This is a genomic window from Myxococcales bacterium (genome assembly GCA_016716835.1).
Taxonomy (GTDB): domain Bacteria; phylum Myxococcota_A; class Polyangia; order Haliangiales; family Haliangiaceae; genus JADJUW01.
This window is the reverse complement of the sequence record JADJUW010000001.1, coordinates 519,043-634,385: the sequence shown is the minus strand read 5'-3', so window position 1 is coordinate 634,385 and position 115,343 is coordinate 519,043. Positions and strand designations below refer to the sequence as shown.

The 115,343-nt window shown below is 63.0% G+C and carries 101 protein-coding genes, 5 tRNA genes and 2 pseudogenes (2 of these 108 only partly in view); 46 read left to right on the top strand and 62 right to left on the bottom strand.

Annotation, left to right across the window (positions count from 1 at the left end; all coding sequences use genetic code 11):
* The 18 genes and pseudogenes from IPL79_02730 to IPL79_02645 all read right to left on the bottom strand — a co-directional run.
* A protein-coding gene (locus IPL79_02730; protein ID MBK9069910.1) for a hypothetical protein crosses the window boundary here: on the bottom strand, positions 1–664 show its 5' portion. The gene continues 476 nt to the left of window position 1, outside the view; 664 of the gene's 1,140 nt are visible here — the first part of the coding sequence; the start codon lies at positions 662–664; its stop codon lies off the left edge, out of view.
* A 26-nt stretch (positions 665–690) separates the two neighbouring features.
* The gene (locus tag IPL79_02725; protein ID MBK9069909.1) at positions 691–3,621 is read right to left on the bottom strand and encodes a hypothetical protein; all 2,931 of its coding nucleotides are present in this window, start codon (positions 3,619–3,621) and stop codon (positions 691–693) included.
* Positions 3,622–3,768: 147 nt separating this feature from the next.
* Positions 3,769–5,169 (bottom strand): serine/threonine protein kinase, encoded by a 1,401-nt coding sequence (locus tag IPL79_02720; protein MBK9069908.1) that lies wholly within the window; start codon positions 5,167–5,169, stop codon positions 3,769–3,771.
* A gap of 137 nt (positions 5,170–5,306) precedes the next feature.
* Positions 5,307–9,467, bottom strand: a pseudogene (gene rpoC, locus IPL79_02715) (DNA-directed RNA polymerase subunit beta').
* A 56-nt stretch (positions 9,468–9,523) separates the two neighbouring features.
* A pseudogene (gene rpoB / locus IPL79_02710) lies at positions 9,524–13,732 on the bottom strand (DNA-directed RNA polymerase subunit beta).
* Between the two features lie 212 nt (positions 13,733–13,944).
* Positions 13,945–14,316, bottom strand: a complete 372-nt coding sequence (gene rplL / locus IPL79_02705; protein MBK9069907.1) for a 50S ribosomal protein L7/L12 — start codon at positions 14,314–14,316, stop codon at positions 13,945–13,947.
* A gap of 36 nt (positions 14,317–14,352) precedes the next feature.
* Positions 14,353–14,922: a 50S ribosomal protein L10 gene (locus tag IPL79_02700; GenBank protein MBK9069906.1), complete on the bottom strand. Its 570-nt coding sequence runs from the start codon at positions 14,920–14,922 to the stop codon at positions 14,353–14,355.
* Positions 14,923–15,081: 159 nt separating this feature from the next.
* Positions 15,082–15,783 (bottom strand): 50S ribosomal protein L1, encoded by a 702-nt coding sequence (locus IPL79_02695; GenBank protein ID MBK9069905.1) that lies wholly within the window; start codon positions 15,781–15,783, stop codon positions 15,082–15,084.
* 104 nt (positions 15,784–15,887) lie between these two features.
* The gene (rplK, locus tag IPL79_02690) at positions 15,888–16,310 is read right to left on the bottom strand and encodes a 50S ribosomal protein L11 (GenBank protein ID MBK9069904.1); all 423 of its coding nucleotides are present in this window, start codon (positions 16,308–16,310) and stop codon (positions 15,888–15,890) included.
* A gap of 43 nt (positions 16,311–16,353) precedes the next feature.
* Positions 16,354–16,950, bottom strand: a complete 597-nt coding sequence (gene nusG, locus IPL79_02685) for a transcription termination/antitermination protein NusG (protein ID MBK9069903.1) — start codon at positions 16,948–16,950, stop codon at positions 16,354–16,356.
* Positions 16,943–17,275 (bottom strand): preprotein translocase subunit SecE, encoded by a 333-nt coding sequence (gene secE, locus IPL79_02680; protein MBK9069902.1) that lies wholly within the window; start codon positions 17,273–17,275, stop codon positions 16,943–16,945. The genes nusG and secE overlap by 8 nt, the downstream gene beginning before the upstream one ends.
* A 79-nt stretch (positions 17,276–17,354) precedes the next feature.
* Positions 17,355–17,426, bottom strand: a tRNA-Trp gene (locus IPL79_02675).
* Positions 17,427–17,662: 236 nt separating this feature from the next.
* The gene (gene tuf / locus IPL79_02670) at positions 17,663–18,859 is read right to left on the bottom strand and encodes an elongation factor Tu (GenBank protein ID MBK9069901.1); all 1,197 of its coding nucleotides are present in this window, start codon (positions 18,857–18,859) and stop codon (positions 17,663–17,665) included.
* Positions 18,860–18,901: 42 nt separating this feature from the next.
* Positions 18,902–18,973 (bottom strand) — tRNA-Thr (locus IPL79_02665).
* 10 nt (positions 18,974–18,983) lie between these two features.
* A tRNA-Gly gene (locus IPL79_02660) sits at positions 18,984–19,056 on the bottom strand.
* A gap of 2 nt (positions 19,057–19,058) precedes the next feature.
* A tRNA-Tyr gene (locus IPL79_02655) sits at positions 19,059–19,141 on the bottom strand.
* Positions 19,142–19,192: 51 nt separating this feature from the next.
* Positions 19,193–19,264, bottom strand: a tRNA-Thr gene (locus IPL79_02650).
* A 141-nt stretch (positions 19,265–19,405) separates the two neighbouring features.
* On the bottom strand, positions 19,406–20,518 hold the full coding sequence (locus IPL79_02645; protein MBK9069900.1) for a hypothetical protein: 1,113 nt from the start codon (positions 20,516–20,518) through the stop codon (positions 19,406–19,408).
* Positions 20,519–20,650: 132 nt separating this feature from the next.
* On the opposite strand from IPL79_02645, the gene IPL79_02640 reads away from it, so the two are divergent.
* The 5 genes from IPL79_02640 (at position 20,651) to IPL79_02620 (ending at position 25,944) form a co-directional block, all read left to right on the top strand.
* Complete coding sequence (locus tag IPL79_02640) at positions 20,651–21,163, top strand: hypothetical protein (protein ID MBK9069899.1); 513 nt, start codon at positions 20,651–20,653, stop codon at positions 21,161–21,163.
* A 53-nt stretch (positions 21,164–21,216) separates the two neighbouring features.
* Positions 21,217–22,929, top strand: coding sequence for an ATP-grasp domain-containing protein (locus tag IPL79_02635; protein MBK9069898.1), 1,713 nt, complete (start codon positions 21,217–21,219; stop codon positions 22,927–22,929).
* 86 nt (positions 22,930–23,015) lie between these two features.
* Entirely contained in the window at positions 23,016–23,648 is a 633-nt protein-coding gene (locus IPL79_02630; GenBank protein MBK9069897.1) for a hypothetical protein, read from the top strand.
* Positions 23,649–23,656: 8 nt separating this feature from the next.
* Positions 23,657–24,568 carry a hypothetical protein gene (locus tag IPL79_02625; GenBank protein ID MBK9069896.1) on the top strand — a complete coding sequence of 304 codons (912 nt, stop codon included), beginning with the start codon at positions 23,657–23,659 and terminating at the stop codon, positions 24,566–24,568.
* Positions 24,565–25,944 (top strand): sigma-54-dependent Fis family transcriptional regulator, encoded by a 1,380-nt coding sequence (locus tag IPL79_02620; GenBank protein ID MBK9069895.1) that lies wholly within the window; start codon positions 24,565–24,567, stop codon positions 25,942–25,944. The genes IPL79_02625 and IPL79_02620 overlap by 4 nt, the downstream gene beginning before the upstream one ends.
* Here the strand turns inward: IPL79_02620 and IPL79_02615 are convergent.
* Positions 25,939–26,637: an NUDIX hydrolase gene (locus IPL79_02615; protein MBK9069894.1), complete on the bottom strand. Its 699-nt coding sequence runs from the start codon at positions 26,635–26,637 to the stop codon at positions 25,939–25,941. The genes IPL79_02620 and IPL79_02615 overlap by 6 nt on opposite strands.
* Positions 26,638–26,723: 86 nt before the next feature.
* Here IPL79_02615 and IPL79_02610 point away from each other — a divergent pair, with 86 nt between their 5' ends.
* From IPL79_02610 to IPL79_02575, 8 genes are all read left to right on the top strand, one after another.
* Complete coding sequence (locus IPL79_02610) at positions 26,724–27,566, top strand: SDR family oxidoreductase (protein MBK9069893.1); 843 nt, start codon at positions 26,724–26,726, stop codon at positions 27,564–27,566.
* Between the two features lie 55 nt (positions 27,567–27,621).
* On the top strand, positions 27,622–28,731 hold the full coding sequence (gene gcvT / locus IPL79_02605; GenBank protein MBK9069892.1) for a glycine cleavage system aminomethyltransferase GcvT: 1,110 nt from the start codon (positions 27,622–27,624) through the stop codon (positions 28,729–28,731).
* Positions 28,732–28,762: 31 nt separating this feature from the next.
* Positions 28,763–29,146, top strand: a complete 384-nt coding sequence (gene gcvH / locus IPL79_02600) for a glycine cleavage system protein GcvH (protein MBK9069891.1) — start codon at positions 28,763–28,765, stop codon at positions 29,144–29,146.
* On the top strand, positions 29,143–29,997 hold the full coding sequence (locus IPL79_02595; protein MBK9069890.1) for a hypothetical protein: 855 nt from the start codon (positions 29,143–29,145) through the stop codon (positions 29,995–29,997). The genes gcvH and IPL79_02595 overlap by 4 nt, the downstream gene beginning before the upstream one ends.
* Before the next feature lie 71 nt (positions 29,998–30,068).
* Positions 30,069–31,520, top strand: coding sequence for a right-handed parallel beta-helix repeat-containing protein (locus IPL79_02590; GenBank protein ID MBK9069889.1), 1,452 nt, complete (start codon positions 30,069–30,071; stop codon positions 31,518–31,520).
* A gap of 67 nt (positions 31,521–31,587) precedes the next feature.
* A complete protein-coding gene (locus tag IPL79_02585) occupies positions 31,588–33,228 on the top strand; it encodes a protein kinase (GenBank protein ID MBK9069888.1) in 1,641 nt (546 codons plus the stop codon).
* A gap of 4 nt (positions 33,229–33,232) precedes the next feature.
* Positions 33,233–34,078: a hypothetical protein gene (locus IPL79_02580; protein MBK9069887.1), complete on the top strand. Its 846-nt coding sequence runs from the start codon at positions 33,233–33,235 to the stop codon at positions 34,076–34,078.
* Positions 34,079–34,089: 11 nt separating this feature from the next.
* Positions 34,090–35,586 (top strand): hypothetical protein, encoded by a 1,497-nt coding sequence (locus tag IPL79_02575; GenBank protein ID MBK9069886.1) that lies wholly within the window; start codon positions 34,090–34,092, stop codon positions 35,584–35,586.
* On the opposite strand, the gene IPL79_02570 is transcribed toward IPL79_02575, so the two are convergent.
* Positions 35,583–37,139 (bottom strand): hypothetical protein, encoded by a 1,557-nt coding sequence (locus IPL79_02570; GenBank protein MBK9069885.1) that lies wholly within the window; start codon positions 37,137–37,139, stop codon positions 35,583–35,585. The genes IPL79_02575 and IPL79_02570 overlap by 4 nt on opposite strands.
* Positions 37,140–37,162: 23 nt before the next feature.
* On the opposite strand from IPL79_02570, the gene IPL79_02565 reads away from it, so the two are divergent.
* On the top strand, positions 37,163–38,344 hold the full coding sequence (locus IPL79_02565) for a CapA family protein (GenBank protein ID MBK9069884.1): 1,182 nt from the start codon (positions 37,163–37,165) through the stop codon (positions 38,342–38,344).
* On the opposite strand, the gene IPL79_02560 is transcribed toward IPL79_02565, so the two are convergent.
* From IPL79_02560 to IPL79_02550, 3 genes are all read right to left on the bottom strand, one after another.
* Entirely contained in the window at positions 38,328–38,735 is a 408-nt protein-coding gene (locus IPL79_02560) for a hypothetical protein (GenBank protein MBK9069883.1), read from the bottom strand. The two genes, IPL79_02565 and IPL79_02560, sit on opposite strands and share 17 nt — an antisense overlap.
* 136 nt (positions 38,736–38,871) lie before the next feature.
* The gene (locus IPL79_02555; GenBank protein MBK9069882.1) at positions 38,872–39,525 is read right to left on the bottom strand and encodes a DUF1109 family protein; all 654 of its coding nucleotides are present in this window, start codon (positions 39,523–39,525) and stop codon (positions 38,872–38,874) included.
* Positions 39,522–40,088 carry an RNA polymerase sigma factor gene (locus IPL79_02550; protein MBK9069881.1) on the bottom strand — a complete coding sequence of 189 codons (567 nt, stop codon included), beginning with the start codon at positions 40,086–40,088 and terminating at the stop codon, positions 39,522–39,524. Before IPL79_02550 ends, IPL79_02555 begins: the two co-directional genes overlap by 4 nt.
* Before the next feature lie 150 nt (positions 40,089–40,238).
* On the opposite strand from IPL79_02550, the gene IPL79_02545 reads away from it, so the two are divergent.
* Positions 40,239–40,433, top strand: a complete 195-nt coding sequence (locus IPL79_02545; GenBank protein MBK9069880.1) for a hypothetical protein — start codon at positions 40,239–40,241, stop codon at positions 40,431–40,433.
* 28 nt (positions 40,434–40,461) lie between these two features.
* On the opposite strand, the gene IPL79_02540 is transcribed toward IPL79_02545, so the two are convergent.
* The 4 genes from IPL79_02540 to IPL79_02525 are packed head-to-tail and all read right to left on the bottom strand — an operon-like array spanning position 40,462 to position 44,922.
* Positions 40,462–41,790: a 2-hydroxychromene-2-carboxylate isomerase gene (locus tag IPL79_02540; protein ID MBK9069879.1), complete on the bottom strand. Its 1,329-nt coding sequence runs from the start codon at positions 41,788–41,790 to the stop codon at positions 40,462–40,464.
* Complete coding sequence (locus tag IPL79_02535; protein MBK9069878.1) at positions 41,787–42,500, bottom strand: N-formylglutamate amidohydrolase; 714 nt, start codon at positions 42,498–42,500, stop codon at positions 41,787–41,789. Before IPL79_02535 ends, IPL79_02540 begins: the two co-directional genes overlap by 4 nt.
* Positions 42,501–42,520: 20 nt before the next feature.
* Positions 42,521–43,672, bottom strand: coding sequence for a hypothetical protein (locus IPL79_02530; protein ID MBK9069877.1), 1,152 nt, complete (start codon positions 43,670–43,672; stop codon positions 42,521–42,523).
* Complete coding sequence (locus IPL79_02525) at positions 43,669–44,922, bottom strand: MFS transporter (protein ID MBK9069876.1); 1,254 nt, start codon at positions 44,920–44,922, stop codon at positions 43,669–43,671. The genes IPL79_02530 and IPL79_02525 overlap by 4 nt, the downstream gene beginning before the upstream one ends.
* A 29-nt stretch (positions 44,923–44,951) precedes the next feature.
* Here IPL79_02525 and IPL79_02520 point away from each other — a divergent pair, with 29 nt between their 5' ends.
* A complete protein-coding gene (locus IPL79_02520) occupies positions 44,952–46,658 on the top strand; it encodes a transglutaminase domain-containing protein (GenBank protein MBK9069875.1) in 1,707 nt (568 codons plus the stop codon).
* An 88-nt stretch (positions 46,659–46,746) separates the two neighbouring features.
* Positions 46,747–47,415 (top strand): Crp/Fnr family transcriptional regulator, encoded by a 669-nt coding sequence (locus IPL79_02515; GenBank protein ID MBK9069874.1) that lies wholly within the window; start codon positions 46,747–46,749, stop codon positions 47,413–47,415.
* Here the strand turns inward: IPL79_02515 and pdxA are convergent.
* Complete coding sequence (pdxA, locus tag IPL79_02510) at positions 47,405–48,367, bottom strand: 4-hydroxythreonine-4-phosphate dehydrogenase PdxA (protein ID MBK9069873.1); 963 nt, start codon at positions 48,365–48,367, stop codon at positions 47,405–47,407. The genes IPL79_02515 and pdxA overlap by 11 nt on opposite strands.
* A 63-nt stretch (positions 48,368–48,430) precedes the next feature.
* On the opposite strand from pdxA, the gene IPL79_02505 reads away from it, so the two are divergent.
* Positions 48,431–49,261, top strand: a complete 831-nt coding sequence (locus IPL79_02505; GenBank protein ID MBK9069872.1) for a DUF3108 domain-containing protein — start codon at positions 48,431–48,433, stop codon at positions 49,259–49,261.
* 21 nt (positions 49,262–49,282) lie between these two features.
* Here the strand turns inward: IPL79_02505 and IPL79_02500 are convergent, their stop codons facing one another.
* Positions 49,283–50,470: a serine/threonine-protein phosphatase gene (locus tag IPL79_02500; GenBank protein ID MBK9069871.1), complete on the bottom strand. Its 1,188-nt coding sequence runs from the start codon at positions 50,468–50,470 to the stop codon at positions 49,283–49,285.
* Positions 50,471–50,472: 2 nt separating this feature from the next.
* The gene (locus tag IPL79_02495; protein ID MBK9069870.1) at positions 50,473–51,444 is read right to left on the bottom strand and encodes a magnesium transporter CorA family protein; all 972 of its coding nucleotides are present in this window, start codon (positions 51,442–51,444) and stop codon (positions 50,473–50,475) included.
* A 260-nt stretch (positions 51,445–51,704) separates the two neighbouring features.
* On the opposite strand from IPL79_02495, the gene clpX reads away from it, so the two are divergent.
* The 3 genes from clpX to IPL79_02480 all read left to right on the top strand — a co-directional run bounded on the left by clpX (position 51,705) and on the right by IPL79_02480 (position 54,797).
* Positions 51,705–52,913 (top strand): ATP-dependent Clp protease ATP-binding subunit ClpX, encoded by a 1,209-nt coding sequence (clpX, locus tag IPL79_02490; protein MBK9069869.1) that lies wholly within the window; start codon positions 51,705–51,707, stop codon positions 52,911–52,913.
* A 27-nt stretch (positions 52,914–52,940) separates the two neighbouring features.
* Entirely contained in the window at positions 52,941–53,342 is a 402-nt protein-coding gene (locus IPL79_02485; protein MBK9069868.1) for a TraR/DksA C4-type zinc finger protein, read from the top strand.
* Between the two features lie 162 nt (positions 53,343–53,504).
* Positions 53,505–54,797 carry a serine/threonine protein kinase gene (locus IPL79_02480; protein ID MBK9069867.1) on the top strand — a complete coding sequence of 431 codons (1,293 nt, stop codon included), beginning with the start codon at positions 53,505–53,507 and terminating at the stop codon, positions 54,795–54,797.
* Positions 54,798–55,268: 471 nt separating this feature from the next.
* Here IPL79_02480 and IPL79_02475 read toward each other — a convergent pair whose 3' ends face one another.
* From IPL79_02475 to IPL79_02460, 4 genes are read right to left on the bottom strand one after another with little or no spacing between them, the layout of a single operon-like run.
* Positions 55,269–58,637: a tetratricopeptide repeat protein gene (locus IPL79_02475; protein ID MBK9069866.1), complete on the bottom strand. Its 3,369-nt coding sequence runs from the start codon at positions 58,635–58,637 to the stop codon at positions 55,269–55,271.
* 53 nt (positions 58,638–58,690) lie between these two features.
* The gene (locus IPL79_02470; protein ID MBK9069865.1) at positions 58,691–59,236 is read right to left on the bottom strand and encodes a hypothetical protein; all 546 of its coding nucleotides are present in this window, start codon (positions 59,234–59,236) and stop codon (positions 58,691–58,693) included.
* Positions 59,237–59,275: 39 nt separating this feature from the next.
* Positions 59,276–60,205 (bottom strand): hypothetical protein, encoded by a 930-nt coding sequence (locus IPL79_02465; protein ID MBK9069864.1) that lies wholly within the window; start codon positions 60,203–60,205, stop codon positions 59,276–59,278.
* The gene (locus IPL79_02460) at positions 60,102–60,842 is read right to left on the bottom strand and encodes an oligosaccharide flippase family protein (GenBank protein MBK9069863.1); all 741 of its coding nucleotides are present in this window, start codon (positions 60,840–60,842) and stop codon (positions 60,102–60,104) included. Before IPL79_02460 ends, IPL79_02465 begins: the two co-directional genes overlap by 104 nt.
* Before the next feature lie 61 nt (positions 60,843–60,903).
* Between IPL79_02460 and IPL79_02455 the strand changes: the two genes are divergently transcribed.
* Genes IPL79_02455 through IPL79_02445 form a run of 3 tightly spaced genes read left to right on the top strand, consistent with a single transcriptional unit; the run spans position 60,904 to position 65,664 of the window.
* Complete coding sequence (locus tag IPL79_02455) at positions 60,904–61,158, top strand: hypothetical protein (protein ID MBK9069862.1); 255 nt, start codon at positions 60,904–60,906, stop codon at positions 61,156–61,158.
* Positions 61,131–64,286: a VCBS repeat-containing protein gene (locus IPL79_02450; protein ID MBK9069861.1), complete on the top strand. Its 3,156-nt coding sequence runs from the start codon at positions 61,131–61,133 to the stop codon at positions 64,284–64,286. The genes IPL79_02455 and IPL79_02450 overlap by 28 nt, the downstream gene beginning before the upstream one ends.
* Before the next feature lie 13 nt (positions 64,287–64,299).
* The gene (locus IPL79_02445) at positions 64,300–65,664 is read left to right on the top strand and encodes an MFS transporter (protein MBK9069860.1); all 1,365 of its coding nucleotides are present in this window, start codon (positions 64,300–64,302) and stop codon (positions 65,662–65,664) included.
* Here IPL79_02445 and IPL79_02440 read toward each other — a convergent pair.
* A complete protein-coding gene (locus IPL79_02440; protein ID MBK9069859.1) occupies positions 65,661–67,175 on the bottom strand; it encodes a thioredoxin domain-containing protein in 1,515 nt (504 codons plus the stop codon). The genes IPL79_02445 and IPL79_02440 overlap by 4 nt on opposite strands.
* A gap of 96 nt (positions 67,176–67,271) precedes the next feature.
* On the opposite strand from IPL79_02440, the gene gyrA reads away from it, so the two are divergent.
* Positions 67,272–69,989 (top strand): DNA gyrase subunit A, encoded by a 2,718-nt coding sequence (gene gyrA, locus IPL79_02435; protein MBK9069858.1) that lies wholly within the window; start codon positions 67,272–67,274, stop codon positions 69,987–69,989.
* Between the two features lie 409 nt (positions 69,990–70,398).
* Here gyrA and IPL79_02430 read toward each other — a convergent pair whose 3' ends face one another.
* From IPL79_02430 to IPL79_02420, 3 genes are all read right to left on the bottom strand, one after another.
* Positions 70,399–70,938 (bottom strand): DUF924 domain-containing protein, encoded by a 540-nt coding sequence (locus IPL79_02430; GenBank protein MBK9069857.1) that lies wholly within the window; start codon positions 70,936–70,938, stop codon positions 70,399–70,401.
* Positions 70,939–71,085: 147 nt separating this feature from the next.
* Positions 71,086–71,448 (bottom strand): hypothetical protein, encoded by a 363-nt coding sequence (locus tag IPL79_02425; protein ID MBK9069856.1) that lies wholly within the window; start codon positions 71,446–71,448, stop codon positions 71,086–71,088.
* A gap of 68 nt (positions 71,449–71,516) precedes the next feature.
* Complete coding sequence (locus IPL79_02420) at positions 71,517–71,963, bottom strand: hypothetical protein (protein MBK9069855.1); 447 nt, start codon at positions 71,961–71,963, stop codon at positions 71,517–71,519.
* Between the two features lie 619 nt (positions 71,964–72,582).
* Between IPL79_02420 and hemL the strand changes: the two genes are divergently transcribed.
* The 11 genes from hemL to IPL79_02365 all read left to right on the top strand — a co-directional run bounded on the left by hemL (position 72,583) and on the right by IPL79_02365 (position 80,793).
* Positions 72,583–73,875 (top strand): glutamate-1-semialdehyde 2,1-aminomutase, encoded by a 1,293-nt coding sequence (gene hemL / locus IPL79_02415; GenBank protein ID MBK9069854.1) that lies wholly within the window; start codon positions 72,583–72,585, stop codon positions 73,873–73,875.
* Positions 73,876–73,964: 89 nt separating this feature from the next.
* Entirely contained in the window at positions 73,965–74,243 is a 279-nt protein-coding gene (locus IPL79_02410; GenBank protein MBK9069853.1) for an AtpZ/AtpI family protein, read from the top strand.
* Positions 74,240–74,629: a hypothetical protein gene (locus tag IPL79_02405; GenBank protein MBK9069852.1), complete on the top strand. Its 390-nt coding sequence runs from the start codon at positions 74,240–74,242 to the stop codon at positions 74,627–74,629. Before IPL79_02410 ends, IPL79_02405 begins: the two co-directional genes overlap by 4 nt.
* Before the next feature lie 256 nt (positions 74,630–74,885).
* On the top strand, positions 74,886–75,422 hold the full coding sequence (atpB, locus tag IPL79_02400) for a F0F1 ATP synthase subunit A (GenBank protein ID MBK9069851.1): 537 nt from the start codon (positions 74,886–74,888) through the stop codon (positions 75,420–75,422).
* A gap of 78 nt (positions 75,423–75,500) precedes the next feature.
* The gene (locus IPL79_02395; GenBank protein ID MBK9069850.1) at positions 75,501–75,836 is read left to right on the top strand and encodes an ATP synthase F0 subunit C; all 336 of its coding nucleotides are present in this window, start codon (positions 75,501–75,503) and stop codon (positions 75,834–75,836) included.
* Between the two features lie 125 nt (positions 75,837–75,961).
* Positions 75,962–76,450 carry a cyclic nucleotide-binding domain-containing protein gene (locus IPL79_02390; GenBank protein ID MBK9069849.1) on the top strand — a complete coding sequence of 163 codons (489 nt, stop codon included), beginning with the start codon at positions 75,962–75,964 and terminating at the stop codon, positions 76,448–76,450.
* A complete protein-coding gene (locus IPL79_02385) occupies positions 76,451–77,050 on the top strand; it encodes a hypothetical protein (protein ID MBK9069848.1) in 600 nt (199 codons plus the stop codon). It begins immediately after the preceding gene.
* 25 nt (positions 77,051–77,075) lie between these two features.
* Positions 77,076–78,164, top strand: coding sequence for a TolC family protein (locus IPL79_02380; protein ID MBK9069847.1), 1,089 nt, complete (start codon positions 77,076–77,078; stop codon positions 78,162–78,164).
* A 1-nt stretch (position 78,165) separates the two neighbouring features.
* A complete protein-coding gene (locus IPL79_02375; protein MBK9069846.1) occupies positions 78,166–78,456 on the top strand; it encodes a hypothetical protein in 291 nt (96 codons plus the stop codon).
* Between the two features lie 14 nt (positions 78,457–78,470).
* Positions 78,471–79,055 (top strand): ABC transporter substrate-binding protein, encoded by a 585-nt coding sequence (locus tag IPL79_02370; GenBank protein ID MBK9069845.1) that lies wholly within the window; start codon positions 78,471–78,473, stop codon positions 79,053–79,055.
* A gap of 31 nt (positions 79,056–79,086) precedes the next feature.
* Positions 79,087–80,793: a phospho-sugar mutase gene (locus IPL79_02365; protein ID MBK9069844.1), complete on the top strand. Its 1,707-nt coding sequence runs from the start codon at positions 79,087–79,089 to the stop codon at positions 80,791–80,793.
* A 51-nt stretch (positions 80,794–80,844) separates the two neighbouring features.
* On the opposite strand, the gene IPL79_02360 is transcribed toward IPL79_02365, so the two are convergent.
* The 3 genes from IPL79_02360 to IPL79_02350 form a co-directional block, all read right to left on the bottom strand.
* A complete protein-coding gene (locus IPL79_02360) occupies positions 80,845–81,243 on the bottom strand; it encodes a type II toxin-antitoxin system VapC family toxin (protein MBK9069843.1) in 399 nt (132 codons plus the stop codon).
* The gene (locus IPL79_02355) at positions 81,240–81,458 is read right to left on the bottom strand and encodes a ribbon-helix-helix protein, CopG family (GenBank protein ID MBK9069842.1); all 219 of its coding nucleotides are present in this window, start codon (positions 81,456–81,458) and stop codon (positions 81,240–81,242) included. The genes IPL79_02360 and IPL79_02355 overlap by 4 nt, the downstream gene beginning before the upstream one ends.
* A 288-nt stretch (positions 81,459–81,746) precedes the next feature.
* Complete coding sequence (locus tag IPL79_02350) at positions 81,747–82,139, bottom strand: hypothetical protein (GenBank protein ID MBK9069841.1); 393 nt, start codon at positions 82,137–82,139, stop codon at positions 81,747–81,749.
* A 230-nt stretch (positions 82,140–82,369) separates the two neighbouring features.
* Here IPL79_02350 and IPL79_02345 point away from each other — a divergent pair, with 230 nt between their 5' ends.
* Together IPL79_02345 and IPL79_02340 are read left to right on the top strand one after the other, a co-directional pair.
* Entirely contained in the window at positions 82,370–82,807 is a 438-nt protein-coding gene (locus IPL79_02345; GenBank protein ID MBK9069840.1) for a hypothetical protein, read from the top strand.
* A gap of 140 nt (positions 82,808–82,947) precedes the next feature.
* On the top strand, positions 82,948–83,514 hold the full coding sequence (locus tag IPL79_02340) for a hypothetical protein (GenBank protein MBK9069839.1): 567 nt from the start codon (positions 82,948–82,950) through the stop codon (positions 83,512–83,514).
* On the opposite strand, the gene IPL79_02335 is transcribed toward IPL79_02340, so the two are convergent.
* Positions 83,505–84,830: an HRDC domain-containing protein gene (locus IPL79_02335; protein MBK9069838.1), complete on the bottom strand. Its 1,326-nt coding sequence runs from the start codon at positions 84,828–84,830 to the stop codon at positions 83,505–83,507. The genes IPL79_02340 and IPL79_02335 overlap by 10 nt on opposite strands.
* A gap of 92 nt (positions 84,831–84,922) precedes the next feature.
* On the opposite strand from IPL79_02335, the gene acnA reads away from it, so the two are divergent.
* From acnA to IPL79_02320, 3 genes are all read left to right on the top strand, one after another.
* The gene (gene acnA, locus IPL79_02330) at positions 84,923–87,691 is read left to right on the top strand and encodes an aconitate hydratase AcnA (protein ID MBK9069837.1); all 2,769 of its coding nucleotides are present in this window, start codon (positions 84,923–84,925) and stop codon (positions 87,689–87,691) included.
* Between the two features lie 91 nt (positions 87,692–87,782).
* Positions 87,783–88,136 carry a large conductance mechanosensitive channel protein MscL gene (gene mscL / locus IPL79_02325; protein ID MBK9069836.1) on the top strand — a complete coding sequence of 118 codons (354 nt, stop codon included), beginning with the start codon at positions 87,783–87,785 and terminating at the stop codon, positions 88,134–88,136.
* A gap of 56 nt (positions 88,137–88,192) precedes the next feature.
* Positions 88,193–89,080: a hypothetical protein gene (locus IPL79_02320; GenBank protein MBK9069835.1), complete on the top strand. Its 888-nt coding sequence runs from the start codon at positions 88,193–88,195 to the stop codon at positions 89,078–89,080.
* Between the two features lie 699 nt (positions 89,081–89,779).
* On the opposite strand, the gene IPL79_02315 is transcribed toward IPL79_02320, so the two are convergent.
* From IPL79_02315 to IPL79_02220, 20 genes are all read right to left on the bottom strand, one after another.
* Complete coding sequence (locus IPL79_02315; GenBank protein ID MBK9069834.1) at positions 89,780–90,241, bottom strand: sel1 repeat family protein; 462 nt, start codon at positions 90,239–90,241, stop codon at positions 89,780–89,782.
* A gap of 145 nt (positions 90,242–90,386) precedes the next feature.
* On the bottom strand, positions 90,387–90,617 hold the full coding sequence (locus tag IPL79_02310; GenBank protein ID MBK9069833.1) for a sel1 repeat family protein: 231 nt from the start codon (positions 90,615–90,617) through the stop codon (positions 90,387–90,389).
* A gap of 671 nt (positions 90,618–91,288) precedes the next feature.
* Entirely contained in the window at positions 91,289–91,981 is a 693-nt protein-coding gene (locus tag IPL79_02305; GenBank protein MBK9069832.1) for a CBS domain-containing protein, read from the bottom strand.
* Positions 91,962–92,549: a DUF21 domain-containing protein gene (locus IPL79_02300; GenBank protein ID MBK9069831.1), complete on the bottom strand. Its 588-nt coding sequence runs from the start codon at positions 92,547–92,549 to the stop codon at positions 91,962–91,964. The genes IPL79_02305 and IPL79_02300 overlap by 20 nt, the downstream gene beginning before the upstream one ends.
* Positions 92,530–93,633 (bottom strand): HlyC/CorC family transporter, encoded by a 1,104-nt coding sequence (locus tag IPL79_02295; protein ID MBK9069830.1) that lies wholly within the window; start codon positions 93,631–93,633, stop codon positions 92,530–92,532. The genes IPL79_02300 and IPL79_02295 overlap by 20 nt, the downstream gene beginning before the upstream one ends.
* Positions 93,634–93,643: 10 nt before the next feature.
* Positions 93,644–94,294 (bottom strand): hypothetical protein, encoded by a 651-nt coding sequence (locus tag IPL79_02290; GenBank protein ID MBK9069829.1) that lies wholly within the window; start codon positions 94,292–94,294, stop codon positions 93,644–93,646.
* Positions 94,295–94,296: 2 nt separating this feature from the next.
* The gene (locus IPL79_02285; GenBank protein ID MBK9069828.1) at positions 94,297–95,688 is read right to left on the bottom strand and encodes a penicillin-binding protein activator; all 1,392 of its coding nucleotides are present in this window, start codon (positions 95,686–95,688) and stop codon (positions 94,297–94,299) included.
* A 14-nt stretch (positions 95,689–95,702) separates the two neighbouring features.
* The gene (locus tag IPL79_02280) at positions 95,703–96,548 is read right to left on the bottom strand and encodes a DnaJ domain-containing protein (protein ID MBK9069827.1); all 846 of its coding nucleotides are present in this window, start codon (positions 96,546–96,548) and stop codon (positions 95,703–95,705) included.
* Positions 96,545–98,383, bottom strand: coding sequence for a molecular chaperone DnaK (gene dnaK, locus IPL79_02275; protein ID MBK9069826.1), 1,839 nt, complete (start codon positions 98,381–98,383; stop codon positions 96,545–96,547). Before dnaK ends, IPL79_02280 begins: the two co-directional genes overlap by 4 nt.
* Positions 98,380–99,069 carry a nucleotide exchange factor GrpE gene (grpE, locus tag IPL79_02270; protein ID MBK9069825.1) on the bottom strand — a complete coding sequence of 230 codons (690 nt, stop codon included), beginning with the start codon at positions 99,067–99,069 and terminating at the stop codon, positions 98,380–98,382. The genes dnaK and grpE overlap by 4 nt, the downstream gene beginning before the upstream one ends.
* Before the next feature lie 31 nt (positions 99,070–99,100).
* Positions 99,101–100,156 carry a heat-inducible transcription repressor HrcA gene (hrcA, locus tag IPL79_02265; protein ID MBK9069824.1) on the bottom strand — a complete coding sequence of 352 codons (1,056 nt, stop codon included), beginning with the start codon at positions 100,154–100,156 and terminating at the stop codon, positions 99,101–99,103.
* Positions 100,157–100,214: 58 nt separating this feature from the next.
* Positions 100,215–101,492: a radical SAM family heme chaperone HemW gene (hemW, locus tag IPL79_02260; protein ID MBK9069823.1), complete on the bottom strand. Its 1,278-nt coding sequence runs from the start codon at positions 101,490–101,492 to the stop codon at positions 100,215–100,217.
* On the bottom strand, positions 101,426–102,790 hold the full coding sequence (locus IPL79_02255) for a zinc-ribbon domain-containing protein (protein MBK9069822.1): 1,365 nt from the start codon (positions 102,788–102,790) through the stop codon (positions 101,426–101,428). The genes hemW and IPL79_02255 overlap by 67 nt, the downstream gene beginning before the upstream one ends.
* Positions 102,791–102,938: 148 nt before the next feature.
* A complete protein-coding gene (locus IPL79_02250) occupies positions 102,939–104,150 on the bottom strand; it encodes a threonine ammonia-lyase (protein ID MBK9069821.1) in 1,212 nt (403 codons plus the stop codon).
* A gap of 31 nt (positions 104,151–104,181) precedes the next feature.
* The gene (locus IPL79_02245; protein ID MBK9069820.1) at positions 104,182–105,405 is read right to left on the bottom strand and encodes a hypothetical protein; all 1,224 of its coding nucleotides are present in this window, start codon (positions 105,403–105,405) and stop codon (positions 104,182–104,184) included.
* Positions 105,402–106,787 carry a serine/threonine protein kinase gene (locus tag IPL79_02240; protein ID MBK9069819.1) on the bottom strand — a complete coding sequence of 462 codons (1,386 nt, stop codon included), beginning with the start codon at positions 106,785–106,787 and terminating at the stop codon, positions 105,402–105,404. Before IPL79_02240 ends, IPL79_02245 begins: the two co-directional genes overlap by 4 nt.
* A gap of 59 nt (positions 106,788–106,846) precedes the next feature.
* Positions 106,847–107,863: an NAD(P)-dependent glycerol-3-phosphate dehydrogenase gene (locus tag IPL79_02235; protein MBK9069818.1), complete on the bottom strand. Its 1,017-nt coding sequence runs from the start codon at positions 107,861–107,863 to the stop codon at positions 106,847–106,849.
* 13 nt (positions 107,864–107,876) lie between these two features.
* Positions 107,877–108,461, bottom strand: coding sequence for a GGDEF domain-containing protein (locus IPL79_02230; GenBank protein MBK9069817.1), 585 nt, complete (start codon positions 108,459–108,461; stop codon positions 107,877–107,879).
* Positions 108,462–108,473: 12 nt separating this feature from the next.
* A complete protein-coding gene (locus IPL79_02225; protein MBK9069816.1) occupies positions 108,474–108,923 on the bottom strand; it encodes a response regulator in 450 nt (149 codons plus the stop codon).
* Complete coding sequence (locus IPL79_02220) at positions 108,920–111,184, bottom strand: HAMP domain-containing protein (protein MBK9069815.1); 2,265 nt, start codon at positions 111,182–111,184, stop codon at positions 108,920–108,922. The genes IPL79_02225 and IPL79_02220 overlap by 4 nt, the downstream gene beginning before the upstream one ends.
* Positions 111,185–111,233: 49 nt before the next feature.
* Here IPL79_02220 and IPL79_02215 point away from each other — a divergent pair, with 49 nt between their 5' ends.
* The 5 genes from IPL79_02215 to IPL79_02195 form a co-directional block, all read left to right on the top strand.
* Positions 111,234–112,121: a UbiA prenyltransferase family protein gene (locus IPL79_02215; protein MBK9069814.1), complete on the top strand. Its 888-nt coding sequence runs from the start codon at positions 111,234–111,236 to the stop codon at positions 112,119–112,121.
* A 73-nt stretch (positions 112,122–112,194) separates the two neighbouring features.
* On the top strand, positions 112,195–113,289 hold the full coding sequence (locus IPL79_02210; GenBank protein MBK9069813.1) for a type 2 isopentenyl-diphosphate Delta-isomerase: 1,095 nt from the start codon (positions 112,195–112,197) through the stop codon (positions 113,287–113,289).
* Positions 113,286–114,221, top strand: coding sequence for a mevalonate kinase (gene mvk / locus IPL79_02205; GenBank protein MBK9069812.1), 936 nt, complete (start codon positions 113,286–113,288; stop codon positions 114,219–114,221). The genes IPL79_02210 and mvk overlap by 4 nt, the downstream gene beginning before the upstream one ends.
* The gene (gene mvaD / locus IPL79_02200; GenBank protein MBK9069811.1) at positions 114,218–115,231 is read left to right on the top strand and encodes a diphosphomevalonate decarboxylase; all 1,014 of its coding nucleotides are present in this window, start codon (positions 114,218–114,220) and stop codon (positions 115,229–115,231) included. The genes mvk and mvaD overlap by 4 nt, the downstream gene beginning before the upstream one ends.
* Positions 115,228–115,343, top strand: the 5' end (the start) of a protein-coding gene (locus IPL79_02195) for a hypothetical protein (protein ID MBK9069810.1). It continues 871 nt past the right edge of the window; only the first 116 of its 987 coding nucleotides appear in the window; the start codon lies at positions 115,228–115,230; the stop codon falls past the right edge of the window. The genes mvaD and IPL79_02195 overlap by 4 nt, the downstream gene beginning before the upstream one ends.

Below are 115,343 nucleotides of genomic sequence, written 5' to 3'. Positions count from 1 at the left end.
CGGCCATGAGCGCTACCCCGCTAGGCGTCTCGGTGCGACGTCCATCAATCTTAACTACAAGCCCGCTCGTCTTGGGCACGGTCAGCCTCGCGGGCATCGCGCGCAACAGCACCTCCTTGGTGGTTAACGCGCCCTCAAGGGCCACAACTTTTTCGGTCTGCGAAAAATACCCATCGGCCAGCACCTCCACATCATATGAGCCGGGTGCCACCACCTTAGTCAAGGGCGAGGGATACAACGCGCCGTCCCACTTGATCTTCGCGTCGGCGGCGGTCGCGTACACGACCACCGTGGTTCGCTTCTCCTCGCTCGGGCGCTGACGTTGTGCAGGCGTCATGACCGAGACGATCGGCTCGAGCTCGCCAAGCCACTGGGTGGCATCTGGCACTCGTGCGCCCGTCTTTACTTCGTCGACGTATTGACGATAGAGCATCGCTGCGGCCGCCGCGCGCCAGGCGACCTTGTCTTGATAGTACTGCAGCCTGAATGCCTGGGCGAGCGAGAACCGAATTGCGGGGAGCGGCAGCAACGCGTACGACTCTTCGAAGGCTTGCGCCGCGACGGTGTAGTCGCCGATCTCGAAGGCCTTTTGGCCGGCGCGAAATTTTTGCTCTGAGGCGGCGCGCTGGTCGGCGAGGGCGGGCGTGGCTGACCACTGCAGCAACCACGCTATTATCAGCAACCCGGCGTTTACTCGCATACGTCTCCGCTCAGCTCACCGGTCGCGCACGCGCGATCGGCTTGGGTTATGGTTTTTTGCAGCAGCACCCACACGCGCTTGGTAGAGTCCACGACGACCAAGTCTGCCACCCCATTGCCGTCGATGTCGCCTGCGCGCATGCGGCTTTGCGTGTCAAAGCCAACGCTTGGCAGTTGCAGGAGCGTTACCGGATCAGTTGCGGCACCTCCGACATAGCCATAGATGCCCGCGGCGCAAACGACCGCGAGATCCATGGGCGGCTTGGCATCAATATCGATGGCAGTTGCGTCAAAACACGGCGCGATGTCGCCGCCACCGATGACGACACCTTGGTCGTCGTTGGCGCTGACAAATTGGGCGCCCCACCAAACTAAGCGATATGCCGGCCCCCCTCCGGTCGCGCCTCCCGGTAAGAAGAACGTGCCGACGACACCGGCAAAGGTACCGGCATATTCCGTCGCCGTCAGGCGAAGCGGCCTGCCATAGTACTCGGAGGTTTCATAAGAAACGAAGGCGGGTGCATCCACGCTGTAGCTTGCGCCGCCTGGAGGGATTGTGAGGCTCATCTGGACGAGGTCTTGGTGTGCCGCCGCGCCGGGCGTATTCGCGGCTTCGGGGTCGGCATCGATACCAACTAGCTTGTCGCTGCCGTCGCCCGCCGCGGCAGTCCAGTTTGCCTCTTCAACGCCAAAGTTGCCCAGGTCGACATCTCCTAGGTCGACGGGGAGCGCGGCGGAAAGCCCCCCACCTCCCTGCCCCGCCGCTAGAAATGGCTTGGCGACTTTAGCTTGACCTTCGGCGTCTGGAGAGTCGTCTGCATCAGCAGCGATCAGCAGGACATCGGCGTAGCGCTCGTTGGTCGCTACGCCAACGAAATCGCCAACGACCGCCCGCGTAACGGCGCGCACTTTAAAGGGAGTGGGCACCGGCACAGGTTGGTCCCCATTTTCGTTTTCGGTCATTTCGCTCATCACCATCACCGGCGCCGACATAAACCTCGTCGCGCCGCCTTGGAAAATATAGAGTGACGCCTCTGGAGTGGTACCTTCTCGGCGACCGGCAACGACCAATTCGGCTGCACCGTCAATGAGCCCGCCCGCCGGCGAGACTCCTAGCACCGCGGCGTCAAGCGAGATAATCTCCGCAAACGAGGCTAGAAACTGCGGCGTGCTCCACGTGGTCCCATCACCGTAGGCCGCGAAAACCTCGGCGCCAAGGCCGTCGGCCGCACGCTCAACGTACGCCAGATCGTCGAGCCCATCGCCGTCGAAATCGGCGACCACGAAGTGGGTCACGACATCGCGCGTGTCCACGACGTCGTAGACAAAGGTGCCTGGCAGGCTGGGGTTACTGCGCATGACTTCAATATCGTCATCGTCAGTAATGCGGCCTAGGTAGTCATTTACGCCATCATGGTTAAAATCATACGCTAGACTTTGCGCCCAATCGCCAGACCCGAGCGTCACCCGATCCGTCTGAATCAAATCTGGTGAGTCACAGGAGCTGGTGTCAAAGCGAAACAACTCATGCTTGCGGAGGGCCAAGACCGTCAGTTTCGGCCACCACTTTGCCTCGCATTCTCCGGTATAGAAGATTTGGAGGTCATCAAACTCGCAGCGGCTTAACGCATCCCCTTGGCCCGCAGGCGTGCAGAATGCCTCGCCGTCGGGCGACAGCAATTCTCTAAAAAAGTCGGTGACGAGGGTACCTCCGGGCAATGGACCGTTCGAATCGACGCTGCAGGACTTGGCGTTTGGATCAAGGTCTGCAAGGGAAACCGTGGCTAGCCCAAGGCGAGGCGGGCCTGCATCTTCGACAAATATGCTCGTCACGCCGAGCCATCGCTCACATGCGGGGGGCAAATTTAGTTCAGCGGTATCGATTTGATAGGTCGTCGGTCGGCTGGTAAGGCGAAGCGTGGCCGATGTGGATAGCAAGTCTAAGCCACGAACCGGCGCCAGCGTGCGCAGCTCAACGGAATGACTTAGGCCGGCGCGCTTCACTAAGAAAATGCTCTTCTCAGCAACGCTGGTCACACCCGGCGTATCTTCAGAGGTACACGCTGGATTTTCGTCGAGAGTTTGACGAAATAACGTAAACGCCACGTCTTGTTCGATGGTGTTCGCACCATTGGTGATTAACTTGGCCGCCCGCGTCGAGAAGCAATCTGGTCGTTGAGTTCTTGAAAACGGCACCGTCGCATGGAGTGCTTCTTCTCGCGGCGCGGCAACGGTTGACGCCGACAGCAGCTCGTCTTCAAATCGAATCTGATAGAGCTGGCGACTCGGCACATCACCCACAGACGCTAGCGCGTACACAGGTGCCGGCTGCGCGAGTTCGCCGTAAGCAAATGGCGATGGCGCTAAGCTGCTCGCGCCGCCATCTGCACCCGCCTTAGCCGCAAAGACATGCAAACCGCTGCTCGACGCTACCAGCAGGTCGGCGAACTCGTCGTTGTCGATGTTGGCGACCACGACGCGACCGATCGGAGAGACAAAGGATTCATCGCGCGAGATGAGTTCAGTCGCTGAGTTCTCGGCGAAGCGAATGTTGCTACGGATTTCGATGCTGTTGTTATCGTAGAGCACCAGCTCCGACCGGTAATCGCCAAAGACGTTGGCCACCTCGAACTCGGCATCTGACGAAAGCAATTCAAAGGGGGCAAAGCTTCCGGACGGTGCCGCGCAGAAACCGTTGCCCTCACTATCGGTTACGACACATGCCAGCGCGGTCTCGGCTGGACATGACCGTTCATCGCCGCTGGCTACGCTACACCTAAGCAAGCACGTGGCATTGCACTCCTCGCTTGAGGCCTGCAGCCGCCCTGGATCGCACTGCTCACCTCGATCCACCACGCCGTTGCCGCACGTCCCGTCGACAACCAGCGGCGGCAGCGACGTGCACGCGGCACTCAATGCCAACGTTGAAATCACCAATCTAGAGAAAGACTTAACTAGCAACCAAGTCGCGTCGTGCATCGCGTCAAGTGTGCCACGTTTGCCTCCTCGGTCAAGTTGACGGCGTGCGCAGCGTTACCCTACATGTAAGCTTTAAGCTGTTCGGCTTAGTTAAAACGGATCTTCAGTCGAATTCAAAGTTGGCTTACTCGTAGCCGGTTTTTCTTCTAGCGTTGCTGCCGCACTCCCGCGCGGCTTTGGCTTTTTCACTGCGGTCCCACGCGAAGATGACTTTCCGTCCTCAGGGACTTCCGTGAGCGGTGCACCCGCTGTCGCGGGCACGGTGACGCTGGGCTCGGGTACAGCAGCGGCAGCCGGTTTGACCGGCACGGGCGGGATGGCAGCGACTGGCGGAGGCGCCGCATCCGCGAGACTCGCATCTGCTGCGACTTGTGGTGGCGCGCTCGCTGCGGCAGCCGCGTCGGGTTGCAACTCGTCGGGCGGCGCAGTCGACTCAGACATTAACATCCACGCCGCCACCGCCCCCGCGACCAGCACCGCCCCACCAGCAAGCGCAAGCCACAGCGAGCGCCGCGAGGCTCGCGCTGGCAAGGTCCCAAGCGCAGGGCTAAAAGGAGCCCCCGACGCCATAGTCGCGCCGTGTGCCAATTGCGACGTGGCGGCGCGCGGCATCGCCTCGGTGATTCTCGAACCCTTGAGTTGCTCCATCGCAACGCGCAGGCTTGGAGGTCGATCGGCCGCCTGCTTCTGCAACAGCCAACCGATGACCTCTTCAGGGGTACCCGCCAAATCGGGCCGCACTGCGCGCAGAGGTGGTACCGGGTCGGAAATATGTTTCATCAAAATGGCGAGATAGTCCTCGCCGTCAAATGGCACGCGCCCGGTTAATAGCCGGTACAGCATCACCCCAAAGCTATAAAAGTCGGTGCGATGATCGACATCGCGACCACGGCATTGCTCGGGTGACATGTAGTCTGGCGTGCCGATGGGCGCACCGGTCTGGGTCTTGTGCATGGCAGCGTCGTTGCCGAGCAGCTTGGCGATGCCAAAATCGAGCAGTTTGGGGAAAACCTGCCCCTCGTCGCGCACGAGCAAAATATTTTCCGGCTTGATATCGCGATGGGCGATGCCGACGGCGTGGGCAGCATCGAGCGCGCGTGCAATGGGGCCGACGATCGCGATCACTTCGGCCAGGGGAAGCGGCCCTACCCTCGTGGCGTAGGCCTCAAGCGACTCACCGTCGAGAAACTCCATCACATAGTACACGCGGCCATCCGGCAGCGTGCCGAACGAAAAAATGTCGATAATGTTGCGATTGCGAATCTGGTTGACGGCGCGGGCCTCGGCGATAAAGCGCGAGACCATTTCCTCTTGCACCGAGAAGTGATGCGCCAACACCTTGATCGCAACTAGCTTGCCGATCAGCGGGTGCGTCGCCTTGTACACGCTGCCAAAGCCCCCCTCGCCGATCTTCTTTTCGATGACAAACTCGCCGACCGCCATGCCCGCGGCGAGGTCGGCTGGCGAGCGCGTCAGTTCTCGTGTCGTCATGGGCCCCTCCAGGCTGCCGCACTTTCGGTGATTCGGCAACAATCGCTCCCCGATCAACCACGACCGGGGCCGAAGTTAGATGGAAACCCTTGCCGCGCGGCTTAGGCGCGCAGGCTCGGCGACTAGATCACGGGGCCTTAGGAGACGTTCGAGCCCATGCCGAACCCGTTTTCGGTCGCCGGCTCGCGGTCCGAATGTTGTACCTCCACGGTGAGGGTGCGATACGCCCCTAGCCCGGTGCCAGCTGGGATCAACCGTCCCATAATGACGTTTTCCTTAAGGCCGCGCAGGTAGTCGGTGCGACCGTTGATGGACGCCTCGGTAAGCACCTTGGTCGTTTCTTGGAACGAGGAGGCCGAAATAAACGACTCGGTCGACAGCGACGCCTTGGTGATGCCAAGCAGCAACGGATCGCCTTTCGCAGGCTGACCGCCGGCGACGATAACGCGCTCATTTTCGGCTTCAAAGATGTGCTTCTCAACCTGCTCGTCGACCAAAAATGTCGTATCGCCCGGATCGGTCACCTGCACGCGGCGCAACATCTGGCGAACGATTGACTCGATGTGCTTGTCGTTGATGCGCACGCCTTGCAGGCGATAAACTTCCTGGATTTCGTCGACTAGGTACTTGGCCAACGCACGCTCGCCGAGCACCCGCAAAATGTCATGTGGATTCGCTGGGCCGTCCATCAAGGCTTCGCCCGCACGCACGCGATCGCTCTCGCGAATGGCCAAGTGCTTGCCCTTAGGAATCAGGTATTCAGCTGGGTCACCAACATCTGGGACAATGATGACCTTGCGCTTGCCCTTGGTGTCCTTGCCAAACTGGACGACACCATCGATTTCCGAAATGACCGCATGGTCCTTTGGCTTGCGGGCCTCGAACAGCTCCGCCACGCGAGGCAGACCACCGGTAATATCCTTGGTCTTGGTTGTCTCCCGTGGAATCTTTGCGATCACGTCGCCGGCCTCGACCGAGTCGCCGTCGTTGACATTGATGTTCGCGCCAACCGGGAGGTAGTAGCGAGCATCGTTGTCAGAGCTTGGCAAGCGCAGCGCGGTGCCGGTTGGCCCGTGAATGCTGATGCGTGGCCGGTAGTCAGCGTCCTTGGATTCGGTGACGGTTTTCCGTGAAAGCCCCGTCACTTCATCGAGCGTCTCCTGCATCGTCACGCCATCGACGATATCGCCATAGTTGATGACGCCCGTGACTTCCGTGACGATTGGCATCGAGAACGGATCCCATTCGGCCAGCAGCTGGCCCGCCTTAACTTTATGGCCATCGGCGACCAGCAACTTGGCGCCGTATTGCAGCCCATAACGTTCTTTTTCGCGGCCCAGATCATCGAGGATGGTGAGCTCACTTTGGCGATTCATGACCACCCAGTGGTCGCGGCGAGCCACCACATGCAAGCCGTGAAACTTAATGGTGCCTTCGTTGCGGGATTCGAGCGACGATTGCTCGGTGCGCACCTGGCCAACGCCACCGATGTGGAACGTCCGCATCGTGAGCTGCGTGCCCGGCTCGCCGATCGACTGCGCGGCGATGACGCCAACCGCCTCGCCAATATTGACCATCTGGCCTCGCGCCAGATCGCGGCCATAGCAAAGCGTGCAGATGCCGCGACGCGACTCGCACGTAAGCACCGAGCGAATCGTAACGCGGTCGATGCCTGAGTTTTCAATCAGGAGCACCGACTCTTCGTTGATTTCGGCGCCAGCGGCGACGAGCACTTCGCCGGTATAAGGGTCGACAATTGGGTCGAGCGCAACTCGACCCAAGATGCGGTCGCCCAAGCGTTCGATGATTTCGCCACCTTCAATCAGCGGCAACATGTCGACGCCTTGGCGGGTGCCGCAGTCGTATTCGGACACGATGGTGTCTTGCGAGACGTCGACCAGACGGCGCGTCAGGTAACCCGAGTTCGCCGTCTTGAGTGCCGTATCCGCGAGGCCCTTGCGTGCGCCGTGCGTTGAGATGAAGTACTGCAACACCGTCAACCCCTCGCGGAAGTTGGTGGTAATCGGCGTTTCGATAATTTCGCCCGACGGCTTGGCCATGAGACCGCGCATCCCGGCGAGCTGCCGCATTTGCTGTTGCGAACCCCGTGCGCCCGAGTCGGCCATAATGAAGATCGAGTTGAACGATGGGGAGATCCGGGTTTCGCCCGACTTGACGTCGGTGAACTCCTCGGTGGAAATCTCCTTCATCATGTCCTTGGCAATCGACTCGGCAACTTGCGCCCAGATGTCGACGACCTTGTTGTAGCGCTCGCCGTCGGTGATGAGGCCTTCGGTGTACTGCTCCTCGATCTCGGCGACTTCTTTTTTGGCTTCATCGAGCAGGGTTTCCTTGCTCGGCGGAATCACCATGTTATCGAGGCAGATCGAGATGCCGGCGCGCGTCGCATAGGCATAGCCCATCGAGCGCAGGGCATCGGCGAGCAGCACGGTGTCTTTCTGACCGCACTCGCGATAGACGGTGTCGATGAGCTCGGCGAGTTGCTTCTTGCCCATCACGCGATTCACCGCGGAAAATGGGATCTTGTCCGGCACAATTTCAAACAAGAGTGCGCGGCCAACCGTTGAGGTGACCAGCTCGCCATCCATGCGCAGCTTGATGCCTGCTTGCAGGTGAACCTCGCCATGGTCGTATGCCCGGCGCACCTCGTCGACCGACGAGTAGACGCCGATTAAGCCATTCTTGCCGGCCACCGACTCGCGAAAGTCGCCTTGCGCAAATGGACGCTCGCGCGTCATGTAGTACAGGCCGAGCACGATGTCTTGCGACGGCACGATGATCGGCTTGCCGTTGGCGGGCGAGAGGATGTTGTTGGTGCTCATCATGAGCACGCGCGCTTCCATTTGCGCTTCGATCGAAAGCGGCACGTGGACGGCCATCTGATCGCCGTCGAAGTCGGCGTTAAACGCGGTACACACCAGCGGATGCAGCTGAATCGCCTTGCCTTCGGTAAGGACCGGCTCGAAAGCTTGGATGCCTAAGCGGTGCAGCGTCGGCGCGCGGTTGAGCATGACCGGATGCTCTTTGATGACCTCTTCGAGGATGTCCCAAACTTCGGGACGCTCTTTCTCGACGAGCTTCTTGGCGCTCTTGATGGTCGCCACGAGGCCGCGCTGCTCAAGCTTGTTATAGATAAACGGCGTGAAGAGTTCGAGCGCCATTTTCTTGGGCAGCCCGCACTGGTGCAACTTGAGTTAAGGCCCGACCACGATGACCGAACGGCCCGAATAGTCGACGCGCTTGCCGAGCAGGTTTTGCCGGAAGCGGCCTTGCTTGCCCTTGAGCATGTCCGACAGCGACTTCAGCGGGCGCTTGTTGGGGCCGGTAATCGTCTTGCCGCGGCGGCCGTTGTCGAACAAGGCGTCGACGGCTTCTTGCAGCATGCGCTTTTCGTTGCGGATGATGATGTCTGGCGCGTTGAGTTCTTGCAGGCGCTTGAGACGATTATTTCGGTTAATGACCCGGCGATACAGGTCGTTGAGATCCGACGTGGCGAAGCGGCCGCCATCGAGCGGAACCAGCGGGCGCAGATCCGGTGGAATCACCGGAATCACGGTCAGCATCATCCACTCCGGGCGATTGCCGGATTCGCGAAAGGCCTCGACGACCTTTAGGCGCTTGGCGGTTTTCTTGCGCTTGGCATCCGAGGTCTGGTCGCGCATTTCGTTGCGCAAGGTTTCGGCAAGCTGAAGGATGTCTAGCTCTTTGAGGAGCTCAAGCACCGCCTCGGCGCCAATGCCGGCGGTAAAGCCGTCAAGGCCAAGCTCTTCGATCAGTTTTTCGTAGCGTTCAAGCGTGAGCAGCTCGCACTTCGCCAGGCCCGACTGCTTCGGGTCGATGACGATATACGAATCCGAGTACAAGACCTTCTCGAGGTCCTTGAGCGGGATATCGAGCAAGTTGCCGATGCGGCTCGGCAGTGACTTCAGAAACCAGATATGCGCAACGGGCGTGGCAAGGGTGATATGCCCCATGCGTTCGCGCCGTACTTTTGACTGAATCACTTCGACGCCGCAGCGCTCGCAGACCACGCCGCGGTGCTTGTTGCGCTTGTACTTGCCGCAATCGCATTCATAGTCCTTGACCGGTCCAAAGATCTTGCTGGCAAAGAGGCCGTCGCGCTCGGGCTTAAAGGTGCGGTAGTTGATCGTCTCAGGCTTCTTCACTTCGCCATGCGACCATTCGCGAATCTTCTCTGGCGAAGACAGCATGATGCGCATCGCGCTAAACGAACGTGGGTCGCGTGGTTTTTCGAGAAAGTTAAATAGGTCTTTCACTGTCGTTGCTCCAATTGGAAATCATCGTTGGGTGATAAGGAGAGCCGCGCCTGGCCTTAGCCGTTGGCGCTGCCCACTTTCTCGGCCACTTCCCGAGCTAGCTGCGCGAGACCTGCCGGGACGCCAGGACCGCTGGCGTCCATGCGTCGAGGCATTGCGGGATTTTCCACAAGCTCGACGTTGAGACACAGCGCCTGCAGCTCCTTGAGCAAGACGTTAAACGACTCCAGGCAAGCCCGCCTCGAGCATGTGATCGCCCTTGACGATCGACTCATACATGCGCGTGCGACCCGCTACGTCATCTGACTTCACGGTGAGGAATTCTTGCAGCGCATAGGCTGCGCCGTAAGCTTCCATCGCCCAAACTTCCATTTCGCCGAGGCGCTGGCCACCGAACTGCGCCTTGCCACCCAGCGGTTGCTGCGTGACCAGGGAGTACGGCCCAATGCTCCGGGCGTGGATCTTGTCGTCAACCAAGTGATGCAGCTTGAGCATGTACATCACGCCCACCGTTACGTTGTTGGCGAAGGCGTCGCCGCTCTTGCCGTCGACAAGCTTGGATTGGCCATGGGTTGCAAGGCCCGCCATCTTCAGCGCAGCCTTGATTTCATTTTCATGCGCGCCGTCGAAGACGGGCGTTGCCAAGTGGACGCCGTTGCGCACCTTAGAGGCAAAATGGCCGACTTCGTCGTCCTTGAGGCGATCGATAAAGGCCACCATGTCCGCCGCCGGGAACAGCTTTTTCATCTTTTCGCGCAACACCGACGCTGACCACGCGGTCTGCAGGTATTGATCGATCTGATTGCCGAGCTGCTTGGCTGCCCACCCAAGGTGGACCTCCAAAATCTGCCCGATGTTCATCCGAGACGGCACGCCAAGCGGATTGAGCACGATGTCGACGGGGGTGCCGTCTTCTAGATATGGCATGTCTTCTTCAGGCAGGAGGCGCGAAACCACGCCCTTATTGCCGTGACGGCCGGCCATCTTGTCACCGACCGAGAGCTTCCTCTTGATCGCGAGATAGACCTTCACTAACTTGATGACGCCAGGAGGCAGCTCGTCGCCTCGCGACAGCTTCTCGATCTTCTCGCCATACACGGCTTCGATCGCATTGATGTCTTCCTCGCGTTTTTGCGCCAGGGCCTCCAACTGCGTTTCGACCTTGCCGTTGCCTTCGAGTTGGAACTCATGCCAATAGCGCGCCGGCACCTCCGACAGCACGGCGGCGGTGAGGCTTTCACCTTTGTTGACCAGAACCTTGCCCTTGTCATCAACCAAGCGCTGGGCGGTGGTCTTGCCGGTGAGCAGCTCTTTCATGCGCGCGAAATATGAATCCGAGATGATCTTGATCTCGTCGCGCTTATTGAGCATCAGGCGCTCTGATTCGGCATCTTCGATATCCTTGGCGCGGTCATCCTTGTCGGTGCCCTTGCGTGCGAACACGCGAGCGCCGATCACGACACCCGAAACACCTGGCGGCACGCGCAACGAAGAGTCGCGCACGTCGCCGGCTTTTTCGCCAAAGATAGCGCGCAAGAGGCGCTCTTCAGGCGACAGCGAGGTCTCGCCTTTGGGCGTGATCTTGCCGACCAAAATATCATTGGCCTTCACTTCAGCGCCGATGCGGACGATGCCCGATTCGTCGAGTTCTTTGAGGGCCTCATCGCCAGCGCTTGGAATATCGCGCGTGATTTCCTCTTTGCCGAGCTTGGTGTCGCGTGCGACGCACTCATACTCCTCGATGTGGATCGAAGTGAAGACGTCGTTCTTGACCAGCTTCTCGTTGATGAGAATGGAGTCTTCGTAGTTGTAGCCACCCCACGGCATAAAGGCCACGACCACGTTTTGGCCGAGGGCCAATTCGCCGGCTTCCGTTGCCGCGCCATCGGCGAGCACGTCGCCGACCTTGACGACGTCGCCGGTCTTAACGATTGGTCGCTGATTGAGGCAGGTGTTTTGGTTGCTGCGTTGAAACTTAACCAAGTTATAGATGTCTGGCTTAGCCCCGAGCACATCTTGCGATTTGCCGGTCGCTCGCACCACGATGCGATTGCCGTCGACCAATTCGACGATGCCATCGCGCTTGGCAATCACGGTCACGCCGGAGTCGCGCGCGACAATGCCTTCCATGCCAGTGCCAATGAGTGGCGCCGAGGTACGCACCAACGGCACAGCCTGACGCTGCATGTTGGAACCCATGAGGGCGCGATTGGCGTCGTCGTGCTCGAGAAACGGAATCAAGGACGCGGCAACCGAGACCAGCTGGTTGGGCGAAACGTCCATCAGCGTGATGTCTTCGGCTTGGTCATGACCACGTCCGAGCCCTTACGAGCCGGGACGAGGTCGCCAATGAGCGTGCCGTCTTTGATGTCGGCGTTGGCTTGCGCGATGAGCCGGCCTTCTTCTTGAAGTGCCGAGTAAAACTGCACGTTGTCCGTGACGTTCGCCTCCGTCACCGTGCGGTACGGGGTTTCAATAAAGCCGTACTCATTGACGCGCGCAAAGGTAGACAGCGAGGCAATAAGGCCGATGTTTGGCCCTTCCGGCGTTTCAATCGGACAAATCCGGCCGTAGTGCGTTGGGTGCACGTCGCGGACTTCGAAGCCGGCACGCTCACGCGTCAGACCGCCTGGCCCAAGCGCGGAGAGGCGGCGCTTGTGCGTCACTTCCGACAGCGGGTTGGTCTGGTCCATAAACTGCGACAGCTGCGAACTACCAAAGTATTCTTTCACCACGGCCGCGACCGGCTTGGCATTGATGAGATCGTGCGGCGTCAGCGTTTCGATGTCTTGCGACGCCGTCATGCGCTCTTTGATCGCGCCCTTCATGCGCGAGAGGCCTATGCGATACTGATTTTCCATCAGCTCGCCAACCGCGCGAACGCGGCGATTGCCCAAGTGATCGATGTCGTCCTTGACGCCACGCCCGTTGCGCAGCTCGATGAGATAGCGCACCGTCTCGAGAATGTCGCGATTGGTCAGGGTCGTGTTCTCGATCGATTCGTCGAGCTTGAACTTGTAGTTCAGCTTGAGGCGCCCGACGCGCGAGAGGTCATAGCGCTCGGCGTTGAAGAACAGCTTCTGAAACAAGTCCTGCGCGGACTCGAGCGTTGGGTTGTCGCCTGGCCGCAGGCGACGATAGATTTCCATGAGCGCTTCTTCGGGGCCTTGCAGCTTGTCGGCAAGCAAGGTGTTGCGCAGATACGGCCCGACGTTGAGGTTGTCGATAAAGAGAACTTCGACCTTTTCGATGCCGCGATCGCGCAGCGCCTCGACCTTGGTCTCGGTCAGGTCTTCGTTGCATTGCAACAAGACTTCGCCGGTGGACTCGTCGATGACGTCACGTGCGGAGACCTTGCCAACCACCTCGTCGAGGTCCATCGGCAGTCGCTCGACCTTGGAGTCTTGCAGCTTGCGGATCGCGCCCTTGGTGAACTTGCGGTTCTTCTTGACCAAGACTTCTTTGGTGGTCGGATGCTTGACGTCGCGCGTGGCGCGCTGGCCGATCAGCAACTCATAGTTAACTTCGCGTGAGAACTTCTTGCCCGCCTCGAAGTGCACGAACTCGGTCGCGTAGAACGTATTGAGCAGCTCTTCGGTGGTGTAGCCAAGCGCACGCAACAGCACGGTGGCGTAGAGCTTGCGGCGGCGGTCGATGCGAGCAAACAACAAGTCCTTGTGATCGAATTCAAAGTCGAGCCATGATCCGCGGTACGGGATGATGCGCGCCGAATAGAGCAGCTTGCCCGAGGAATGGGTCTTGCCCTTGTCGTCGTCAAAAAACACGCCCGGCGAACGGTGCAGCTGCGCAACAATAACGCGCTCGGTGCCGTTGATGATGAAGGTGCCGCTGTCGGTCATTAGCGGGATTTCGCCGAAGTAGACGTCGTTTTCGTTTACTTCGCGAATCGAACGCTCGCGGGTCTCCTCGTTGACGTCCCACACCAGAAGGCGAATCATCACCTTGACCGGCGCCGCATAGGTCATGCCGCGTGCGCGACACTCGTCGACATCATACTTGGGCTTTTCAAGGGTGTAAGAAACGAACTCGAGCGAGGCGGTTTCCGAGAAATCTTTGATCGGGAAGACGCTCTTGAAGACGGCCTGAAGGCCAATGTCTTCGCGCTCTTCCGAGGTCATATCGATTTGCAAAAACTTGTCGTATGACTTTTTTTGAATGTCGATGAGATTTGGAATCTCAATCGCATGCTTAAGTTTGGCAAAGCTCTTTCTTACGCGAAAGTTGTCTTGGATGACCGACGCCATATGTTGTTTTCCCCTAGGGCAGTAGCGAACGAAAATGGTCCATACCAAGGGCCGCCGCGGTCACCGATAACCGCCGAGGAGACTTGGAGTAGGCAGAAGAGTCGGGCGTATAGCACAACCCGGGCCAATGTAGTTAGATCTGGCTATGCAAGAATGCGTGCCAAAAAAAAAGCTAGCCAAACTGGCTAGCTCTACGCTGAATTTAACTCAAACTACTTCAGTTCAACGGTTGCGCCAGCATCCTTGAGCTTCTTGGCGATCTCGTCGGCTTCGGCCTTCGGCACGCCAACCTTGACGTCTTTGGGTGCGCCATCGACGAGGTCTTTGGCGTCCTTGAGACCAAGGCCGGTGATTTCCCGCACAACCTTGATAACGTTAATCGCCGAAGCGCCCTTGTCCTTGAGCACGACCGTAAACTCGGTTTGCGCCTCTGCTGGAGCCGCTGCCGCGGCAGCTGGGCCGGCGACGGCAACTGGAGCAGCCTTAACGCCCCATTTTTCTTCGAGCGACTGGGTCAACGCGACCAGTTCTTTGACGGTGAGATTGCTTAGAAAATCGACTACTTGATCTTGTGAAACTGACATGGTTTTTCTCTTTCCTTTTTGAGGTTGTTCAATTAGTTATTCCGCAGGCGCGGCTGCGGTTTCGGGGGCGACATCTGGGGCTGCAGCTGCTGGTGCTTCGGCGGCGACATCGGCGGCGCCGCCCTCGACGAGCTTGCGCTTTTGAGCATCGATGAGATACGCGAAGGTGCTTGGGGCCGCAAGGAACGTCATGAGCAGGCTTGCGCGCGCATCGTCCTTGGTCGGCAACTTGGAAAGCATTTCGACGCCGGCTTGGTCGAGGACCTGGCCGTCGTAGAAGCCACCCTTGATGACGAACTTGGGATGGTCCTTGGCCCATTTGAGAGCCAATTTCGCCGGCATTTGGGGCGTGTCATTGCTCCAGATGACCGCGGTTGGGCCCTTGAGGAGGGTCGTCATGCCTTCCATCTCGGAGCCCTTAACGGCAATTTTCACCAACGAATTTTTGAGCACGCGAAACGAGCAGCCGTTTTTGCGAAACTCGGCGCGCATGTCGGTAACCGTCGGCACGTCGACGCCGTGGTTCTCTGCCAACACGACGCTGACCACGTTGCCAAATGCTTCTTTGATTTCGCCTAGTACTTGTTCTTTTTGTCCGCGATCCATAATTTCCTTCCTAGAAGCACAAAACCCCCGGCCAAATCAAAAGGCCGAGGGCGACGCGCATCAGACTGCGCGGTCCCTCTACCTCCACAGGACGCTTCGGGCCGAGGCCGCCTATTTCTTTGGTAGAGTTAGTATGTCGTTCTAGCTGGTGCTAATTCACTATTCCTCGGTGATGAATGACGACGCTTCTACCTTGATTCCAGGACCATGGGTAGTCGAAATAACGACAGACTTCATGTACGTGCCCTTGGCCGTCGCGGGCTTGAGCTTTTGAAGGGTCGTCAGGAGCGCAAACAAGTTATCGGTTAGCTTGGCGCCGCCGAATGAGGCACGGCCAATTGGGGTTTGAATGATACCGGCTTTTTCGACCTTGAACTCGATCCGGCCGGCCTTGAGCTCGGTAACTGCTTTTGCAACGTCGGCGGTGACGGTGCCGACTTTCGGGTTTGGCATCAGGCCTTTGGGACCAAGGACGCGGCCGATCTTACCAATCGAGACCATCATGTCTGGCGTCGCGACGAGGGTGTCGAAGCCAAACCAGTTTTCGTCTTTGATCTTGTTGATGTATTCGTCATTGCCGGCGAAATCAGCGCCCGCATCGAGCGCCTCTTTGACTTTTTCGCCTTTGCAAATAACCAAAACAACCTTGGTTTTTCCGGTGCCATGCGGGAGCACGACTGAACCGCGGACCATCTGGTCGGCGTATTTTGGATTGACGCCAAGACGCACCGAGGCGTCGACGGTTTCATCCCATTTGGACGAGATCTTGGTTTTCTCGATCAGCGCGCAGGCCTCGGCGAGCGAGTGCTTCTTGCTGCGGTCCCAACCTTCGATTGCTTTTTTGTACTTCTTGCCAGCCATTGTCTTTTTCCTCTGCGAGGCCTGGTAAAGCGCCTAGCGACGAACATTCGCGCATCGGCTCCCAGGATGGTTCGCTATGAGATATTTTTTTACTTGTCGGTGCCTTAATCGATGACGTCGACGCCCATTGAGCGCGCGGTGCCCATGACGGAACGCATGGCAGCCTGCAGGTCATTGGTGTTGAGGTCCTGGAGCTTGATCTCGGCGATCTCTTGGACTTGCTTCTTGCTGATCTTGCCGACCTTGGTCTTGTTGGGCTCCTTCGAGCCGCTTTCAAGCTTGCACGCCTTTTTGATCAGAATTGACGCCGGCGGCGTCTTGGTGATGAATGTAAATGAGTTATCGGAAAACGCCGTGATGACCACGGGAATGATGGTGTCTCCGAGTGGCGCCGTGCGGGCGTTGAACTCTTTGCAAAACATCATGATGTTTAGCTTGTGCGCGCCGAGCGCCGGACCGACAGGCGGACCAGGCATGGCTTTGCCTGCAGGACACTGGAGCTTGATAAGTGCGGTTACCTTTTTCATGACGTTTTCCTAATGCCCCCTAAAACCAACGTGGGGGCGCCGTTTATGCTTTCTCTACGTGACCAAAGTCAAGCTCAACTGTCGTCGCCCGACTAAACATGGAAACCGATACCCGGAGCTTGGCTTTCTCCGCATTTACTTGCTCGACGGTGCCTGAGAAATTGGCAAACGGGCCTTCTACGACCCGCACGGTTTCGCCAACTTCGAACGAAACCTTGACTTTTTTCGGCACCTTGCCTTCGACCATTGTCGTCTGCAGGCCGGTGATTTCACGCTCTGGCACTGGCGACGGCTTGGTACCACCAAGAAAGCCCGTAACCTTCGGCGTATTTTTGACGAGGTTGAAGGTTCGGTCGTCGAGCAACATTTGGACAAAGATGTAGCCAGGGAAGAACTTGCGGGTTGTGGTGCGCTTTTGCCCCTCGACAACCTTGGAGACGCTCTCCGTTGGCACCAAGATTTGGCCAAAACTTTCCATCAGATTGGCGGTCTTTGCACGGTCCAGCAGGGATAGCCTCGCCCGGTTTTCATGACCGGAATAGGTGTGCACGATGAACCACTTCATCGTCGCGGGCTCAGCAGCCGTGCCTTCCGGAGAAGCGACCGTCGCAGCAGCAGTAGATTCAGATGACTTATTCATATAACCACTTCGTGAGACGACCCCAGCCATAATCCATGGAACCAAGAATGACGGCGGCGATCAACGTTACGACTACGACGACGATTGTTGAAGCGCGCACCTCTTTGCCGGTCGGCCAGGTCACTTTTTTTAGCTCGCCGGCGACGTCGTCACAAAACTTGTACGCTCGCTCGTGGCGGTACAACACGGCCGTGATCACAAGTGTTGCCACGCCTGCCATCACGGTCATTTGGAACTCACTTGGCAGCGGCGCAAACGTGCCCCAGACCCACGCCGTAGTCCATTGCAGCAAATAAAACATCACAATCGCACCGCACAAATACATGAGGTGGACGGGTTTGTTGGGTGCAAGATCTTGTTGGGCCACGATGTTCACTCTTAAATCATTTAGGTTGAAAAATCTGCAGGCGAGAAGGGACTCGAACCCCCAGCCCTCCGCTTTGGAGACGGATGCTCTACCATTGAGCTACTCGCCTATTTTTAAAATAAAATCAATACGTTACCTTTGTCTCCTGAAGCTATATGGCAGTGCTTCGTCAAAATCGGTGGTTCTTCTAAACTGGCGACCCAAAGCGAAGCGGACACATACCGCACGGGCTGCAGCGCCGCAAGCACTAGCAATCTCTTTCGCGTTGCCGGATCGTCACGTCGCCGAGCACGAAAAAAGGCACCCAACGTTGGGTGCCTTGGTTCAAAACATAAGTATTTGCAATTACTCGATAATTTTCGTTACGACGCCGGCGCCGACGGTGCGGCCACCTTCGCGAATCGCAAATCGCAGGCCTTCTTCGCAAGCGATACGGTTATGCAGCTCGATGTCGAGCTGAACGTTGTCGCCAGGCATGACCATTTCGCGTCCTTCAGGCAATCGAACCGTGCCGGTTACGTCCGTGGTGCGGAAGTAGAATTGCGGACGATAGTCGTTAAAGAACGGCGTGTGACGGCCGCCTTCTTCCTTCTTGAGGACATAGATTTCGGCCGTAAACTTGCGGTGAGGCTTCACCGAGCCTGGCTTAGCGAGCACCATGCCGCGCTTGACGTCTTCGCGCGCGATGCCGCGAAGGAGCAAGCCGCAGTTATCGCCAGCTTGGCCTTCGTCGAGCAGCTTGCGGAACATTTCGATGCCCGTGCAAGTGGTCTTCTTGATTTGATCTTCGCCCTCGGCGCGCATGCCGACGAGTTCGAGTTCGTCGCCAACCTTGACGACGCCGCGCTCAACCCGGCCAGTCACAACCGTGCCACGGCCCGTAATGGTCATGGAGTCTTCGACAGGCATGAGGAACGGCTTGTCGGTTTCGCGCTTTGGTTCTGGAATGAATGAATCGCAAGCGTCCATCAGTTCCGTAATTTTCGCGACCCACTTCTCGTCGCCTTCGAGAGCTTTGAGCGCCGAGCCGTGGATGATTGGTACGTCGTCGCCCTTGAAGTCGTACTTGTTGAGCAGCTCGCGCATTTCCATTTCAACGAGTTCGAGCATTTCCGGATCGGCAATGTCGCACTTATTGAGAAACACCACCATCGACGGCACGTTCACTTGCTTGGCAAGCAGCACGTGTTCGCGCGTTTGGGGCATTGGGCCGTCGGTGGCGGCAACCACGAGGATTGCGCCGTCCATTTGCGCGGCGCCGGTGATCATGTTCTTGATGTAGTCGGCGTGGCCTGGGCAGTCGACGTGAGCGTAGTGACGCTTGACTGATTCATATTCCACGTGGGCGGTCGCGATCGTAATGCCGCGAGCTTTTTCTTCGGGAGCCTTGTCGATTTGGTCAAACGCCATGATCTTGGCCAGACCTTTTTTCGCTTGGACCGTGGTGATCGCCGCGGTGAGCGTAGTCTTGCCGTGGTCAACGTGACCGATCGTTCCGATGTTTACGTGGGGTTTGTTACGATTGAATTTCTCTTTCGACATGGCTTTTCCTTCTTACTTATCTACTTGTTTTGTTTTGAACCGAGCCCTTGGCAAGAATCGAACTTGCGACCCCTTCCTTACCAAGGAAGTGCACTGCCACTGTGCTACAAGGGCAAACTGAACGAGCGGGCGAAGGGACTCGAACCCTCGACATCAAGCTTGGAAAGCTAGAACTCTACCAACTGAGTTACACCCGCGTCGGAGGGAGAAGGATTCGAACCTTCGAAGTCAAAAAACAACGGGTTTACAGCCCGTCCCCTTTGGCCACTCGGGTATTCCTCCATATATGTATCGTCTACTTATCTCTAATAACCTCGTATTCGCTTGTTTTCGAGCTCGCAGAGGGACTTGAACCCGCAACCCCCTGATTACAAATCAGGTGCTCTACCGTTGAGCTACGCCAGCGCAGCACCCTCTTGTCCCTTGCGGAAGGCGCTCTATATAGAGGTCGAGTCTATCGATGTCAACTCGCGTGTGCCTGAACAGCGGTGGATCGGCTCCTGCTAATTTGGCGTATGAGGCGGCTCGGGTTTCTTGGTACGCGGCCTATTTGGCGTGCTGCCGCTCGTAAGACGCGATCGCAACGTCAATTTGCGCTGCGCGCAGGGCGCTAGCCCGGCTCCACTCCGTCGAGACACCGTAAGCATCTGAAAGTTCGACGTTTTTTAAATGGCCATCGCGAGCCTTGTGGAGGTTTTCGGCTACCAGTGCCCATACTTCCTGGCGATACGCCTCGGCCTGCGTCGAAGACCAATTCGCGGGCAATGGTATCGACGTAGCCACTTGAAAATACTCATAAAAAAGATCTGCCATGGCATAGCCAGCGGCCGTCGCCCAATACGGCGTTCGAAACGCAAGCGTCTGTCGATACGCATCATAGGCCAGCAGCAATAACCGTCGCTTTGCATCGAGATCGACCTTTAGCTCGCTGAGCGGCTGGCGTAGCACGTGCCTGCGAAACCGCTCGCGCATCGTGTCGCCGAGGTAATTGTGGGCCATGGCGACAAAATAGGGGTCGTCGATGCGCGGCGCTCCCTGCCAGGTCTTGATCGCCGTGCGCAAATCCGCCTCGGCCTCATCTAGCGCGCCGGTCGTTAAATGGACGTAGCCTCGCCGCGCGAGCGCCTCGACGCGCTGGTCAAAGGCCAAGTCGTCGCGGGCGAGCGCATCGGCTAGCACTTGCACGGCGCGAGGCCACGCCTTGGCCTCGGCCAGTGCTGCCGCTGCCGCAAGATGTGCCTTGCGCGACGCGGTCGTCGCGGGCGCGGCGGCGACAATCTCGAGATAGCGGTCGGCCGCACGCAACGGCTGTCGATCAATATACGTGTAGATGTGGCCGAGATACCAACGCGCGGCTTGCGCGGCGCCGCCATTTGGGGCGAGCGCGATCGCGGCTTCGAAGGCCAACCCTGCGCACGCGACGTCTCCTAAATCCCAACAAGCTTCGCCGCGCGCGAGTTCTTGTCCGGCATCATCATCCCGCGCGAGCGTCCAGTCGCCCGGCAGTTCATAGCTTGTGCCACCGGTGTGTGGCGTGGCGACGACCGCAGGCGAGCCGTGCGGTGCGGCGGCGCTGGGCGCTGGCGTCGCAACCGCGCGTTTTGTGGCAGGGGCACACCCCGCCATGATCATAAGCACCGCACAGCGTCCAAGGGCCATGCCATAGCTTAACGCACGATGGGCAGGATTAGGTCTAATGACGCAACGGCAGCTCGTTGCCGGGCCGCTCGCGCCGACGAATCAGCTTGACAGCGCGGCTGTCACACCGCTTTGCTAGAAGGGGATCACCTCATGAAAATCGCCTTTACCCACAATTTGCGCCTCACCGATGTCCGCGCGTCTGAGAAAGAAGCGGAATTTGACAGCGTCGAGACCGTTCAATCCGTCTGCGCCGCCCTCGAAGCGGCAGGCCACGAAGTTGAAAAAGTCGAGGTCACGGGCTCGGCAAGCAATCTCATCGAACGCATCGAGGCGATTGATCCAGATATTGTCTTTAATACGGCGGAAGGGCACTCGGGGAAGCTGCGCGAAGCCTTCTACCCCGCCCTATTTGATGAGCTCGACATCCCTTACACCGGCTCTGACCCGTACACCAACACCATTACGCTCGACAAGTGGCTGACCAAGCTGCTGGTCGCCAAGCAGGGCATTGACACGCCTCGGGCCACGCTGGTGACGGCGCGTAATTTTGAGATCATTTGTGAAAAAGGCCCGGGGCTGGCGTTTCCTGCCATCGTCAAACCCAATCACGAGGGGTCTTCAAGGGCATTTACTCCGGCACCACCACGACCACGGCCTTTTTAGGCGGATCCATCGTCAAGGATCTCAAGGAGCTGCCGGCCATCCTAAAATCCGCGTTGCGCGCCTATCCCGATGGGGTGTTGGTCGAAGAGTACGTCGACGGCATGGATGTGTCGGTTGGCTATATCGAAGGCGTCGGCCTCGATAACGGGCTGCTCATGCCGGTTGAGCTAATGCTCGAGACGTCCGCCGATCGTCCGTTTAACATTTACGACTATCGCCTTAAGAATGTTGAAACCGGCAAGGTGCAGCTGCGCTGTCCCGCTAACATCCCGCGCGATGTCGCCGCTCGCCTCCGCCAAGTGTCGACCGAAGTCATCCGCGTCCTAGGGCTACGCGACGTCGCGCGCCTGGACTACCGCGTTTCCAGCGATGGCCGAATCTACCTGCTAGAGGCCAACGCGTTGCCCTCGCTCGCCTTGAACTCACCGCTCATCGCGGCGACGTCGCAAATTGGGATGAGCTATCAGGCGACCATAACCGCCATTCTTAACGCCGCGGCCCTGCGTTCGGGGTTGGCAACGGCAAGCCAGCTTGGGAAGCGTCCGGGTCGACAGCAACCAATCAAGGTTGGCTTTACCTATAATGTAAAACGAACCAAAGCCGGCGACGATGAGGCCGAGTGGGATCCCCCAGAGACGATCATCTCGATCGCCAATGCCCTGGCGCGCCAAGGGCACATCGTCGTTCACCTGGAGGCGACGCCGGACCTGCCGCGGGTGCTCGCTGAAGCCGACGTCGACCTTATCTTCAACATTGCCGAAGGCGTGGAAGGCCGCAACCGCGAGGCGCAGGTGCCGGCGCTGTGCGAGCTGCTCGGCATTCCGTATACGGGCTCTGACTCGGCCACGTTGGCCATCGCCCTCGACAAGGCGCTGTGCAAGAAAGTGCTGATGCAGCACGATATTCTGACACCGCGGTTTCAGCTATGGGAATCGCCGCGTGAGCGCTTGGCGGCCGACATGAAATTCCCACTCATCGTCAAGCCTAACGCCGAAGGCAGCTCTAAGGGGATTGGCGCGACAAACGTCGTCGATACCGAGGACGAGTTGCGCGCGGCGGTCAAGGGGATTGTCGAGCGGTACCGCCAACCCGCGATCGTCGAAGAGTATATCGCGGGCCGCGAATTTACGGTGGGCATCCTCGGCGACAAGCGCCCGCGCATCTTGCCGCCCATGGAAATTCGCTTTCGCGATGAGAAAATCGATCGCCCGGTTTACGACTATTCGGTGAAGCAAGAATGGGAAAAGCACGTTTCTTATGAGTGCCCCGCCACCCTGACCGAGGCCGAGCAAAAAGCCATCGACAAGGTCGCCAAGGCAACGTTCTGGGCGCTCGATTGCCGCGATGTCGCGCGCGTCGACCTGAGGATGGACCATGAGGGACGCATCTACGTGTTAGAGGTTAACCCACTGCCGGGCCTGACCCCCGACTATTCCGACCTTGTGTTAATCGCCAAGGCGGTCGGCCTGCAATACGACCAACTCATCGCGGAGATCATGGCTGGCGGCTTGCGACGCATGCGCGACAAGCGGCGCGAGGAGCGCGAACTTGAGGCAGACGCCCGCAGCAAGGCCAAACCCACCGTCGACGTCGCCAAAGCCGCTGAAAAAACAGCAGCGGAAAAAGCGCGGCGCACCGAGCTGCGCAACGCCGAGGCCCGCGAAGCGCGCACGGCGACGCGCCCACGGCTTGCCACGCCCGAACGCCCAAGCAGCGAGAGCGGCAACCTTCCGGCGATTGCCCCGCCCACTGAAATCATCAACTAGGACCCTGCCGTCATGTCATTTGGCGGTTGGTCGGCAACGCCCCGGCGGCGCGCAAAATAGCGATGCGCTTAGGCCCGTCAATTACCGTGTCCGCCAGCGTGGTCACCGCGCTATCTCTCATCACGTACCTTGCCGTCCAAGTCACCTCGCGCGACGAGGAGCGGCGCCGCGACCTGCGACAAAATTTGCGGGCCACGGCGGCGGCGATTCGCACCATGTTAGAGGTGACCGAGCCTTTTACGACCCATGATGGCGCGCGGATCATTTCGGAAAACTTGTCTAAGGTTTCGCCGGGCACGCGGGTTGACGTGCTGCCACGCTCAACGTTTGTCGTGGCCAGCGGTGTGCCAACCCCGGCGCTTCGCCTGGATTCGTGGACATTTGGCATCCATGCCGAGATTTTAAAAAAAGCCGTGCCGCTGCTCGAAGCATCCGACGAGGCCTATGACGGCGTGGTCGTGGGCTTGGCGGTCTCGATGGTGCCGATTCGCGTCCGGCTTGCAAACCAAACAACGGGCAGCGCTGGCGTCGTCATGATCACGCGAGAGCTGCGGGCGCTCGCCGACCTCCGCGCTGCCGACTGGAGGCAGCTTCTGCTGCAAGCAACCCTGGTGTGGCTGGTTATCACGTCCCTCGTCGGTGTCCTGGTGCGTTCGCTCGTTAGCACCCCGATGGTGCACCTCCTCACCGGCATCGAGGCGGTTGCCGGGGCGACCTGACCCAAGCCTTGCTCGCTTCACGCGACGACGAAGTGGGCCAGCTCGCGACCAGGTTTAATGAGATGACCTTGTCGTTGCGGCAGTCAAACGAGCAAAGCAAGTCCCAAAGCGAGGCGCGCCTCGCGATCGAACAACGCTTGGGCCACACCGAGCGCCTCGCCACGCTCGGCCAACTCGCCGCCGAAATTGCCCACGAAGTTGGCACACCGCTCAATGTCATCTCGGCGCGTGCCCACGCCATGGGGCGGCGAGCCGACGACGCCCAGACCGTGCAAAAAAACGCGCGCATTATTGCCGAGCAGTCCGACCGCATCGCGCGTATTATTGAACGGCTCTTAGCCTTTACACGGCGTGAGGCAACCAACGAGCAGCCTCGTCTTGTCGACATCAACGAGATCGCGCTCACTACGATGGAGCTAATTTCCGGCAACCTGCGCGCGCGTCACGTGCGATCGCGGCTTATCCGCGCCGAAGATTTACCTCGCGTACTTGGCCACACCGACCGCCTTCAACAGGTGGCGCTCAATCTCGTCATGAACGCGGTGCAGTCGGTCGCCGAAGGTGGGTTTGTCCGCGTTGAGATATCGCATGGCCTGCGAGCGCGGCCGTGGCTTGATCATGCGCCGGCACAACCGGTCGTGCGACTTACGGTGGCAGACAATGGCGAGGGCATCGCCGAAGACCTGCGCGAGCGCATCTTCGAGCCGTTCTTCAGCATGCGCCTCGGCGCCGGCACCGGCCTTGGCCTGGCGATCTGCCAGGGCATCGTGAAAGAACACGACGGGTGGATCGAGGTTGGCGAAGCGCCCGAAGGCGGTGCACAGTTTGACGTCTACATCCCGGCCGCGCCAGGCGGGCCCGGCCACGAGCTAGCGCCCAGTGTCGACGCGGCTTCCGATCGTGATACAACGACGTCATGAACAAGACGCCACGAACCGCGATCTTGGTGGTCGAAGATGATGACGCCATGCGCGAGCTCATGGTCGAGGAGCTGCGTGACGCGGGGTATGTGGTGTCCGCGGCGCCTGGCGGTGGGCTAGGCATCGAGATGGCGCGAGCCGAGCGCTTTGATATCGTCATCACGGATCTGCGCATGCCCGAGGTCGACGGCTTCGACCTCATTCGCGACATTGTCACGCTGCCAACCCCGCCGCACGTGATCATGGTGACAGCCTTTGGCTCGATCGACACCGCGATTCGCGCGGTCAAGCTTGGCGCGTTTGATTACATCACCAAGCCTTTTTCGTTTGAGGCGCTGCTCTTGGGCATCGACAAGGCGATTCGAGATCGAGAACAGGCCGCACAGATTCACCAGCTTAAGGAACGACTCGACGAGATGTACGGCTTCGACAACATCGTCGCCGTATCGCAATCCATGCGCGAGGTGCTGTCGTTGGTACGACGAGTCGCCGCCACCGAGGCATCGGTCTTAATCACCGGCGAAAGCGGCACCGGCAAGGAGCTGATCGCGCGCGCGCTGCATCAGCATTCGCCCCGTTGCGATCGCCCGTTTGTGCCGGTCAACGTCGCCGCCATCCCCGCGCAGCTCATTGAGAGCGAGCTGTTTGGCCACAAGAAGGGCGCCTTTACCGATGCCCATGCGAATCGCGACGGCATGTTCGTCGAGGCCACGGGTGGCACGATATTTCTCGACGAAATCGCCGAGCTGGCGCCGGCGTTGCAAGCCAAGCTCCTGCGCGTCCTGCAGGAGCACGAGATTAGGCCGATCGGCGCGCCGAAGGCCGAGGTCATCGATGTGCGCGTTGTTGCCGCGACTCATCGCAACCTCGAGAGCATGCTCAAGCAAGGCCTCTTCCGCGAAGACCTCTATTATCGCCTAAACGTCATCGAGATTCACTTGCCCCCGCTGCGCGCGCGCCCGGAGGACATCCTGCCGCTCGCGGAGCACATCTTGGCTGGTCATAGCGCCCGCCGTGGTCGCCGCTACGCCATCTCCCGGGAGGCGCAGCAGTATCTGCTCAATTATTACTGGCCGGGCAACATTCGTGAATTGCAGAATGTAATAGAGCGCGCCGTCGCGCTCAGCCGCAACGATGTCATCTCGCAAGACGACTTGCCGGCGCACGTGCAGGAAAAGCGATCGAGCGACTTCTTGGCGGCGGCGGTTGCGCGCAGGATGTCGATTTCCGAGCTTGAGCGCGATTATATTCTGCGCGTTCTCGACGAAGAGGCGGGTAACAAGAGCCGCGCCGCCGCGCGCCTTGGGCTGGATCGCAAGACGCTCTACCGCAAGCTCGATGAGTATGCCAAGGATGAGCCGCCTCGCGAGTCATAGCGAAGCATCCTGGTTTTGTTGCCGTGCCCAATTGGCAAAACGAAACAAGCCGAGCTCCGTTTTAGCATCGACGATCTCACCGCGCTCGCACCGCGCCATGGCCTCCGCCAGGGTGAGCCAATAGGTGACCGCCCCATCTTCAAAGGGCGAGCCATCACCGGCAGGCGGCACTTGCACCGCCTCTGGTGATATCTCCACCGCCGCATAGTGGTGTTTCTCTGGCAGCACCCCGGGCGAGGCAAAGGTCGGCGCGCCGAGCCAATGAACCAGCGCCGGTTCGATGCGATAGCCGGCCTCTTCTAGCACCTCAGCACACACTCGGTCGGCGAGTCCGCCGCGGCCCACGTCGGTTGGCTCGACCAGGCCGGCGACCACCTCTGCGAGCCGAACGTAGGTAACTTCATCTGGGATGGCGAGAGGCACGTCGACGCGCCCGAAGGTCACCCCGGGTCTAATGCCTTCGCGCACCAGCACTTCACGTGTGGGGCCGTCAGCGGCGCGACGCCAGACGATGACGACCACCGCATCGAGCCCCTTGGGGCGCGAGAGAAACTCAGCGTCATAACGCGCCGAGGTCGTTCCATCGTCGTAGGAATTAGAAAGCGTCACGCGGCAAATGCGCAAGAAGCCATCACCAATTTCGCGGCGCGCGTGAAGGTGAATTGCCTCGACTCGTTTGGCTGCCGGCATCATGAGCGACATCATAGGCCCAGCGGCAAGGGGAGGTTAGCAGCCAGGGGCGCCTTTCCCGTGGTTTGTGCGCGTGCTAGACCACCGCCATGGCGATCTCAATTAACGGCTACCGCGCATTCATCACGGGAGCCAGCGGTGGCATCGGCGCGGCGATTGCCGACGAGTTGGCGCGCCAGGGCGTGCAGCTGGTGCTCGTGGCCCGCCGTAGAGATGCGCTGGAAGCGGTCGCCCAGGACCTGCGCGCGCGCCATGGTGCGGTCGTCTCGACGCTTACGGCGGATCTTGGCGTCGTGGAGGAGCGGAGGCGAACTTGGGATGAGGCAATCGCAAGCGGTCCAATCGACATGCTCGTGAACAATGCGGGATTTGGCCATCACCGACCCTTTGCTGCCGTCGACGCGGGGCGTGACCAGCAGATGCTCGCCTTAAATATTGAAGCGGTCGTCGATTTGGCTCATTGGTTCGTCGACCACAAAATTGCAAGCGATCCAGCCCACGCGAGGCGTGCATATATTTTAAATGTTGCCAGCGTGGCAGCCTACCAGCCCGTGCCCAACATGGCGACCTATGCCGCGTCAAAGGCGTTCGTGCACCAGTGGTCGCGGGCCTTGCACCTGGAGCTCGCGACGAAAAATATCGCCGTGTGTTCACTAAATCCCGGCGGTACGCATACCGATTTCCACCGCATGGCTGGCGCAGGCAGTTACGGCCGGCTGGCGCGCATGTCTATGATGGGCGCACCCGAGGTCGCGACGATTGGCGTGCGTGCGCTACTGCGTGGACGCCCGGTCGTTGTGCCGGGGCTCGCCAACAAGCTATCGTGCTGGCTGGTAAGCTTGGCGCCACGCGGCCTGGCAGCGCAAAGTGCGCGGTGGGTCATGGGAACGCCCAAGACTGAGCAGCTTCCGCCTACTACGAACCGGGGCTGAAGTTCGACCTTGGCTAGCTAAGACAGACTCTCGCTGACGTAGTAGCATCTGGCGCGTGAGCTCACCGCGACGCACCCCGCTTTACGCCCTTCACAAACAGCTTGGCGCCAAGACCATCGATTTTGGCGGTTGGGATATGCCGGTGCAATACCCGACGGGGACGATCGCGGAGCACAAGGCGGTGCGCGCCGCGGCCGGACTTTTTGACGTCTCCCATATGGGCGAGTTTGTGCTTAAGGGCCCTGGCGCCCAAGCCACCGTGGCGCGGCTCGCCACCAACGATGTTGCCGGCGCCGCCGTCGGCAAGGCAGTGTATTCGCTGCTGTGCCTACCCTCGGGCGGCATCGTCGATGATTGCATATTTTATAAACGAGCCGACGACCACTACTTCGTCATCGTCAACGCCTCCAACATCGGCAAAGACCTCGCGTGGATGCGCGAACACAACCACGGCACCTGCGATCTCATTGACGTTTCGGACGAGACGTCGCTCATCGCGATCCAAGGCCCCAGGGCCGTCGAGATCGTCGACAAATTGGCCGACTCCAACGTCAGCCACCTGCCCTCGTTTTCGTTTACGGATTGCCACGTCGCGGGCATCGCGGCCACCGTGGCGCGCACGGGCTACACCGGCGAGGATGGGTTTGAGCTGGCAGTCGCGAATGCCGACGCCGAAAGATTGTGGCGGGCACTGCTTGAGACCGGCACCCCGCTAGGTTGCGTCAACGTTGGCTTGGGCGCTCGCGACAGCCTTCGGCTCGAAGCCAAGCTGCCGCTCTACGGCAACGATATCGATGCCACCACGAGTCCGCTTGAAGCCCAATTGGGCTGGGCAGTTAAGCTTGACCGCCATGACTTTATTGGCAAAGACGCCCTGTTGGCGCAGAAGCAACAAGGCGTGACTCGGCAATTGGTCGGGTTTACGATTGCCGAACGCGCCATCGCACGGCATGGGTATGCAGTGGTGGATCGGAGCGCATCAACGAGCGCCGCGCTTGGCACGGTAACGAGCGGCGGTCCTGGCATTTCCGTGCCCGGTTCCATCGGGATGGCCTATGTGCCCACGGCCTTCGCCGCGCCCGGCACCTCGCTGACGATCGACTGTCGCGGCAAGGACGTCGCGGCGACCGTCGTCAAGGGCAAGTTCTACAAGCGCCCCGCCTGATACCACGGCGACTTCAGCGCAACCTGCGACGGTGTCATTTACTCCCGATCTAAAATATACCAACGACCACGAATGGCTGCGCGTTACCGCCGCTACCGCCCAGATTGGGATCACGCAATTTGCCGTCGAACAACTCGGTGATATCACGCTCATCGACCTGCCGAAGGTCGGCGATGCCCTCACCAAGGGGGAGCGATTTGGCACCGTCGAAAGCGTGAAATCAGTTTCCGACCTTTATGCCCCAGTGTCCGGCAAGGTTGCCAAGATTAATCCCGCGCTGGTCGCGGCGCCAGAGCTGGTCAACTCAGACCCTTACGCTGCGGGCTGGATGGTTGAAATTGAAGGGTTTAGCGGCGCTGATATTGAAGCGCTGCTCGACCCGACCGCTTACGGCAAGCTTGTGGCAAACCAGTGAAGCAACGAGCCTACGCGCACTACGCCGGGCTTACGCTACTGGTCGTTTTGCAGAGTGGCTGCGCTCGTACGGCGCCTTCGCGGGCCCCTCTCGCCCCGGCCTTTTTAGACTATGTCTATACCGCACCTGCAGCCGGCACGATCTTTGAACTTGAGGCATCGTCCGAGGGGTTGGGGACCGTAACCCACCTTCAGGGCACCGAGGTTGGCGGGCCAATCTTGCCTGAAAAGATCAGCCAGCTTACCGCACTCGAGTGCACGGAAACCGTGTTGACAACTGACGCCGACGGCCCGTCGACCACAGAAGTAACGTGCAAGCGTGGCGAAACTATCGACGGTACCCAGACCAAGCAATGGGTAACCACCGAACCGGTACAACTGGTGCGCGCAGGCGGTGAGGTCAACGTACGGCCCGCAACGCTAAGCGAATATCTGCAACTTAAATACAAACGCCTTTTTGGACTCACGCTGTTTACGCCGCCATGGGCCGCCATGCTGGTTGGGCCCGAAGGCAGCCGATTTTGGGCCGATCGCGACACACCGTTAGCGCTCGAATCCACCGGCCTATTTTTGGGCGAAACCTCGATGCTCACCATGACCAAGGCCTCGGCGCGCTTGCGCACGCTAACCACGCAGACCGCCGAGCTAGCCTTTCACGGCGTGTCGACCAGGCCATATCACGGCGAATTCACCGGCACGCTCACGATCGATCGCGCGACGGGATGGCTGGTAGCCTCGTCGCTGACCGCGGAGATTCGCGGCGAAGACGTTAAGACGGGCTTTGTCCTAGAATTGAACGTAAGCTCCAAGATGTCGCGCACGCACAAGCACCCCGTCGCGAGGCGCCCGTAGCCAGTTCCATGCTCGAAATGGGCTGGCCATATTTTTAGCAACATGCCTCGGCACATGCCGATAACAGCGGCATGCCCAAAGAACCTCTCGCTAGCCAATCAATTTTTTTGTCGTTCTTGCCGGTGGCGCTCGCCGCCTGCTCGGTTACAACCGAACTAGGTGCCACTGGCGCGCCTGCCGTGCCCAACTGCGGCACGGCCGACGTCAGCTGTACTGGCTGCCTTGCCAACCATAGTTGCGCGAGCGGCATTTGCGACCGCCTTAGCGCCACGTGCCACCAGCCGGAGGCAATCGCCTACGTCGCGCAAAACGGCGTAGGCGATGCGTGTACGCAAACGGATCCGTGTGGCAGCCTTGCGGCCGCTGCCGCGGTGCTAACGCCAACCCGTCGTGCGGTGTTGGTAGCACCCGGCATTTACGGGGAGGGCGCGGCGTTTGATCATGCGTTCCCCGTCGAGATCTATGGCGAAGGGGCCATATTTATTGGGGGCCAGGAAATCGTTACCATTAGCGCACACGGCGCGGCAAACGTCGCAATCGCCGGCATCGAGGTATCGACGCAGGGCACCGCGTTTAGCTGCCGCGATGGCGCAACCTTGTCACTTCAAGATGTGCGCGTGCAAAGTGACCTTGGCGTTGCGGCATCCCAGTGCGAGCTGAGCGTCCGCGACGCGGCGTTTTATGACGGCGGCTACGCGATCGTGGTGAAAAACGACGTCGGCGAGGAGGGGCATCGAACCGAAATTGCTGCGACGACATTTAACAACCTCGCCGCCGCGATCATCGCGAGCCACACAGCGCTCACAGTAGCGAACGTCGCGATCGAAAACGTTGACGTTGGGATGTTGATCGAGGCGTTGTGCCCTGACCTTGGGACATGCGTCACCATCAGCGATTCGATCATCACCGGGGCCTCGACACGCGCCGTAGAGCTAAAGGGCAGCGGTTTTCTCCTCGCCCGAAACCAGGTTATTCACAATCCCTCCGGCGGGGTGAGGGCCACGGGGCGAGTCCTGCGGATCGAAAGCAATGTCATCGCGCACAACGGCGGCCTCGCGGCCTCGTCCGGACCGGGCATCCTGATCGATGATGCGGCGTGCTTTGGCTGCACGCGGCAAATCGCGATCGTTGGCAATACGGTGGCAAACAACTACAGCAGCACAAGCAGTGGCGCGGGGATTCTCGGCGGGGCGAATGTCGCCCCCGTGCTGGCGAGCAACATCGTGGCGGCCAATACAAGCATGTTCTTGGGTGGGTCACAAATTCAATGCCACACGTGCACGTCGTACCAAGACCTCGTCGAGCCCGCGACTGTGGGCGGCGTCACGCGGATGGCACCCGTTGGCGGCGATCCAAAGTTCATCGATGCCCCGGGCGGCAATTTCCGGGTGCAGCCGACCTCGCCCGCGCAGGGCGCAGGCATGTGCCTGCCACCGCTTGCATGGATGGCCTCGATCGCTTCGGACGTGGACGGCCATGCTAGAAACCAACCCTGCGACATTGGCGCGTACGAAATGCCCTAATTTCGGACAGATTGCCTTGGATGCGCCGGTTTACAATCTCTGGCGGGTCCCAGTAAACTGCCAAAACGTGGGCCTTGCCAGCAAGTACCGGATTGGGTCACGCCTTGGTGGCGGTGGCATGGCGGAGGTGTACCTAGGCAGCGCGACGGGCGCCGAAGGTTTTGCCCGCACGGTCGCCATCAAGCGCGTGCTGCCCGCCTATAGCGGCGACGAACAGTTTTCGCGGATGTTTATTGAGGAGGCGCGAGTCTGCTCCCAGCTTGCGCACGCCAACATTGTTAGCGTTAGCGATTTTGATCGCGATGACGCCGGCCAGCTGATGTTGGTCATGGAGCTTGTTGAGGGCAAGGATCTAGCTGCGTTGATGGCAACGGGCATGTTGCCCCTGCCGGTGGTCATTTACGTCGTCGAGCAGGTGCTGCGTGGCCTAGGCTACGCCCATGAGCTGCCGCATCAGGGCGCGATGAAGGGCATCGTGCATCGCGATGTATCGCCGCATAACGTGCTGCTGTCATGGCAAGGCGCGGTAAAGGTGTCTGATTTTGGCATTGCCAAGGCGTGGCAGACCTCCCAGGCCACGGGCACCTTGTCGCTCAAGGGCAAGCCAGCCTACATGAGTCCTGAGCAAGCACGCGGCGAGCCACTCGATGGCCGTTCCGACTTGTTTGCGGTCGGCATCATGCTGTTTGAGTTAATTACCGGCCAGCGCTTGTTTGGCCATGGCGTCAGCCTAGAAGAAACCCTGTCGCGCTTGTTTTTTCAGTCAATTATTTCGCCGCGGCAGTACCGGCCGGATTGTCCGGACGACCTCGCCAACATTACATTGCTGCTCCTCGAGCGCGACAAAGCGCGGCGCTATCCAAGCGCGCGTTACGTGATCAACGACCTGCTGCTTTGCCGCGATGCTTCGCCGCGCGGCGCCGACATGCTGGCGCAGCTGATGGCCGAACGCTTCGCCGACGCCCCTGGTACCGCGCCCGTGGCCATGCTACCGGGCTACAGCGGCGGGTACCGCCATGGCAACGAGTCCGCGCCCGCGGGCGCCACCTCGCAACCATGGGCCGCGGGACAACCTGCGTGGCAAACGCCAGAGTTGTGGCAGCCTCCGCAGGCCCAAGCGGATGTTGCGCGCATGCATGCGCTGACCGAGGCCGTCGCGCCCGCGACGCCAGCGACGCGGCTCGAACGACCGCGTCGACCAACAAGCGCAGGCGTGCCCGCAGCGCGGCGGCGTACGTGGGCGGTCGTTTTTGGCGCCGCCATCCTCGGTGGGGCCGCGGCGCTCCTACTGGGCGTCCCGAGCACCTCGTCAACTAAGCCGCGGCCGGGCGTGATAACGCCGAGTCCCGCGCCCCTTGACGTGGCACCCTCCGTCGCCGAGGCCTCGCAACCCTCAAGCGAGACCGTCCCACCAGCTGTCGACGCCACGCCTGGGATCCCGCTTGGCGAGGCGCCTGCCGCGGCATCGGTGGTTCCCTCGCCACTACCACCCGCGACCGCCGCGGCCAAAGGCGTGTTGCGCGTTATCACGCGGCCACCTTCCGAAGTTTTCATGGGTCGCCAGCACATCGGCTTCTCACCGCTTAACAACGTGCCACTCGCCCCGGGCTCCTATAAAGTGAGACTGGTCGGCCCCGAAAACCAGAGCAAAACGTTTTCCGTTCGCATCAAATCGCGCAAGACCTTCGTCATTGACCACACATGGTAAGCCTATGAGAATTTTTACCCTTGTCGTCGCCTTAGCGGCATGTCTCTATGCCACGCCCGCGGCTGCACAGGCGCAACCCACGCGCCTGGTTGTCGGTGGCGATCCAAGCTCGGCCGTCACCGTAAAGGGGACGGCGTTGCGATGGCTGGCCGCGCGCGGCTCCGTTGTCGACGAAGCCGCGAGCAAGCGCGATGCGTCCGCCATCGCCGAATGCATGGTGCAAACGTCGGCCGCGCAGTGCAAGGGAACGATTGCAAGCGACCTGCCGCTGTGGTTTCTCAGCGTCGAGGCAGATATCGCGGACCGCAGCACGAACGTCGTCATCGTCGCGCGCCTCTTCGACGCGGCCGGTGCCCTCATCGCCTCCGAACGACAAGGCTGCGAGCGCTGCAATGTTGACTCGCTCCGGCGCGCCACGGACGACGTGCTTGGAGCGTTGCAACGCGCCGCCGACGCGCAGGCCCCTGGTGCTGCGGCGCCTCCCACGGCTATGCCCGGCGACGCAGCGATCATCGCATCGTCGCTTCGGTCCACCAGCGCGCGCCGGCCTCCCGCGTGGGCGTGGGGCGTCACCATTGGCGGTGGTGCGGCAATCGCCACCGGCGTGGTGCTGATCGCCTTGCATAAAGAACCCGGCACCCTCCCGCTTAAGCGTGTCGATACCGACCTGCGCACCCCGGGGCTGGTGCTTGGCGGCATCGGCATCGCGGCGGCGAGCGTTGGCATTTGGCGGTTGCTGACCCCACGCCGTGCGGGCGAGGCGACGCAGCCCAAGCGAAACGCCATCGCGCCATTTGTCGACTGGAGCGCAGGCCGGGCAACGGCCGGCATCGTCGGCGTGTTTCGATAGCAGGACGTACCATGAGACGTGCTCACCTTGCTGCGGCGCTGGCGTGTTGCCTCCAGCTGGTGTCCGCCGCGCCACTAGCGGCCGAGGTCTACGTCTTTGTCGAATCCCATGTCGGCGAGCGACCCAAGGATGCGGCTCGGCTTACCTCGCCCGTCAGCGAGGAGCTGACGCAGTTTGGCTATCTCGGGACCGTGCAAACGACCGGCGAACCCTATGAGCGGACGATCTCGCGCCCCGGGCTCGCCACGTGGCGATCGGCCGCGGAGATCGCCGTCAAGGCCGAGCTCGGGTATGAGGCCTATATTTCCGGTCGGTTCAGCGAAGCCGTCGCGTTGCTCGTACCGTTGCTGTCCGAAATCCGGTTGAGCCCTGCAATCGTCGCCTGGCAGCCTCGCATCCGGCACGCCATGTTTAAGGCCTCCGTGGCCACCGCCATCAGCCTCGAACGCTTGGGACGCGCTGAGGCGGGCGCGGCGGAAATGGATGAGCTGCTGCGTTCATACCCAGATGAGGCGGTGCTGCGCGCAACGCACGGGCCCGAGGCCGAGGCGCTCTATGCGAAGGCCAAGCGCCGCAGCGACCAGCAGGGGCGCGGCACGCTTCACATCATCGCCCAAGCGCCGACTCAGATTTTCATCAACGAACGGCTGGTCGCTGCCAGCGGCGACGCCATCGTTTCCCTCGCGCCCGGCGTCTATCGCGTCTATACGCAGCAAGGTTCGCTGCCCGGCCGACTTTATACGGTCGAGCTCCGCGCCAGTTCTGAACGCACCCTTCAAATCTATTCAGGCTACGACCAGCTCATTCATACTTCTCCCTATTGGACCGGATTTCTGTTTCCCGATGAAAGCACCCGCGCGCGCCTTGAGCCCGCGGCGGCGCTTCGCTTTGCCCGCGAGCTTGGGGCGACAAAAATGATTGTCTTGGCGTTCACTGCGCAAAAGGGGCAGCCGATCCTTATTGGCGCGGCGCTTGATGCCACGACTCAAACGATCGTGCGCACCGCATCGCTGCCGCTGGTGCCGGATCCCGCCGTTGAAACGCTTCAGGCCTTGGCACAATACCTCGCCGCGGGCGGGCCTACCCCAGGCTTTAGTGGCGACGGCTCGGCGCACTTTGCGATCGACGCCGACCCTCAGGTCTTTGCCGGCGCGCGCCCGGCCCTCGCAGCAGCCAGCACGACCCCAGCGGTTAACGGCCCCGAAGGCGCTCGCCCGCGCAGCAAACGGTGGTTGCCCTATGTCGCGCTCGGCGGCGCTGCCACCAGCGCGGTCGCGGCGACTTATTTTTTCATCAACGACGGCAAGGGCACGTGCGACGCGAGCGCGTGCGTCTACCACTATGAATACACCGCGGCGGCGTTTGGCAGCACGGCGCTTGGCGCGGGGCTTACCGCGCTTGCCATCGTTGGCTTCGCCAAGGGATGGCACCGCCGGACCCGCGTGCAAGCGATCACGGCGTCGTACACGGGCAATGCCGTGTCGGTCGGACTCGGTGGGCGCTTTTAGTAAGCGAGAAACGCCGGCGCCATCACCGCGCTGCGGCATTGCCAATTGAAGCTGCGCAATTGGCCTACCTCGCCAAACGTCGAGAGGCCGGTCACTAAGTTATCGGCAACGCTGCGCAACGCCGCGTCCGTGCGGCCACTCCAGTGCCACGCCAAGGCGACCACATAGGCCGACTCGCCCCAGTGTTCGTTGTAGTCGTCGACCTCGCCGGCGCGATCCATTGCCATCCAATAAAACGGCCGCCCCGTGGAATCGAGCCCATGCGCGGCGATCGCGCGACCTAAACGCACCAAAGACTCGCGGGCGCTCTCGGCGCGCGCGGCATCGACCAGCACCATACGGCGCGCGTATGTATCGAGGCCGTCGGCGATGATGGCGCTCATCCAAGGGCTGCAACCATCGTAGCCGTAGTCTTCGCCATGGGCCGTCGCGCTGTGGACAAAGCAGGTGTCAGCACCATTTTGAATGTCGATGTACGCCTGGGCTGCCGCATCGGCATAGCCCGCAAATTCAACAGCGCGGTCATCGCTCACCATGGCGGCCCACTCAAAGGCCAACAGCGCAAACCCCGCATGGCGCTCCGTCCAAAAATCGTCGCCACCCGCGTAGCCTGGATCGTCCCACAGTTGGTGCGCACGCGCCGCGACGGCCTCCGCGGCCTCGCGATACCGATCGTCGCCGGTCAATAAATAATGCAGCGCCATGCCCTGCGCATAGTAGTATTTGAGATCGTCGCTTGCGCCCGGCACCGCAATGCCGGTGGCGACGCCACCGCTAACGGCAAGCCCGGCCCGATACATCGAGGCTTCTTTGTACGCAGACGCCAACGTGGGCTGATCGCCGGTTTGCACGTAGCCGCGATACAATGCGGTCGGGCGGTCAAACAGCCACGAGCCCTTGTCGCCGGCGCCGTCGATAAATTCGTCAAACCCAAACGCGCCGTAATCGCAGAGGCCCAACCACGCATCCTGATTTTTCTCAATCGCCGCGCCTGCCGATAAGAGCGGACCTGCGACGCCGGAGGCCGCCAGGTAAGAAGCTGGCAAAACCACCCACGCGCTGGGTTGCTCGGCTTCGCCCGCCGGGTCTGTCAAATCGGCCGCGGCAACCAGATCCAGCCGTGCGGTGGTGGGTGCGCGCCCAATCTCAAGCTCGGCGGTGCTATGCGTGGCTGGATTGATGTCGAATTGTAGCTGCACGCTGCGATGGCTGCCATCGCCATACAAGGCTAGGCTACGCGTGCCCGCTGCCACCTCTTGCCCGCCAATGCGAACGGTGATGTCGCCCGCTTCACGCAATTGCCCGAGCGCCAACGGCAACCCAAGGTTCACGCGTTGGGTGCCGCCGAGGCCCGAGACCTGAAGCGTTACTTCGTTTTGCACTGGCATGACCGAAGGATCGCCGGTCGACGGATCGACGCCGGGGCCAACAGGTCCCGGTTGATTAGATGACTTGCAGCCCAGTGCGATCACGGCAGTTGCGCCAATCACCCAATGCGCCCAACGTGGACGCCCTACGCGGTGATTGGTTGGTGACATGATTTGGCGGTTCATGCGCGGCATGGTAGCACAGCGACATGCGCGCCACGAAAATTGTCTTGCTGTTAGCAGTCACCTCGGTAGGTGTTGGTGTAGTCGCATGTACCTCCGATCCTCACACCGCGATCGCGCAACCGTCGGCGCTTGATGCCGCCGCGCCAGTTGTGCACAACGCAACGCCGATCGCAGCATCAAAAAAGATCGCCGAGACCATCTCCATGGTGTTCGTGGGCGACGTCATGTTCGGGCGCTACAAAGGCAACGGCTTCGCCGCGATTCCGGCCGACACCTATGACGTCTTTGCCGAGGTAGCGCCCGCGCTCGCGTCCGACTTCACGATGGCGAATCTTGAGACGCCCGTGATGTGGGACCCTCCGCGCAAGACGCCCTACGACGCGCATCTGCGCTTTGTCACCACGCCCGCGCGCGTCGCCGCGGTGAAGCGAGCCGGCATCGACCACGTTTCGCTGGCAAACAACCACTACTGGGACATGAAGCTGCCAGGCGTCGAACAATCACCACTCGTGCTCCAGGCGGCGGGCATTACGCCGCACGGCGCCGCGGTCGCCGCGGGCGAGCTGTTTGTCGTCAAATCGGTCGACGTCAAGGGTTGGCGCGTTGGCGTCTTGGCTGCCGCCACGTTGCGCAACTACAAACAACCGGCAAAGGAGCCTGCCCTGCCGTGGGCCAATGGTGCCGAGATCGAGGCCGCCTTGGTACCGGTCATTGCAGCGGCGGCACCGAACTATGACGTCCTCATTGTCGCGCTGCATTGGGGTGCCGAGTACCAAGCCACGCCTGCGACGTGGCAGGTGCGCGCGGCGCACGCGTTTATCGATGCCGGCGCCGACGCGGTGATCGGCCATCATCCGCATGTCTTGCAAGGCATGGAGCTTTATAAGGGGCGCGTCATCGCGTACTCGCTAGGCAATTTCGTATTTGACAACGTCCGCCATCCCTTGCAGCAATCCGCGATCCTGCGCCTGCAGTTTCGCCACCGGGAGGCCTGCCTGGCGCGCGCCGAGATTACGCCCGTTGTGGTTGTGCGAAAACCGCATTTTCATCCGACCTTGGCGACCGACAAGCTTGCCACCGCGGTGCGCCACCGCCTGACCTCACTGTCGAGCGCCGCGCCGTTTCGCACCATATGGTCGCCGATGGCGCGCGGCGAGGCGCTTGAGCTTGAGCTGGCCAACTGCCCCATCACGAGCAGCCCATAATCGCCGCGTCGGCCAACGCCGAGGTCTCAATGTTCGCCAAGAAATCAGGGGCGGCTCGTCGTCCGCGCGCCGCGAGCTCGGCCCACGACGCGACAAAGAAGCCGACATCTACGTAATAGTCTGGACCCAGGCCCGCAAATCCCATGAGCACCGGCCGCTGATAGCCGAGCGCCTTTTTATGACTGAGCGCGAGTCGCCACGCCAGGCCAGGGGCGGCGGCGATGATGCGTTCGCCGAGCCAAATGCCGACGTCGCCGACCAAGGCGGTAAGGTGCGGCGCGCGGTCGTCGTGAAACGCGGCGTACGTCGCATTTACGAGGAGCGTTGCTAGCTGGCTGCCGATGTCGACCAGCTCGCGACGCGTCGGCGCATGGGAAAAGGCTGGAAGCACGCGGCATAGCTCCCGGATCCGCGCGCCTCGCGCCGCCAAAAACCACGCGTAAAATTCCTCGGCTTGCGCGCGCGAAGCCTCTCGCAACGGTCCGTCCGCGATCGTGGGCCAGGGCGGGTAGTTTGCAAGCACAACGCTAGAGCTCTACCGAGCGCGGAATGATCAGCGCCCCGAGCAGCCCTGCAAAAGCGATCATGCCGACATGGGTAAACAGAATGTGCCATACCTCGGGGTTGGCGCAATGGAGTTCCGTCGCGGTAAAACCCAGGCTTCCGGCCGACATGCCAATGGACGCCGCGAACAGCCGCGAGACGCGAATAAACGATCGCCGGAGCATCCAACATACCAGCACCACAGGCACCAACGAGACGAGCGCGGAAATACGTAGGCACCCCTGGCAATTCGCCAAGGCTGCCCACATGTCCCCCACCCATACGACCGACGCCAACGACAACGCGATGATGACCATGGCGGCGCCAAAGGCCACCGCGGTTGCGAGCCGCTGCCGCGGGAACATAGATCCCTTCGGGGGGACCACCGCCAAATATAGCGGCAAGGTAAAACCCAGCAACACGGCCGTCGCCACCGCCAGCCAAAACTGCGGCGCTACCTGGGCTAAATTATTGCGCAGCGAGACCAGCGCCACCACGAGCCCCGTAAACCCCACCGACGTGGCGGCGATCATCCCGAACTGATAGCCCGGGGTGCGCATCTTTACCGGCGCCAGCATCGCGAGCTCCTGCTCGACGTCTCGTGGAATCGGCGGCAAATCGTTTTTGTGCTCGGTCATTTAGATTCGCTCGCCTCCATCGCCCTACGCAACGCGACATACCCGCGGTGCGCGCGGACCTTCATGGCGGCCAAGGTGACCCCCGCAATTTCGGCGGCCTGCTGCATCGAGCGCCCTTCGAGCTTGGTCAGCACCACGGCCTGCTTTTGCTCGGGCGAGAGCTGATGCAGCGCGTTCATGGCGCGCTCCGCATCGAGCTGCTGCTCCAGGCCCTCATGGACGCCACGCGAATCATCCACAAGCATGAGACCATCGGCGTCATTTGGCAATGCCAAGGGTTGGCGCTTGCGTCGCCGCATTTCATCAATAAAAAGCCGGTGGGCAATGGCGTAAAGCCAAGGCAACGGGTCGGCCTGCTCGATATAGGATCCACGTGCGCGGTGCACGCGCAGAAACGTACCTTGTAACAAATCATCGGCTAGGGCGTGGTCGCCGGCAAGGCGGAGCAAGTACCCCCGTATCCTGGGACCAACCTGAGCGTACAGCTCGCGAAATGCCGCTGCATCACCCCCGCAGTAGGCGCGCATGAGCTCGGCAAGCGCACGTGACGAATCGGGGACCATCGCACGGCCGTTATAGCGAAAGTTTCGCCTATTTGCCGGCCTCTTTGCTTGGCCAAATACCAACCAGGTAGATGCGCAAACCCGCCGGCCACCCTTGACGGGATGGCGCGCTTCATGGGACCTAACGGGTTGATAACAAAGGAAACTACCGTGGCCGTACGCTCAAAGAAAAGCCTTAAAACCCGCCCTAAGTACAAACAGAAGCGCTCGCTGAAGAGCCGTGTGATGAAGGCCAAGAAGAATGCCGCCCACAAGCGCGGGCTAAATCGCAGCAAAAAGAAGCGCCAGCTCCGAGGCAAGGTCGGTGGCACCAAGACCAAGCGAGCCACCAAACGAGCCAAGTAGGCGCGCTCTACCCTCGGGCGACCCGCCTCTAGTGCTTTAAATCAGTGGCGCTGGCGAGATCTCTCGCCGCGGCGGCGACCAGGTCCCAGCGGTCCTGCCCCCAAATAAGCGTCTCTCGCGGTCCCGCACTGACGACAATGGTTGGCGCCCCGAACACCCCATGGGCCGCCGCCTCATTTGTCGCGGCTATCAATGCCTGCTTGCGCGACTCGCTGGTTGCCTCGGCAAGCAGGGTCATAGGTAGCGCCGCTTCCACAAGACAAGCTTGCAGGACGCCGTCGTCATTTAGGTCGCGACCATGAACCCAAAGCGCCTCGAAGGCCGCCTTGATCCAGGCTACCGCGCGGTCGGGTGTCAACTGTTCAAGCGCCGCCATCGCGATGCGTAACGGCGCCGTCGTCTTGACGGGAAATGTCGCCGGAAACGAGAAAGGCACATCCCACCACGCGGCCCACCGCGCAAAATCGGCCAGGTAATAGGCGCGCTTGGCGGCCGGCATGACCAATAACGGCACATCTACGGTGCCGATGTTGCGAAATAGGCCGCCAAGCAAAAAGGGCCGCCAAGCCACCGTCGCGCCCAGGTTCGCGGCGATCCGCTGCACTTGCGTTGCGCCGAGATAGGCAAAGGGGCTCGCGAAATCAAAATAATACGAAAGCACAAGTGGCGCCGTCGACGTCCCACGTGCCTTGGTCGGCGCTTGCCACGGCGCCGATTCGGCGCGCGGCGAGTTACCGTCCCAACCCAAGAGCGCCGCCGCAACGTGGCTCAAACGATCTTGCCCCCAGAACAAGGGCGCGTGGGCCCCGGATTCGTCGAGGACACGGTACGTCGGCGCACCGAAAATGCCAGCCGCAACGGCCTCGTCGGTAAGCGTTCGCAACAAAGCCTTTATTTCGTCGCGTTCGCTGCCCTCAACGGCCATGCGCGCGAGGGGGGCGTCCTCGCATGCGCTCGCCAAGACAGCTTCGACGACGCCACGCTGTGAAATGTCACGATGCTCCAACCAGTACGCATCGAACAGCGCGGCAATGGCGCGCGGCCAGTTGGCTTTGGGCAAGGCCAGGAGGCTACGCAAGGCGAGCACGGTACGCATAGGATGCTGCGCCGGCGTCGAAAAAATCAGCCCCTGGCCCGCCGCACACCGCGCGACGTCGGCGGCCACATAGTCGCGCCGGGTAGCCGACAGCGTAGCCATCGGTCCCTGCCCGGCGCCGATCGCGGCGAATACCCCGCCAAGCAGCATCGGCCGCCAGCTTAGCGTGGCGCCGCCCTGCGCGGCCAAGGCGGCAACCTGACGAGAGGCCAAAAAAGCATACGGGCAGGAAAAATCAAACCAAAACTCTAAGGTCTTCACGCCGTTCTTATACCAAATTGCGCTAGGCCGACGGCGAGGGCGCTCGCCACATGCGTGCATCCGCCTTCGCGCATGGTGACCGCGTGCGACGTCTCGATGGTCACCCCAACATATTGATACGCAGAAAAGGCCACGCGCATGGACGAGGTCACGCCTGGACCAATGCCCGTATATGGCTCGTTGCGGCGCGTAGAAAGACCATGCGCCAGGCATGCCGCCTCCAGCTCGTCAACCAGCGCGAGCTCGCCCTCGCGCGAGGGGTCAAACAACAAACCGACGTCAAATCTCCGGTTGCTTGGATCGAGCAATGTGCAGAAGCTATGGGACGCGAGCTGCACGACGCGTTGGCCGCTGCCAATTTCCAGCTCAATTGCCGCGCGCACGCGCCGCCAGTGTGGTGCATGAACGGCGTCGAGCCGCTGCCGTCGCGCCTGCGCCGACAGCGTCGCGTTGGTAGGAACGTGGGCGCCATAACACCACTCGGGGATGACGTCGGGATGATCGCTGGGGCGATTGAGGTCGACAAAGAGGCGAGAGAATTCGCCGGCAAAGACCTCGCGACCAAAACGAGCCGCGACCGCGTTGGCAACATCTAACGCGCCATGGTCCCAACTTGCTTGCGATCGCAACACCTCGTCGCTCAGGCCCAGGTCGACGCCCGCCGGTACCGCGTGTCCGGCATGCTCGCAGGTTACTAGCAGCGAATTCATTGCCACGGCCTCACGTAATCTTACCATCGACCTTGGCTGCGACCCCAAATAAAGATGCAGCCCCCGACTACGCCCAGGCCGATAACCACGGCTAGCAAGATCTTCAGCGCGCTATACGGCCGTTCCCCCGTCACTTCGCCCGTCCTGGCATTGACCATGATGCGATAGACCCGATCGCGAAAGCGAAAGGCGGAGAGCCATAAGGGCAAGAGCACGTGCTTATAGGTGCGCGCGGCGTAGCGCACCTCCATGTCGGCAATCTGCTGCTCGTCACCGCCGATATCGCTGCGGATGGCGGCGCGAATACCCGGCTCCATCATGGTCTCGGCAACCGCAAAGCCCTCGGCGAGATCGATGGCATAGCGCTCGGCGATGAAGCCGGCGAGATAGCGGCCGTCAAACGGCGCTAGCGCCGCCAAATCCCAAGGCTCCAGCTTGGTCGCAAACCGCTGAGGAACGCTACGGCTCGCGCATACCAGCGTGTCGTCAAAGGCCACGGCTACCTCACCCGATGCAGGCCGCCAAGCGGTCCGGCGCTCCTGTCTGGTTTGCGATCGGCCTTGGGCATCGCGATACGACACGGAGACATAGTAGTAATCGCCACGCTGCCCGTGATAGGCGGTATGCGTTTGCGTATCAAACGTCCAAAATGGCAGGTAGATGCCATCGATCGCTAGCGTCTTAGCGCGCCGCCGCAAGCGGAAGGGCGCAAACCATAGACCGTCAATCCACCGCGTCAGCGCCGCTTGTGCCTCGCTACCTGTCTTCGCAAACGGCAACACCGAACCCGGCATCACGATCGCGTCGCCCGGCGGGACTTCGACGACGACGGTCGCGTCACAAAAGGCGCAGCGCAACGCCTGCTCGGTCACGACGCTGCGCGCACCGCACGTCTTGCACTCGATCTCGCGTGCCCCAACGGTCAGCGTCTCGAGGGGCATGCTCGCCCGCGCGCGCAGCGCCTGCTCAAAATCGGATTCGCTCACAGGGACGGCGCCGCGCGCGATGGGCATCAGCGCCTGACAAAACACGCACTGCAGCGCCTCGGTGCCGGGCAAAAACCGCGTCTTGCCACCGCAATGCTCGCACGGATACCCCGCTACCGCACCCTTGGCATGCGCGGCGGATGAGGGCGACGTCGTTGCGGGGGGCGGTGCCTCAAGCGCGCTCATCGTTCCACAAAATCAAGCTCGCGGCCAAACGTTTCCGGCAGGCGCCACAGCGACAGCAGCGCGATCGCGAAGCAAACCGCCCCCACCACGGCATAACCACCTGGGCGCCCAAGGCCAACGTTTTGTTGCAGCAGCCCAACCATTACGGCCATGGGCACGATCGCGGCGCGCACGAAGTTGGGCGCCGTCGTGGTCGCGGTGCCGCGCATGTTGGTGCCGAACTGCTCGGCGACCATGGTCATAAATACGGCCCAGTAGCCGGCGGCAAATCCCATGAGCGCGCATACCGTATAAAAAACCGACAGCGACATCCTCGCCAGCGTGAAGTAGGCCGCCACGGCCACCATCGCGAGCCCGATAAAAAGGACGATGGCGCGTCGCCGTGATTTCCATAGTTGACTTAGGGCCCCCGAGGCAAGATCGCCGAGCCCAAACCCGATGTAGCAGTAAACTAGCGCCGTGCCCGGCTCGGGCCGTGGCGTCATGCCCATGGCGCCGCCGAGCTCGCGCGAGAAATACGTCAGCACCCCGACGCAGTACCAAATCGGCACAGCTACCCCGATCACTTTTACATAAAGCCACAGGCGCGCGGGCGACGACAACAATCGCAATAGCCCACCGGCCATGTCTCCCGAGGCCTTGCGCGACGCAAACAGCCCCGACTCGACGACGCCGAGCCGCAACAGCAGCAGCAGTACACCCATGCCGCCAGCCACCAGGTACGTGTGGCGCCACGGCAACTGCGTGCCAAGCTGCGCCGCTGCGAGCCCGCCTAGCACGCCCATCGCCGCAACCGCCGCCGTGCCCCACCCGCGATCTTTGGGCTGCAGCTGCTCGCTCACGAGCGTGATACCCATACCAAGTTCGCCTCCCAGCCCGACGCCCGCAAAAAAACGCAGCACGGCGTATTCGTCGACCGTGGCGACTTGGGCGGTAAGCAGATTGGCGGCCGAGTGCACGATGAGCGCGCCAAACAACCCGACGCGTCGCCCCAGCTTGTCGCCGAGGATGCCCCAAAATATGCCGCCCACACACAGCCCAACCAGCTGACTGTGCTGCACCATCTCGCCGACGGCGGCGAACTGCCGCGCGTCGACGCCTAGATCGCGCAGGCTAGGAATGCGCACCACGCCAAAAAGCACCAGGTCGAAGCTATCGACGAAGTACCCAAGCGCGGCGACCGTCACGGCGAGCGCAAGCGCCGAGCGGCCGCGCTTGGGACCTGCCATCGCTGCGTTGGCGGTCGACATGCGCGTTCATACCGCGGTAGAGTACGTCAGTGCAACGCCCACTCCCACGCCTTGCAGCCGCCGCGGCAGCGATGGGGATCGCGATCGGCGTAAGCGCCGCGATCGCGTCGCGGGCTGGCCGGCCACTGCACCAAGACCTGCCGTCGCCCGCGAGCGTCGACGGCGGACGCAGCGCCGCGATGACGTCGCCTACGCCGACACAAAATCCCGATGTCATCGCCGCGGGCAACAAGATGTTGCCTGAGCCCGATGCGTCGCAGCCAGGCCGGCCGGACGAGCCGACCTTCGGTCAACCTGGCTTTGCGGCGGATCGCCAAACTCAGGCAACGCTCGACCGCCAAACCGCCAGCGATGGCACGCTGCACTACGTTGCCGTGTTCAATCCCGATGTCTTGCCGTTTAAGCGAATGAGCGCGCTCAACGCCATCGACACGTCGCAGACGCTAAGCATCGCGCCCGGCCGCCGCCTAACGCTCACCGTTGGAGGGGCACCCGACATGGCGCGCGATCGGTTTTGGGGTTCGCTGATGCTCACCCTGGCGCCCGATCAAGTCATTGCGATCCCCAGCGTCGCGCCCGATATGCGCATCCTTTCCTATGAGACGGAGCCGCGCGCCGAGCTGCGCTTTAGCAAGGACACCGCGGACAACTTCTACGTCAGCGCGCCGCGCATCAAGCAGCCGGTTTCGGTGCGCCTCGTCATGCACGTCGACGCGGATGCCGGCTATTTCGCCCCAGCCTTGCCGCAAGGGCGCTGGACGCCTCGGCTCGTCGCGGCCCAGGCGCCCACCGGCGCGCTCGCGCGGATGCCCATGGAGGTGCGGGCGCTGGCAGGACAATCGCTTAGCGAACTCGGCCTTCACCAGGACGTCGAGCTCGGCCGAGCCTTCAACGCGCTCGTGGCGTATCATCGCGCATTTGCCGCGGGCGATGCCCCACCCCGCGAGGAGGGCACCTATCGCGATCTGTTTTCGGCGCAAGTTGGCGTGTGTCGCCATCGCTCGTTTGTATTTATGATCACCGCCAACGCGCTGGGTATCCCCACGCGCTATGTCACCAACGAAGCGCATGCCTTTGTCGAGGTGTGGTTTCCCCAGCGTGGCTGGCAACGCGTTGACCTGGGAGGCGCGGCGCTCAATCTACAAGTCTACAACGGCGGGGACAAGACGGTGCACCGCCCCCGCAGCGAAGACCCCTTTGCGAAACCAGATGCGTACCGCGACAACTATACCCAACTGCGGGGGGACATCTCTGGCCTCTCAGACACACAACGCGAGGAGCAACGCGATCCGCATGCCGCGAGCAGCGGCGAAGACACCTTTAGCGATCACGCTGGCAGCGCCACGGCGGCGGGTGCGGACGATGGCACGCCCGCGCCTTTCAATGCGCCGACGCTTGCGGCGAACGATGGCCCACCTGATCCGCGTCGCATCACGCCCTCCTTGAGTCTACGTGCCGACGCAACGACCAAGGCGCGCTCGGAGTCGCTTGGCCTTGCGGGGACGGTCACGGACCGCGCCACCGGTGCGCCGCTTGCCGGCCTGACCGTGCAGCTCTTTTTGCTGCCGCTCGATGCCTCGCTGGACCAAGCCGTTTGGATTGGCGCGGCCGTCAGCGACGGGATGGGCACATTTAGCGCAACTGCCACGGTTCCGGGATCTGTAGCGGTCGGCGCGTATCACGTCATCGCCGTTACGTCCGAGGATCTGCGCCACAACGCCGGCCGCTCAGATTGAAAGCGGGCGCGGCAGCCCAGCGATGGGCGCGATGTAGCACGCCCAGGGTTGCATCCAACGCATGGTTTCGACTACCCTTTTTGCGATCGTGCCTTTTCCCGCGAGCTCTATACTTGCCACGCTGACCGCGGACGAACGCGACGCGTTGGCGGCTCGCGGACAAACGCTATCCTACCCACGCAAATCGGTGCTCTACCTCGCCGGCGACGCCGCGTCGGTGGTCTACGTCCTGCAAGAAGGACAGATCAAGTTGTCTTCGGTCTCCCACGACGGGCGCGCGATTACGTTGTGTTTTCGCCATCCCGGCGACATTTTCGGCGAGGCCGCGCTGTTCTCCCAGGCCCATCGCCTCGAGATGGCCGAATGCAGCCAGCCCTCGACCCTGGTCGCCATCGAAACCGCAGACATGCTCACACTGCTCAACCTAAATCCTCAATTATCGCTGTCGCTGCTCCGTCAATCGGTCAATCTCACCTGCGAGCTGTCGCGCAAGATCTCGGCGCTGATGTTTCAAAACGTCGCGGCCAAGGTCGCCGACGCGTTGCTGCAATATTATCAACAGCCCTTGGCCCCCGGGCAACCGCTGCTGACGCATCGCGATTTAGCGAGCATTATTGGCAGCACGCGTGAAACCGTTTCGGCGACGCTGGCGCGATTTCGCGCGCAGGGACTCATCGCGGGCAATCGCGTCTCGCTCGAGATTCGCGATCGCGAAGGCCTGTTGCGGCTCGCCGCCTCTGGCAACGCTAGCCCTTGAGGTCGTGAGGCGCGGTGCGGACCGCAAGCAAGCGACGCGCCAAGGTGATCGCCGCCAGCATGCTGCCAGCGCGCGCGTGGCCGGTGCCGGCGATGTCATACGCCGTGCCGTGATCGGGCGAGGTACGGACGATGGGCAGGCCGAGCGTCGTGTTGACCGCATCATCGAACTCGATGAGCTTAATCGGAATTAGCGCTTGGTCGTGATACATCGCCACCAAGCCGTCAAACGCGCCATCGAGGTGTTGTCGGAAGGCGACGTCGGGCACGAGCGGACCGGAGGCAATCATGCCGGCCGCGGCCAGGCGAGCCATCGCCGGCGCGATCACGGTCTGCTCCTCATGGCCAAGCGCGCCACCCTCCCCGGCATGAGGATTAAGGCCTACGATGCCAAGACGCGGCGAGGCAATCGCAAAATCATCGCGCAAGGCAGCGTGCAGCAAGCTCGCCACAGCAACAATTTTGTCTGCGGTCAGCGCGCGTGGCACCTCCGCCAACGCGACGTGAATGGTCGCGAGGGCCACCTTCATCCGCTTGCCAAAAAACGCCATCGCCACCTGCGGCGTCCCAAAGCGCTGTGCGAGGTATTCGGTGTGGCCCGCAAACGCCAGCCCCGCGCGCGCGGCCCACGTCTTGGAGATGGGCGCCGTCGCCAGCGCGCCGACCTCGCCGCGTAAGGCCGCGGCCACCGCGGCCTCCAGCCACGCCACCTGGGCGGCGCCACTTACGTCATCGGGTTTGCCCGCGACGACAGGGCCGCACGGCACGTCGTGAACCTCAAGGCCCGCCGGCAACCCGACCCCCATGGCGATCGCTGCCGCGCGGAGCACCGCCGCGCTCCCATAGATGCGACATGCCCCGGCCAACTCGGCATCCGCCGCCAAGGCGGCCGCAACCACCTCGGGCCCAATCCCCGCCGGATCGCCAAGCGTAATGCCAATTCGCGCCGACACAGGTGAAGTTAATCACAAAGTTCCCGCTTGCGCCCACTGCCAGCAAACCTCAAACTTATATCAATGCAACCATTCCGAGCGCGCTTGCAAGCCATGGTGGCCTTCGCGGCGCTTGCCATCGCAGCTTGTGGCTACGCCGGGGCCGGCGCCACTGCGAGCGACGGCCTCGACTTGCCGGCGCGTTACCTCGCGGGCGAGACCATGCAGTTTAGCATTCACATGGGCCCAATCCCGGTTGGTGAAGCGAGCCTCACCGTCAGCGAAGCCACCACCAACGCCGACGGCACGCAAGCCGACCTCGTCGTGCGGTCGCGCATTAGCTCGGCGGGACTATCTGACCTCCTGATGGAAATTGACGATGAGGCGACGTCGGTCATCTCCAACCACACGGGGCTGCCGCGCCTGACCAAGACGGTCGCCAAATACGGCAAGCACCGCTTTGCGAGCGACGCGACGTTTCCCGTGGAGGGCGCCAATAACGTCAGCATCGCGTTTACGCGTCCGCCTAACCCGCCCGTGCACGTCCGCCTTGCCCCGCCTCCCGGCGTCATGCCTCATGACATGCATACGGCGATGGCTAGCCTGCGGCCGTGGTCCGGCGTTAAAGGCGAAGCGCGCACGCTGTGGGTCGTTGGAGGGCGCAGACTTTGGAAGGCAGACGTCACGTGGGTGGGCGGCGGGGCCATTGATACCGCATTCGGCGCGCGCCAAGCGGTGCGTATCGACGGCACGGCCCAGCGTTATCGCGGCACCGGCGCGCCGGAGCGCCGGCGCCCCGAGCGTCGCTTTAGCGTATGGCTAAGCGACGACGGCGATCGCGTGCCGCTCCGGGTCGAGGCGTACACCGAAATCGCCGATGTCGTGGTGGATCTTGTCGATTACTACCGCCCGTAACGGCTCGCAGCCGCGATCGGCCTATCGAATTTGGTCGGCAAGCATCGCGTGCAAGGGCTCGGCGCCATCGCCCTCTTCGGTGCATAGCGCATCGAAGTCTTGCTGATAGATCGCCAGCAACGTCGCCGCCGACTGCACGCGCCACCGTTTGTCGGTGGGCGCGGCGGCACCAATCAACAAGGCCTCGGGGTACACCATGCGAGGTGCCTGCAAGACCCCACCCGGACCGACTAATGAACCGGAGAGCAGATACCATGCCACCTGTTCGCCGCCCACTGTCGGCACGATGGCCGCGCCCGGCGCGAACGTATGCAGCCATGCGCCGCGCACCACGCGATAGCGCATTTGCTGGGTTAACCCGGCCCAAAATGGCGCCTCTGACAAGGCATCGATCTCTTCAACGCTTGGACGCACGACCTTGGCGCGGGGCGCCACGTCGAGCACTTTCATGACGATGGCGGTGGCGTTATCGGCGCCACCACGTGCGAGCGCCGTGTCGATGAGTCGCTGCGCCGCACGGCCGGGACTTGGCGGTTCTGTCACGGCCGCCGCTAACTCTGCCGGATCAAAATACTCCGCGATGCCGTCAGAGCAAAGGACCATGCGGTCTCCCGGCTCTAAGGCAACGACAACGGTCGAGCAGTAGGCGTTGCTTACGCCCAAGGCATTGGTCAAGACGCCTCGCCATTGCCAGACGTTGTCGGCCTTCGAGACGTCGACGCCAACCGCGGCGAGTCGCGCGATCACGGTCTGGTCCTCGGTGATTTGCATGGCCTGGCCGCGGCGCACCAGATACGCCCGCGAATCGCCGGCGTGGGCGATCAAGGCATCGGGCCCTGCAACGGCGCAGGCGACGCAGGTGGTGCCCATCCCGGCCTTTTTGCTATCTCGTTCCGCCTCGGCCATAATGGCGTCGTGCGCGGCGAGCACGCCGGCGCGCAACTTTGCGAACACCTCGCGCCGCGTCGCGACGGTATCTTCGGCCGCGAATTGGCGAATGGCGCGCTCAAAATCGACGTTGCGCCACCTGTCGCGCACCGTCCGCACCGCCAAGCTGCTTGCCACATCGCCGGCGGCATGGCCGCCCATCCCATCGCAGACGATAAACAAGCGGTCTTCGGCGTCGATAAAATGCGAGTCCTCGTTGTGCCGACGCACCTTGCCGATATGGCTAAATGCGGAGGCTACGATCTGCGTTTCTTCTTGCACGGCTACAACTGCTTTCGCTGGAAATAAGCAAAAATTCCCAGTGGCACCAGGATAAGCGAGGCCAACATCACTCCAAAAGCCCATGGCTGATCAAACGGCAAAAAAGTGGTGAAATTCTGGCCCCAGAAGCCAACGATAATCCCAAGCGGCATAAAAATCGAACCGAACATGGTAAGGCGCTTGACTACCTCGTTGGTACGCCCGGCCTGCAGCACGTGGTAACTCGACACGACGTTGTTGGCCATGAAATAGGCCTCGTCGATGGTTTCCGACAGGCGTTGCATGCGATCGCCTGCCTCACGGATCTCAAGGGCTGCGCGCTGGCCCAGTCGATCGCCTCGCCGCATCAAGCCCGCCAGCGCGGCCTCGGTCGGCTTGAGCAGGCGCCGCATCGAAATGGCGGTGCGCCGCACGCGAAACGCCGGGGTCAGATCGACGGCGGTGGCGACCTCCTTGCCGCTCTCGATCACCGCACGTTCGAGCGCGTCGGATTGCGCGAGCAGCGCGGTGGCCAGCGGCAGCGTATACTCCGCCATGCTGGTGATAAGCAGCGCCAAGGGCCAGCCCGGCCCCTTGTTGAGCAGCTCCGGCTTGGTCGTCGCCTGCGCCCAAACCGACTGCTGCGAGGCGATGTCGTTGTCGTGAATCGTCACCAGGAAATCAGCGCCCAAGAACGCGTGCAACTCGTGGATGCGAATCTCCAGCGGGTCAACCGGGTCTTCGGAAAACGCGTGAAAAACCAGGAACAAATACTCTGGGAATTCATCGAGGCGTGGCCGCAGGCCAAACTCCAAGCAGTCGCGCAACGCCTCCTCATGAAAACCAAAGGCCTGGCGCAGTTGCTCGATGAGCGCCAGATCTGGCGAGGCGATATCTATCCACCGCACGACGCCGCGGCCAGGCGGCGCGACAGCTTCCAGATCGTGCCGCACCCTCAGACCACCGCGAACATCTAAATCGACAATCGAGAACACGTGGCATGGTATCTAATGCTTAGAGGCGGCCCAAACCCTCGCGGCGCTAAAGCACGGGGGCCCGCAGGTCTGGGAGCTGTGCGCGCAAATTCTTTGCCGTGTCGGGCGGTGTGCGCGCGGGGTGATCAGCGCGCCGCGACCGCGGCGTCGCGTGAACAACGTTCTCGCCCAAATCGCGTGCCCTGCCCGGTGTCCGCGGCGCCTAGTTTGCGTCAACCGCGAGTTGCACCGGCCTCTGGCTGTGCAACAATGGCCAGGAAGTGGAAGAGTTCCATTGCTCCTTTTGTGGCAAGCAGCGGCGAGATGTCAGAAAGCTCATCTCGGGCCCACATGTGTTTATTTGCGACCACTGCGTCGCGCTCGGCAACGACATCTTGGCCAAGGAAGACGCCTCTGAGCGTCCGAGTTACCCGCCACCGCGCGCGATCGTCGATGAGCTGGATCGCTACGTGGTCGGCCAAACCAGCGCTAAGCGCGCGCTCGCCGTCGCGGTCTACAACCATTACAAGCGCATCGGCCTGCGCGGCAAGTCGGGCGACGTCGAGATCCAAAAAGGCAATATCTTGCTGGTGGGACCCACGGGCTCGGGCAAGACCTTGCTCGCGCAGACGCTCGCTAAAAAGCTCGACGTGCCCTTCGCCATCACCGATGCGACGACGCTTACCGAGGCTGGTTATGTCGGCGAAGACGTCGAGAGCGTCGTCAAGTCGCTGCTGCGCGCGGCGGGTGGCGACGTCGAGAAGACGGCGCGGGGCATCATCTGCATCGACGTGGTCGACAAGATCGCGCGCAAGGGCGGCGTGCCGTCGCAGACGCGCGATGTCTCGGGTGAAGGCGTGCAGCAGGCGCTGCTCAAAATTATTGAGGGCAAGACGGCCACCATTACCCCTGACGGCGCACGCAATCGCCCGCAGCAAGAGTTAACGCAGATCGATACCACCGATATTTTGTTTATTTGCTGTGGCGCCTTTAACGGCCTCGAGGACATCGTCCGGCGGCGAACGGGTGGCAAGGGCATGGGCTTTGGTGCGTCAGTTGGGCCAAGCGACGACGATCGCGACGCCCTGCGCCGCGCTGCGAGCACCGAAGACTTAATTAAGTTTGGCATGATTCCGGAGTTCATGGGGCGCCTGCCGGTCTTGGTGACCTGCGATGCGCTGGACGTCGATGCGCTCACCGAAGTGTTGCACCGGCCAAAGAATGCGCTGACCAAGCAATATCAGCGCTTGTTTGAGATGGAAGGCGTCCAACTGACGTTTGAAGGCGACGCCCTGCGCGCCATTGCCGAAGAGGCGAGTCGCCGCAATTCGGGCGCCCGCGGCCTGCGCGCCATCGTCGAAGAGATCATGCTGGACGTGATGTATGACATCCCGTCGCGCGACGGCATCTCCGAGTGTGTCGTAACCCGCGACGTGGTCGAGCACCGCGAACCACCCAAGCTCATCAGCCAAACCAAGGCCGCCTCGTAACGTCGCCCTCCCCTGCCAAGGACGCTCATGCTAACTGCCAAGCAAACCGCTACGCTCAAAGACATGCTCGACCGCGAGCTCCATCGCCTCGCGGGCAAGGCGCATGAGGCCTTAGATTTCTCGATGAACCGCGACCGCGCCAGCGTCGGCCGCGACTCTATCGACGAATCGATGGAAGAGGAGATTTACGCGACCCAGCTGCGGCTGCACGACCGCGAGACTGGCCTCATTGCCAAGGTGCAGTCGGCACGCGCCCGCTTGGAACAGGGCAAAATTGACGAATGCGAAGACTGCCAGGGCGCCATCGGCTTTCGCCGGCTAGAGGCGCGCCCGGTGACCACCCTCTGCGTCGAGTGCAAGACCATCCGCGAGCGAGAAGAAGACGAAATCGCCGATGAGCCCGACGTCGGCCGCGCGCTTGATACATAACCCCCTATGTAGGTGCGGCGCGCGATCCCGCGCAATGCGCCATGCGGGCCACGTGTTTACGGCAAACATGCCGCATCAAGGTGGGCGTTCTGTTAGAATTATCAACGCTTAGCGGATATGCGCGCCCGTTACACTATCACGGAGAGACTGGACCACGGCGGGATGGCCGAGGTGTTCCGTGGCGTCGCGGAATCGATGCAGGGCTTTAAGAAAAGCGTTGCGTTTAAAAAGATCCTTCCCAACCTCACGAAGAACGAGAAGTTTGTCTCGATGTTCCTCGATGAGGCGCGCCTGAGCCTTCATCTGCAGCACGCCAACATCGTGCAAGTCTTCGATATTTCTAAGACCCCCGACAACGCCTACTTCCTGGTCATGGAGTTTGTCGACGGGTGCAACCTCAAATCGCTCATCGAGCGCCTCAAGCAAAAGCAAAAGCAGCTCGATCCAGCGCATTCGATCTACATCGCCATGGAATGCTGCAAGGCACTGCAGTACGCGCATACGCTCGAAAACCCGATTACCAACGAGCCGTTACGCATCGTCCACCGCGACATCTCGCCTCCCAACATTTTGCTTTCGAAAAATGGCGAGGTAAAGCTCGTCGACTTTGGCCTCGCCAAGGCAAGCAGCCAAATCGAAACCACCGACCCGGGCGTGGTGAAGGGCAAATTCTCCTACCTCTCGCCCGAGGCCGCATCGGGCCAGCCCGTCGACCACCGCGCCGATATCTTCGCGATGGGCATTATCTTGTGGGAACTTTTCACCGGCCGTCGCCTCTTTCTTGGCGAAACCGACTACCAAACCGTCGAGCTGGTCCGCCAAGCGCAAATTCCGTCGATTTCCGCGATGAACTCGCTCATCGAACGCGAGCTCGAGGCCATCGTCAACCAGGCGCTCGCGCGCGACCCTGAGGAGCGATTTCAGAGTGCCGCCGACCTAGCGGAGGCGCTGGCCGGCTTTCTGTTCTCGCGCCGCATGAAGGTCACGTCGCGCGACATCTCGACGCTCGTGCGCGACACGCAAGTCGAGTTGATGCGCAAGCGCAGCACCGCGGCCAAAGAATCCATCATTGATACCTTGATCCAAGACGAGGTCGGCAAGCTTGCCTCGCTGTTTGACGATGACGGCCGAGCCGACGGCAGACTCGCCGAGGGCTCGATTGGCCTGGACCCCACCGAATTTTCAGACAGCGGCCTTGGCGATAGCTTCAATGCCGATGCGCGGCTGGGCGCGATAGGCCGCCAAAGCCGTCGTCCGGCGCAGCCACGCATACCCACGGTGGGCGGCGGGTTTGAATCGCTCGAGGATTTGCTCGAACCCGACAAAGATCGACCGCCCATCATGTTTGAACCGCCACCCGAGCCCAAAAGCTCGTCGACGTGGATCATCGCCATCTCGCTCGTCATCACCGCCTGCGCCGTGGGCGCCGGCGTCTACTTGTTGCTCTTGCAGTAAGGCCGCGTGCCGTCGCGCGTACCGGCAGGTTGGCGCACGTGTCTTCCTGCTCGCAGATAGCGTGTGGACCGGCAGGTGGGCGCACGTGTCTTCCTGCTCGCGGATAGCGCCCCTCCCGGGCAGTGCGAGACGGCTGTGGTATCCACATCCCTCGGTGCCACGACCACCGCCCTGCAATCTACGCTCGCGGAAGAAACGTGCGCCACCTGCCGGTACGCCAGCGCCCAGAAGCGGCGAGCGAGACATGTTCGGATCAGAGCGTTTCGCGAGGGCACGTAGGCTCCAGCCATTTGGCAGGCGGTGCCCTCCTGAGCGCAAGGCGTCGTGAGCAGAGCGAACAGCCGTAGCGATGAGACGAAGCATGTGCTCGCGCGCCGCGCACCACCGAAGCATGTGCTCGCGCGCCGCTGACCTGTTGGTTTACATGATCCGCACTTGCGTAGGATCGGGTGGTGTAAGCGGGAGCATCCGCTACAGGCCGTCGCGCAGCTGCTGCAGGTACTCCGACGAACGCACGGCGTTGTCGCCGCTCGGCGCCTTTTGCAGCGAGGTTTCGAAGCAGGACTTGGCAAACGCGCGGTCGCCTGCCGCGAGCGCGACCTGGCCCAAGGCGAACCAGGCATCGGCATTTTCCGGATCGAGCTCGACGAGGCGCGCGAACTGTTTGCGAGCGCCGGCATTGTCGCCCCGCTCTTTTTGCAAAAGCCCGAGCAAATCGATCGCGCTGACATGCGCGGGATTTTGCGCCAAGGCCTTTTCAAGCAAGGCCACGGTGCGCGTTAGATCACCGGACTCATAGGCGAGATAGGCGAGCCAAAACGTCGCATCGGCGCGCAGCAGGGGCGGCACCATCGACTTGGCGAATTCAGCATCTGCGGCGGCGAGCGATTCGCTGGCCTTGGCCGATTGGCCGTCGATAAAGTCGACCTTGCCGATCGCCAACTTGCCCAGCGCCGAAGTGGCGCCGAGCTGGGTAGCGACCTTGCGCGCCGCGGCGATATCGCCGCCATAGAGCAGCGCATCGATCAGCAACAACGCCGCCTCGGCGTCCGTGGGCGCCAGCGAGACCGCGCGCGAGAGCTCAGCAATCGCGTCGCCGCGCTTGCGCAGGCGAAAATACAGGCGCCCGCGCTCGCGCGCCACCAACCAATCGGGCCCCGTCGCGGCGGTGGCCTTGTCGAGCAATTGCCCCGCCTCGCCGAGCTTGCCCAGCATGGTGTGAAAACGCGCAGCCTCCGCAAAAACCCGGCCATCGCCGGTTTCGTCCGCAAGTTGGCTTAGCGAAGCGCGCGTCGCTTCGAGATTGCCGGCATCGGCGTCGACGGTGGCCAGCTCCATCTTGGCTTCAATGGTGCCAGAGACGGAAATCGCGCTCTTGTAGGCGTCTTTGGCCTTATCGAGGCGCCCATCCATGCGCTCAAGCCGCGCCAGCGCCAACCAAGCCGCGCCGCTATCGCCCCGTGCCATCGTCAGCCCGAGCAACACCTCACGCGCTTTTTCGCGTTCGCCGCTTTGCACCAAGGACTTGGCATAGACCAGCCCAAGTGGCGTTGATGGTGAGGTGCGAAAGGTCATCATGACGCGCGCCTGGGCCGCGCCGGGATCCCCGGCCGCAAGGTCAACCTCGGCGCGAAACGCGAGTGCCGAGATGAACTTAGGATCGCGTACGAGCGCCTCTTCGCTCTCGCGCGCGGCGGCGGCAAGATCGCCAGTTGCCAGCGCCAGGCGCGCACGGGTTAGCAGCGCGTCGGCGCGCGCATCGGCTTCGGTCGGCTGGCCGAGCCACTCCGCGGCGGCCGTGACGTCACCGCGCGACAAGGCAACCTTTGCGCAAGCGATGCGCAACGCGGGCACCGCGGGCCATTTGGTCGCCGCGGCCTTAAGCACGTCGCTGGCCTCACGCGCTTGATCGGCAAATAACAGCAAGTCTGCGCGGCGCACCGCGTTTTCCCATGACACCGGCTCGCTCGCGGCTAAGGTCGCAATCCCCGCCGCCCCTTGCTTGCGCTCGCCGCGCAAGATCCAGATGCGCGTGCGCAGGATCTCGGCGCGCTCACGTTCTGCGGCAGACAACGCCTCGGGGTTAGGCTTTTCGCTGCCGCTAATCAAACGCGCCAGGGTTTCCTCGGCGCGTTCGAGTCCGCCGGCGCTGTTGCCCAATTGGCCTCCCAGCGCCGAAATTTCAACTTGTGCCACGAGCCCACGTGGGTGACGCGGTTCGGCGGCAAGCACCCGATCGACCACGGCGAGCGCCTCGCCGTACAATTCTCGTTTGGCCAGGGCATCGGCATGGCGCAAGGCAAACGCAACGCGCGTCTCGCGGTCGGCAGCCTGATAGGCCATGGTCGCCGCCAGCCAATCGCCGCGCAACTCGGCAACCCGCCCGCGGATATACGCCTGCCAGGCGCTAAGCGCCTCGGGAATTTCGCCCACCAACGCTTCCGCCTCGTCGGGTTCGCCATTGGCGATCGCCAATAAGGCGCGCGGCAGCGCGGTGTCCGCCTTGGCGACGTCGGCGGGCAACTCTTCGAGCCACGTCTCGGCGTCGTCGCTGGCCTCACCATATTCGGCAACCAAGGTTGCCTCAGCGGTGACTAGGGACAAGGCGCGCGCGGAGGTCGCATGCGCCTTCGTTGCAAGCTCATAGGTATCGCGCGCCACTTGCCAACCGCGGAAGGTGTCGAGCTTGGCGGCCGCTTCGGCGCGCGCATCGGCCTGCTCAAGCTTGACGTCAAGCCGCACGCGCCGAACCGCAAGGCCGACGACGATGCCGGCGACGAGCACGCCGATCGCGCCGAGGCTCCACTTGACCCAGGCCGGCGGCTTCCATGCTTTGCCGCGCGGTTTGTTGGCCTTGACGCTCTTGCCCTTGTTTCCTTTGATACCTTTCTTCCCGCCCACTGGCGCGGGCGCGCTTAGGGGCGCGCTGCTCTGCCCGCTGACCGCGATCGGCGGAGGGGGCGCATAAGAGCCGTAGTTCGCGCTGCCACCGCCCGCGGGCGCGGCGGGTGCATCGCCAAAATCTGAAACGATGGGGACCGACTTGGGAGGGGGTGGGCTCGGCGCAAACCCCGGCGCCAACGGTGGCGGGTTGGAGAATCCGCCACGCGGCAAGACTGACCCAAGCCTTGGTGGCGGCACGATGTCGTCGTCACCTCGCTCATCTCGACGCGTCGCGGGTGCGGGCGCGATCACGGCAGGCAAGGAGCCCGCGCTACCGATGTCGCCAGGCTCAAGTTCGACCGTGCCCGTGGGAGCCGACGCTTGTACGGGCGGCGGTGGGGCCGGTGGAACAGGCGGCGCCAACATGGGCGGTGGCTTGGTGGCACGTTTTGGCGGCGGCGGCGGCGCCTGCGTCACGCGCCCCTCGGTTCGGCGTGGCGGTACCGCGGGCGAGTTGGCAACTGGGACCGCGGGCGCCGACTGCGCCGTTGACGCCGCACCGATGCCCATGGCGGTTGCGCGGAAAGACCCGGCGGCACCTCCGCCAAGGGCTGCTTGCGCCTTGGCGATCCAGTCGGCCACGACGGCGTCGCCAGGCGCTAGTTCGGACGCCTGGACAAATGAGTCTAGCGCGGGCCGTGGCTGACCTTTGAGCAATTGTACCTCGCCGCGCAACGTCAGCGCGGCGACATGTTTGCCGTTCATCTCTAGGGCGAGCCGCAACTCGGACAGCACGTCGTCATGGCGACCAAGCGCCATGAGCGCCCGAGCCAAGACCACGCGACCTTCAACTGCGGTCGGCTTGCCGAGCAAGCCTAGTCGACACGCCTTGACGGCTTCTTGAAACTGCCCAGCATCAAAGAGCGATTGAGCTTGCGCGACAAATTCCGGTTCCACGTCAACCGAGATCCTACGCCCTGGCGCGCGCCAAAGGCAATTGTTTGACGGATTTAGCGCTGTGGGTGCGCCGGCGCGTCGCTCGTCGGCGCGGGCCCTAGGTCAGCGGCCGCGGACGCCGCGGCGGCATCTTCCTTGGGCTGCTCGAGGTCGTCTTCCTTTGGCAAGATCCCTGGCATTTCGTCGCCGCGAAGCAGCGCCTCCTTGACCACCCACCAACGCCCTTTTTGTTGCTCCCAGGTCTGTGCGACGTGCGACTCCCGCAGCATGCCCTTGCGATCGTCATACCACTCGAACTTGATCACGACGTCGGCGGCGGTCTTGCTGCCCGCCGCGAGATCGACGCGCACGATGTCATAGCCAGTGATGCGTAAGTACTTCGCTAAGCCGTCGCGTTCGTCGAGAAAATCATCGCGCTCGGCGGCCTGCACGTGCGCCGCGGCGGCGGTGAAGCGCTCCCATTTGATGCCATCGTTGTAAGTACCAATGGCGTCTTGTAGCGGCGCCAGCTTGTTTTGCTTGGGCATGCACGCGGTGGTCGCCATTGCCAGGCCAACTAGGATCGCGAAGGTGGGCCAGCGGCTGCCGTCTAGGTTCATGGGGCGACTATGGCATCAGGCGGCCACGCGCACAATTTTTCAGCCATTGGCCGCCGGCCGGCGTCGCGATGGCCGAATTTCTCCAATGAGCCACAAGGTGGCGGCGTAGGCGGCGACCGCCAACACCGCTACGCCGATGGCGCCAAGGCCATCGGCACGCACCACGTTGGATGCGGCCTGCGACGTGACCCAACCGACGGCCAGCGCCAGCGCCACGCGCAGCATCGAGGCGCGATGGATGATCGCAGGCCACTGACGTCGCAAGAGCCACAACATTGCGACCAGGCCCGCCGACATGCCGCACAGCGCGACCAACGACCCGCGCAGCAACAACGGCTCGCCCGGCGCCGCGCCTGGTAAAAGCAGCTCGCTGACGGCGATGATGCCGATGATCGTCGTCGCCGCCACGCGCCACGTCAGGCGTTCAAGGCCCGCCGCATTCGCGATCGTCGCCGCAATGCTGAGCAGCGCTAGGGCCCCATACGAGCACGCCAACACGGCAAGTGGTCGCGCGCTGCTCGCCGCGTAATCCGCGGCATATGGGATGGCGAGGAGCCCGTGCGGCGCCGCGGCTAACCCAAGCGCCATGCCGCCGACGGCGATGAGGCTCATGCGCAGCGTCGTCGCGACGTAGCGCCCCGCCGCCTCGCCATCGCCGCGAAACGTCGTCTCTGAGATTAACGGGAAAATAACAAACGCCACCGCGACCATGGCTTGATAAATGAGGCGCGCGAAATTCTGCGCGGCACCATAGTAGGCGACCTGCACGTCCGCTAGCGACGCCGCGCTCGGGGTGTAGCCGGTGACCTCGGTCAGCCACGGCGCCACCTGCGCAAGGCCTTGGGTGACGTTCGCAAGCTGACCTTCATACCAATGCCCCGCCGCGCGCTTGATCATCCACGTGTCGACAAATAGCAGGGCATTGGCTAATGCCAGATAGGCGGCAAGCCCCCAAAATGTCCGCGCCATGGCGCGAGCCCGCCTCCCATCGACGATGGCACCCCCGCGGCCAGCCGACCCATGCCGCGGCAACGATAATGATGAGCAGCGACGCTACCACCCAACCGCCGAGCACGCCCCATACGCCAAGCCCTAGCATCGCTGCGCCCAGCATCAGCGCGACGCGCATCGACGCAAAGGCGACGTCGAGACCGGCCTGGCGATGAAATTGCTTTTGCCCGTTCGCAAGCCCAACCAGCACCGCATAAATCGCATAGGCGCCAACGATGAGCGCGCACATCGCGGTCGGCAAGGCCTTGCCCTTATCGCCAAGCCACCAGCCCCACGCAGGCGCGCCAATGGCAAAAACGAGCGCAAGTGGCAACCCGACGTATAGATGCATGCGCAGGCCACTCGCGCCTACTGCGGCCGCGGCGTTTGGCTGTGCGGCCAAGCCGCGCGCAACGGTTTGGATGGATCCGGTGACGACCAAATTGTTTAGCGGCGAGACCAATGACGAGACGACGGCGATGGCGCCAAACGTCACGCGCGAGACCAGTGCCGGCAGCGCAATCTGCAAGATCGCACCCGCTAGCATGAAGTAGAGCTTCGCGCCAGATAGCCACAATACGCCCTTGCCGGCGCCCGCTGAATCTCGCGTGCTCACGCGCACAGATTATCTGGCGCGGCGTCTTGGAAACAGCGTGGGTTGCGTGAAATAAGACCGTATGCGTCGCTTCACGTGGATCGCCTCACTCGCCCTGTGCGCCATGCTGCTCGGCCAGCTCGCCCAGAGGGCGCACGCCGCCTGGCCGACCACGCCTGGTGATGACCTCAGCGCCGCCGAAAACTGGCCCAACGATCCAGGGTATCCGTCGCAGTGGAATTTTTTAGTTTCGTCCCCGCCGACAATATCGGCCAACTTTCCCCCGCCGAAGCTGCCGTGGGTAGCGGCATGCATGTCGACCGTGCCTGGCAGATAACGCTCGGCGAGCCCTCCGTCGTCATCGCCGTGCTCGACAGCGGCATCCGGTGGAACACCGATGATTTGATCACGCGCGTCGCCCTATCGCGCGGCGAGCTGCCGTTGCCCGAGGAGGCCTGTGGCAGCGGCCTGCCCGGCGATCCGCATGACATCACGGGTGATGGCGCGCTCACCATCCTTGATTATACCACCTGGCGGCAAGACACGCCGCCGCTACCAGAGACCGCCTGCGATAGCCGCGTCACCGACGCCAACGGCAACGGCAAGCTCGATCCACAAGACCTACTCATCGCGTTTTCCAACGACCTCGACGAAGACGGCAATGGCTGGGTCGACGACATCGCGGGCTGGGACACCTATAACAACGATAACGACGCCAACGACGAGACCGATTACGGCCACGGCACCGGCCAGGCCAAAGACGCGGTTTCGGCGACCAACAACGGCATTGGCGACGCCGGCGTCTGCCCGCGCTGTCTGTTCGTGCCGGTGCGCGTCGCCGATTCGTTCATCGGCGATTCAAACGACTTCGCGCTCGGCGTGATCTATGCCGTCGACACCGGCGCATCGCTAATCTTAGAAGCGCTCGGCACCCTCAATGGCACGCGCTTTATGCACGAGGCCATCGAATACGCGTGGCTGCATCACGTCGCCGTGGTCGCCTCGGCCGCCGACGAAAATAGCTTTCACCAAAACCTGCCGGGCTCGGTGAACCACACCATCTATGTCCACGCCACCACCTACAACACCGACCGCCGCGAGGACGCCACGACGTTTATGGCGTTTAACAATTGCACCAACTACGGCGCGAATCTTCTGCTCTCGACGCCTGGCCAGTCCTGCTCGTCGGAGGCCGCCGGCAAGACCGCCGGCGTCGTCGCGATGGTGCTGTCGGCCGCCGCGGGCCAGCCATTGCTCGACCCGATGCCCGCCAGCCGCCACCTGCACCCCGATGAAATCAAACAGCTGCTTATCACCAATGTCGACGACATCAGCTTTGCGACGTCGGCTAACGATCCGCTGATGTATCCTTCTGGTGCCGGCTGGGAGCAACGCTTTGGCTATGGCCGGACTAATCTCTATAGCGCTGTCGCCGCGGTGCAGGCGGGGCGCATTCCGCCCGTCGTCGACGTTACCTCGCCGACGTGGTTTTACGTCGCCGACCCCGATCGCGAGCCGAGCGTAGACATCGAGGGCGTCATCGATTTTCGCCCGACGCTCTACACCTCGTTTGACTATGTCATCGAGTGGGCGCCCGGTATCGAGCCGCTGGAATCGCAGTGGCAGCTCATCACCAGCGGCACCGATGTCGCGACGCCGCTTGAGGGCGTGCTGGCAACCCTGCCCATCGCCGCGCTAACGATTGACAACCCGACCCAGCCCGAGCCGGATCGCGACGTCAACAAGTTTCTCGTCACGGTGCGCGTGCGCGTCAACATGCATTCGCTGGCGCCTGAGCGCGATGGCGTGGTGGGCGAGACGCGGCGCGCGTTTAACATCCGCCGCGATCCAGACGTCGGCGAAGGGTTTCCTCGCAAGCTTGAGGGCTCAGGCGAGGCGTCGCCTAAATTCTATGATCTCGATGGCGACGGCGCGATGGAACTTATCACTGCCGATAGCGCGGGCGTCGTGTATGCCATCGGCCACGACGGCGTGGCGCCTGGGTTTCCGGTCGCGCTGCGCCCCATTGACGCCTTGGACGCAGCCAGCCAAATCCGCCAGAGCGCGGCGTTTGCGTCGGAAACCATCACGGCCGATGACATGCGCACCGCGGTGTCGCGTGGCCCGGCCATTGGCGACCTCGATGGCAGTGGCCCGACGATCGTCGTCGCCACCTATGACGGCTATATCTACGCTATCGATCGCAACGGCGCCGTTCGCGAGGGGTTTCCGATCGAGCTCGACCGCAGCCGCGCCACCGCTACCAAAGATCGCGTTGTCGATTCCGGCGTCTACGCCGCGCCCGTCCTTGCGGATGTCGATGGCGACAAACAGCTCGACATCATCATCGCCGCCATGGACGGTTCGGTTTATGTCTTTGATGCGGGCGGCACCGCCCTGCCCGGCTTTCCGGTCGAGCTCGCCGAATCGGGCGTCGCCGCGCGCATCATGCAAACCCCGGTGGTGGGCGATATCGATGGCGACGGCGCGCTCGATCTCGTGCTCGGCACCAATGAGTTCGACGGCAGCGGCCGCATCTATGCGCTAAATCACCAAGGCGTCATCAAGCCGGGCTTTCCATATAAGATGCTGGCGCAGGACGTGCTGCCGGTGCTCGGCGTCGGCATGCCCAACAGCCTGGCGCTTGGCGACATCGACGGCGACGACATCGTCGACATCGCGGTCTCGACGCTCGGCGCAGTGCCGCAATTTATCAATGGGCAGGCCAACGTGATTGGCTTTGTCAACAACGCGCCTTACGGCGACCTCAGCGACGCCACCGACGAGCCCTTCATCACCGCCATCTCGGATGCCAGCATGGGCGACCTAAACAACGACGGCTATCTCGATCTGCTTTGGGGCGGCGCGGGCTTTAAGTTTCTCGAGTTTTCGTCAATTCCCGAAGGTCAGCGCGTCAATCTCGAGCACCTGTACTCGGCATGGGACAGCAAGACCGGTAGCTATCTACCGGGCTGGCCGCGCCGCATCGAGGACTATCAATTCTTCATGAACGCGGCGGTCGCGGATCTCGACGACGACGACTTGCCCGAGGCCATCGCGGGTTCGGGCGGTTACTATGTTCACGCGTGGAACAAGGACGGCGAGCAGCCCGAAGGGTGGCCTAAATTTACCGGCGGGTGGGTGGCGGCGGCGCCCGCGGTTGGCGATTTCGATGGCGATGGCAGCCTGGAGCTCGCCATCGCGACCCGCAATGGCTACTTGTGGCTGTGGCACACGCGTGGCCGCATCGATGGCCGCATCGATTGGGCATCGGGTCGACATGATGCACAAAACACCGGCAACATGACGACGCCGCTTGGCATGGGCATTGGCGCCAACGAGCTTGGCGACGACGGTTGCTGCTCGGGCGCGCCATTTTCCCCCGCGCAAGGCCTCGCGCCCTTGTTGGTGTTGTGGACGGTGATGCGCGGGCGGCGCGACCGGCGGTGGGCGCGCACGAAATAAGGTATAGAGCGCCATGGCAACCTCCTTGTGGGCGAGCATCGGCCTCTCGAGGCCCGAGCATCGGGCATGGGCGATGTACGACTGGGCCAACTCGGCGTTCATGACGGTGATTATCTCGGCGTTGTTTCCGCCGTTTTTTATTCGCTACGCCGCCGGCAATAGTTGCGCCAACACGGGTTTTTTTACTCAGCTTATGGACGCCACGCTGGCGCCGTTTTCGCCGCGCGTTTGCGCGTGGGCGCCGCACGTGCCCAACGCCACGATGTACCTCGGCTTTGGCAGCGCGATTGCCTTGGCGATTTGCGCGTTTGTTTCGCCGGCGGTGGGTGCGCACGTCGATCATAAGCCGGTGCGGCGCCAGTGGTTGTTTGCGATGACCGTCATTGGCTGCGCCTGTGCCGCCCTGCTAGCGCTCACGCAGCGCGGCGAGTGGCTGTGGGCCCTTAGCATTTTTGCCATCGGCCAGATCGCGATCAACATCGCGTTCGTTATCTATGACGGCTTTCTGCCCCATGTTGCCACAGCTGACGAGCTCGACCGCGTTTCGACCGCGGGGTATGCGATTGGCTATGTCGGCGGCGGCATTTTACTGTTGCTCGATGCACTTATGATCTTGTCGCCACAAACGTTTGGGCTGGCCGATAAGGGCCAAGCGACCAAGGCGGCGTTTATCAGCGTCGCGGTGTGGTGGCTGCTGTTTTCGTGGCCGTTTTTTCGCAAGGTTGCGGAGCCGCCGACCGCGCCCAGCCGCGAGCGCGTGGTGTGGTGGAAGCAAGTCGTCACCTCGGCCAAGGCCCTGCATAAGTATCCCCACGCCTTTGCCTTGCTAGTTGCCTTTTTGGTCTACAACGACGGCATCGGCACCATGCTGCGGATGTCGACCGCCTACGGCGAAGAAATTGGCTTGGCCACCGGCGACATGATCATGGCGCTGGTGTTGGTGCAGTTCATCGGCATCCCCGCGACGTTTGGCTTTGGCGCCCTCGCACGCCGCATCGGCACTAAGCCCGCGATCATGGGCGGCCTCGTGGTGTATTGCGGCGTCACCTTTGCAGCGTATTTCATTACCACCGCCGCGCACTTCTACGCGCTGGCGATTTGCATTGGGCTTGTGCAAGGCGGCACGCAATCGCTATCGCGCGCGCTGTTTGCCAGCATGATTCCACCGGCGCGCTCGGGCGAATTCTTTGGCGTCTTTGCGGTGTTCGAGCGTTTTGCCGGCATCATTGGCCCGCTCACAATGGGCGTCGCCATCGCCATCTTTGGTGGCAGCCGCCCCGCCATTCTAAGCATTGGCCTATTTTTCATCGGCGGCCTCTTGTTGCTCGCGCGCGTCGACATCGCCGCCGGCCGTGCGCAAAGCCAGCAAGCGACTTAGAACTCGCTCGACGCTACCGCCAGCAGCGTTGCGTGCGCAAACGGATTGGGCCGGCCGGCCAAGCGCTGCGCGAGATACTGCCGCGCCAAGGCCGCCGCGTCGGCGTCGCCACCGCGCGCGCCGTGGCGCAACATGGTCTCGATCGCAATCGCCGCGCCGCTGGGTGCCGCGCCGTCTTGCGCCGACTCGGGTCGATGAATCAGTGGCGAACCCGCAGGCAGCGGCGGCGTCATGTAAAATATGAGCTCGTCGCTAACGCGGCCAACAAACTCGCGGACGACGCACGCCAGCAACTGCGCGCTGCGCGACCACCACACCACCTCGCCGCTGGCGTCGCTGACATCACAAAAAGCGGCGGCGACAAACGCGTAATCGTCGAGCAGTGCGTCGTGCTTAACCGCGCCGTCGCGATAAACGCGCGCCAAGCCCTCGCCTTGCCACAAATTGCGCCACACCGTCTCGGCGGTACTAACCGCCAACGCGCGTGCTGCTGCATCGCCGCTGGCGCGATGCCACGCCACCAAGCCGCGAATGGCGAGGCCAAGGCCACTAGCTGCATGCAAACCACCAGTCGGTTCGCGTAGCTCACGGACAAGCCATGCGATAGTCCCCGCCGCGGCCGCGTTGATCTGCGCGCGCTCGGCGTCTCTCGCCCAGCCGCGCGCCAGCGCCAGCATTTCTAACAACTGGCTGCGGTCGCTCAGCAGCATTTCGCCCTTTGCGAGCTGCCACGCGTCGTCGAGGGCGCCGCCGCCGTGGCCATCCTCGGCCAAGCCACCGCGCACCATCGCCATCGTCCACCGGGCGCTCGCCTCGCGCGCCGCCGGATTATTTTCGCCGCACCTCGCGAGCAAGCGATGAATCGGCGCGCTGGGAAACTTCGGCGTGCCGATGAGTCCGCCATGCTCGCGGTCGATGCGGCGCAGAATTTGCTCACACGCCGCGGTAACGGTTGCCGCCGACAGCGGCGTCGCGTCGCCCTGCGCCGTCGCCTGCGCCCGCATGTGCACCTCGGCCTCGGCCAAGCCCTCGGTCAGCGCCTCCGCGTTTTCCAGTAAGCGCGCGTGGTCGTGCTCATACGCCTCGGCCATCGCCTGGATGGCACGCGAAAAGCTTGGCCGGCCATCGCGCTCTTGCTTGCCCAAATACGTGCCGAGATAAAACGGCCGCCCATCGGGCATGCAAAACGCGGACACCGGCCAACCGCCATGCTCGCCCATCACCACCACGGCTTGCATGTAAATCGCATCCACCTCGGGCAGCTCGTCGCGGTCGACCATGATCGCCACAAAGCGGTCATTTAGCAGCGCTGCGACGCGGGGATCGGCAAACGATTCTTGCGCCATGGCACGGCACCATTTGCTCGACGAATAGCCAATCGAGATAAACACCGGCTTGCCCAGCCGCGCCGCCTCGGCAAAGGCCTGCGGCCCCCACGGCCACCACGCCACGGGGTCTTCGCTATGCTCGCGCAAATACGGCGATATCTCGCCAGCCAGTCGATTGCCCACGGCCTCCCCATAGCATGTCCGGGCGCCAATTCGAAGGCGGGATGTGATTGCGCCGCCTAAAGCCATCAAGGTATACACCCGCCCTGGAGAGTAGCCATGAGTGAAGTGACACCTGCAAGCGGCCCCAATGGCTCAGGACCCGATGGCGCCGGCGCGCCTGGCAGCGGCGGTCCCAACATCACCTACGTAAGCATCGAAAACGAGATGCGCAGCTCGTTCATGGATTATGCCATGAGCGTCATCGTGGCGCGCGCGCTACCCGATGCCCGCGACGGTCTCAAGCCGGTGCACCGCCGCGTCATCTACGCGCAACGCCAGCTCAACAACACCTACGCCCGGCCGTACGTCAAATGCGCGCGCGTCGTCGGCGACGTCATCGGCAAATACCATCCCCACGGCGATGCGTCGGTCTACGACGCGCTAGTGCGGATGGCGCAGGATTTCTCCATGCGCTACCCGCTCATCGATGGCCAGGGCAACTTCGGCTCGATCGACGGCGACGGCGCCGCGGCCATGCGATACACCGAATGCCGCATGGCCAAGCTGACGTCGGACATTATTGCCGACATCGACAAAGAAACCGTCGAGTGGCAGCCCAACTACGACGACAAAGAACTCGAGCCCACGGTCTTGCCGACCAAGGTGCCGAACTTGCTCATCAACGGCGCCTCGGGCATCGCGGTCGGCATGGCGACCAATATCCCGCCGCACAACCTGCGCGAGGTCATCGACGGCGTGCTGGCGCTCATCGCAAATCCCCAAGTCAGCGAAGACGAGCTCATTCGCCTCATTCCAGGACCCGACTTTCCGACCGGCGGCACCATCCAAGGCCGCGCCGGCATCTTGTCGGCGTTTCGCACCGGTCGCGGCAGCGTGGTCGTGCGCGGCAAGGCGCACTTTGAAGAGGTCCGCAAAGACCGCAACGCCATCATCGTTTCTGAAATTCCGTTTCAGGTCAACAAGTCGGCGTGGATCGAAAAATGCGCGCAACAGGTGCGCGACAAGAAGCTCGAAGGCATCGCGGATATCCGCGACGAATCGGATCGCCAAGGCATCCGCGTCGTGTTCGAGCTCAAGCGCGACGCCAACGACCAAGTGGTCCTAAACTCGCTCTACAAGTTCACGGCGCTGCAATCGTCGTTCGGCGTCAACATGCTCGCCATCGTCGACGGCCGCCCGGTCATGCTGACGCTGCGTCGCGCGCTGCAGGTCTTTATCGATCACCGCCGCGAAGTGGTGACGCGCCGCACGCTGTTTGATTTGCGAGAGGCCCGCGCCCGCCGCGAAATCGTCGAGGGCCTCGGCCTTGCCGTCATGAACATCGATCGCGTGATCGATATCATCCGCAAATCGAAAGACACCGACGAAGCCAAGACACGCCTCATCGCCGAAAAACTCGGCGGCATGGATGGTTTTCTCGAACGCGCCGGGCGCCCCGAAGCCGAAATTGCCGCCGCCAAGGCCGCCGGCTTTGTCCATCTCTCACCGCGCCAAGCGCAGGCAATTTTGGATATGCGCCTTGGGCGCCTCACGGGCCTGGAGCGCGAGAAACTCGAAGCCGAATACAAAGAGCTGTGGGACACCACGGACTACTTAGAAGGCCTGCTCAACGACCCGGGCAAGCTGATGGCCGCCATCGTCGAAGAGCTCAAGATCATCCAAAGCGAGTTCGGCGACAAACGCCGCACCGACATCGCCGAATTCGAAGGCGAAATCCTCACCGAAGCGCTCATCGACGAAGAGGCGATGGTGGTGACGCGTTCACACCTTGGCTACGTCAAGCGCACGCCGGTTAAGGAATACTCGGCGCAAGGCCGCGGCGGCAAGGGCATCACCGGCGCCTCCTCTGGCGACGGCGACTTTGTCACCGACATGTTTGCGGCATCTACCCACGACCACTTGCTGATGTTCACGTCCAAGGGGCGCGTCTACCATAAGAAGGTCTTTGAATTACCTGAAGGCAGTCGCGTAGCGCGCGGCAAGCCATTCGTCAACGTCATCGAAATGCAGGGCGACGAACACGTGGTGGCCATGCTGCCGCTCAAGGAATACAGCGCCGAGCGCTCGGTGTTCTTTGCGACGCAAAACGGCACGGTAAAGAAGACGGGGCTCGATTTGTTCGAAAAAATTCGCGTCAGCGGCATGAAGGCCATTGGCATCGAAGACGGCGACATTCTGGTCGGCGCTTCGATCACCGACGAAAAGAGCGACATCTTGCTGGTCTCGGCACGCGGCCTCGCCGTGCGCTTCCGCCACGACAAGGTGCGCCCGATGGGTCGCGAGGCCAAGGGCGTGCGCGGCATGAACCTGCGCGAAGGCGACAAGCTGGTCGGCATGTGCACCTTTGACCGCGAAGCGCAGGCCACCATGGTGACCATCTGCGAGCGCGGCTATGGCAAGCGCACCGCCCTGCCCGACTACCCGGTAAAAAACCGCGGCGGCAAGGGCGTCATCACGATCAAGACCAGCGAGCGCAACGGCAACGTCGCCGCGGTGCGGATTGTCAGCGATGAGGACCATTTGATTCTCATCTCATCGAGCGGCAAGCTCATTCGCCTCCGTGTCATCGATATTCCCGTGCAAGGCCGCGCCACCCAAGGCGTGCGCATCATGCGCCAGGCCGACGGCGAGCAAGTGGTCGCGATCGAACGCCTCGCCGATGCCGATGAGGCCTCCGATATCGAGGCCGGCGCGCCAATCGAAGCCGCCGACGACGGCGACACCACGCCCGTCGACATGGGCGATGAGCTCGATGAAGACGAAGACGGCGATGACGATGCCGATGACGACGGCGACGAAGACCCGGCGAACTAACGGAACGCATTGGGTGGGCCGGAGACAATAATCGCCCAGTGTACGGCTTCGCGAGCCTCGTTACATCCAGACGGATGCGCCTCGGCATCGCGCGTGCGGTAACTCATACGTTTTGAGTCTGGATGCGGAGGCCTGGGTGTGAAGCCCAAGGCGCGAGGAGTGGAGTTTGGTGGTTCCAAACGACCGACGAGCAACGCCGGGATTCGCAGCCAGGACCCGCAGACGGGCTCAAGTTGTGTGAGTTACAGCGCGCAAGTCGTGCACCACAATTGCCTCCACCCACTGCGGTCTGTTCTCCGCCATTTTTGTTTTTGAAATCGCTCTACCCCACAGCACCCTCACCGGCCCGCCGCAGCAGCGGCGTAGCGGACGGCTCAAGAGCGAGCCCGTACGCGCTAGCTAGGCTGTGTCAGCCAGCAAACCCTCCGGCTTCGAGATACGCCAGCTCGGCGGCGGTGCTTGGGCGGCCGAGCACGGCATTGCGGTGAGGGAAACGGCCAAAGCGTTGAATAATGTCGCGGTGCTGTACGGCGTATTCTTTGAAGTCAATCGCTTCGTGCAACGCCACCGACCTGTGTTGATCGTCGAGGTTTTCGGAGTGCTCAAACGGCAGGTAGAAAAACATGCGCAATGCCGGTTGAACTTGGTTGTCAAAACCCTGCGCAAGGGCGCGCGCGGCGTAGTCACGGGCCATGGCGTCGGTGGCAAACATTTGCGCCGTGTTGCGGAAGGCATTGCGCGGGAATTGATCGAACAACAAGATCAGCGCCAGCGCGCCGTTCGCGGTGGACTGCCAAGCGTCGAGCTGGCCCGTCGCGGCGCGTTGGTGCAGCGTCAAGCAAGATTCACGGAACGTGGCATCAAACACCTCGTCCTTGGTAAACCATTTGCTGAAGCCGGCATCTTGCCAGAACGCAATGACGTCGTCTGATGTTTCTAGTTGTGGCACGAGGCACCTCTTTTGTGAGTCTCACCGCGTCTCCGGCGCTCAAAGAGCTTGTGAGACGCGGCGAAAAAACCAAGGCACACCCAAGGCGCGATTGCCGGCATCAATAACAACACGCTGCCACCTTAGCGCGGGTTGTCTGCATTGGCACTACGGCGTCGCGGCTTCTAACAGCGAGCAGCGCGTGTCGGGGTTTGTTGAATTCCATCGGATTGGGTGAATGGAAAAGCGGTACGGAGAGGCTAGCGTGAGATCGACGTGACAAGCACGGCGCTGCCCTTCCGCGTCAATCTCGAAATAGATTTCTTTGATGCCAGGCTCTGTCCGGATCACCCCTCGTTCTGCCCGGGTATGGACAACGCAAGTCTGCGCCTGCGTGGCGACCAGGACGGCTTCGATGGCATCATGGTCGTTGTCCGTGGGTTTCACGTCGCGCTTTAGCGCGTGACTGGCCTGCTTGAGGTTTCCAGCAGCAATGGAGGCACAGAATTCGGGGCGCGCGGCGGCTCTCACACAGCCACTCGTCATCGCGACTGTGGCGCCGAGTAAGCCCAGCAGCCCGTATGAGAAAGCGCCCGCCACTATGGCGCCTCGGCTTGCGGCATTGAGGGCGCGGGCGCAGAGAGTGCTTTGCTCATGTCGCAATGGACGCGGAACCGATACGGGGAAGCCAGAGTCAGGCCGACCGTGCAGGCGCGACGCGCACCTGCAATCTGCGCTTCGAAGCTCATCACTTGGATGCCGGGTTCCGAGTCAAGAATAGCAGGGTCCACCTCGAAATTGGCAACGCATGACTGCGCCTCCGTCGCGGCTACCACGCCCTCAACGGCTTCAGCGTCGCTACCGGCCTGGCTCATGTCGCCGCCCAGCGCCTCGGTGGCCTCCTTGAAATTGCCCTGCGCCATTGCTGCGCAAAAATCGGGGCGTGCACACCCGCCGAGCATCGACCCGACCGCGAACACACCGAGCACAGCAAGCCGGACGCTGGACCGTGGTCGCGTTGGAAATGTGCCTTGAATTGGCTGCATCGCGTTTTGCCTTGCAAAGTTCGGTCCACCGCAACCGCTCGCTGGCGCCATGGCTATGGGGGGCACGTTGCCAACACAGGTTAACACCATGTGATTTTCGCACCGCACTGAACGAATGTTGGCGGTGATGGCAATGTCGCGACAAAAAAAGCCGCGTTATCTACGACCTGAACCGCCGCCTACCACCCCATCGAAAACCGAGTGGTCGACCGCTAAAACTATCTGAGCTTTCTCGCGTCGGCACGCCAACCTTGACCGGCTCACCGCGGCGGCCGTCACTCCTTGCGAAACAACTTGCGCTTGCACCTCCGACGCACCATAGGGCGGACTTACATACGTAAAGAGGTCAGAGTCTGGGCGGCCCCCCCGGGGGCGAGGCATCCGCGTGGTACAGCGATAGCTTCGTGCACCAGCAGGCATGGGCCGGCGGCACGGGCGGCGACACAAACCACCCCAACGCCAGCGCCGTTACCATAGCCACCCCCCTTGCCATCCGTTTGCGCGTCATGTCGCCACGCTATCACCTGCTGGCGGCCAAGCTTTCTCGCCCGCGCTAACAGGCACTGATGAAACGCGACCGGGGTTCGCACGCGCCCGGCTGTGCTAGATTCGTCGGCCCATGGACACCAAGCAATCGCAACAGTTGATGGAACGCGCGCGCGCAGTGATACCGGGCGGCGTTAATTCGCCGGTGCGGGCGTGCAAGTCGGTCGGCACCGGGCCGCTGTTTATCGCGCAGGGCGATGGCAGCCGCGTCATGGACGTCGATGGCAATTGGTACATTGATTTAATCGGCAGCTGGGGCCCGATGATCGTCGGCCACGGCAATGCCGAGGTGCTCGATGCGCTGCGCGACGCGGTGATGGGCGGCACGTCGTTTGGCGCGCCAACCGAAATCGAAGTGCGCTTTGCCGAGGCGATCAGAACGGCGATTCCGTCCATGCAAATGGTGCGCGCGGTGTCGTCGGGTACTGAGGCCACGATGAGCGCGTTGCGCTTGGCGCGCGGCTTTACGGGGCGCGATAAAATTATCAAGATCGACGGCGGCTATCACGGCCACGCCGACATGCTGCTCGTGGCCGCGGGCTCGGGCGCCGCAACGCTTGGCATCCCAGGCTCCGCCGGCGTGCCTGCGGGTGCGGCGGCCGATACGTTGGTCGTGCCGTACAACGACATTGCTGCAATGCGGGCGACGTTTGCCGCTAACCCCGGCCAAATCGCCGCGGTGATCATCGAGCCGGTCTGCGGCAACATGGGCCTGGTTGCACCAGCCGAAGGCTATTTGACGGCGCTGCGCGAGCTCACCCACGAGCAGGGCACAGTGCTCATCTTTGACGAAGTGATGACCGGCTTTCGCGTCGCGTGGGGCGGCGCGCAAATTCGCTACGGGATCTCGCCGGATTTAACGTGCGTCGGCAAGGTGGTCGGCGGTGGCCTGCCGGCCGCGGCGTTTGGCGGCCGCGCCGACATAATGAGTCACCTGGCGCCGCTCGGTTCGGTCTATCAAGCCGGGACGCTCAGCGGCAATCCGCTCGCGCTCGCCGCCGGCCTCCGCACCATGGACATCTTGTCGCGGCCTGGCACGTATGAGCGGCTCGAGGCCGCTAGCGCGCGCCTAGGGGATGGCCTCGCCGCGGCCGCCGCCCGGCACAAAATTCCAGCGCAGGTAAACCGCGTCGGCGCCATGCTGACGCTATTTTTCACCGCGACCCCGGTGACCGACTACGCCACCGCCAAAACCAGCGATACCGAGGCCTTTGGCCGCTTTTTCCGCGGCATGCGCGAGCGCGGCGTCTTCCTGCCGCCGAGCCAATTTGAGGCCATGTTTGTCTCGCTCGCCCACAGCGACGACGACATCAATGCTGTGCTTGTCGCAGCCGATGCCACCCTCGCCGCCATGGCGGCGATCTGAAGCTACGTCATATTCCGCAAACGCTTGAATACAATGGCAGATAGGCGAATTGACCTGCCTATGGCCGCGTGCTAACGACGCGCCAGTTTATGACCGCCAGTTCCGGTAAGGACGCACCAATCGCGAAGGCGACGGCAAGCCATTACCAAACGCTTGCGCAGTCTTCGCTTGGGATTCAGTTTGGGCTTTCTATCGCCATTGGGACGGGAGCCGGGTACTGGGCTGACGGCAGGTTTGGCACCAAGCCCTGGCTCACGCTCCTAGGCTTATTTTACGGCAGCCTCGCGGGCTTCCGCGCGCTCCACCGTGCTGCCAAGCAATACACGGGGAGCTCAAAGCCGACTGACCCGCCGGAGCAGTCACCATGAATCTCGACAATTTTGTCGCCAGGGTCGAACGACGCAACTACGCGCTCGGCGGACCGATGGTATTGCTGTCGTTGCTTGCGGGGTCGCAGCGATTCTCGCTTGGTGTCGCGGTGGGTGTGGCAGTCACGTGTGCCAACTTTGCTTTTTTGGCCCGCATCCGGACAACAACCGCGCAAGAGTTGTCGGCAAAACGGCTTGCGTGGCTCATGCCCAAGTTGGTCTTGTTAATCTTGTTTACCCTCGGCGCCTTGCTACTCATCCCCATGTCGCCGCTGGGTTTCGGCCTTGGCTATTTGCTATTTGCATTTTCAATCTTCATTGAGCTTGCGCGCACGGCGCCTCCGGCGCTCCCGGCGCCAATTCACACCTCCCCTAACCAACCCTAAGCGAGAGAATTCATGGGCGAACACGGCACTTGGTTTGATTACCTAAATCGATTCGGATGGTGGCAATCGCTAAACGACAACGCGCGCCACCTTTTGGAACGCGACACCAAATTTGCGATGTTTCAAGGCACGCATTTTACGTTAATTCACGTCATCGTCGCGTTGTTGGTGCTCGGTTTCGTCGCACTCGGAGCGACCCATTTCCGCAAAGAGCCTAGCCGTCAGTGGCGACGGTGGCATCGTACCCCCGCGACGCATGAATTTTCGCAACGTCTTTGAAGCCCTCGCGGAATACGTCTACGGCTTAGTTGTCGGCCAATTCGGGAAGGACAATGCCGCGCGCTTCTACCCGCTCATCGGCGCCATTTTCCTATTTCTGCTTTTTGGTAACCTCATCGGCTTGGTGCCCGGGTTTGTCACGCCAAACGACACACTTAAAACCAACCTGGCGATCTCGGTCACCGTCTTCTTTTTGACCCACTACTACGGTGCTAAAGAACACGGACCTGCCTACTTCAAGCATTTCCTCGGGCCCGTTTGGTACCTCGTCCCACTGATGCTGCCAATCGAGATCATCAGCCATGTGGCCCGGCCATTCTCGCTGGCGTTTCGCCTCATGGGCAATATGGTTGCAGACCATAAGGTCATCGCCGCCTTTTTCTCGCTGGTGCCTATCATCGTACCCCTGCCGTTTTACTTCCTCGGCCTCTTCATCTGCTTCGTGCAGGCGCTCGTATTCTGTATGCTTTCGATGGTCTACATTTCGATGGCAATCGCGCACGAAGAACACTAAGCCGTACCCCACAATTCATTACGAAATCCGCTAGTTCAACCCTTGCATATTGACCCAAGACGTTTTAAGGAGAACCCCATGACCAGCCGTATCACCAAGAAAATTGCCGCTTTCACCACGTTCCTCGTGACCTTCGGATTCGCCTCAGTTGCATTTGCTCAAGGCGAATCAGCCACGGCGTTGGCTGTCGCTGGCAATGCTGGCATCATCTCGCTTGCCGCCGGCATTGCCATTGGGATGGCTGCCCTCGGCGCAGCGCTTGGCCAAGGCCGCGCCGCCGCAGCGGCGCTCGACGGCATCGCTCGCAACCCAGGCGCGAAAGACGCGATCTTCACGCCAATGATTATTGCGCTCGCCCTGATGGAAGCGCTCGTCATTATCGCCTTTGTCGCGCTCATCGTATTGCTGCGCTAGGCAAGCATTTACATGCCGCTCGCGGCATAACTCTTTGACGTCTCGAGCCGCGCAAGCGCCGGCTGCGAGCCGTTTGTGTTTTCGGCACATTGCGCGCCCATCCCAGCCGTGGGAAGCTGGCGGCCATGAGTGAGCCAGCTGCTAAGCCAGGGACGTCGACGCTGGAGATTCTGGCCGCGACCGACCTGTTTAAGACGCTGCCGGTGCCGCACCTGCGGCGCTTGATCACGATTGGCCAAGAAGAGGTCATCCGCTCGGGTGCGACCATTTTTTCCGAGGGCGATGCGGGCGACAAATTTTACCTCGTGCTCGCGGGTGGCGTGCGCATTTCGCGCGTGGTGCCGGGCATGGGCGAAGAGGCGCTCGCGGTGCTGCGCGAGGGCGCCTATTTCGGCGAGATGTCGCTCATCGACGACGCGCCGCGCTCGGCCACAGCGTTATGCCATGAGGCCGGCAAGCTGTTTGTCCTGCACCGCAAGGACATTGAAGACTTACTCTTTGTCGACCGCGACTTGGCGTATGAGCTATTATGGAGCTTTGTCCGCACGCTGTCGCGGCGGCTGCGCGCGACGAACGACAAGATGACCTTCCTCGCCACCACGTCCAAGTTCTAAGTGGGGCGTCACTCGTTGCGCTCGCTGGTACTGTGCACCGCACTCGCAACGGCGTTGGCCGCCACCGCACATCAAGACGTGTATGCCGACGCCGCCATCCCCGATAGCTTTCTTGGAATTATCATCGGCAGCACCACGGGCGTTGGCAACACCAGCGGCGTAATAGGCAGCGGCGTGCGCTACGGCATGGAGGCAGGCTGGCAGCCGATGTCCATTGGCCAGCGCTTTGGCATTGGTGTGCATTGGTCGGCATCAGGTGGCTATTACTTTGGCGTCGCCAACACCGCGGGCGGCGTGGCCGCGGGCACCACGCTCGAAACCTTTTCGACCGAGCTAACGCTGCGCCTGCGCGCGGCGGTCGGCACACGTGGCTGGTTTGCCCATGTTGGTGCGGGTGCGGGTATGTATCGCAGCAACTTAGCCCTGCCACCTCGCGAGGCTCGTAGCTATATCGGCGGTGCGGCCGAGGCCGGCGCGATGTACCTAATTGGTCGGCGCAGCTTTGCAACGATCAACGTCGTTCTCGGCGGCATCTCCACCGGGGCGCTTGAGGCGCCAAACACGGTCAGCGTTGTCGTGGGCGCGTCGCTCGCGCTGTAGCGCCCTGCTCTGTTACGCTGCGCGCATGCCTGCTCGAATGATTATTGCGTTTGCGCTATGTGCCTGGGTGCCAAGCCCCGGCTTCGCGGACCCGGCGCCTCCGATGCGACGCGTCGACTTGACCGCGCTGCTAGCCATGGTGGACAACACGCCCAAGCAACAAATGGCCGAGGCCGACGTCGCCGCGGCGCGCGCGCAGCTGCGCGAAATCACCGCGATGGCGGGCCCGAAGGCGACGATGATGGCGTATCTCGCACCGAGCCCAGATATTGAGTGCCTGAACGCCGACTGCACCCGCACTGACCCGACCGACCCCGAGTTCGGCGCAAGCGGGGTGGCCCTCGGGCTGCAGCTACAAATCGTGCAGCCGCTGGCGTCGTTTGGTAAGGCCGGGCCAGCCAAGCGCGCGGCCAAGGCCGGCATCGAGGCGCGCGTTGCGCTAGCCGATGCCTCAAGGGCCGACTTAATGCAGGACGTGGCGCGGGCGTATTGGGGGCTAAAGTTCGCGCGCGAGGTGCAGTTTTTTTTGCAAGATGGCCTCGACGAATTGGCGGCGGCAAAGACGCGTTTGCAAGATCGCATTGCGAGTGGCGACGCCGACGTAACGCCGCTTGATGAACGCCGCGTCGAGACGCTGATGGCCGAGGCGAGCATGCAACTCGCGGATGCAGTGGGAGCCGAACGAACCGCACTCGCAGCGCTGCGCACGCTCGCGGGCGATGCCGCAATCGATATCGATGAAGCGCCGTTTGTCGCCGTCAGCGAGACACTGCTGCCGCTCGCCGACTGGCTGCAAACCGCAACCGCACATCGGCCCGAACTGCGCGCCGCCAAAGCGGGCAGCCGCGCCATGGGTGAGCTTGCCACCTTGCAAGCGCGCATGCTGGCGCCAAACCTTGCGCTCGTGGCGGGCTACCGGGGGAGCATCGCGCGTGGCCTAGAGGACCCTCCGTCGTTTTATGCGAACGACCCTTACAACAGCCGGTTAGGGACGGTTGCGCTGGTATTACAATGGACGTTTGAGCCGCTGGCGCGCGGCCAAAAAATCTGCCGCGGCCGCACACACCCGTGCGAGCAAGCAGGCCGAAGCCGCTGCGCAATTGGTGGCGATTGAAATGGCAGCGGCGCATGCGGAGGCCGAAGCGGCACTGGCGCGGCTCGCGGCTGCCCGCTTGGGCGAAAAGAGCTCCCGTGCTTGGCTGGTCGGCGTGGTGCAGGCCGACGCCGTAGGCGCCGCCGAAACCAAGGAATTCGCCGACGCCTATCTGGCATCATTCATGATGCGCGGCCGCGTCGCGCAAGCGATTTTTCTGTGGAATGTCGCACAAATCAAGCTGGCGCGCGCGGCGGGCACGCTGACGGCAAGCGCGCCGATGATCGTGGTCCCACCGGGTGAGTCGAAGTGATATAGTAGGCGGTGATGATGCGCCCGATTGTTACGTGGTTGTTGGCTGTCGCGATAGGCGGCGTGACAAACGTCGCGAGCGCGGGGCCGGCGACGGAGGCGGTGAAGACCGCGAACACGTCGGTGTCGACGCTGCTAAAGAAAAAGGCCAAGGCCGTCACCGTTACCGAGGCGGTGCGCGGCTTTCTCGATCTCGACTTGCTGGGGCAGCGCGCCTTGGTCGACCACTGGGGCAAACTTTCGCCGGCACAAAAATCCGAGTACCTCGCGCTGCTGCGCGAATTAATCGAGGCGAGCTACCTGCAGGGCGTCAAAAAGAATCTGCAGTTTGAGGTGACCTATGACGGCGAGGCGCCGGGCACAGATGGCACGGTGCGCGTCAGCACGACGGTAAAGACCACGCGCAAGGGACGCCCCGCGGCGGTGCCCATTGCCTACGTCCTAAGCAACGCCAGCGGCACCTATAAGGCGTTTGACGTCGTCACCGACGGCGTCGGCCTCGTCGAAAACTACCGCGCGCAATTCAACAAAATCATCGCGAAAGAGGGCTTTGCCGGGTTAATTGCGCGCATGAAAAAGAAGTTGGCGACGCCAAAGTGACTTCGCCGTCACGGCGCGTTAAGACGCTGGCATGAGCGCGGATCGCAACGGCAACCTTGATCCTGACAAAGAGGCCGCGGCCACGCTGGCACTTACCCGCGCCTGGCGCGATGCCGACGCGTTGTACGGGCACGAACTAGACGCGCCACTCGCGGCAGCGGCGCAGGGCGAGGTGGCGGCGCTCGCAGCGCTCAAAGACCAGTTCGTCGGCGAGCTCGCCTTTGGTACCGCCGGCGTGCGCGCTGAAATGGGCGCCGGCAAGCTGCGCCTCAACACGCTGACCATTCGGCGGCTGACCACGGGCCTGGCGGCGCACCTGCTCGCCAAGTACGGCGCAGGCTGCTTGGTCATGGTCGGCCACGACGCGCGGACGCATTCGCGCGCGTTTGCCATCGAGACCGCGGAGACGCTTTCCGCCCATGGCATTTCCGTCAAGCTCGCCGAGGGCATCGCGCCAACGCCGGTAATCGCGTGGGCGCTCTTGGCGAACAAGGCGCAGGCGGCGGTGGTGGTGACCGCCAGCCACAATCCGCCGCGCGACAACGGTTATAAAGTGTACGCACAAAATGGCGCTCAGATTGTGCCGCCGGATGACATCGATATCGCCGCGCGCGTCGCCGCGCTGCCCGCCATCATCGCCAAGCTGCCGCCGCGCGCCGAGCTGATCGCAGCTATGCCCTATCGCGACGTCACCGGTTACGATCGCGCGATCGCTGCGTTGCCGCCCACCCATCGCGGCGGCCTCGCCATCGCGTACACCGCGATGCATGGCGTTGGTGACGCGTGGGTACAGCGCGTGCTTGGCGCGGCCGGTTTTGTCGTCACGTCCGAGGCATCACAGGCGACCCCCGATGGCACCTTCCCAACCGTCGCCTTTCCCAACCCCGAAGAGCCCGGCGCCATGGACCGCGTGCTCGCGCTCGGGCGCGCCACCAAGGCCGATTTGGTGCTCGCCAACGATCCCGACGCCGATCGCCTCGCCGTGGCAATTCCCTCGGCGGCGGCGGCGAGCGGCTTTGCCATGCTGTCGGGCGACGAGGTCGGCGCACTGCTCGCCGATTACTTGCTGGCCAACACCAGCGGCAAGCGCCTGGTCGCCACCACCCTGGTCTCGTCGCAACTACTCGGCAAGCTCGCCGAGCTCTACGGCGTCGATTACCGCGAGACGCTGACCGGCTTTAAGTGGATTGCCAATGCTGCAATTAAATGGGAGGCCGAAACCGGCGGCCAGTTTGTCTTTGGTTACGAGGAAGCCCTCGGCTACACCATTGGCACCGCGGTGCGCGACAAAGACGGCGTCGCAGCGGCGTTGGTGTTCGCTGAACTGGCCGCGCATAATCGCGCGCAGGGGCGCACCGTCGCCGAGCATCTCGCCGATATTCGCCGCCGCACCGGGATGTATCTAACCAAGCAAGTATCCAAGGCCTTTGCCGGCGCGGCAGGCAAAACCGCGATGGACGAGTTGCTCGCCACCTTGCGCGCAAAGCCCCCGGCGCACATCGCGTCGTGTGCGGTGACCGCCAGCGACGACCTTCTCATCGCGCGCGGCGACGCGCCGACCAGCAACGTGCTGATCTATCGCCTAGAGGGCGGCCATCGCGTCATCGTGCGGCCGTCCGGCACCGAGCCCAAGCTAAAGATCTACTTCGAGGCTCGCAGCGCCGCCACCGATGTGTCCGCGGCCCAAGCCGAAGCCGCCGCAACGCTGGCGCGCCTCGCCAGCGGCTTTTTGGCGTAGTCCGCTGGTCGACCAGAGTCCGGGTTTTTGGGGTCCGGGTTTTCGCGTGCATCACTCAGCGTAAACACGCAGACCAGGGACGCGAGAAAATTCGCCGACGTTCTTGGTCATCAAACAGGCGTCGAGACTGAGCGCCGAGGCGGCGATCAGGAGGTCATTGGCGCCAATCGGTGTACCAGCCCGCTCGAGCGTGGTGCGGATCATGCCGTAGTGATGCGCGGCTTTTTGATCAAAGGGTGCGATGGCAAACGGCTCAACAAATGTACTAACGCGCGATAAGTTGTAGTCCACCCGCGCCGACTTGCGCGCGCCAAAGTAGAGCTCCGCGACGCTTACGGCAGAGAGCACAAAATCCGCCGGCTGCAGCCCCAAGATGCGCGCCGATAACGTCTCGCTCAGCGTGCCGTTGAGCAGCCCGATGCAGATGTTGGTATCTAACATGTAGGTCATAGGTCATCTCTGCCTTGCGGTGGCAACGCCTCGATGCTATCGGGCATCGCCGCGGTGCCCAAGACATCTAAAAAACGCTGCGGCCAAGCGGTCGGATGCAGCTCCTTGCTAACCAACTCGGAAACCATTTTTGATACCGAAATCCCGCGAGCTCGGGCCTTCTTCTCAAGCTCTGCTTTGAGGGCCGCGTCAATGTAGAGAGCGAGCTGGGACATGCATAGAGTATACTTGCCATACTCTATCTAATCAACTGCTTGAATTTTTTGATTAATTCAGCATGATTTCAAATACCTAACAGGTTCACTGCCGGTTCGTCGCCCCCCACTCGGTGGTCAAGGTTTCGGAGCTCGGCACAAACCGATCCACGCACGCAAGCGCTCGTGTCTGCCGCCAACTTTGCGATTCGCTCAATTCGTTCAACCAGGGTCCGGATTTTGTCGCACCCAGCCTGACCTGCTTGGCCCCTGCCACACGCCGGAATTTCCGCCCGAAGTTTCATATCCTTATCCGCAGGCGCTGCAAAGATATCCGTCCACGCCGACGTCAGAGTGACGCAGTTGAACCCGTCTACCACATCGCGCGCAATCGACTTCCTTGCTTAGGCGCTGCTCGACTGCAACCTGCTGCGATGTGAGCATCTGCTGAGCCTCAGTGAGAGCGCGAGTCCTCGCGCTCTCAACCTCGGCCGAAACCTCATTTAGATCCAGAACGCCTTTTCTCTCAAGCAGAGATAGAAGTGAATTGACCAACTGTTGCTGCTCTTCTATGAGCGACTTCTGACGCAAAAACAGGCGACGAATCTGGCCAAACGCGTGGAAGTTGAGCGCCAGGCCAGAGTCAGTAGCGATAAGGAACTCCTGGCCCTCAATAGAGTATAAGAACTGCTCTTCCGTCATGGTGCGCATTATATAACAATTTCGGCTAGCGGCGTTCCAATCTCAGTGATCTGAAGGCTTTGAATCACCCGTGCGTGCCCTGGCACCTAGCACCCAGCCACCCCTGCTCAGGCTTGCCACCCACCGCAATTTCCGCGTGAAATTCCCTTTCCCTTCGTGATTGGACGAAGGGTGACGCGGGGCGGTGCAGCTCGCTTGTCGCTGGCAACCTGGCGCGGTACGATGTGACGATGTCGCGTGATGGCCGATGGGATTGGCTCGAGGGCGTGCAAGCGCGGTCACTCGAGCAAACCGTGGTGCGCGAGGCGGCAAAAGCGATGGCGCATGAGCTCATTGCCTGGCCACCCCAAGTTCGCTTTCATGACGAGCACGCAAAGTCAGCACTGGCCGCCGTGCTAGCGAAACCGCCAACAGAAGCGGCGTTGCAATTGGGGTTTGCGCTGGCGACTAATGAATTGCGGCGCGAGTTCGATGCGCGTGACCAGTTGCTGCGCGAGCACGCACAGTCATCCGAGGCAGCCATGGGGCGCTTCATCGCAACGTGGCTGACCGAATGGTTGCTCGAACTCGCCGAACGCGCACAAAGTCGGCTGTCACGCGCCCAGTTGGTGGAAGCGCTCCCGATTGCCGCAGCGATCGTGCGTCGGCATCAAGCGCAGTTGTCTTGACAGGCAGACATCGCAAGCGCACGGCTGGGCGCCAGGGCAGCGGGGATTGCCCCCGCATCACCAGTTTCCAGCGCTCGCCGGCGCCGCAAAACGCGCGATGGCGCCTGCACCCGTGGGCGGCCTTGTGCTAGCGTTGCCTCATGTCAGACGGATCAATCAAAGAACGCGGCCGCGCGCTAGAAGACGAATTTTTTGCCAAAGATGATCAACGCAAGCTAGAGGCGTTGCGCGCCAAGCTCGGCGCCGCCGATAGCGAAGAGGCGCTCGCCGAAGCGCTCGGCTTTGAGGCTCCCGAGGTCATTGCCAAGCTGCAGTCGCTCGGCGTCACCGCCAACTCCCTCGCCGCGCTGCGCCTGATTCCCTTGGTCTCGGTGGCCTGGGCCGACGGCGAAGTGCAGAAAGCCGAGAGCGACTTGCTGCTCGCGTCGGCCGCCAAGGCAGGCCTTGCCCCCGGCAGCCCCGCGCTCATGCTGCTCGAGTCGTGGTTGCAGCGCAAACCCGCGCCGGCGCTGCTCGACACCTGGGAAGCCTATATCCGTGCGCTTATCCCGGCGATTACCGACGAGCAAGGCGTGCTGCTTAAGAATAACATCCTGCAATCGGTCAAGGACATCGCCGCGGCCTCGGGCGGCGTGCTCGGTTTTGCCACGACGTCTTCGTCTGAGAGCACCGTTATTCGGCGCGTCGAAGAAGCGTTTCAGAAATAGCGCAGACCCGCGGGGTTGCTCGGCGCCACGTCATCGATCGCGATGCCGACCTCGCCGCGATAAAAGGCGAGCAGCGGCGCGGCGATAACGTCGCGGCGCCAGCCGCGGCACAAAACGTGGCCATACATTTCGCCCATGATCGGCACCACGCGCTCGCCCCGCGGCAAGGCGCTGGCGATGCGAATAAACGATTCGATGTCGGCGCGGGTCGCCAGCACGCGCGGCGCAATGGCGGTTTGGTGCGAAATAAGGCCGACCAGCCCAAGCGCCAATTCTTCCCACAAGCGAACGTGCGGCGGGGCCGCGACCATGCCGCCTCCTCCACCGCCGCGCCCCCCTCGTTCAGACGGCGGCGCCGCGGCTGCCGCCGGCAAGGCAGGCTCATCGGGCCACGTTGGCACCTGCCCGGCCTTGGCATCCGCAAAGCCGTCGCTAATGGCATCTAAGATTTCCTCGCTGCGCTCGGTCGCAATCGCGCCATGCAGGCGCTCGCTAAAACCGCGGCCGTCGCGCGGCGGCTTACGCGCCAATTCGATCAGCGTCTTCTCGCTGGCAACGCGATTAATCGGCGTATTGAGCCGGGCCGCGACCTCGAGTCGCCACATCGCGAGCCGCCGCAGCACGGCGAGCTGGTGCGCATCCAGCGTGCGCGCCCCAGTGATGTCGCGCCACGCCAGCTCGGCCGGCGCCGTAGCGTGCGCATACGCCACGCCGCACATGCGCATGCTGTCCTCGGCGGCCCACGCGACGCGCTCGCCGGCGCGCTGCCGCAACGCCTCCGCAACGTCAAACAAATAACGCACGTCACCCGCGGCATAGGCCAATTGCGACGGTTTAAGCGGTCGCCTCAGCCAATTGGTCCATTGGTCGCCCTTGTCGATGGTCACGCCGCACAGCACCGCCACTAGCTTGCCGTAGCCGACCTGATCGCCGAGGCCGCAAAACGCCGCCGCCACCTGCGTGTCCCACAGCGTTTCGGGGACGAAGGCAAAGCGATGGGCGAGCAGCTGCAAATCTTGCCGTGCCGCGTGCGCGAGCAGTGGCTTTTTCGCCAGCACCTCAAACAGCGGCGCCAAATCGACGGCCAACGGATCGCAGAGCGCAATGGCAACGTCCCCGCCGCGCTGCCACCCGAGCTGCACCAGCGCCAAATCCGGCAAATAGCGCTCTTCTGAATTAAACTCTAGGTCGAGCGCCACCTCGCCCACAGTGGCGATTTCGCCAACGAGCGCGGCAAGCGCGTCGGCATCCGCCACCCACCTCGCCGCGGGTGCCGCGCCCCTGTTGCCATTACCGTGCTGCGTGCCTGCTGTCATGTCGCCAAAGATAGCCAGTTTTGGCGAGTCGCGGTGGGCCAGGGCGTCCGCCTTTTGCTAAACTCCCGCCTAACGCCCACCCAAGGACCTATATGAGCCAACCTAAGCCTGCTGCGGCCTTTACGCCGACCACCAAGATTAACTCTTTCGGCAGCCGCGCCACGATTGCCGTCGGAGCCCGCCAATACGACATTTTTCGTCTCGATGCCCTTATCAAGGCCGGCATCGGCGACGTTGCCACCCTGCCCTATAGCTTGCGCATTGTGCTCGAAAACCTGCTGCGCTTTGAAGACAACAAGACCGTGCACAAGGCCGACATCGCGGCGGTGGCGTCGTGGGATCCGAGCAAAAAAAGCGAGCACGAGGTGCAGCTGCGCCCGGCGCGCGTGCTGATGCAAGATTTCACCGGCGTCCCCGCCGTGGTCGATCTGGCGGCGATGCGCGATGCGTTCGTTAAGCTAGGCCGCAAGGCGGAGGAGATCAATCCGTTAGCGCAAACCGACCTCGTGATCGACCACTCGGTGCAGGTCGACGTTTATGGCTCGCCGATCGCGTTTAAGAACAACGTCGACCTCGAATATGCGCGCAATGTCGAGCGCTATCAGTTCTTACGCTGGGGCCAACAGGCGCTATCCGACCTCAACGTGGTGCCGCCGGGCACCGGCATTTGCCACCAAGTCAACCTCGAATACCTCGCCAAGGTGACGTGGTCGCACGAAGAAAACGGTCGCCTCGTCGCCTACCCCGACTCGCTCGTCGGTACCGATTCGCACACCACCATGATCAACGGCCTGGGCGTCATGGGCTGGGGCGTTGGCGGCATCGAGGCCGAAGCGGTCATGCTGGGGCAGCCGATGGCGATGCTCATCCCCGAGGTGGTTGGCGTTGAACTCCGCGGCAAGCTGCCCGAAGGCGCCACCGCGACCGACCTCGTGCTCACCGTCACCGAGGCGCTGCGCAAGAAGGGCGTGGTTAATAAGTTCGTCGAATTCTTCGGCGATGGCATCGCCGCGCTGTCGCTGCCGGACCGCGCCACCATCGCCAACATGGCGCCTGAGTATGGCGCGACCATGGGCTTTTTTCCGGTCGACCAAGAGACCATCGATTTCATGCGCTTCACCGGGCGCCCCGAAGAGCTGTGCCAGCTCACCGAGCGCTATTGCAAAGAAAACCACCTGTGGCGCGACCCGGCGGCCAAGCTGCGCTTCTCAGACACCCTGGGCCTCGATCTGGCCAGCGTCGTGCCGTCGATCGCCGGCCCCAAGCGGCCGCAAGATCGCGTGCCGCTGAGCGTCAGCCGTCAAAGCTGGCGCCGGGCGTTGCTTGGCCTTTTGGGCGATAAGTCGGGCGACGCAAAGCTTCACCAACAGTGGGTCGACGACGGCGGCCCCACCAACCACGCCGTGCTCGCCGCGAAGAAAACCACCACCACCGATCGCGGCACCTTTGATCTGCGGCACGGCGACGTCGTGATCGCCGCGATCACGAGCTGCACCAACACTTCTAACCCTTCCGTGATGTTGGCGGCCGGCCTGCTTGCGCAAAAGGCGCGCGCCAAAGGCCTGATGTCTAAGCCATGGGTCAAGACCAGCTTGGCGCCGGGCAGCCAGGTCGTCACCGACTACTTGGGCGCCGCCGGCGTGATGGAAGACCTCAACGCGCTTGGCTTTAACCTGGTCGGCTACGGCTGCACCACGTGCATTGGCAATTCGGGCCCCGTGCACGACGATATCGCCGCCGCCATCAGGGACACCGACCTCGTGGTCACCTCGGTGCTGTCGGGTAACCGCAACTTTGAAGGTCGGGTTAATCCCGTGGTGCGCGCAAATTATCTCGCGTCGCCGCCTCTCGTCGTCGCCTATGCGATAGCCGGCACCATGGATATTGACTTGCAAAAGGAGCCGCTTGGCACCGGCAGCGACGGCAAGCCGGTGTTCTTGCGCGACGTCTGGCCATCGCCGGCCGAGGTTACCGCCACCATGCGCAAGGCCGTGACGCGCGAGCAGTTTGTCGCGCGCTACGCCACCGTGATGGCCGGCGACGAGGGCTGGCAAAAACTCTCGGTGCCAAGCGGCGGCACGTTCGCGTGGGATGAGAAATCGACGTACATTCGCAAGCCGAGCTTTTTTGACGATCTAAAACCAGAGCTGACGCCGATGGTCGATATCGTCGGCGCGCGCGTGCTGGCGATCTTGGGCGATTCGGTCACGACCGATCATATTTCGCCAGCCGGCAACATTGCGAAGAATAGCCCAGCCGCGCGCTATCTGGACGCCAATGGCGTCAAGCAGGCGGATTACAACCAATACGGCTCGCGCCGCGGTAACCACGAAGTCATGGTGCGCGGCACGTTTGCCAACGTGCGCATCAAGAACCTCATGCTGCCTGGCGTCGAAGGCGGCGTGACCAAGTACATCCCGACCGGCGAGCAGATGGCGATCTACGACGCCGCCGAGAAATACCAAGCGAGCAAAACGCCGCTGGTGGTGATGGCAGGCGCCGAGTACGGCACCGGCTCATCGCGCGACTGGGCGGCCAAGGGCACCATGCTGCTTGGGGTTAAGGCGGTCATCGCCAAGAGCTATGAGCGCATCCACCGCAGCAACCTCATCGGCATGGGCGTGCTGCCGCTCGAATTCACCGCCGGCGAGGACGCCGCCTCGCTCGGGCTTACTGGCGACGAAGAGCTATCGATTACCGGCATTGCCGCGGGCATGACGCCAGGCAAGAAGTTGCAAGTCGCCGCCGGCAGCAAGCAGTTCATGGTGACAGCGCGTTGCGATACCCCGCAAGAGGTGGAGTACCTGCTCAATGGCGGCATTCTGCAGTACGTGCTGCGCCGCCGCGCCGCCGCGGTGTAACGCCCGTCTACCTCAGGCGGGATCGCACTACCCCAGGCGCCGACGAGCTGCCACACGTTACGCCCAGGCATCCCGTGGTACAAATTCGGCCATGTGGAACGACTTTAAGACCTTTGCCTTTAAAGGAAATGTGATCGATCTCGCGGTGGCGATGGTCATCGGCGCGGCCTTCACGAAAATTGTCAGCGCGCTGGTCGAAGGCATCTTTATGCCGATTATCGGCGCCCTCACGCCTGGCGGCCAATGGCAGACCTGGACGCTGTGGAAGTTTCAAATTGGCAGCGTATTGTCGGCCACCATCACCTTCTTGGTCGTCGCGTTTGTCATGTTTTTGATTGTTAACAAGTTGTTAGCCGCTATGCGCAAACAAGAGATTGCGGCCCCTGCCCCTCCCCCGGCGCAGGAAGTGCTTCTCACCGAGATTCGCGATTTGCTTAAAAAGTAGTAGGCTGCAGGGATGACGCCTGCCCGCTCCACGTTTGCGCAACCCCACCTCGCCCCATGTCGGCGGCGGCAATGCTCGCCCTGGCGCTGGGCGCTTGCGATAGCGGGGATGCGCCGCCAAATCCGCCACCGCCACCGCCCGATGATTTCGCGGCGATCGCCTCGCGCACGTGGACAATTCCACCAGGCGAATACTATAAGTGCACGCGCGTGCGACTTGAGCGCGACGTAATCGTGTCAGCGTTCCGCAGCCAGTCGCCGCAGGGCACCCACCATACGGTGCTCACGGTCGCCAGCCTGGCAAACGGCCCGCTGGGCGACTACGACTGCGAGGCGGGCAGCCTCGACTATCGCATGATCTACGCCTCAGGCGTCGGCACGCCAGACTATGCCTTCCCCGAAGGCATAGGCATTCGCATCCCATCGGGATACTACCTCAATCTCAACCTGCATCTGTTTAACCTGACCGAGGGCGACATGTCCGGCGAGTCGGGCGTGCTGATTAAAGAAATCGACGAGGCCGACCTCACCGACGAAGCCGAGATGGTGTTCGGCGGCACGCAAAACATAACGATTCCCAGCGGCGGCGCGACGCACTCGGCGAGCGGCGGCTGCGAAATGGACGCCCCCGCGACGCTGCTGTCGCTGTGGCCCCACATGCACCAGCTAGGCACGGCGTCGCGCACCGTGCTCACCCGTGACAACGTGCCGCAAACCCTCTTTGACGAGCCGTATTCCTTCGCCGAGCAAACCTTTTACGAACCGCAAGCACCTGTCGAACTGCTCGCGGGCGATCAACTCATGGTTACGTGCGACTACGTCAACAACACCGGTGACACCGTCTACTTTGGCGACAGCTCGACCCAAGAGATGTGCTTCACCGGCATGATTCGTTATCCCAAGCGCGCCAACTCCGATTTGTTTGACTGCGTCGATAAGCTGTAGGGCTTTCCTTGTCCTCGCTGACCGGCAGGTGGGCGCACGTATCTTCCTGCTCGCAGATAGATGGAGGACCGGCAAATGGACGCACGTGTCTTCCTGCTCGCAGATAGCACCCCTCCGGGGCGCAGCGAGACGGCTGTGGTATCCACAGCCCTTGGTGCTAGCCACACCGCCCTGCAATCTATGCTCGCGGAAGAAACGTGCGCCACCTGCCGGTACGCCAGCGCGCCGAAGCGGTGTGCGAGACATGTTCGGATCCGAGCGTTTCGCGAAGGCACGTTGGCACCAGCCATTTGCCAGCCGGTGCCCTCCTGAGCGCAAGGCGGCACGAGCAGCGCGAGTAACTCGAGTAGCCGTAGCGATGAGAGCAGCATGTAGTCGCGCACCGCTCGAGCGACACGGACTGCCCGAGCTGCTCCGCGAACGACCCACTTTGCGAGGTGTGCCGACAATCGCTGATTAGGCACTAGCGCTGGGCTGGTTTAGCCGCAGCGGCAGAGGGCAGCGACTCGATGGCTGCGCGCTGCTGGCAGCCCCGTGTGTGGCCACGAGTGCAAGAGTCTTCAAACATCGCAGCGGCCTTTGGAAATATCTTTAGCTACGCCAATCCCCTTCGCATACATTGTGGCGAGCCCGGTGCATCCGCCTAAGTCGCCACCATCACATGCCTTGCGATACAGGCCCACAGCTTTAGCGACGTCCTTAGTAACTCCCTTGACCGGTCTCATGGCCAACCCCCCAGTTGTAGCAGGCGTTCATTTCCCCACCCTCACAGGCGAGACCGTAAAGCTGCATGGCCTTCGCGCGGTCCTGGTCAACACCCTGACCTTCGAAATACAAGAACGCGAGGTCGTAGCACGCGGGTGCGAAGCCTTTAATGCACGAGGCATCGTACCATTTTGATGCCATGCGGATATCTTGCTGAACGCCAACCCCATGTTTGTAGGCGGCACCTAAGTTGTTGCAGCCGACGGCATTGCCCAGGTTGCACGCAGACTCATACAACGCAGCAGCTCGCGCTAAATCTTTAGGCACCCCACGTCCATGCTCAAGCAAGGCCCCGAGATTTGAGCATCCAAGTCCGTCCTGTTTGTCGCAAGCTGCTTGATATAGTTCCTTTGATTTGCCGAGATCAAGCGTTGCACCGCTCCCGCTCTCGAACATGGCCCCTAGGCTGGTACACGCGAGCGCCATACCACCATAACAAGCTTTCGAGATGAGGGAAAAGCGCCTGCAGGATCTGCGGCGACACCGACGCCCCTTCAAGTATATTGTTCCAAGGTTGTAGCAACCTTGCATCACATCGGCATCACATGATTTCCCGCGAGTTCGATCGCTTTCGCTGGTTTGCACTGGCGCCCTTGCCCAACGCATACATGGCACCTAAATTGGCACATCCGACCTGATCGCCGAGTTCACATGCCAAGCCGAAAAACTCCGCCGCCTTTTCACCGTCTTGACGGTTTCCGATGCCTCCATCGTACACAACCCCGAGATTGAAGCAGGCGTCCGGTTTGCCATCCCGACACATTCCTCCCACGTCACAACGGTTGCCGGCGAAGGGCGGCACCCTGAGGCTTAGGCGTAGCCACAGACTCCGACGGAGAGGTGTTATTACTGGAACGATCTGACGAACTTTTATTTCCATTGCACGCGACAAAAATCGCTAGAAGCGCGAATAAAAGGGACGTCGTACAAGCTAATCGTTTCACGCGAGCGGTTTACTAAAATCCGGTCTGTAACACCATAATTTTTGGGGCGGACTCGGGAGCTTGTTCGCGTAAGCAGGATGTAAACCGCTAAATGTGGGGTCAGGTCCGCGGCGCGTTGCCCTACCGGCAGGTGGGCGCATCGTTTCTTCCGCGAGCATAGATTGCAGGGCGGTGGTACTGTCACCACGCAAACCTACCGGCAGGTGGCGCACGTTTCTTCCGCGAGCATAGATTGCAGGGCAGTGGTGCTAGCACCGAGCGCGGTGGATACCACAAGCGTCTCGCGCTACCCCGGAGGGCCGCTATCTGCGAGCAGGAAGACACGTGCGCCCACCTGCCGGTTCACCATCTATCTGCGAGCAGGAAGACACGTGCGCCCACCTGCCGGTCCACACGCTATCTGCGAGCAGGAAGACACGTGCGCCGACCTGCCGGTCCACCATCTATCTGCGAGCAGGAAGACATGTGCGCTCACCTGCCGGTCAGCGTGGCCACGCGACTACGGCGTCGTCTCGCTGCGCACGATGACGCGCACTTGTTCGACTGAGCGCTCGGTCGCGGTGATGACCTCCAGCGCATAGGCACCAAGCGTCAGTCGTTCGCCGACGCGCGGAATGCGCCGCATGTGCTCCAGCATGAGCCCGGCGATGGTCTCGTAGTCGTCGCTTTCGGGCAGCTGGGCGCCGATTTCGGCGTTGACCTTGGCGACCTCGGTGCGCGCCGGCATCGACCACACGCCCGGCTTCTCGGCCTTGATGTGGGCTGGCTCGCTGTCAAATTCGTCTTCGATGTCACCGACCACGGTCTCGAGCAAATCCTCGATCGTGACGATACCAATCGCGCCGCCATATTCGTCGACCACGACCGACAGGTGCTCGCCCTTGCTCTGCAGGGACACCAGCAAATCGGCGGCGCGCATGGACTCCGGCGCATAGAGGGCCGGGCGCAAGATTTCGGTGATGGCGCGCGGCCAAACCTCGCTCGGCGCGTTGAGCACGTCGAAAACGTGCACGACGCCGACGACATTGTCGAGGCGCTCGTGAAACACCGGCAGCCGCGAATGCTGCTTGTCGGCGATTTCGGCCGCGGCCTCGGCCACGGTGCAGTCGTCGCCCAGCGCGGTGACGCCCGACAGGTTCACCATCAGATCGCCAACGGTGGTTTCAGACAGCTCAAGGACGTTCGCGATCATCTCGCGTTCGTCCGCGCTGATCGCGGGCTTGTCGGTTTCGGGTTCGCTTTCGATTAGCAGCGCGAGATCCTCGCGCGTGACCAAGCTGCGGAACTTGGGCACCCCGAGCAGGCGCGCCAGCCCCCCGCGCGCCCGCCGCGACAAACCGAGACATCGGGGAAAGCAGCCATTGCGCCACCGCAAACAGCTTAACGACGCGCAAGGCCCATTCATCGGGACGGGCCTGACCTATGGCGGCGGGAATCGCCTGCCCGAGCGCAAACAGTCCAAACACGGCCACCACCAGCAACCAGCGGCCGACCTCCCACGCCTGTGCCCAAACGATCATGGCGATCACGACCATCGCGGTGCCGACGGCATTGCCGACCAGGACGGTGGCAAACATGCGCTCGCGATTGGCCGCGATCGCCTCGGCCAACACCGCCCGTCGCTCACCGGCCTGCGCGCGCCGGCGGATGCGCAGGCGATGCATGCCCGCAAAGCTCGCCGAGGCCAGATTGCACACCGCGACGAGCACCAGGCCCAGGCCCGCGATAAAGCCGCCCCAGCTAATCGGTTGGGGCCACATGGTCATCCTCTCGCAGCGCGGGGGGAATCGTGTCGCCGGTCGACAGGCGTTGCTCGGTGACGCGGGCTTGCTCCTGCGTCTCTTCTTGTTCGTCCGCCAGGCGTCCAAACAAGAGCTGCATGACATCGGTCATGGTGACGAGGCCCAGCACCTTGCCGTACTCGTTGACGACCAAGGCGAGGTGGAGCCGCTTTTGCTTGAACAGGTGAAACAGGCGCTGCACCGGCGTCGCCTTGGGGACGTAGAGCGGCGTGGTGAGCATTTGTGACAGCGGTCTCGCGGGGCCTTGGCCAGCGGCAACGACCACCAGCTCCTTGGCGAACAGGATGCCGCGCACATTATCGAGGCTCTTGTGAAAGACGGGCACGCGCGAGAAGCCACGCGTCGCAATCTCGCGCACTAGGCGCGCCATCGGCAAATCGTACGACACCCCGACCACGCGTTCGCGCGGCGTCATGATGTCGGCCACGGTCTTATCGCCAAATTCAAACACACGATGGATGAGCCGTCGCTCGCGTTGATCGACCTCGCCATTGGCGCTGCCGACATCGACCAACGTGCGAAATTCTTCCTCGGAGACGTCGTCCTGCTCGCGCACCGGCTCGCGGGTTACAAACAGCGAGGTGACCAACGCGCCAAACCGTTCGATCGGCGCATGGATGGGCCACAGCACGACTTGCAGCAGCCACTGCAACGGCGCCACCCGCCGCGCCGCCGCCAACGGTGAACGCAAGGCAATGGCGCGCGGCACGACGTCACCGACGAATACGTGGCCAAGCAGCGATGCCGCCACGAAGGCGATTGCCACCAAGGCGCGTCCGGCTGCGCCCGTCACCTGGCCGTCGGCCAGCGACGTCCCGAGCGCAAACGCGGCATAGCTGCCGCCGACCAGCGCAAACGTGCGCAGGATGAGCAACACCGCCAGGACGTTGCGCGGCGAGGCCAGCAAGCGCTCGAGGACGCCATCGAGCGGCAGCCCAGAATTGGCGAGCTGCTCGCGCTCGGTGCGGCGCAGCCCAAACAGACCTATTTCGGCGTGCGCCGCGTAGCCCGCCAAAAACCAGCAACCGATCATCGCGACCACCGGCGGCATGCTATTTGGCGGCCTCAGGCGTCCACGGAACGCGCTGGCGAGTGGGCGGCGGGCCGCCCTTGTTTTGCTGTCGCAGCCGGCGCCGCTCATCGGCGTTGGGGTAGGGCTTTGCGGGCCGCGGCTGCTCGCGCAACGCGGGCGTGGATGGCCGTGCCGGCGATTTCTTGGCGATAACGTCAAAATAGACCCATGCCGCCAACGCCATGGCGGTTAGCACGGTCAGCATGACGACGACCTTTTGGTACGGTGGTCGCTCGGTTGCGACGCGCGCGGCGACCGTTGCGGCCATCTGAACTTGTACCAGCTTGGTCACGCGTGCGAGCTGTTTGGCGGCCGTCGCGTCTTGCGGTTGCGCGAGCTGGTAGTCGCGATAACATCGCGCCGCCAACGGCAAGGCCTCGCGTTGGCGCGCCAATTCGATAAATGTAGCGTGCCGGGTGTCGTCGTCCCACGTGGTGAGGAGCACCTCCCAGGCGGCTATCACCTCGGGCGCCTCAAGGGGGCGCGCGGCCGCGAAAGCTGCCATGCGATCACGGGCGAGCCCACACTTTTGACAAGGTGCAAGCGCGCCGTCGCCGACCGCCGCTGCAAGCGCCTGGCCGCACTTTGGGCACTGGGTCATCTGGCTTGGTGGCGCGGTTGAGGGTTTCATGGTTACCAGGACGCCACTTCGATGACCCCATCACGTACGGTCAGCAGGGTTGGCTCGCGAACAATTGTACCATGCGGCGAGAGCGATAGATTGCCGCACGCTCCGTCGGCTAGCACCACCGCGTGGACGGCCTGAGACAGCGCCGCCAGCGTTGCCCCCGGCCAAGCTGCCGTGGCCTCAGCGGGCCCTGCCGTCGCCTGTCGCGACATGGCGACGACCACCGAGGCAGCCGCCGTGGCCGCATCATACGCCTGCATCGCGAGCTCGCTGGGACGACGGCGCAAGGCGTCCTGCAGGAGGCGCTGGATGCGCTCGCTTTCGGAGCCCGCGAGGAACTCCCCCGGGCATGCCGCCAAGATGAGCGCGCCCTCGGCCGCCTGCCCGGCGCGGGAGATGAAGGCTTCGCCGGCCCAATTGCCAGAGCCCACTAACTGCACGACTTCGGGGATGTTGCCGCGGTACTTGCGCTGCAAGGCGAAGGTATCGGCGGTGTAGGGCGTGCGCAGCTCGACGTTGTAGTGCGGGAGATACGAGGCCACGAGCGCGCCAAGTTCATACGAGGCCGGCACATAGAGCAGCGAAAAACCGGGCCGCGGCGTAAACGTTTTGTAGCCTTGCTTGCGATGCCGACTCAAATGACGGCGTAGCTCGGAATTCGTCGCCGGCACCATACCAAGCAAGACGCGAACGTCATCGCTGAGCGTCGCGGCCGCAGGCGCAAAGGGCACCGCGGCGACCACTTCAACCTCCAAGGCGACATCGGCACGCGCCACCTCGAGCAGCGCTGCGGCGGCCAGGCGGCCGGTGTCATCATCGGGATAAAACACCGCCATGGTCGGAAACTGTTGATCGGCAGCGACGGCAAACGCCCACGCGCTCTCGTCCTGGGGACCGGCTGCGAAGCGAAAAACATGCGCGCCAGGCGAAGCCGGCGCCAGCGGCGATAAGTGCGCGATCACCGCCTGCCCTGCTACCGCTTCGATCGCGGCGGCCGTTTCGCGCTGGCCAATTGGCCCAAGCAAGAACGCAAAACCCTCGGCGCGCGCAGCGCGTACGGCGACGGCCGCGCCCTCGGGCGTGCCTGCGGTGTCGAAAAACGTGAAGACCGGTCCCACCGCGGCTGCCTGCGCCGCCGCTCCGATCGCTTGCTTGACCTCCAAGCCGAGGTCGCGATAACGCCCCGAGAGCGGCAACAGCACGGCAACGCCGCGGCGCAGCGGTGCGCCCCGAGCGGCGCTGGCGGCGGGCTCGCTTGCCGATGAGGCTGGCGTGCTCACGACGGTGGCGGTGGCGCTCGTCGTGCCGCGTGTGCTCGCGCCCGGCGGTCGTTGCCAGCCTTGATGGCTAGGCGTTGCCGCGCATGCCGCGCTGGCGGCGAGGAGCATGCCTACCACCGCGCGGCCCCCCATCATATGCTGCGCTGCGCGAGCCCGCGCACCTCGGCCAACTCGAGATACTTGCGCAAAAGGCCAAGCTCTTCGCGCGACAAAGAACCCGGCGCGGCCGAAACCACCCGCACGTAGTGATCGCCACGCAGCGGCGAGGCGCCAACCGTCTTGGCGAGCCCATGGCCACGCAGGCGAAACAGTCGACCCGATTCGCTGCCCTGGGGCAGCTTCATGCGGACCACGCCATCGAGCGTATAGACGTCGATCGTGCCACCAACGAGCAGCCGCACCGGGTCTAGCGGCAGCTCCGACCACACGTCGTCGCCTTCGCGACGCAAGATTGGATCGTCGGCGATGCGGACATAAATATGCAAGTCGCCGCGTTGCTTGCCGTCGCCGGCGACCATGCCCTCGCCTTTCATGGTGCGCACGCTGCCGTCGCGCACCCCCGGTGGCATCGCGACCGTGAAATCGCGCGTCGGCGAGTTAGCCGAGGTTGGATCAACCGGCACACAGATCTGCTTGACGCAGCCAAACGCGGCGTCGCGCAGGCTTATCTCGAGCGTGAAACGCAGATCTTGCGGCGCGGGCGTACGCTTTTTTCCAAACACGTCGGCCAGCGCGGTGCTCACCGCCTCGCGCGCGGTGCGGCGCTTGCCACGCAAGCGATCGTATTCTTGCCGGCGCTCGGGCGAGATGAGCGTCTCGTACGCCGCGCCGATTTCCTTAAAGCGATCCATGCCGCCAGGGTTAACGTCGGGGTGAAACCGCCGTGCCAGCTCGCGAAAGGCGCGCTTGATCTGATCCGTCGTCGCCTCGCGCGACAAGCCCAGTACGTCGTAATGGTCGGCGTGCCGGCGAGTCATGTCGCTGCGCTATCCTCGCTTCCGCTGGCCGCCGAGGCATAGATGAGCTCGCCCAGGCGCTGTGCCGAGGCTTCCAGCCGCGCGACGGCGGCCTCGACCGCGGCTAAATCGCCCTCGGCAATCGCTAGCTTGCACTCGTCGACGTCGCGCTGGAAGGCCTCGCGATCGGCCTCGGCGAGTAAATTGCCAAATTCGGCCGCCGCGCGCTCGCTGGAATGCAGCAGCGATTCCCCGCGATTTTTGGCATCCGCCAGCACGCGGCGATCGGCATCTAGGTCGGCGACGTCGATGGCCTCCTGCACGATGCGTTCGATGTCGTCTTCGGAGAGCCCCGACGTCGGCGTGACCGTGACCGAGGTCGCGCGCCCCGTGCCTTCATCGATCGCCGCCACCATGAGGAGGCCATCGGCATCGATCGAGAAGGTTACCTTGATGCGCGGCACGCCGCGCGGTGCGGGCGGGATCCCGGTCAACTCGAAGTGCGCGAGAGATTTATTGTCTGCCGCCATGTCGCGCTCGCCCTGCAGCACGTGCACGTTGACGAACGATTGGTTGTCGGCCGCGGTCGAGAAGATTTCCTCGGCTTGGGTCGGCAGCGTCGTATTGCGGCCGATGAGCTTGGTGAAGACGCCGCCGGCGGTTTCGACGCCGAGCGACAGTGGCGTCACGTCCAGGAGCAGCACCTCTTGAATCTCGCCGGTGAGCACGCCCGCCTGGATTGCGGCGCCAACGGCCACCACCTCGTCGGGATTGACCCGGCGGCTAGGTTCGCGGCCGAAGAACTCGGCGACGATTTCCTGCACCTTGGGCATGCGCGTCTGGCCGCCAACCAAGATCACGACATCGATATCCTTGGGCGTCAACATGGCGTCGGCAAGCGCGCGGCGGCACGGCTCGAGCGTGCGGTCGATGAAGGGCGCGACCAAGTCTTCGAGTTGTGAGCGCTCAAAAGGCAGCTGGAGGTGCAACGGCCCCGCTGGCCCCGCGCTGAGGAACGGCAGATTGATTTCGGTGATCACGCCGCTCGAGAGCTCGATCTTGGCGCGCTCGGCGCCCTCCTTGAGGCGCTGCAAGGCCAAGCGATCGCGTCGCAAGTCAACGCCGGGATTCTGCGCCGCAAACTGCTCGATCAGCCATTCCATGATGGCGGTGTCGAAGTCCTCGCCGCCCAAAAACGTGTCGCCAGAGGTCGAACGGACGCGAAATACGCCGTCCGCCAGCTCGAGGACCGAGACGTCAAAGGTGCCGCCGCCAAGGTCGAACACCGCGACGCGCTCGGCCTCCGAGGTTTCGCGGCCGTAGGCCAACGCCGCCGCGGTCGGCTCGTTGACGATGCGAAGGACATCGAGGCCCGCGATGCGGCCAGCGTCCTTGGTTGCTTGGCGCTGCGCATCGTCGAAGTACGCCGGGACCGTAATGACCGCTTCGTTGACTTCATCGCCGAGCCAATCTTCGGCCGTCTGCTTCATGCGTCCCAGCACCATCGCGGACACCTCCGGCGGCGAATAGGTGCGGCCCAATACCTTCACATGGGCGTCGCCATTTGGCGCCGCGATCACCTCGTACGCCGAGGTGAGCAGGTGGCGTTGGACGTCAAGATCGGAAAACTTACGGCCCATGAGGCGCTTGATCGAATAGATCGTGTTTTCCGCATTGGTCATCGCTTGCCGCCGCGCGGGCTGCCCGACCAGCCGTTCGCCGGCCTGCGTAAAGCCCACCACCGATGGCGTGGTCCGCGCGCCCTCGGCATTGGCGATCACCGACGCCGTCTCGCCGTCCATGACCGCGACGCAGGAGTTCGTTGTGCCCAGGTCGATCCCAACGACTCGACTCAAGACGCCGACTCCTCGCTACTGGCGGCCGCCGACGGCGGCTTGGCCACGACCACCATCGCGGGGCGCAGCAAGCGCTCGCCGATGCGATATCCTTTTTGCAGCACGGCGACCACGGTGCCGGCCTCATGTTCGCTGGTTTCGAGCTGCGAAATCGCTTCATGCAAATTCGGATCGAAGGCCGCGCCCACCGCCTCGACGAGCGTGACGTCGATGCGCTCAAAGGCCTGGGTAAACTGGCGCAGCACCAGCCGCACGCCCTCCAGAATGGCCTGCGGCTCGCCCGTCGCCTTTTCGGCGTGCTCGAGCGCGCGCTCGAGATTGTCGACCACTGGCAACATCTCCTTGAGCACCCGCGTCTGCGCGTCGACCTTCGCGTCGTCGACGTCGCGTCGATTTCGCCGCCGCATGTTCTCCATGTCGGCCGAGGCGCGCAGGTATTTTTCCCAGTTGGTCTTTTTTTCGTCTTCGGCGGTCTGCAGCTGCGCGCGCAAGTGCGCGAGCTGGACCTCAAGGCTGTCGGGCGCCGGTTCGATCTCAATGGGTGGCGCCGCGCTGTCGGTTAGCTCGGCCGCATCCTGCGTCAGCGTCTCCGCACCGCCCGTGCCTTCCGACACGATCGTCGCTTCTTCGGCGTCAATCTCCGGGTTGGGGCCGGCCTGCGTGGTGTCGTCTGTTTGGTTTTCCATGGGGTTTCTCTCTTGCCTTGGTTGCACGCAACTACGATTCGGTCAGGATTTCAGAAAGCACCTCGGCGGTAAAATCGACCACCGAGATCACCTTGCCGTAATTCATATGGGTCGGCCCAATCACCGCCAAGGCGCCGAGCGCGCGACCTGGCGCCCCGTACGGAATCGCCACGACCGAGGCGTCGGCGAAGGCATGGTGGGCCGTTTCGGCGCCTAAATAAACTTGGAGCTGAGGCGAGAGCCGCGCCTTGTCGAGCAAGGCGAGCACCGACCGCTTATCCTCTAGCGCCTGCAAGAGCTCGTGGACGCGGGCCACCGCGCCGGCCGGCTGAGCGGCATCGCTCAAGGCACCCGACAACAGATTCGACTGGCCGCTCACCACGATGCCGCCGTTTTGCCCAGAAAACACTTCAGAAACTTGCGCGCCGAGCTGCAGCGCGACCGCATGCTCGTATTGATCCGACAGCGCGCCGAGCTCGCCGATCACGCGCTGGCGCATCTCCGCGAAGGTCAGGCCACAGGCTAGATGCGCGAGATGCGATTGCGCGCGCTCAAGGAGCGGCAGCTGCGCGACGTCAACCGCGAGCAGGCGATTTTCGATGCGGCCATCGGTGGTCACCACCACGCACAACACCTTGTCGCCGCGTAGCAGCACAAACTCAAGGTGCGCAATGCGTTGCTCGTCGAGCGCCGGCGTCGTCACCACCGCGGCGTGGTGCGTGAGCTGCGATAACAAGGTCGAAGCGCGCGCCATGACCTCGCCCGGCTGGCTGCCCCCACCGGCGCGCAGGAACTGGCGGATTTCCGCCTGATTTTCAGGCGATAGGTCTCGCACACGCAGCAAGGTATCGATAAATATGCGCAATCCCGCGGGCGTCGGCACGCGTCCCGCCGAGGTATGACGCTGTTCGAGCAGGCCGATGTGCTCTAAATCCGCCATGACGCCGCGCACCGTCGCCGGGGAGACGCCGATTGGATGGCGCGCCGTAACCTGCCGCGACGACACCGCGTCGCCGTGCTCCAAGTACTCAGAGACCACGGCTTGCAAGATGCGACGCTCGCGCCGATCGAGCTCCTTGGCAGGCATGCGTTAAGTATACCGAGATACAGCCGATCGTGCCGATTTCCCGCCAGTTTCCGGCACTCTACGGATCTGGGCGCCCTGCCCCTGAGCCGGTGCTAACAGGCGCCGCCAAGACCTTGCGCGCGACCTCGTTGGCAAATAAATAACCACGCAGCGTCGGCACCCAGCGCGCCCCATCAGACGTCACTAATCCTCGCTGCTGCAACCACTCCGCAAGCCCGATGAATTGATCCAACGCTTGGTGGGTGACGCCGCGCATGGTGCGCAGGCCCAGCCAAATCAGCTCGCGATACATCTCAAGTTGCTGAATTTGTTGAACTTCGTGACTAACTTCGAGCCCACGTCGGCGCAGATATTCGGGCGTACTACGGAGGTTTACTTCGCGTCGCGCCACAATGTCAGGGTCCCCCTGCGGCGGGCGCGCGATTAAGAGCGAGGCGGCGCCGACGCCTATTCCGAGATAGGGCCGTCCCGTCCAATACGCCCCATTGTGTCGCGACTCAAAGCCCGAGCGCGCGTACGACGAGACCTCATAATGCGCAAAACCCAGAGCTGTTAGCTGCGCATCGACCGCCACGTAAGCGTGGGCGATCGCTTCGTCGGGCGCCATTGGCAGCGTGCCTTTGGCCTGCCGTCGACCAAATTGCGTCGCCGCTTCGATCGTCAACTCGTAGACCGACATGTGGGTAACCAGCGGTGCAAGCGACTCGATCGCCACCTGCAACGCCGGCAACTCTCCCGCGCCCAAGATAAAATCGATCGAAATGTTGGTAAACCCCGTCGCGCGAGCCGCCTCCACCGCTGCGCGGCCGTCGCCGTGATGGGGGCCACGGCCTAGAAATGCCAGCGTCGCTTCGTCGAGCGCTTGCACCCCAATTGACAAGCGATTGCAGCCAGCCGCTCGCCAGCGCGCGAGATTTTGTGGCGTGCAGTCGATGGGATTGACCTCGAGCGTAACCTCCGCCGCGGGCGCGACAGCACAGCGCGCGCCAACATGAATCAGCAGCTCGGCCACGCACGCGGGATCCCATAGCGACGGCGTGCCACCGCCGATATAGATGGTCTGCAAGGTTGCCGCGCCCAAGGCGTCGCGACGCGCGTCGAATTCCCCAAGCAAGGCCTCAAGGTAGGCGCGATGCGGCAGCTCGCCGCGCTTAATATGCACCGCGAAATCGCAATACGGGCATAGCGTGCGGCACCAGGGCACGTGCACATAGAGCCCTGCCTCGCCAGGCGCGATCGTCGCGGCGATGGCGGGCAAGGGCGCAACCACTAGCTCTGGCCAAATACCATCGGCAGATCGATCGCGAGGCCTTCCGTCGACGGCCGAAATGACCATTTTTTGATCGTGGAGGCCAGACAGCGACCAAACGTCGTTTCCGCGACCTTATCAAGGCTAACGCTGCTAACCTCGCCGCTCTTGCTGACGATCAAGCGCACGATGATTTTGGGCGCCTTGAAAAATGGATCCTCTTTTTGCGCGCGTTCGTAGCAACGCCGCGTCCCTGATTGCATGCGCGACGACACCGCGATGACGTCGTCGGCGGTTAGCGGCGAGACTTGCCCCGCCTCGGGACCAACCTCGACCTTGTCGGGGCGAACGGTCCCGGCGGTTTCGATCGCGCCGCCCGCGGTTGTCGTGCCACCTGCGGTTGGCGTGCCGCCTCGGGTGCCGCCAACGGGCCCCCGCCGCGTGCCGCCTGTGGCCGGCGTGGCCGTACCGGGAACGGGCAGCGCGACGCGGCGGCCGAGCTCATCGGTGCCCGATGCAAACGCGTCGACGGTGGCAGCCTCTTGTTCTGGGCTTGGCTTGGCGAGCGCCAAGATCAAGGCGGTCGCGCCAAGGGCCACCACTAACGCCACGAGCAATACGGCCGTCGAGGCGCGGCTGTTGTGCTGCTTGGCCTCGGCCATGGCCTCCTGCGCGCGCTCGACCTGCTCCATCGACACCGGTGGCATCGACACCGCGGCGCGCATCACGGTCTGCCGCGGCGCGGCCGCGCTGGCAGCTTCGAGAGGCTTTGAGGTCCGCCGCGCCTTGTTGGCGGCCTCGTTTCTCGCGAGCTCCGCGAGGTTCACGATGCGCGACACCTCGCCAATATTCAGATCGCCATCCTCGCTAGGAGGTGGCTCGCTGGCGCGGCTCTCGCGCCCAGGCAGCGCGGCAAAGGGGTCTGCCTCGGCCGGCTTGGGCGCGACGAGAATTCTGAAATGGCTGACCTTTTCGACGGGCATCCAATCATCAAAGCCCTCGCTCCAGCAATGCATGTCGCCGTGGCCAACGCGGGCCGCGACCCAATCGCGCGCCTGTGGCAGCGTTAGCGGGCCGACCTCGCTGCCGTCGAGCGAGACAAACCAAGGCACATCGAGTTGCGCGGGCGCCGTCGAGACGCGCGCGCGCACCGGCGCCGCAGGAATGGGAGGAGGCAGCGAGTTGCCAGGCAGCGTCGCCGGCAACGTGTGATGCCCGATCGCCAAGGTGCTTTCGTCATCGGGGCTGGCGGGCGCGGGGAGACTCGGCGCGGTGACGGTGATGAGGTGCTGGCAACGCTTGCAGCGAATGGTCATCGAACGACCGGCGACGCGCTCGTCTGCGATCGAGTATTGCGAGTGGCACTGGTCGCACGCAAACTTCACTACTTACTATTGTGCCGAATTCGGCCAACCATGAAAAGCCGCGGGCTCACCTCATCGAGTCATTTCAACCTGAAGTCGGGCTCGCCGCGCACACCTACATTGTCACCTGATGCATGCGCGGTCGCGAAGGCGCGGGGGCCCCGGTCGCTTAGGATAATAAGCGGCGGTGCACATAGCCGGCGGCGGACAACGATGCTAGCAGCTCGGTGACATGCACGGGCCCGCGGGTCTCCAGCGTGACGTCGACCAAGGTATCGCCGAGATCCACGCCGAACGTGCGCTGGTGCATGACCTCGAGGACGCTGGCACGGGCCTGCGCAAACACGCCGAGCAGCGCATGCAGCGAGCCCGGGGCATCGTTGATGCGAATCTCAAGCTTCAGACGCCGGCCATCCTTGCCCAGGCCGCGTTCGATCACGCGCGCCAAGATGTTGACGTCGATGTTGCCGCCGCAGACCAGGAGCGCGGTCTTGCAACCCAACGGTAGCGACGTGCGCTGATTGACCGCCGCCGCGACTGCCACCGCGCCGGCGCCTTCGGCGACCGTCTTCTCGCGCTCGAGCAACAGCAGGATCGCGTTGGCGATTTCGTCTTCGCTCACCGTCACGATCTCATCGACATGGCTGGCGAGCACAGGCAACGTACGATCGCCGGTGCGCCGCACCGCGATGCCATCGGCGAGCGTTAGCGCCGGCGCGAGGGTGACGGGGGCGCCCGCGGACAGCGAGGCGCTCGCGCTCGGCACGCGCTGCGTCTGGACACCGATCACTTTGATCCCAGGGCGCTTGTGCTTGACGGCGATGGCAATGCCGGCGATGAGGCCACCGCCGCCCACCGGCACCACCACGGCCTCAAGCTCGGGCACCTGCTCGAGCAGCTCAAGGCCTACCGTCCCCTGCCCCGCAATAACCTCGTCATCGTCAAAGGCGTGGATGAACGTCAGGCCATCGCGCTGCTGTCGGGCTGAGGCCTCGGCAAAGGCGTCGTCGTAGCCAAACCCACGCAAAACCACCTCCGCGCCGTGTTCGCGCGTCGAGAGGATTTTGATCATCGGCGCGTTTTCGGGCATGACGATCGTCGCCTTTAGGCCCAGCCGCTTGGCGTGATAGGCAACGCTTTGGCCGTGATTTCCGGCCGAGGCCGCGATGACACCCCGCGCTCGCTCGGCGTCGCTAAGCTGCAACATCTTGTTGAGCGAGCCGCGATCTTTAAACGAACCCGTCGCTTGGAGGTTTTCGAGCTTAAGATACGCGGCCAGGCCCGTCAGGCGGGAGAAAGGTAGCGACTGCGTGCAGGGTGTAAACACCAGGTTGGCTGCCAGGCGCTGCCGCGCCGCAACAATGGCCTCAAAATCGATCATGAACACCTCGTGGCGAAGAGAAACATTTTAGTCATGGGCTGGCCTCCGATAAGGACGATGGCGCAGGGTCGCCCGCCGCCGCATCAGCCGGCACGCCGGCTGGCGCAACCTCGGGCGGCTTGGCGTCGATGGGCGGGCGGCGACGCAGCGGCATCACCGCGGGCAACAGCGGCACCACATCGCGCAGGCCCCTGGCGCCGCGCATGAGCAGCACGCCACCAAATTCAAGTTGCCCCCCGGCGAAGGTCGCGTCTATGACCAGCTCAAGCTCATCGAGCGACGCGCCGACGGCCTCGGCATTGATCGCCTCGATGCGATAGATGATGTCGCCCGCGACGCGCGTAAAGCGATTGCCATCCAGCCGCCACAACGACGCGACGTATTTTACGGCGTAGGCATCGCGCTCGCGCACCACCACGATCAGGTCGTCATGTCGCGCTGCCGTGCGCAGCGGCCCGGCCACCACGACGCCTTTGATCATCAAGCTTGCGTCGCGGCGCCACTTGCCATTGTCGACCACATATCTCGCCACCGCATCGTCGCCAATTAGCAGCGCATCGCCAACGTCCCCGAAGCAGGCGGCGACGACGCCCGACCTTGGCCCTGGGAGCGGCTCGATCGCCGCCAACGGCAGCGTGGCAGCCTGGCAGCCGGGGGCGTGCGCCGGCCGTGCCGGTGACGGGGCGGCGGCGGGCGGATGCAGCAACATGGCCGTCACGACGTCGGTCGGCTGCGTGCCTCCCGCAATGAACCGCAAGCTCGGCAGCGCCGGTAAAACGAACATGCGACGGTCTCGCACCACCGAGGCGTCGTGGTGGCCCTCGGCCGCCGCCATGATCTTTGCGACCGTCGTTGCGACGCCAAGGCCGGCCTCCGTGCGCGCAATATCGCGGCCTACGATTCCGATAAACTCGCTGTGTTCTTGGCCGCCGACGAGCAAGTTATTCTCCTCGATGCGCGCGACCCGGGTGTCGACGACGCGCGGCAACTTGAGCACGTTGAGCCGCGGCCCACCGGGCATGTCGGCCAAGATCGCTGCCATGGGTTCGCCAATCCGGTACGGCCCCACCGCCCCCTCGCTTACGGCATGCGGCGGCAGCGATCGTACCGACCCTTGTTTGTCGACGTGTCGTCGCGGAGGCGGCGGCGCGGCATCGGGCAGCGGCAAGACTTCGACGTCGCGACACCCACCGCTCGCGAGAGCCAAGAGCCCCGCGACCGCGACGATCCGCCCGCGCAACGTCGTGCCTTTCATACCATCCAGTACATCACGACCGCCAGCACCACGAGGCCCAGCAGCGCCAGAAACCACAAGGCGGCGCCTTGGCCAGTGCCCGCGCGCGCCTCATGGGCGTCGTCGGCGTCGACGATCGCCGCCGCCGCCGCCGCCTGCACCGCCAAAGGCACGCTGGCCCGGCGCGGCACCTCCGAGGTATCAATCGGCAGCTCGCCATGCGCGTCGCCACCGCTGCCAAGCAGGCTCGCGCTCGGGGGCGGCGTATGCAGCTGCTTCCACAAAGCTTCATCAATTCCCAGGGCGCGCGCCATCGACGCATCGGAGGGCCGTTGCTCATCCCAACTCGGCTCGGCGGCGGTCGCCGCGACGTCGTAGTCCAGCGCGGCCTCGGTATAGCCGAGCCCCGTCATGTACTCTGCGATCATGGTGTTGGTCACGGGCGACCCGCTGGCCGCAAGAAAATCCCCCAGCGCCTCCGCCAGCGCCGCCGAGCTGGCAAACCGATCGCTTGGCGCCAGCGCAAGCGCGCGCATGAGAATGTCCTGCAGCTCCTCAGGAAACTCAGGATCGATGTCGCGCGGCGGCGCGATTTTGCCTTCGGTGATGCGGGCGAAGACGTCGTCGGGCTGGCCACGGAAGAGGCGTCGCCCCACCGTCAATTCGTAGAGCACCACGGCCAGCGAAAACTGATCCGAGCGGTGATCCACGGCCTCGCGGCGCGCTTGCTCGGGCGACATGTAGCTCAATTTGCCCGGCAGCACGGTCGCCTCACCGGACTCCGAAAACCGATGCCGGGCGATACCGAAATCGATCACCTTAAGAAAGCCGCTCGCGGTCACCATGAGATTATTTGGCGAGATGTCGCAGTGGACGATGTCGAGTGCCGCGCCGAGCGCGCCCCCCGGCAGCGGCTGGCGAAACTCATGCACATGCGCCAGCGCGGAAGCCGCCTGGCGAATCAACTCGACCGCCATGCGAGGCGGCAAGAATTGGTCGAGCTCCAGGCCGCGCCGCGCAATGCGGCTGAGCTCCTCGCCGCGAATAAATTCCATGGCGATAAACGGCACGCCCTCGTCTTCCTCGACGTCGAACACTTGCACGATGTTGGGATGATTGAGCCACGACCCGATGCGCGCCTCATCGAGAAAGAGCGCGATGACTCGCGGATCGCCGAGGAACTTTTCGCGCAGGCGCCTGATCACCACGAGCTTCTCGAAGCCGCTGCGCGCGTATTGCAACGCCAAAAATAGCTCCGCCATGCCGCCGGCGGCGAGCGGTCGCAAGAGCCGATAGCGTGCGCCGAGCAATTTGGTAGCTGGCCAGGTCGCGGCGACCGCGTCGACCGCCTCGGCCATCGCAACAGGCGACGCAGCCCTCGGGGCATCTGGCTTGACCGTCATCGGAGCGTCGAACGTAGCAAGCGCGGGCGAGCGGCGCTACGCAATAACGGCCGTCAGCGCTAGGCGCGTTCGCTTTTGAGCGACCGCGTCAGCATGCGGGACATGGCCTCGGCGGGCGGCTGGCCGCCAAAGAGGATGCTATGCATCGCCTCTACGATGGGCGCATCGACGGCCAGCGACGCCGCTAGCGCATGCGCGACGGCCGTGGTCTTGACGCCCTCGGCGACCATGTTGCCAAGGCCGGTGGCCTGTGCCACCGGTTGCCCTTGGCCAAGCGCTAACCCAACCCGGCGGTTACGCGAGGCGTCGCCCGAACAGGTAAGCACCAAATCGCCCAGGCCCGACAACCCCGCAAACGTCAGCGGATCCGCCCCCCGTGCCACGCCGAGGCGCGCGATTTCAGCCAGGCCGCGCGTGATCAGCGCCGCGCGCGCATTTGAGCCCATGCTCAGGCCATCGGCGACCCCGACGGCGATCGCGATGACGTTCTTGAGCGCCCCGCCCAGGAGGACCCCGGCAACGTCGGTGCTGGTGTAAATGCGAAACGTCTCGGTTGACAGCGCATGCTGCGCCGCAATGGTAGTCGCCTCGTCGCGGCCCGCGAGCACGATGGCGCCCGGCAAGCGCGCAGCCAGCTCGCGCGCAAACGTTGGCCCCGAGAGGTAGGTCGCGCGCGCCGCGTGGGCCGGCGACAATACCTGCGCGAAGATGTCCTCGATCGTAAACAGCGTGCCTTCCTCGAGCCCCTTGGCGGCATTCACCACCACGGCGTGCGGCGCGAGCAGCGGCGAAATTTGTGAGAACATGGTGCGCACCGCATGCGATGGCGTCACCCCAAGCACAAAATCGGCTTGCGCGACGGCCGCGAGTTCGTGCGTCACTATCAACCCGTGCGGTAGCGCAAAACCGGGCAAATAGGCGCGATTTTCGCGCTCTGCCGCGAGCGCCTCGGCGAGCTCTCGCCGCCGACACCACAGCGTCACGCGATGCCCCGCGTGAGCGAGCAAGATGGCAAGGCAGCTGCCGTAGCTACCGGCGCCGAGTACAAAAATGTTGTTGGGTTGCGCGCTGGTCATTGTGCCTCGCTGGCTAGCCGCCAAACACCGCGACGCGATTTCGCCCGCCGTGCTTGGCTACATAAAGCGCCTTGTCCGCGGCTTCGACGACGCCGCGGGCCGTCGCCGCATCGTCGGGCACGCTGGCGAGCCCGATCGAGACCGTGATGGGACGTGCCATCGCCGCTTGGTCAGGCACCGATGGCGGCGGCAGATCGAGCACCATCTGGCGGATCCTCTCGGCCACCGCCGTTGCCGCGACCTTAGAGGTCTCGACCAAGACCACACCGAATTCCTCGCCGCCAATGCGACCGACAAGATCGTTGGCGCGCCGGCCATCGCGCAGGACCTTGGCCATCCGGCGCAGGACGTCATCACCGCACGGATGGCCAAAATCGTCGTTGTAGGCCTTAAAGTGATCGACATCGATCATCAGAAACGTCAACGGCATGCCATTGCGGCCGCAGCGCTCGACCTCCAGCACTAGACGCTCATGAAAATGGCGGTAGTTATAAAGCCCCGTCAGGCCGTCGGTGACCGCGAGTTCGGCGAGCTGGTCATTAGCCGCGGCGAGGGCCTGCGTGCGTTCAAAGACGCGGTCCTCTAGGCTGCGATTCATCTCGAGCAACGCCTAATTCTTGGTGCGCAATTGCTCGACTAACGCGCGGTTCTCGCGCGCCAGGCGAAATTGCCGCAGCAAGCTATCCACGGCGAGCAGCAAGGCCGCCTCGTCCCACGGCTTGCTCATGTAATAGTTGAGGCGCGCGGTGTTAATCGCTTCGACGACCGCCTCCAGGCCTGCCTGTCCGGTGAGCAATACCTTCATGGCGTCGGGCCAGCGTTCATGCACGATGCCGAGCAGCTTGCTGCCGACCATGCCGGGCATCATCTGATCGGCAATGACGACGGCGATCGTGTCGCCATCGGCCGCGACCTCCTCCAGCAGCTCAAGGGCCGCGGCCGCCGAGGCCGCGGTTTCGATGGTGCACTCATGGCCAAACCGCCGGCGCAGCTGCTCTTCGAGGACGGTGAGCACGCCCTCCTCGTCGTCAACGCAGATGATGGTGTCGCGAGCGCTCATGTTGGGGTGGGCGTAACTGGCAGGGTCACGGTAAAGATAGTCTGGCCCGGCCGTGATTGGCAATCAATGGCGCCGTGATGCCGCTGCACGATGTTGCGCACAATGCCGAGCCCCAGGCCGGTCCCCTGCCCTTTGGGCTTGGTGGTAAAGAACGGCTCAAAAATGCGCGGCATCACGTCGGGCGCGATGCCGGGCCCGTCGTCGGCGATCGCGACCCGCACGGCGTCGCCTTCGCGTTCGGTGGTAATGCGCAGCGTGCCTTGTCCGGCGAGGGCGAAGGCGGCGTTTTGGATAAGGTTGGTCCAGATCTGGTTGAGCTCGTCGGCCAACCCAGCGATCGGCGGCAGGTCCGGCGCAAACGCGCGCTCGACGGTGATGCCGCGCAAGGCGAAGTCGAGCAGCATAAGCGTCGAGTCGATCCCCGCATGCAGGTCGACCGTGGCGCCGGCTGGGCCGATGTGCGAGGACTGGTCGATATGTGAATATGTCTTAAGGCCGCTCCCGATATGCATGACTCGCCCGATGGCCCCGTGAATGATGCGGGCGCTGCGTAGGGCGCGCGTGTACGCGACCAAGGCGCGAAGGGCGGCACGCAGCAAGGTCGGGTTGTCGCCGGTTAGTTGCGTGATCTTTTCGATTTGGTGATTCTCGATGCCCAGGCGCGCCAGCTCGGCGGTGTCGATTTGGAGCGCGAGCAAGCGCGCATTGTGGGTCTGCGACATGACCTTGGCCAGACGCCGCGCCGAAACGCCCGAGGGCGTCGATTGCTCGCTAACCTGGCGGGCCGTCGCCTCGATCCACGCAAACACCGCGAGCCGCTGCGAGGTGGTAATCCCCTCGCCGAGCAGGGCCGAGGCGACCTCGCCAAGCTGGGTGATCACCTCCGACAGCGTGTCGGCGGCGCCGCGAATCGCCGCGGTTGGGCTATTGATTTCGTGCGCGACGCCCGCGACCAACACGCCGAGCCCCGCCATGCGTTCTGAATGCACCAGTTGCGTCTGCGCCTGCCGCAGTTCGGTCATCGCGAGCGCGAGATCCGCATTGGCGCGCGACAGCTCACGGGTGCGATCCTTGACCTTTTGCTCCTGCTCGCGGCTTGCCTCCAGCAATGAGGCCGTCATCTGCGCAAAGGCGCGGGCGAGGTCGCCAATCTCACCGCGTGCGCTGGTGTGAAGCTTAACGCTCAGATCGCCGCGCGCGACCGCCAAGGCGCCATCGCGCAACCGCACGATGGGTCGTTCCAGCCACCGCGACAGCAGCGCGGCCAAGAGCAAGGCGAGCACCAAACCTAGCCCCGCCGCCAACGCCAGCGAACGAAAGGCCACCGCCTGCGCCTGCACCAGCGGCGTGCGATCGACCGCGACGCCAAAATATCCGACCACCTGGCCTTCGTCGCTAAATACCGCGCGCCAGCCGATATGAAACGGCATGGGGCCGACGGCCTGGTCGGCGATGATGCGCTCACCGCGCACCAGGGGCGCGATGGATCGCGCCGAAGGCACGCGAGGCGGAGGGCTGGCGTCGCGCGCAAACGTGCTGCGCAGGGTTGGCCACGCCCATTGGCCCGTGGTCGGCGCGCTGACCAGCAAGACCTCGGTGCCTAGCCACGCCTTGATCGTCTCCGCGACCATTTCGTCGAGCGGCACCGACAACACGACGAGACCAACCGTACGGCGGTTTATGTCGACGATCGGCGCGACCGCCTGCGCGACCACAAGATCACCTTGCGTCACCAACGCCACGCGCCGATGCCAACGCGCTTCATCAATGCCCGGCCTAAGCTCCGCCATCATCGGCGATCGCAACGGCGCAAAGCGGGACGGCTCTCCGCCGACGACTTCGCGATACACCAAGGCGCCGCTGGCGTTATAGAACTCCACCAAGGCTGCGGGCAGTTCTTCGTGCAACCCAACCACCGCCGCACGCAACTCAAAGGGCGCATCGATGGCGTCGCTGGTCGCTCCGCTCGCGATGAGGCCCGCGCCTGAACCCAGATCCTCAAGCCACCGCCCAAGCAAATTCATGCCAACATCGAGCTGGCCGCCAACATTGCGATGTTGGCCGCGCTCGAGGCTGCGCAGCACGACGGTGACGCCGCTGGTCGCAATGATCAGCATCGGCAGCAGCGCCGCAAACACCAACGTGAGCGCCAGGCGATAGCGCAGGCGAAACCGCACGCGGTCGCGCAGGCGCGCCAACATGGCGCCGAGACGACGCCCATGCTGCACCAGAGCGTGCGCCGTTGTGCGAAATGGTTGCATCGCGCCGCCACTATACCGCACCCCCGCGCAATTCTGGTAGCGTGCGCCCATGGCAGCCGCGACGTGGGCCCGCGCAATGCGTCTTCACCAATGGGTGAAAAACGCGTTCGTGCTCGCGCCGCTGGTGTTTGCGGGGCATCTAACGATGGCGCGCGATGCCGCCGCGGCCGCCGTTGCGGCGCTGGCATTTTGTCTCGCCTCAAGCGCGGTCTATATCCTCAACGACACGCTCGACGTGGCGGCCGACCGCTTGCACCCAAGCAAGCGCTTGCGCCCGATCGCGTCCGGCGCGCTGCCCCTTGCCAGCGCCAGACGCGGCGCCGCGCTGCTCGCGCTCGCCGGCCTCGCCTTGGCGGCTATCGTCGCCCCGGGCTGCGCGCTTATGGTCGGCGGCTATCTGCTGCTGGGCGCCGCGTATTCATGGCGGCTCAAGCATCTCGCGCTCGTCGATGCGTTGGTGATCGCACTCGGCTTTCTCTTGCGCGTGCTCGCTGGCGGCTTTGCCGCCGGCGTTGCGGTATCGCCGTGGTTGCTTGGCTGCACCGGCCTGCTGGCGATGTTGCTCGGCCTGGGCAAGCGCGCCCATGAGTTGGCGTGGAGCTCGCAGGTAGACGCCGCGCGCCAACCGACCGCCACTCGCGCCGCGTTGTCCGGCTACAACCTCACCTATCTGCGGTGGAGCCTATGGGGCCTGGGCGCGATCACCACGGGCGTTTATGCCCTCTACACGCGCGCGGCGACGACGGTGGCGTTGTTTGGCACCACCGACTTGGTGTGGACCATTCCCTTGCCCGCGCTCGGCATGGGCCGCTTTGTTTGGCTGGCGCTTAACGACGCCTCGCCGGCCAGCCCCACCGAAACGATGTTAAAGGACCCGTGGATGCGCGCGTGCGTCGCGGTCTGGGTCGCCAGCACGCTCGCCGTGGTCTACTGGTAACGAGCCGGGTGGTTGCGCGCGGCCGCGCCGGCGCTTGCGAACGAAGCGCGCGCTTCCGTGCTACAACCCGCACATGAGCCTTGTGCCGCCTGCGAGCGACCTACAAGCGATCGCGGCGCGCAAGGCGGATCATTTGCGACTCGCCACCACGCCCGCCTCACAATTTTCACAGGTCACCACCATGCTCGAGCACGTGCGCCTGGTGCATCAGGCGCTGCCGGAACTCAACTTAGGCGAGGTTGAATTGACGACTTCGGTGGGCGGCTTGGCTTTGGCCGTGCCGATCGTCATCACCGGCATGACGGGCGGGGCGCCGCAGTCAGCGGAAATAAATCGCGACCTCGCGCGGCTGGCGGTGCGGGTCGGGGCGGCGTTTGGCGTCGGCTCGCAGCGCGCCATGGCCGAGCACCCGGAGCTGACCTCGACGTACGCGGTGCGCGACGCAGCGCCGGATGTCGTGCTGCTGGGCAATCTCGGCGTCATGCAGGCGATGGCCATGGGGCCGACCGCCGTGCGCGAATTGGCGGCGCGCATCGGCGCCAATGCCATGGCCATTCACCTCAATGCAGCGCAAGAGTTGGCGCAAGATCGCGGCGATACCGCGTTTCGCGGCGCCGTGGCAACGATCGGCCATCTCGTCGATACGCTCGGTATCCCCGTCATCGTCAAGGAAACGGGGTGCGGCATCGCCCCGCGCCTCGCTGATGAATTGACCGCGCTGGGCGTCGCCGCGATCGACGTCGCGGGCGCGGGTGGTACGAGCTGGGTCGCTGTCGAGGCGCAGCGCGCGACGGATGAAGGCCGCGCCGCGACCGGCGAACAGCTACGCGAATGGGGCATCCCAACCGCCGTGACCACCGCCATTTGCGCCCGCCGCGCGGTCGACGTGATCGCCTCCGGCGGCATTCGCGGCGGGCTCGATGTCGCGCGCGCGTTGGCGCTTGGCGCCCGGGCGTGCGGCGTCGCGGGGCCGGTGCTTGCAGCGTGGCAGCGCGGCGGCTACGATGAAGCCGCGCGGTGGCTCGCCGCGCTCATCGCGAGCACCCGCGCCACGATGCTGCTTGCCGGCGCGCGCAACGTGGCCGCCATGAAAACCGTGCCGCGATACCTCGAGCCCGCGCTCGCCTCGTATATCGCCGCGCTCGACCCGGCCTCGACCACGCCATGAGCAGCGCTGCGCAGGCGGGGCAAGGCCGCGGCTTTGGCAAGGTCATCTTGCTTGGCGAACATGCCGTGGTTTATGGCTATGCGGCGCTGGTCGCGGGCATCGCGCAAGGCGTCGCGTTGCATGCAAGGCCGCAAGCGGAGGCGGTGACCGTGCATATTGCACGTTGGGGCCTTGGGCCGCGCGATGTGCCCGCCGCCGTGATCGACGCGACGCGCGCGATCATTGCGGCGTTTGGCTGGACTGGCGCGACAGTAACCGGTGACGCTAGCGTGCCTGCCGGCGCGGGGCTCGGCTCGTCGGCGGCGTATTGCGTCGCGCTCGCGCGCGCCTGCGCGGCTCACGATCGTGTTGAATTTGTGCCTGACGAAATCATCGCCATCGCGTCGCGTGGCGAAGCCTCATTTCATGGCACGCCAAGTGGCGTCGACGTCGCCGCGGCCACCTATGGCCAGCTCGGCACATTTCGCAAAGGTGAAGGGTTTAGGCCGCTCGCGGCAATGGCGGCCAACGGCGCCGCTACCATGGTGCCGCCGCTGGTCGTCGGCATGTCAGGCATCGCGCGCGCCACGGCGACCATGATCGAGCGCGTCGCCGCCCGCGCTGCGAGCGCGGAGGGCATGGCACACGTTCAGCGCCTCGGCGCGCTCGCAACCACCGGGATCCAAGCTCTTGCCCGCGGGCACCTGCCGGACCTCGGCGCCGCGATGTTTGCCGCGCACGAGACGCTCGCGATACTTAACGTGTCGCATCCTGCGCTTGACGCCATGGTGCAGGCCGCTCATCACCGCGGCGCGCTTGGCGCCAAGCTCACGGGTGCGGGCGGCGGCGGCAGTGCGATCGCGCTGGCACCCGGGCGCGAAGATGAGATCGCAGCCACGTGGCAGCAAATGGGGTATAGCACCATGATGGTCACCTTGGGAGCGACGCCGTGACTGCGCAGGCCACGGCCGTCGCGCACGCAAATATTGCGCTCGTGAAATACTGGGGCAAGCGCGACGCCTCGCTCAACTTGCCGGCAACCGGCAGCATCTCGCTGACGCTTGATGCGCTGATGACGACCACGACGGTGCGTTTGGAAGAACACCAGAGCACCGACGCGATGACGCTAGGCAGCCGCGCCGCGTCGCCCAAAGAACTCGCCGGCATCGCGCCGTGCTTGCAAGCCTTGCGCGCGGTGTCGGCCGCCACGCCTGCCAGCGCCCATATGCGGACATGGGGCGCGCAGATCGAAACGCAAAACAATTTTCCCACCGCCGCGGGCCTCGCCTCATCGGCCTCGGGGTATGCGGCGCTGGTCACCGCTGCGGCCGCTGCGCTGGCGCTGCCGCTCTCGCCCGCGCAGCGCTCGGCCATCGCGCGCCTTGGCTCGGGCTCCGCCGCGCGCTCGATCTTTGGTGGGCTGGTGCGTCTGCACGCCGGCACGCGTGCCGACGGCGCCGATTGTTTTGCGGAGCCGATGGCCAATCAGGCGTTTGCAGCGACGCTCGCGATGGTCATCGTCGAGGTCGGGGGCGACGGCGCCAAGGCGCATGCCTCGCGCGATGCGATGGAGCATTGTCGCCTCACCTCGCCGTACTATCGCGCGTGGGTCGACGCAGCGCAGGCCGACTTGGCCACCGCCGATGCCGCGATCGCGGCCAGCGACTTGCCTGCGCTTGGTGAACTCGCCGAAGCCAACGCGCTGGCTATGCACGCCGCAGCCATCGCTTCGCGTCCGGCCATCATCTATTGGCAACCGACGACGCTAACGGTGATGCGCGAGGTCCAGGAGCTTAGGCGCCGCGGCCTGCACGCATGGGCGACGATGGACGCTGGTCCGCACGTCAAGGTCTTGACAATACCAAGCGAGGCCGCGCGCATTGCGGCAGGGCTAGAAGGTATCCCCGGCGTATCACGCGTCACCATCAGCGGCCCCGGTGGTGAGGCGAGGGTGACGCCATGAGCGCATCGGGCGATGCGATCATTTGCGCCAGCGCGCCAGGGAAAGTCGTTATTGCCGGCGAATACGCGGTGACGCGTGGCGGCCCGGGGCTGGTGGCCGTCGTCAATCGCCG

Bases quoted from the DNA above. Each gene is read 5' to 3' on its own strand.
- IPL79_02615 (MBK9069894.1), bottom strand. From the start codon at position 26,637: ATGATGCCGGCAGCCAAACGAGTCGAGGCAATTCACCTTCACGCGCGC.
- IPL79_02720 (MBK9069908.1), bottom strand. From the start codon at position 5,169: ATGACGACACGAGAACTGACGCGCTCGCCAGCCGACCTCGCCGCGGGC.
- IPL79_02210 (MBK9069813.1), top strand. From the start codon at position 112,195: ATGAGCCTTGTGCCGCCTGCGAGCGACCTACAAGCGATCGCGGCGCGC.
- IPL79_02410 (MBK9069853.1), top strand. From the start codon at position 73,965: ATGACCGCCAGTTCCGGTAAGGACGCACCAATCGCGAAGGCGACGGCA.
- tuf (MBK9069901.1), bottom strand. From the start codon at position 18,859: ATGTCGAAAGAGAAATTCAATCGTAACAAACCCCACGTAAACATCGGA.
- hemW (MBK9069823.1), bottom strand. From the start codon at position 101,492: ATGGTCATTTCGGCCGTCGACGGAAGGCCTCGCGATCGATCTGCCGAT.
- nusG (MBK9069903.1), bottom strand. From the start codon at position 16,950: ATGAATAAGTCATCTGAATCTACTGCTGCTGCGACGGTCGCTTCTCCG.
- IPL79_02455 (MBK9069862.1), top strand. From the start codon at position 60,904: ATGCGTCGCTTCACGTGGATCGCCTCACTCGCCCTGTGCGCCATGCTG.
- IPL79_02320 (MBK9069835.1), top strand. From the start codon at position 88,193: ATGTCGGCGGCGGCAATGCTCGCCCTGGCGCTGGGCGCTTGCGATAGC.
- IPL79_02405 (MBK9069852.1), top strand. From the start codon at position 74,240: ATGAATCTCGACAATTTTGTCGCCAGGGTCGAACGACGCAACTACGCG.
- atpB (MBK9069851.1), top strand. From the start codon at position 74,886: ATGAATTTTCGCAACGTCTTTGAAGCCCTCGCGGAATACGTCTACGGC.
- IPL79_02645 (MBK9069900.1), bottom strand. From the start codon at position 20,518: ATGGCCCTTGGACGCTGTGCGGTGCTTATGATCATGGCGGGGTGTGCC.
- IPL79_02535 (MBK9069878.1), bottom strand. From the start codon at position 42,500: ATGAATTCGCTGCTAGTAACCTGCGAGCATGCCGGACACGCGGTACCG.
- IPL79_02565 (MBK9069884.1), top strand. From the start codon at position 37,163: ATGCGCGCCACGAAAATTGTCTTGCTGTTAGCAGTCACCTCGGTAGGT.
- IPL79_02420 (MBK9069855.1), bottom strand. From the start codon at position 71,963: ATGCAGCCAATTCAAGGCACATTTCCAACGCGACCACGGTCCAGCGTC.
- IPL79_02225 (MBK9069816.1), bottom strand. From the start codon at position 108,923: ATGAGCGCTCGCGACACCATCATCTGCGTTGACGACGAGGAGGGCGTG.
- IPL79_02700 (MBK9069906.1), bottom strand. From the start codon at position 14,922: ATGGATCGCGGACAAAAAGAACAAGTACTAGGCGAAATCAAAGAAGCA.
- grpE (MBK9069825.1), bottom strand. From the start codon at position 99,069: ATGGAAAACCAAACAGACGACACCACGCAGGCCGGCCCCAACCCGGAG.
- IPL79_02280 (MBK9069827.1), bottom strand. From the start codon at position 96,548: ATGACTCGCCGGCACGCCGACCATTACGACGTACTGGGCTTGTCGCGC.
- mvk (MBK9069812.1), top strand. From the start codon at position 113,286: ATGAGCAGCGCTGCGCAGGCGGGGCAAGGCCGCGGCTTTGGCAAGGTC.
- IPL79_02465 (MBK9069864.1), bottom strand. From the start codon at position 60,205: ATGGCGCGGACATTTTGGGGGCTTGCCGCCTATCTGGCATTAGCCAAT.
- IPL79_02300 (MBK9069831.1), bottom strand. From the start codon at position 92,549: ATGTGGCCCCAACCGATTAGCTGGGGCGGCTTTATCGCGGGCCTGGGC.
- IPL79_02245 (MBK9069820.1), bottom strand. From the start codon at position 105,405: ATGAAAGGCACGACGTTGCGCGGGCGGATCGTCGCGGTCGCGGGGCTC.
- IPL79_02305 (MBK9069832.1), bottom strand. From the start codon at position 91,981: ATGATCGCGAACGTCCTTGAGCTGTCTGAAACCACCGTTGGCGATCTG.
- IPL79_02350 (MBK9069841.1), bottom strand. From the start codon at position 82,139: ATGACGGAAGAGCAGTTCTTATACTCTATTGAGGGCCAGGAGTTCCTT.
- rplK (MBK9069904.1), bottom strand. From the start codon at position 16,310: ATGAAAAAGGTAACCGCACTTATCAAGCTCCAGTGTCCTGCAGGCAAA.
- IPL79_02370 (MBK9069845.1), top strand. From the start codon at position 78,471: ATGATGCGCCCGATTGTTACGTGGTTGTTGGCTGTCGCGATAGGCGGC.
- IPL79_02570 (MBK9069885.1), bottom strand. From the start codon at position 37,139: ATGAACCGCCAAATCATGTCACCAACCAATCACCGCGTAGGGCGTCCA.
- IPL79_02315 (MBK9069834.1), bottom strand. From the start codon at position 90,241: ATGTTCGAGAGCGGGAGCGGTGCAACGCTTGATCTCGGCAAATCAAAG.
- IPL79_02525 (MBK9069876.1), bottom strand. From the start codon at position 44,922: ATGTCGACCGCCAACGCAGCGATGGCAGGTCCCAAGCGCGGCCGCTCG.
- IPL79_02365 (MBK9069844.1), top strand. From the start codon at position 79,087: ATGAGCGCGGATCGCAACGGCAACCTTGATCCTGACAAAGAGGCCGCG.
- IPL79_02480 (MBK9069867.1), top strand. From the start codon at position 53,505: ATGGCCGAGGTGTTCCGTGGCGTCGCGGAATCGATGCAGGGCTTTAAG.
- IPL79_02355 (MBK9069842.1), bottom strand. From the start codon at position 81,458: ATGTCCCAGCTCGCTCTCTACATTGACGCGGCCCTCAAAGCAGAGCTT.
- IPL79_02340 (MBK9069839.1), top strand. From the start codon at position 82,948: ATGTCAGACGGATCAATCAAAGAACGCGGCCGCGCGCTAGAAGACGAA.
- IPL79_02240 (MBK9069819.1), bottom strand. From the start codon at position 106,787: ATGACGGTCAAGCCAGATGCCCCGAGGGCTGCGTCGCCTGTTGCGATG.
- IPL79_02360 (MBK9069843.1), bottom strand. From the start codon at position 81,243: ATGACCTACATGTTAGATACCAACATCTGCATCGGGCTGCTCAACGGC.
- IPL79_02580 (MBK9069887.1), top strand. From the start codon at position 33,233: ATGAGAATTTTTACCCTTGTCGTCGCCTTAGCGGCATGTCTCTATGCC.
- IPL79_02485 (MBK9069868.1), top strand. From the start codon at position 52,941: ATGCTAACTGCCAAGCAAACCGCTACGCTCAAAGACATGCTCGACCGC.
- IPL79_02380 (MBK9069847.1), top strand. From the start codon at position 77,076: ATGCCTGCTCGAATGATTATTGCGTTTGCGCTATGTGCCTGGGTGCCA.
- IPL79_02395 (MBK9069850.1), top strand. From the start codon at position 75,501: ATGACCAGCCGTATCACCAAGAAAATTGCCGCTTTCACCACGTTCCTC.
- rplL (MBK9069907.1), bottom strand. From the start codon at position 14,316: ATGTCAGTTTCACAAGATCAAGTAGTCGATTTTCTAAGCAATCTCACC.
- IPL79_02450 (MBK9069861.1), top strand. From the start codon at position 61,131: ATGCATGTCGACCGTGCCTGGCAGATAACGCTCGGCGAGCCCTCCGTC.
- IPL79_02215 (MBK9069814.1), top strand. From the start codon at position 111,234: ATGGCAGCCGCGACGTGGGCCCGCGCAATGCGTCTTCACCAATGGGTG.
- IPL79_02695 (MBK9069905.1), bottom strand. From the start codon at position 15,783: ATGGCTGGCAAGAAGTACAAAAAAGCAATCGAAGGTTGGGACCGCAGC.
- IPL79_02345 (MBK9069840.1), top strand. From the start codon at position 82,370: ATGTCGCGTGATGGCCGATGGGATTGGCTCGAGGGCGTGCAAGCGCGG.
- acnA (MBK9069837.1), top strand. From the start codon at position 84,923: ATGAGCCAACCTAAGCCTGCTGCGGCCTTTACGCCGACCACCAAGATT.
- IPL79_02620 (MBK9069895.1), top strand. From the start codon at position 24,565: ATGAACAAGACGCCACGAACCGCGATCTTGGTGGTCGAAGATGATGAC.
- IPL79_02590 (MBK9069889.1), top strand. From the start codon at position 30,069: ATGCCCAAAGAACCTCTCGCTAGCCAATCAATTTTTTTGTCGTTCTTG.
- IPL79_02640 (MBK9069899.1), top strand. From the start codon at position 20,651: ATGAAAATCGCCTTTACCCACAATTTGCGCCTCACCGATGTCCGCGCG.
- IPL79_02390 (MBK9069849.1), top strand. From the start codon at position 75,962: ATGAGTGAGCCAGCTGCTAAGCCAGGGACGTCGACGCTGGAGATTCTG.
- IPL79_02235 (MBK9069818.1), bottom strand. From the start codon at position 107,863: ATGACCAGCGCGCAACCCAACAACATTTTTGTACTCGGCGCCGGTAGC.
- hemL (MBK9069854.1), top strand. From the start codon at position 72,583: ATGGACACCAAGCAATCGCAACAGTTGATGGAACGCGCGCGCGCAGTG.
- IPL79_02445 (MBK9069860.1), top strand. From the start codon at position 64,300: ATGGCAACCTCCTTGTGGGCGAGCATCGGCCTCTCGAGGCCCGAGCAT.
- IPL79_02530 (MBK9069877.1), bottom strand. From the start codon at position 43,672: ATGAGCGCGCTTGAGGCACCGCCCCCCGCAACGACGTCGCCCTCATCC.
- hrcA (MBK9069824.1), bottom strand. From the start codon at position 100,156: ATGCCTGCCAAGGAGCTCGATCGGCGCGAGCGTCGCATCTTGCAAGCC.
- IPL79_02610 (MBK9069893.1), top strand. From the start codon at position 26,724: ATGGCGATCTCAATTAACGGCTACCGCGCATTCATCACGGGAGCCAGC.
- IPL79_02230 (MBK9069817.1), bottom strand. From the start codon at position 108,461: ATGAATCGCAGCCTAGAGGACCGCGTCTTTGAACGCACGCAGGCCCTC.
- IPL79_02375 (MBK9069846.1), top strand. From the start codon at position 78,166: ATGGCAGCGGCGCATGCGGAGGCCGAAGCGGCACTGGCGCGGCTCGCG.
- secE (MBK9069902.1), bottom strand. From the start codon at position 17,275: ATGTATTTGTGCGGTGCGATTGTGATGTTTTATTTGCTGCAATGGACT.
- gyrA (MBK9069858.1), top strand. From the start codon at position 67,272: ATGAGTGAAGTGACACCTGCAAGCGGCCCCAATGGCTCAGGACCCGAT.
- IPL79_02335 (MBK9069838.1), bottom strand. From the start codon at position 84,830: ATGACAGCAGGCACGCAGCACGGTAATGGCAACAGGGGCGCGGCACCC.
- IPL79_02550 (MBK9069881.1), bottom strand. From the start codon at position 40,088: ATGGTCCCCGATTCGTCACGTGCGCTTGCCGAGCTCATGCGCGCCTAC.
- IPL79_02250 (MBK9069821.1), bottom strand. From the start codon at position 104,150: ATGATCGATTTTGAGGCCATTGTTGCGGCGCGGCAGCGCCTGGCAGCC.
- IPL79_02470 (MBK9069865.1), bottom strand. From the start codon at position 59,236: ATGAACCTAGACGGCAGCCGCTGGCCCACCTTCGCGATCCTAGTTGGC.
- mscL (MBK9069836.1), top strand. From the start codon at position 87,783: ATGTGGAACGACTTTAAGACCTTTGCCTTTAAAGGAAATGTGATCGAT.
- IPL79_02290 (MBK9069829.1), bottom strand. From the start codon at position 94,294: ATGAAACCCTCAACCGCGCCACCAAGCCAGATGACCCAGTGCCCAAAG.
- IPL79_02220 (MBK9069815.1), bottom strand. From the start codon at position 111,184: ATGCAACCATTTCGCACAACGGCGCACGCTCTGGTGCAGCATGGGCGT.
- IPL79_02505 (MBK9069872.1), top strand. From the start codon at position 48,431: ATGCAACCATTCCGAGCGCGCTTGCAAGCCATGGTGGCCTTCGCGGCG.
- IPL79_02575 (MBK9069886.1), top strand. From the start codon at position 34,090: ATGAGACGTGCTCACCTTGCTGCGGCGCTGGCGTGTTGCCTCCAGCTG.
- IPL79_02555 (MBK9069882.1), bottom strand. From the start codon at position 39,525: ATGACCGAGCACAAAAACGATTTGCCGCCGATTCCACGAGACGTCGAG.